Annotated in this window: 76 protein-coding genes and 1 riboswitch (1 of these 77 cut by a window edge); of the genes, 22 read left to right on the top strand and 54 right to left on the bottom strand. The window is 67.6% G+C overall.

The annotated features are described in order from the left end of the window. The 7 genes from BLT03_RS25020 to BLT03_RS15180 form a co-directional block, all read right to left on the bottom strand. Window positions 1-7,008 (bottom strand): filamentous hemagglutinin N-terminal domain-containing protein (locus BLT03_RS25020; protein WP_175537771.1); only part of this gene is annotated, 7,008 nt, incomplete at its 3' end. A gap of 26 nt (window positions 7,009-7,034) precedes the next feature. Beyond that, a complete protein-coding gene (locus tag BLT03_RS15200) occupies window positions 7,035-8,735 on the bottom strand; it encodes a ShlB/FhaC/HecB family hemolysin secretion/activation protein (protein WP_092744597.1) in 1,701 nt (566 codons plus the stop codon). A gap of 10 nt (window positions 8,736-8,745) precedes the next feature. After that, window positions 8,746-10,695, bottom strand: a complete 1,950-nt coding sequence (locus BLT03_RS15195) for a filamentous hemagglutinin N-terminal domain-containing protein (RefSeq protein ID WP_092744596.1) — start codon at window positions 10,693-10,695, stop codon at window positions 8,746-8,748. A gap of 68 nt (window positions 10,696-10,763) precedes the next feature. Next, on the bottom strand, window positions 10,764-10,907 hold the full coding sequence (locus BLT03_RS24505; RefSeq protein WP_175537770.1) for a hypothetical protein: 144 nt from the start codon (window positions 10,905-10,907) through the stop codon (window positions 10,764-10,766). Between the two features lie 283 nt (window positions 10,908-11,190). Then, window positions 11,191-12,138 carry a M48 family metallopeptidase gene (locus BLT03_RS15190; RefSeq protein ID WP_245711411.1) on the bottom strand — a complete coding sequence of 316 codons (948 nt, stop codon included), beginning with the start codon at window positions 12,136-12,138 and terminating at the stop codon, window positions 11,191-11,193. A gap of 59 nt (window positions 12,139-12,197) precedes the next feature. Beyond that, the gene (locus BLT03_RS15185) at window positions 12,198-13,109 is read right to left on the bottom strand and encodes a DMT family transporter (protein ID WP_092744595.1); all 912 of its coding nucleotides are present in this window, start codon (window positions 13,107-13,109) and stop codon (window positions 12,198-12,200) included. Between the two features lie 140 nt (window positions 13,110-13,249). Next, window positions 13,250-13,927 (bottom strand): helix-turn-helix domain-containing protein, encoded by a 678-nt coding sequence (locus BLT03_RS15180; RefSeq protein ID WP_092744594.1) that lies wholly within the window; start codon window positions 13,925-13,927, stop codon window positions 13,250-13,252. A 132-nt stretch (window positions 13,928-14,059) separates the two neighbouring features. Between BLT03_RS15180 and BLT03_RS15175 the strand changes: the two genes are divergently transcribed. The 4 genes from BLT03_RS15175 (at window position 14,060) to BLT03_RS15160 (ending at window position 18,618) form a co-directional block, all read left to right on the top strand. After that, window positions 14,060-15,394, top strand: a complete 1,335-nt coding sequence (locus tag BLT03_RS15175) for an AmpG family muropeptide MFS transporter (RefSeq protein WP_092744593.1) — start codon at window positions 14,060-14,062, stop codon at window positions 15,392-15,394. A gap of 180 nt (window positions 15,395-15,574) precedes the next feature. Beyond that, window positions 15,575-16,291, top strand: a complete 717-nt coding sequence (locus BLT03_RS15170; protein WP_092744592.1) for a response regulator — start codon at window positions 15,575-15,577, stop codon at window positions 16,289-16,291. Window positions 16,292-16,342: 51 nt separating this feature from the next. Beyond that, complete coding sequence (locus tag BLT03_RS15165; protein ID WP_092744622.1) at window positions 16,343-17,563, top strand: ATP-binding protein; 1,221 nt, start codon at window positions 16,343-16,345, stop codon at window positions 17,561-17,563. Between the two features lie 539 nt (window positions 17,564-18,102). Continuing rightward, the gene (locus BLT03_RS15160) at window positions 18,103-18,618 is read left to right on the top strand and encodes a hypothetical protein (RefSeq protein WP_092744591.1); all 516 of its coding nucleotides are present in this window, start codon (window positions 18,103-18,105) and stop codon (window positions 18,616-18,618) included. A 113-nt stretch (window positions 18,619-18,731) separates the two neighbouring features. Here BLT03_RS15160 and BLT03_RS15155 read toward each other — a convergent pair whose 3' ends face one another. From BLT03_RS15155 to radA, 9 genes are all read right to left on the bottom strand, one after another. Next, window positions 18,732-19,124 (bottom strand): hypothetical protein, encoded by a 393-nt coding sequence (locus tag BLT03_RS15155; RefSeq protein ID WP_245711410.1) that lies wholly within the window; start codon window positions 19,122-19,124, stop codon window positions 18,732-18,734. After that, window positions 19,121-20,011, bottom strand: coding sequence for a DUF6402 family protein (locus tag BLT03_RS15150; RefSeq protein ID WP_092744590.1), 891 nt, complete (start codon window positions 20,009-20,011; stop codon window positions 19,121-19,123). The genes BLT03_RS15155 and BLT03_RS15150 overlap by 4 nt, the downstream gene beginning before the upstream one ends. A gap of 129 nt (window positions 20,012-20,140) precedes the next feature. Further along, complete coding sequence (locus BLT03_RS15145; protein WP_092744589.1) at window positions 20,141-21,115, bottom strand: glycosyltransferase; 975 nt, start codon at window positions 21,113-21,115, stop codon at window positions 20,141-20,143. A 20-nt stretch (window positions 21,116-21,135) separates the two neighbouring features. Further along, window positions 21,136-22,455: an O-antigen ligase family protein gene (locus tag BLT03_RS15140; protein ID WP_245711409.1), complete on the bottom strand. Its 1,320-nt coding sequence runs from the start codon at window positions 22,453-22,455 to the stop codon at window positions 21,136-21,138. Beyond that, on the bottom strand, window positions 22,452-23,252 hold the full coding sequence (locus tag BLT03_RS15135) for a glycosyltransferase family 2 protein (RefSeq protein WP_092744619.1): 801 nt from the start codon (window positions 23,250-23,252) through the stop codon (window positions 22,452-22,454). Before BLT03_RS15135 ends, BLT03_RS15140 begins: the two co-directional genes overlap by 4 nt. A gap of 3 nt (window positions 23,253-23,255) precedes the next feature. Further along, window positions 23,256-23,462 (bottom strand): zinc-finger domain-containing protein, encoded by a 207-nt coding sequence (locus BLT03_RS15130; protein ID WP_092744588.1) that lies wholly within the window; start codon window positions 23,460-23,462, stop codon window positions 23,256-23,258. A gap of 5 nt (window positions 23,463-23,467) precedes the next feature. Next, a complete protein-coding gene (locus BLT03_RS15125; RefSeq protein ID WP_092744587.1) occupies window positions 23,468-24,406 on the bottom strand; it encodes a branched-chain amino acid transaminase in 939 nt (312 codons plus the stop codon). Window positions 24,407-24,448: 42 nt separating this feature from the next. Then, window positions 24,449-24,886, bottom strand: coding sequence for a glycerate kinase (locus tag BLT03_RS15120; protein ID WP_092744586.1), 438 nt, complete (start codon window positions 24,884-24,886; stop codon window positions 24,449-24,451). 81 nt (window positions 24,887-24,967) lie between these two features. Next, window positions 24,968-26,347 carry a DNA repair protein RadA gene (radA, locus tag BLT03_RS15115; protein WP_092744585.1) on the bottom strand — a complete coding sequence of 460 codons (1,380 nt, stop codon included), beginning with the start codon at window positions 26,345-26,347 and terminating at the stop codon, window positions 24,968-24,970. 264 nt (window positions 26,348-26,611) lie between these two features. Here radA and BLT03_RS15110 point away from each other — a divergent pair, with 264 nt between their 5' ends. The 3 genes from BLT03_RS15110 to BLT03_RS15100 all read left to right on the top strand — a co-directional run bounded on the left by BLT03_RS15110 (window position 26,612) and on the right by BLT03_RS15100 (window position 28,766). Next, a complete protein-coding gene (locus BLT03_RS15110) occupies window positions 26,612-26,926 on the top strand; it encodes a hypothetical protein (RefSeq protein ID WP_092744584.1) in 315 nt (104 codons plus the stop codon). Window positions 26,927-27,033: 107 nt separating this feature from the next. Beyond that, a complete protein-coding gene (locus BLT03_RS15105; RefSeq protein WP_092744583.1) occupies window positions 27,034-28,011 on the top strand; it encodes a 2-dehydropantoate 2-reductase in 978 nt (325 codons plus the stop codon). A gap of 146 nt (window positions 28,012-28,157) precedes the next feature. Next, on the top strand, window positions 28,158-28,766 hold the full coding sequence (locus tag BLT03_RS15100; protein ID WP_092744582.1) for a glutathione S-transferase family protein: 609 nt from the start codon (window positions 28,158-28,160) through the stop codon (window positions 28,764-28,766). Window positions 28,767-28,877: 111 nt separating this feature from the next. Here the strand turns inward: BLT03_RS15100 and BLT03_RS15095 are convergent, their stop codons facing one another. The 3 genes from BLT03_RS15095 to alr all read right to left on the bottom strand — a co-directional run bounded on the left by BLT03_RS15095 (window position 28,878) and on the right by alr (window position 32,540). Next, on the bottom strand, window positions 28,878-30,470 hold the full coding sequence (locus BLT03_RS15095) for an ABC transporter substrate-binding protein (protein WP_092744581.1): 1,593 nt from the start codon (window positions 30,468-30,470) through the stop codon (window positions 28,878-28,880). A 106-nt stretch (window positions 30,471-30,576) separates the two neighbouring features. Beyond that, entirely contained in the window at window positions 30,577-31,434 is an 858-nt protein-coding gene (locus tag BLT03_RS15090; RefSeq protein ID WP_092744580.1) for a hypothetical protein, read from the bottom strand. Next, complete coding sequence (gene alr, locus BLT03_RS15085; RefSeq protein ID WP_092744579.1) at window positions 31,434-32,540, bottom strand: alanine racemase; 1,107 nt, start codon at window positions 32,538-32,540, stop codon at window positions 31,434-31,436. Before alr ends, BLT03_RS15090 begins: the two co-directional genes overlap by 1 nt. Before the next feature lie 139 nt (window positions 32,541-32,679). Here alr and lplT point away from each other — a divergent pair, with 139 nt between their 5' ends. From lplT to BLT03_RS15065, 4 genes are all read left to right on the top strand, one after another. Continuing rightward, window positions 32,680-33,960, top strand: coding sequence for a lysophospholipid transporter LplT (gene lplT, locus BLT03_RS15080; RefSeq protein WP_092744578.1), 1,281 nt, complete (start codon window positions 32,680-32,682; stop codon window positions 33,958-33,960). Between the two features lie 226 nt (window positions 33,961-34,186). Beyond that, on the top strand, window positions 34,187-35,059 hold the full coding sequence (locus tag BLT03_RS15075) for a DMT family transporter (RefSeq protein ID WP_092744577.1): 873 nt from the start codon (window positions 34,187-34,189) through the stop codon (window positions 35,057-35,059). A gap of 262 nt (window positions 35,060-35,321) precedes the next feature. Continuing rightward, window positions 35,322-36,329: a TRAP transporter substrate-binding protein gene (locus BLT03_RS15070; protein WP_092744576.1), complete on the top strand. Its 1,008-nt coding sequence runs from the start codon at window positions 35,322-35,324 to the stop codon at window positions 36,327-36,329. A 61-nt stretch (window positions 36,330-36,390) separates the two neighbouring features. Further along, window positions 36,391-36,876, top strand: coding sequence for a glutathione peroxidase (locus BLT03_RS15065; protein WP_092744575.1), 486 nt, complete (start codon window positions 36,391-36,393; stop codon window positions 36,874-36,876). Between the two features lie 72 nt (window positions 36,877-36,948). On the opposite strand, the gene BLT03_RS15060 is transcribed toward BLT03_RS15065, so the two are convergent. The 3 genes from BLT03_RS15060 to BLT03_RS15050 form a co-directional block, all read right to left on the bottom strand. Further along, complete coding sequence (locus BLT03_RS15060; RefSeq protein ID WP_092744574.1) at window positions 36,949-37,536, bottom strand: hypothetical protein; 588 nt, start codon at window positions 37,534-37,536, stop codon at window positions 36,949-36,951. Between the two features lie 76 nt (window positions 37,537-37,612). Then, a complete protein-coding gene (locus BLT03_RS15055) occupies window positions 37,613-38,080 on the bottom strand; it encodes a hypothetical protein (RefSeq protein ID WP_092744573.1) in 468 nt (155 codons plus the stop codon). Window positions 38,081-38,094: 14 nt separating this feature from the next. Beyond that, a complete protein-coding gene (locus BLT03_RS15050; protein ID WP_092744572.1) occupies window positions 38,095-38,799 on the bottom strand; it encodes a hypothetical protein in 705 nt (234 codons plus the stop codon). Between the two features lie 355 nt (window positions 38,800-39,154). On the opposite strand from BLT03_RS15050, the gene BLT03_RS15045 reads away from it, so the two are divergent. Beyond that, on the top strand, window positions 39,155-40,768 hold the full coding sequence (locus tag BLT03_RS15045) for a hypothetical protein (RefSeq protein ID WP_092744571.1): 1,614 nt from the start codon (window positions 39,155-39,157) through the stop codon (window positions 40,766-40,768). Window positions 40,769-41,011: 243 nt separating this feature from the next. Next, complete coding sequence (locus BLT03_RS15040) at window positions 41,012-42,625, top strand: hypothetical protein (protein ID WP_245711408.1); 1,614 nt, start codon at window positions 41,012-41,014, stop codon at window positions 42,623-42,625. A 13-nt stretch (window positions 42,626-42,638) separates the two neighbouring features. On the opposite strand, the gene BLT03_RS15035 is transcribed toward BLT03_RS15040, so the two are convergent. The 13 genes from BLT03_RS15035 to BLT03_RS14975 form a co-directional block, all read right to left on the bottom strand. Then, a complete protein-coding gene (locus tag BLT03_RS15035; RefSeq protein ID WP_092744569.1) occupies window positions 42,639-43,349 on the bottom strand; it encodes a helix-turn-helix transcriptional regulator in 711 nt (236 codons plus the stop codon). A 41-nt stretch (window positions 43,350-43,390) separates the two neighbouring features. Further along, window positions 43,391-43,873, bottom strand: coding sequence for a GyrI-like domain-containing protein (locus tag BLT03_RS15030; protein WP_092744568.1), 483 nt, complete (start codon window positions 43,871-43,873; stop codon window positions 43,391-43,393). Between the two features lie 199 nt (window positions 43,874-44,072). Beyond that, window positions 44,073-44,501, bottom strand: coding sequence for a VOC family protein (locus tag BLT03_RS15025; protein ID WP_175537769.1), 429 nt, complete (start codon window positions 44,499-44,501; stop codon window positions 44,073-44,075). Window positions 44,502-44,657: 156 nt separating this feature from the next. Then, window positions 44,658-45,659 carry a ProQ/FINO family protein gene (locus BLT03_RS15020; RefSeq protein ID WP_092744617.1) on the bottom strand — a complete coding sequence of 334 codons (1,002 nt, stop codon included), beginning with the start codon at window positions 45,657-45,659 and terminating at the stop codon, window positions 44,658-44,660. Window positions 45,660-45,735: 76 nt separating this feature from the next. Then, window positions 45,736-46,995, bottom strand: a complete 1,260-nt coding sequence (gene glcF / locus BLT03_RS15015; RefSeq protein ID WP_092744567.1) for a glycolate oxidase subunit GlcF — start codon at window positions 46,993-46,995, stop codon at window positions 45,736-45,738. A 22-nt stretch (window positions 46,996-47,017) separates the two neighbouring features. Further along, entirely contained in the window at window positions 47,018-47,821 is an 804-nt protein-coding gene (locus BLT03_RS15010; protein ID WP_092744566.1) for a YoaK family protein, read from the bottom strand. 4 nt (window positions 47,822-47,825) lie between these two features. Next, complete coding sequence (glcE, locus tag BLT03_RS15005) at window positions 47,826-48,950, bottom strand: glycolate oxidase subunit GlcE (RefSeq protein ID WP_092744565.1); 1,125 nt, start codon at window positions 48,948-48,950, stop codon at window positions 47,826-47,828. Between the two features lie 118 nt (window positions 48,951-49,068). Beyond that, entirely contained in the window at window positions 49,069-50,046 is a 978-nt protein-coding gene (locus BLT03_RS15000; RefSeq protein WP_092744564.1) for an SMP-30/gluconolactonase/LRE family protein, read from the bottom strand. Between the two features lie 211 nt (window positions 50,047-50,257). Further along, window positions 50,258-51,694, bottom strand: a complete 1,437-nt coding sequence (gene amt, locus BLT03_RS14995) for an ammonium transporter (RefSeq protein ID WP_092744563.1) — start codon at window positions 51,692-51,694, stop codon at window positions 50,258-50,260. A 44-nt stretch (window positions 51,695-51,738) separates the two neighbouring features. Further along, entirely contained in the window at window positions 51,739-52,077 is a 339-nt protein-coding gene (gene glnK, locus BLT03_RS14990) for a P-II family nitrogen regulator (protein WP_092744562.1), read from the bottom strand. A 41-nt stretch (window positions 52,078-52,118) separates the two neighbouring features. Then, entirely contained in the window at window positions 52,119-52,847 is a 729-nt protein-coding gene (locus BLT03_RS14985) for a TorF family putative porin (protein WP_092744561.1), read from the bottom strand. Window positions 52,848-53,213: 366 nt separating this feature from the next. Beyond that, window positions 53,214-54,842, bottom strand: a complete 1,629-nt coding sequence (locus tag BLT03_RS14980) for a SulP family inorganic anion transporter (protein ID WP_092744560.1) — start codon at window positions 54,840-54,842, stop codon at window positions 53,214-53,216. 18 nt (window positions 54,843-54,860) lie between these two features. Further along, window positions 54,861-55,523: a carbonic anhydrase gene (locus tag BLT03_RS14975; protein ID WP_092744559.1), complete on the bottom strand. Its 663-nt coding sequence runs from the start codon at window positions 55,521-55,523 to the stop codon at window positions 54,861-54,863. Window positions 55,524-56,058: 535 nt separating this feature from the next. Here BLT03_RS14975 and BLT03_RS14970 point away from each other — a divergent pair. After that, the gene (locus BLT03_RS14970) at window positions 56,059-57,600 is read left to right on the top strand and encodes a YifB family Mg chelatase-like AAA ATPase (protein ID WP_092744558.1); all 1,542 of its coding nucleotides are present in this window, start codon (window positions 56,059-56,061) and stop codon (window positions 57,598-57,600) included. 55 nt (window positions 57,601-57,655) lie between these two features. Here the strand turns inward: BLT03_RS14970 and BLT03_RS14965 are convergent, their stop codons facing one another. Further along, window positions 57,656-58,447, bottom strand: a complete 792-nt coding sequence (locus BLT03_RS14965) for an SDR family NAD(P)-dependent oxidoreductase (RefSeq protein ID WP_092744557.1) — start codon at window positions 58,445-58,447, stop codon at window positions 57,656-57,658. 107 nt (window positions 58,448-58,554) lie between these two features. Here BLT03_RS14965 and BLT03_RS14960 point away from each other — a divergent pair, with 107 nt between their 5' ends. Continuing rightward, window positions 58,555-59,475: a LysR family transcriptional regulator gene (locus tag BLT03_RS14960; protein WP_092744556.1), complete on the top strand. Its 921-nt coding sequence runs from the start codon at window positions 58,555-58,557 to the stop codon at window positions 59,473-59,475. Window positions 59,476-59,484: 9 nt separating this feature from the next. On the opposite strand, the gene BLT03_RS14955 is transcribed toward BLT03_RS14960, so the two are convergent. From BLT03_RS14955 to BLT03_RS14940, 4 genes are read right to left on the bottom strand one after another with little or no spacing between them, the layout of a single operon-like run. Then, a complete protein-coding gene (locus BLT03_RS14955) occupies window positions 59,485-60,156 on the bottom strand; it encodes a TetR family transcriptional regulator (protein ID WP_217640168.1) in 672 nt (223 codons plus the stop codon). A gap of 40 nt (window positions 60,157-60,196) precedes the next feature. Further along, a complete protein-coding gene (gene adeC / locus BLT03_RS14950; RefSeq protein WP_092744554.1) occupies window positions 60,197-61,648 on the bottom strand; it encodes an AdeC/AdeK/OprM family multidrug efflux complex outer membrane factor in 1,452 nt (483 codons plus the stop codon). 1 nt (window position 61,649) lies between these two features. Further along, a complete protein-coding gene (locus BLT03_RS14945; RefSeq protein WP_092744553.1) occupies window positions 61,650-64,820 on the bottom strand; it encodes an efflux RND transporter permease subunit in 3,171 nt (1,056 codons plus the stop codon). Window positions 64,821-64,838: 18 nt separating this feature from the next. After that, window positions 64,839-66,059 carry an efflux RND transporter periplasmic adaptor subunit gene (locus tag BLT03_RS14940; RefSeq protein ID WP_092744552.1) on the bottom strand — a complete coding sequence of 407 codons (1,221 nt, stop codon included), beginning with the start codon at window positions 66,057-66,059 and terminating at the stop codon, window positions 64,839-64,841. A 125-nt stretch (window positions 66,060-66,184) separates the two neighbouring features. Here BLT03_RS14940 and BLT03_RS14935 point away from each other — a divergent pair, with 125 nt between their 5' ends. Then, window positions 66,185-66,805, top strand: a complete 621-nt coding sequence (locus BLT03_RS14935) for a TetR/AcrR family transcriptional regulator (protein ID WP_092744551.1) — start codon at window positions 66,185-66,187, stop codon at window positions 66,803-66,805. Window positions 66,806-67,027: 222 nt separating this feature from the next. Next, window positions 67,028-67,801, top strand: a complete 774-nt coding sequence (locus BLT03_RS14930) for a ferredoxin--NADP reductase (RefSeq protein ID WP_092744550.1) — start codon at window positions 67,028-67,030, stop codon at window positions 67,799-67,801. A gap of 257 nt (window positions 67,802-68,058) precedes the next feature. Here BLT03_RS14930 and BLT03_RS14925 read toward each other — a convergent pair whose 3' ends face one another. Continuing rightward, window positions 68,059-68,877, bottom strand: a complete 819-nt coding sequence (locus tag BLT03_RS14925) for an outer membrane lipoprotein (RefSeq protein ID WP_092744549.1) — start codon at window positions 68,875-68,877, stop codon at window positions 68,059-68,061. A 194-nt stretch (window positions 68,878-69,071) separates the two neighbouring features. On the opposite strand from BLT03_RS14925, the gene BLT03_RS14920 reads away from it, so the two are divergent. Beyond that, window positions 69,072-69,980 carry a DUF72 domain-containing protein gene (locus BLT03_RS14920; RefSeq protein ID WP_092744548.1) on the top strand — a complete coding sequence of 303 codons (909 nt, stop codon included), beginning with the start codon at window positions 69,072-69,074 and terminating at the stop codon, window positions 69,978-69,980. Between the two features lie 30 nt (window positions 69,981-70,010). Here the strand turns inward: BLT03_RS14920 and BLT03_RS14915 are convergent, their stop codons facing one another. The 4 genes from BLT03_RS14915 to BLT03_RS14900 all read right to left on the bottom strand — a co-directional run bounded on the left by BLT03_RS14915 (window position 70,011) and on the right by BLT03_RS14900 (window position 74,409). Then, window positions 70,011-70,943, bottom strand: coding sequence for a YihY/virulence factor BrkB family protein (locus BLT03_RS14915; protein WP_092744616.1), 933 nt, complete (start codon window positions 70,941-70,943; stop codon window positions 70,011-70,013). 69 nt (window positions 70,944-71,012) lie between these two features. After that, on the bottom strand, window positions 71,013-73,289 hold the full coding sequence (locus tag BLT03_RS14910; RefSeq protein ID WP_092744547.1) for a phosphocholine-specific phospholipase C: 2,277 nt from the start codon (window positions 73,287-73,289) through the stop codon (window positions 71,013-71,015). Between the two features lie 37 nt (window positions 73,290-73,326). After that, the gene (locus tag BLT03_RS14905) at window positions 73,327-73,512 is read right to left on the bottom strand and encodes a hypothetical protein (RefSeq protein WP_092744546.1); all 186 of its coding nucleotides are present in this window, start codon (window positions 73,510-73,512) and stop codon (window positions 73,327-73,329) included. Window positions 73,513-73,629: 117 nt separating this feature from the next. Then, window positions 73,630-74,409, bottom strand: coding sequence for an IclR family transcriptional regulator (locus tag BLT03_RS14900; RefSeq protein WP_092744545.1), 780 nt, complete (start codon window positions 74,407-74,409; stop codon window positions 73,630-73,632). A 93-nt stretch (window positions 74,410-74,502) separates the two neighbouring features. Here BLT03_RS14900 and BLT03_RS14895 point away from each other — a divergent pair, with 93 nt between their 5' ends. Continuing rightward, window positions 74,503-75,507, top strand: a complete 1,005-nt coding sequence (locus BLT03_RS14895; protein ID WP_092744544.1) for a Bug family tripartite tricarboxylate transporter substrate binding protein — start codon at window positions 74,503-74,505, stop codon at window positions 75,505-75,507. Window positions 75,508-75,536: 29 nt separating this feature from the next. Continuing rightward, on the top strand, window positions 75,537-76,808 hold the full coding sequence (gene fahA, locus BLT03_RS14890) for a fumarylacetoacetase (RefSeq protein WP_092744543.1): 1,272 nt from the start codon (window positions 75,537-75,539) through the stop codon (window positions 76,806-76,808). Between the two features lie 109 nt (window positions 76,809-76,917). Here fahA and metH read toward each other — a convergent pair whose 3' ends face one another. Together metH and BLT03_RS14880 are read right to left on the bottom strand one after the other, a co-directional pair. Beyond that, the gene (metH, locus tag BLT03_RS14885; protein WP_092744542.1) at window positions 76,918-79,659 is read right to left on the bottom strand and encodes a methionine synthase; all 2,742 of its coding nucleotides are present in this window, start codon (window positions 79,657-79,659) and stop codon (window positions 76,918-76,920) included. A 29-nt stretch (window positions 79,660-79,688) separates the two neighbouring features. Continuing rightward, window positions 79,689-79,782, bottom strand: a riboswitch (S-adenosyl-L-homocysteine riboswitch). Window positions 79,783-79,841: 59 nt separating this feature from the next. Further along, window positions 79,842-80,576, bottom strand: coding sequence for a hypothetical protein (locus BLT03_RS14880; RefSeq protein ID WP_092744541.1), 735 nt, complete (start codon window positions 80,574-80,576; stop codon window positions 79,842-79,844). 336 nt (window positions 80,577-80,912) lie between these two features. On the opposite strand from BLT03_RS14880, the gene BLT03_RS14875 reads away from it, so the two are divergent. Together BLT03_RS14875 and BLT03_RS14870 are read left to right on the top strand one after the other, a co-directional pair. Further along, on the top strand, window positions 80,913-81,857 hold the full coding sequence (locus BLT03_RS14875) for a DMT family transporter (RefSeq protein WP_092744540.1): 945 nt from the start codon (window positions 80,913-80,915) through the stop codon (window positions 81,855-81,857). Between the two features lie 158 nt (window positions 81,858-82,015). Then, a complete protein-coding gene (locus BLT03_RS14870; RefSeq protein WP_092744539.1) occupies window positions 82,016-84,253 on the top strand; it encodes an NADP-dependent isocitrate dehydrogenase in 2,238 nt (745 codons plus the stop codon). 114 nt (window positions 84,254-84,367) lie between these two features. Here BLT03_RS14870 and BLT03_RS14865 read toward each other — a convergent pair whose 3' ends face one another. From BLT03_RS14865 to urtC, 7 genes are all read right to left on the bottom strand, one after another. Then, window positions 84,368-84,742, bottom strand: a complete 375-nt coding sequence (locus BLT03_RS14865) for a hypothetical protein (protein ID WP_092744538.1) — start codon at window positions 84,740-84,742, stop codon at window positions 84,368-84,370. 103 nt (window positions 84,743-84,845) lie between these two features. Next, complete coding sequence (locus BLT03_RS14860) at window positions 84,846-85,331, bottom strand: hypothetical protein (protein WP_139160403.1); 486 nt, start codon at window positions 85,329-85,331, stop codon at window positions 84,846-84,848. 149 nt (window positions 85,332-85,480) lie between these two features. Then, on the bottom strand, window positions 85,481-85,837 hold the full coding sequence (locus BLT03_RS14855) for an FmdB family zinc ribbon protein (protein WP_092744536.1): 357 nt from the start codon (window positions 85,835-85,837) through the stop codon (window positions 85,481-85,483). Window positions 85,838-85,866: 29 nt separating this feature from the next. Further along, window positions 85,867-87,093, bottom strand: coding sequence for a formamidase (fmdA, locus tag BLT03_RS14850; RefSeq protein ID WP_092744535.1), 1,227 nt, complete (start codon window positions 87,091-87,093; stop codon window positions 85,867-85,869). An 84-nt stretch (window positions 87,094-87,177) separates the two neighbouring features. Further along, window positions 87,178-87,867: an urea ABC transporter ATP-binding subunit UrtE gene (gene urtE, locus BLT03_RS14845; RefSeq protein WP_092744534.1), complete on the bottom strand. Its 690-nt coding sequence runs from the start codon at window positions 87,865-87,867 to the stop codon at window positions 87,178-87,180. Window positions 87,868-87,894: 27 nt separating this feature from the next. Beyond that, window positions 87,895-88,638 carry an urea ABC transporter ATP-binding protein UrtD gene (urtD, locus tag BLT03_RS14840; RefSeq protein WP_092744533.1) on the bottom strand — a complete coding sequence of 248 codons (744 nt, stop codon included), beginning with the start codon at window positions 88,636-88,638 and terminating at the stop codon, window positions 87,895-87,897. 42 nt (window positions 88,639-88,680) lie between these two features. Next, window positions 88,681-89,642, bottom strand: partial view of an urea ABC transporter permease subunit UrtC gene (urtC, locus tag BLT03_RS14835; RefSeq protein ID WP_092744532.1) — the 3' portion only. It continues 241 nt past the right edge of the window; the window shows 962 of its 1,203 coding nt (coding positions 242-1,203); its start codon lies off the right edge, out of view; it ends in the stop codon at window positions 88,681-88,683.

Genomic DNA, 89,642 nt, shown 5'->3' with positions numbered 1-89,642 from the left:
GTTGGCGCCCTGGATCAGCACGTCCTGCTGCGCCTTGATCTGCGCGCCCAGGGCCACGACATCGCCAGCGGCACGCAAGGTGGTGCTGCCTTCTCCGCCGTCGATGACGGTGCCGGTGTGCACGGTGCTCGATTGGCGCGTGCGGCTCTCGCCGGTCTGCACGCGCGTTTCTTCGCGCGTTTCCATGTCGCCGTTGTAGGTGACGAAGGTTTCGTACTTTGCGCTGCGCTCGTCGCTGCTGGTGGTCTTGGCGGTGGTGCCCAGGCGGATGTCGCCGCCCGCGTACAGGCCCGCGCCGGTCTTGCCCTTTACCTGACTGGCATCCAGCACGATGCTCCCGCCTGCGTCCAGCACGATCTTGCCGGCGTCGCTGGTGAACTGGCCGTCGGTGGCCGCAATGTTTCCATCGGCCTTCAGGTAGCCGCCGTTGTGCGCCACGATGGCGCCCCGGCTGTTGGCGATGTCGCCCTGGATGCTGGTCAGCAGGCTGTCCGCTTCGATGCGGCCTTGCTCGTTGTTCAGCCCGCCGCCGGACAGCCGCATGAAGCCGCCCGCGCGAATGCCGGCGCCGAAGTTGTCGATGCCGCCAGCGGCCGCAATGATGAGGTTGTTGGTGACCTCGAACTGGCCCCGGTTGATGAACTGGCCGCTCAGGTTCAGCGCCAGGTCGTTGGCGCTGATGCCGCCCGGCACGATGTGCAGCTGGCTCCAGTCGGGCAGCGAGACGCTCAGGCCCCCGCCCAGCAGCGCGCCGATGCCGCCTTGCGGCGTGCTCACGTCCACCCGCGGCAGGGCCAGCGGCTTGGTGTCGATGAATTGCGGCGGCACCTCGCTCGGCACCCCCGGTCCACCCGTGCCTGCGGTGGCAGGGCCCGCCCCCGCGTTGCTGGCTCCGCTGCCGCCGCCCACCGGGGCGGGCAGCGTGTCCGGCCGCGCCACTCCGATGAAGGTGGGGCCTTTGATGTTGCCCTGCACGGTCTGGCCCTCGGGCGCCTGCGCGATGGCGGTGGTTTGTACCTGGCGGCTGCGGGCCTCTTGCACGAGATGCAGTCCGGTGGCCGGATCGATTCCCGGCTGGTGAACGATGGTGCCGCCGTTGATGGTGATGGCATCGCCCACGATGGTGCCGGTGTTCGGACCGGTCAGCGTGATGGTGGCTGCGCCGCTGCCGGTGTTCAGGCGCGCGATGGCGCGGGAATCACCCTCGACCTGCACGGTGTCGCCGTTGGCGTCCTTGCCTTCCCAGATGACTTTCTGGTCGATGGGCCGCTGCTCGATGGTGCCGCCGCCCACGGTGGCGTCCGAGGCTTCGTTGATGAGCGAGCCGTTGAAGCCGCCTCCGATATACAGCTGCGCCCGGTTCGCCACGTTGCTGTAGCCCACGACCTTTGCGTCCGTGAGGCCGGCAGGTGCGGTGGGGATTTCATAGGTGCCGTCGAAGACGTTCGGCATGCCGGTGGCTTGCACCTGGCCCGTGGCCCGGTTGTGGATGGCGCCGCTGGCGCTGCCGGCAATCGCCACGCTGCCTTCGTTGAGCAACGTGCCGCCCCAGCGGACTTCCGCTGCGCCGACGCTCCAGCTCTCGCCCACCCCGACCTGGATGCCGTTCACCTGCAGGTCGAGCTTGCCCAGCGCGATGAGCGCATTGCTCGCTGCGGCATAGCTGCCGGGCGTGGTGAGCTTGGCATCGGCCAGGCTGCCCACCACGCCGCTGTTGGCGTAGCTGCTCGCGCCGATGTCCAGCAGGCTGCCCGCGATGATGACGCCGCTGGCGGCGTTGCTGAAACCGCCGCCGGTCTGGATGTCGATCTTGGCCGCAGGACCGCCCTGGCCGTACAGGGTGCCGGCGTTGGAGAACGAAGCGCCGGTGACGGTGATGTTCTTGCCCAGCACCTGGCTGTCGGCACCGCCGGACACGGCGGCGGTGGCTTTGAGCGTGACGTCGCCCGCCGCTGCCAGGGTGCCGTTGTTGTCGATGCCGCCGGCGGTGGCCGTCACGGCCAGATCGCCGTTGCGGGAGATCAGTTGGCCCTGGTTGGTCACGCTGGCCGCATCGATGGTGAGTTGGCTGCCGCTGACTTGCCCTGAAACGCCCTGCGCGGGCGCCGTGTTGGTGAAAGCGCCGCTGCTGCGGATGGTGACGGCACCGTTGGCGCTCAACTGGCCACCGCTGTTCTGCACGGATGCGCCCGTAACGGTGAGGTTGCCCGCCGCCGAAATGATGCCGGTGCTGGCGCCGCCGCCGGAAACGCCGGAGGAGGTGAGCGGGTCGTTGACGCTGCGCACGTTGCTCAGGCTGCCGGTGATCTCCACGTCGCCGCCGGAGCTGACCACGCCCTTGTTGCTCAGGATCGCGACCTGCACGGTGAGCTTGGCACCTGCGTCCACGGTGCCGGGGCTTTGCACATAGCGCCAGTCGGAGGCAGGCCCGTTGGGCGCACAGCCGTTGGCGATGACGCAGGTGCGGCTCTCGGCCAGGCCATTGTCGAAGCTGCTGCCCGTGATGGACATCAGGCCATCCGCATGGATGCGCCCGCCGTTGCTCATGGCCCCGGCGTTGAGCAAGACCGTGCCCCCGTTGAGGGTGCCGGTGTTCGTGACGGAGCCGCCATTGGCGGAAAGCGTGCCCAGCGCGCTGACGCTGCCGCCGTTGTCCAGCCCGCCGGAAACGTCCACGACCGTGCCGGAAATGCCGCCGGTGTTGGAGGTGCTGCCCAGCGAGACGGCCGAGCCCGAGACCTGCCCGGCATTGGACAGCGCGCCCATGGCGATGATGTTGGCGGCGATCTGCCCGAAGTTGGTGGTGGCGCCCGATACGTCCAGCCGCTGCTGGGCCAGGATGTCGCCTCCGTTGTTCAGTGCGGCATTGACGCCGATACCGTCGGCCACGATGCGGCCTGCATTGGCCAGCGTACCGCCGCCATAGGTGATGTTGCCGCCCGCCTGCAGAATGCCGGCGGTGCCCAGGCCTGCGGCGGCCTGCACGTCCATGCCTTGCGCCGCGCTCCAGGAGCCCTGCGCGCCCAGGGCCATGCCTGCCGAAGATTGCAGCGTGAGCTGCCCACCGGTGACGATGCCGCCGGCTGCTGCACGGTTGCTGTCGATACTGCGCGCACGGATGGCGATGTTCCCTTGCGATTGCATGAGGCCGTCGTTGACGAGGTCGCCGGTGGTGTCGATGGAGACCGGCTGGGCGAACGTCATCTGCGCCTGGTTGTGGATGCGCCCTGAATCGGCACGCAAGTTCGCCTGTCCCAGCCACTGGCTGTTACCGCTGAACACGAGGTTCTGCGCGGCGTGCAGGTCGGCATTGCCGGCTACGTCCAGCTTGCCGCCGAAGCCGATGCTGCCGGCCCGGCTTTCGGCCGCCAGAGCCGCCTGGGCCACCAGTGGGCCGGTGATGGAAATGCCGCCTTGCGCCTGCAGAGTGAGCGGCGCGCCGGCCTGCACCGATCCGCCGAATTGGATGGCCCCTGCCGCGCTGGCGACGTCGCCCCGCGCGAACTCGGCATCGCCTGCAACGCGCACCCCTTGCTGGCCGGTCAGGCGAAGGTCGCCCAGCGTTGCCAGCGGGCCGCCGATGTCGATGGCTCCGGCGTTGGCCTGCAAGGCCACGCCCTGATTCACGCGCAGCTCCTGCGCCACGGCGATGCCCTGGCCTGCCAAGGCTTCCAGCCGGCCGGCCACGCGCACGGTGCCGCCATAGCCTTGGCCGGTGCCGCTTTGCACGCGAGCGTCCTGCAGCACGAGCGTGTCGCCCTGAATGGCGACCTGGCCGCCGGCCCGGGCATCGAGACTGCCACCGAAAGAAGCGCTGCCGCCGATGCGGAGGTCTCCGCCGGACACCACGCTGGCGGCGCCCTGCACGGTCAACGTCTGGTCGATGCGGTGATCGCCGCCCACGGTGGCGTCGTAGCGGCCGCCGGCCTGCAGGCTGCGCAAATGCAAGTCGCCGCCGGCCTGCACGGCCGTGGCGGCATTGCCGTTGGCGCCTGCGGCCGCGCCACCGATGACGTCGGTCGCGGTGATGCTCCGGCCTGCGGACAAGGTCAAAGCGCCGGGGGTGGCGATGTTGCCGCCCACCCCGATGTCTCCCCGGGCCGAGGTGGCAGCGATGCTGCCGCCCACGAAGTCGCCATCGATGCGCAGATCGTCCTGCGTCTGCACCACGGCGTTGCCGGTGGCCTGGACGGATCGCAGGCGGGCACTGGGCGCCACCACTCGGAGGTTGCCGCCCGCGCGCAGGTTCTGGGCCTGCAGTTCGGAGGCGGTCTGGATCGCAAGGCCGCCGCCGGCCGTCAGGTCTCCGGTGACCGCGATCTTCTGGGCGCTGTCGAGTTCAAGCGTTCCGCCTGAGGCAACGGCTCCGCGCACGTCGATGCCGCCACCGGAAGCGATGCGGACGTCGCCATTGGCAACCACATCGGCCAGACTGGACACGCCGCCGGCGGCGGCATCCAGCCGCACTGCGCCCTGGGCCTGCACGCCACGGGCCAGCGAGACGCCGAAGCCTGAAATCTGCACATTGCCGCCCGATTGCACGTCGCCCTTGAGCACGGCCCGGCCCTGCGCCGCCACCGAAAGGTTGCGGCCGGATGTCAACGGGCCGTCCAGCACGAGGTCGCCCTGCCGCGACGCGATGTCCAGATCGCCGCGCGCACTGGCCTGCTGCAGATCGATGCTGCCCTGGCTGCGGATGGCGATGTTTTCGTTGGCCTGCACGGCGTTCACCGAGATGCCGCCAGCGCCCGCGTTGAGCTCGACGCTGCCGGCCGACCGCACATTGCCGCCGAGCCGCATGCGGTCCCGCGCGGTGATGCCTACCGCACCGCCTGCAACGTCTCCCGCGATGGTCACGTTGCCCGCGTCGATGCCGATGCCTCCGCCCGTCAGGCCCGCGCCCGCAGTGAAGTCGCCGCCGGCAGACCACTGCTGCCCTGCTCCGGAAACCGAAGCGCCCGACAAGCGGATGTCGCCCCCGGCCGACGCGCCGATGCCTCCGCCCGCCGCGATGTCGGACGCGGCGGAAATACCGCCGCCCGCAGCGATGTGGGCGTTGCCCCCCACGCTGACCGTCGATCCGAAGGCCACGCCCGCGCCGGAGCGCAGGCTAAGGTTGCCGCCGATGCTGACGGTGTCGCCGAACCCGATGTCGCTGCCGCTCACAAGGGCTGCGCTACCGCCGACGCGGACGGCGCCCTGGGCGTTCATGGGGCCACGCACGTTCAAATTGAGGTTGCCTGCGATGTTCAGGCCGGCGCCCGGCTGGCCCAGCTGCACTTCGCCGCCGGTCACATTCATGGCGCCGGCGTTGACGTCGCCACGCAGACCGATGCGGGCCGCGTCCATGTTCAGCGCCTGGCCGACCTGGGTCGCGCCTGCCATCTCGATGGAGCGCCCGCCCGCGATCGTCAGGTTGCGGCTGATGGCGGTCTGCCCCGAGGCGCTCACGCTGTCCGCCGCGATGTCGGCGCTCTCGTTCACCTGCAGCCGCCCGGCGAGCGTCGCGGAATCGCGTGCCCGCAGGTCCAGGTGGTTGCCCACCAGCGTCGTGCCGTACAGGCCGGCTGACCGCTCGCCATCGATCGTCAGGTCGCGTGCCACCGAAAGGCGCCCATCCTGCCGAATGTCCTGTCCTTTGATGGTGGCGGTGCCGGCCACGTCGATCACGCTTTGCCCACCGCCCAGCTGCAATGCCCCCGCTGCGCGGGCGTCCAGATTGCCGCCCACCAGAAGCTTGTCGGTGATGGCCACGTCGCCCGCGCTGCTTTGCAGTTGCACATTGCCTTGCACGCGCACGGGGCCGTCGAACTGCGCCCCGGCAGCGCCGTTGGCTTGCAACTGGTGCGCAGTGACTTCGCCGGCCACGGTGATGCGCCCTGAACTGTCCAGCTGGATATTGCGCGCGGCGGAAACGCCCGCTGCCTGCAGGTTGCCCGCGCTTCGCACAGCCACGTCTTCCTGATAGGCGAGCACGGCACCGCGCAGATTCACACCCATCCCCGCATCGGTGGAGATGACGCGGATCTGCCCTGCGGTCATGGCGCCCAAAGCCGTCGCGTCGATGGCGATGCCGCGCTGCCCCAGCGCAGTGGCCGAGGCGGCCAAGGCCGTCGCTGCATTCTTGCCGGCATCCGCATCGCTTTGTCGCCCGGCCGTGAGCTGAATGCTGGAGATGCCCCGGTTGAGGTAATGCGCGCGCAGCGGCCCGTCGATGAACAGCGTCTCGCCGATCAGATCCAGCTGGCCCACGGTGCCTTCGATGCCGATTCCGAGCACGTCGATCTGCCCGCCGGCCACGGAAAAGCGCGGCTGCACCGCCTGCGCGAATGCGCTGGGCGCACCGTTGGCGTCCCGCCACTGCACGGCGCCCGTGCTGAGCGTGAAATGCGGCGTATTGACGACCCCGCAACCGTCGCAGGTGATGCCGTTGGGGTTGGCGATGATGACGCTGGCCGGGTTGCCGAACACTTCGACCGTACCGCCGATGCGCCCCGCAGGCCCTGCGACGGTCACCTCATTGACGATGGTGTTGGCCGTGCGGCCTGCGGCAAGATTCGGGTTGGCCGCCGCCTGTCCGCCCAGGAGCGGTGTGCCGCCGACCAGGCTGTTGTTGAGGACGACGCCCGATGAAGGCACATCGAAGCGCTGGAACTGGTTCAGCGAAACACCCGCCGCGTTAGGGGTCGTGATGTTCACCAGTGCCGCGCCGCCTTGCAGCATCTGCACGCCGGGCTGGAAGGCCAGCGGAGCCCGCGGATCGGCGATGGGCACGCCATTGAAGGCCGCCTGCGGCGGCACCTGGGCATGCGCTGGCGCAACGCCTATCGACCACTGCCCGCCGGGCCCCACGCCGGCCTGCAATTGCAGGACGGTGAAAAGAGCGAGCACGCCACGGGCGGTGTGGCGGGCCCATCGGGGCGAGCGGTAGCGTGCAGCATCCGCCACATCGCGCTGAGCGCCCTGTTGTGCTGGCGTGCCCTTGGCGCTGTTCGTGTTGTTGTTCATGGATCCCCCCGACCTGCCCATCGAATTCAAAATTGGTAAGACGCGCTCACGTTGATGCGCCATCCGCTGTCCGCCACACCCTGGGGCCTGCGAAGCGGCTTGCCCAGAATGGCCTCGAAAAACCCGGTGCGATACGCCATGCGCACCCCGCCCCCCGCGCTGGCCAGCCCGTGGGACCGGCCATCGGACACGGTTCGCACGTGGGCCATATCGAAGAAGGTGTAGGGCTCGTACCGCACCTCGCCGCCGAACAGCGGCGGCGCTTTCTGCCAGGCCCATTCGTTGCGCCAGTAAGCGCCCCGGTCACCGCCCTGCGCGGACTCGGCAAAACCGCGAACGCTGCCGACCCCGCCAGCGAACAGCTGTTCGGACGAATACAACGGATGCCGGCTCCATTGGCCAGCCCCGCGCGAGCGCCAGACCCATGCACCGGGCAGGGGCCGCTCCAGCGATGCCGACAGCTCGGCTTTGGTGAACGCGTATCGGGCAGCGGCCGATGGCAGGTCGGCCGGGTCACGGTTGGCACCCCACCAGGAGAGGCCGTGCGAGACACCCGCATCGGCGGTCCACTGGCCCATGCCGTACTCGGTCTCGAAGCGCTGCAGGCGATTGACACCGGCGCGCAGGACCGTCTGGTCCTGCGGCGACAGGCGCAGGTTGTTGATGGAGCGCTCGGAGTCGCGGCGCGTCAGGGACACGTCGAACGCGGTCTTGCTGGTCTGGTCGCGGTCCAGCAGGTGGTTGACCGACAGCGTGTAGCTCCGGGACCGGCCATACACCAGCGCCGTGTCGCCCACCAGATTCTGGTATTCCGAGATGGAGGCCATGCCCGCTACAGTGGTGTATCCCAGCGGTACCGAGAACGTGCCGTACAGCGCGTTCGTGTCAGCACTGGTGGTCAGGCCCGCATTCAGCGATTCCATCAGGCCCAGCACGTTGCCGTTGTCCACCCCCATCTGGATGCGCATACGGCCCGTCGCGGCCGAGCCCTGGTTGTCCACCGACACGTTGTACCTTGCCCCGTCGCGGGGCTGGTTGACGAACTCCACGATGGAGCCGCCGGGCTGGGTGCCAGGACGGATCTGCACCTGCACGTTGTTGCGCCGCAGGCGGTTCAGCTGATCGACGGCTTGCTCGATGTCGCGCAGGCGCAGCACGTCGCCTTCCTCCATGGGCATCGCCATGGCGATGCCGGGGCCGTCGGCACGCCCCGCTTCGACCGCTGCGCCGTTGTAGAGCAGCTTTTCGATGGTGCCGGGCACGATGGTGATTGCCAGCACGCCCTCATGCAGGCTTTGGTTGCCCACATAGGCGCGCGAGGTGGTGTAGCCCGCGGCGACCAGCGCCCGGTTCATGCGCTCCAGCAGCACGTTGATGTGTGCAACGCCAAGCGACTGGCCGGCGAACGGCGCCGCCACCTCCCGGAAAACGGTCTCCGGCAGCAGGGCGGCGCCCTCCTGACGGATGGTGTGGACCAAAAATGTCGGCCCCGTGGACGGAATGTCGGACAGCGCCCTGGCATCCGGCACCCGGCCGTCCTGGCCGGGCTGATCGAACTGGATGCTGGCGGGCGGAGCCTGCCGCAGCAGATCTTCGCGGAGCTTTTCCTGCTGTTCGCGAATGAGTTGATCGTTGGGATCACGGGGCGCAGGGGGCACTTGCGCATGCCCCATGACAGGGGCGAGCACCAGCACGCAGAGCGTGCCGCTCAGGCGGGAAAACTTCATGCGTCGCCCCCTACCAGAAAAGACCGAGATGGTTTTCCAGGCGAACCGGATCGCGGTGCGGCGGACGGACGACTTCGATCGCGCCCTCCACCCCTTCCGATGCCGTGAACACCCCGCCTTCTTGCCGCGCAGCGCCCTGAAGCACCATGCGGCCCTGCTGCACGGTGAAGCTTCCGCCCTGATCGGTGGCATACACCTGAGCCCAGGTATCACCCAGCACGGCCTTCAGCCCGCGGTCGCGCGAGATGACCGTATGCACCGGGCGTGCGCGTGCCGTGATGACAGGCGCTTGCAGAACCATTCCCCGTCCACCGAAGACCTGCCCTGCGTCGTTGAGAATCTGCCCGCCCGCGCGGACGTTGAGCGTGTCGGCCGCCATGATCTGGCCGCCCACGAGCGACTCGGAAGAAGAGGCCGTGCGCTTGCAGATGAAAAGAAAGCAACTTTGGCGATAGGCGAACTGCCCGATGCTGTGGGCCTGAATGGTGACGTCGCCCGTGGCCGCGATATCGACCTTGCCGCCGTTGGAGAACAGGTAGCCGCCCAGGTTGGCGAAGCTGCTGCCGGACACCGCCAGATCGCCCTGCGCCACCCAGTAAGCCTGGTTTGCGGTATCGGCCAGCGTGCCCATGTCTACCTGGTAGCCGCTGCGGCGCTTGAAGAGGCTGCGACTCGTCCAGTCGGTATTGCCGGAGCCCGCCACGTGGAGCGTCTCGTTGCGCACCGCACCTGGTGTTTGCACCGTGAGCGCGCCGTTGGAGACGATGCGTGCATCCACCGAGGACACATCGGCACCGGCGAACAGGCCGACCGCATCGTTGCGGCCGAAGATGAGCGCCGTCTTTGCCGCGCCCACCGGCGTACTGTGCTCGATGGCCCCGCCCGCCCGAAGCAGCACGGCATACCGGCCGTCGCCCTCGTCGGTGGAACGGTTCTGCCCGGAAATCTCACCCCCGATATTGCGCAGTGAGCCCTTGGCCTCCAGGATCGTGTTGGTGCCTGCGGCGACCAGGCTGCTTCGCTCAGGGGTGTTGCGCAACTCCATCTCGTCCGCCTGGACATGGATCTGGCCCTGCGCCTGGATTTGGCCGCCGATCTGTTCGAGCCGGCCGGTGCTCGTCAATTGAAAATCGCCGGCCGACGCCACCAATTGCCCGCCATTGCGCACTCCGGCGCCCTGGTCCGTGACCAGAATTTCGATGCGGCCCGACGTCACTTTGGAATCGGCACTGAGATTCAAAGCCAGCGCCGAAGAAGATGCCTTGCCCGGGGTGTAGTGCACCCACGGGGTCAGGTTATCGACCGGAGAGGCCGCAGTATCGAATTGCGCCAGGGATTCGCCGGCCACGATACGCACCGTTGCCGTAGAGGAAGAGAAACTGTTGGTCACCGCACCCTGGATTCCCACGGTTTTGGCCATCATTTCCAGACGGATCAGATTGCCTGAAACCCCTTGCGAATCGATCAGTAATTGTCCCTGTGTGGTTTTCACATCCACATAGCGTTGGGAATGGCCGGAAGGCTGTGTTTCATCGCGCAGGCTGACGGCACCAGTCGTCAGTGCCACGCTGCCGAAATTGAAGAAACTGCCGCCATTGACGCGAATGCCGTTCTGGTTGGCGAGAATCAAATTCGCGCGCGGGCCGGTGACATCCAAAGGACCTTCGATGTGCGAAGGCGCTGCCGACAGCACTTCCGCCACGATGGTGCGGGCGCGCACCGCATCGTTGGCGAAGGTCAACCCTGCAGCACCGACATCGAAGCGGGAAAAGCCGTTGTAGGACACCCCGTCCTGCGCGGTGCTGGGGGTGACGACCACGCGCCCTCCCGGTCCGGCCTGCACTTGAATGGGCGTGGAAGGATGGGCCACCACCAGCGCTTGCGCATGGGCTCCAACCGGAACTGCTCCTGCGAGCAGGCACGCCAGCGCCGCTCCCTTTGAGCCGAGGGCTCTTTTCATTCTCATATTCCCAACGATTTCAAACCCGCCAGAATTCCCTGCGGGACACCGGCCACCCTTTTTGAAACTCACGCGAAACCGATAACGGCAATCGCGCATTTCTTTTCAAATTGATACAAGCGCAGCATCATATTGACAATATTGACGCCTGTCTTACGGTGTTGTGTTGCTCGCACAGAAGATGAATGGACTTGCCGGGCATTGCGTTTCATGCCAGAAGAATCAGAGCGTTTGCCTGAACACGATGCAGTCGTTGGTGGAGTTAATCGCTTAAGAAGCACTGGCTTCGCTCCAAGAACAAAACGAATGAACTGCACTGACGAACGCGTTAAACATTGGCGTTAAATGTGAGCAGGTCCGCTATCCATTGCCGAAGCGCCACAGGCAATACAACACCGGTCTATCAACCCGGGCCTGGGTAATCGGCGGCGGATTTCCGTTGCGGAAATAAAAAAGGAGCCGTTGCGGCTCCTTTGCAAAAGTCGTCGGGCTCACTCACCCGCGCCGGGACGCCTGATACAGCCCCTGCACCCGCGGCACGTTCTGCTCCAGCTGGCGAATGCGCTCCGGCCCGCTGGGGTGGGTGGACAGGAAGGCGATGCCGCCCTGGCTGCCGGTGGCCTCGCCCATCTTGCGCCACAGGCTGACCGAGGCGTCGGGGTTGTAGCCGGCGCGTGCGGCGAGTTCCAGGCCGACGAGATCGGCCTCGGTTTCGTCGCCCCGGCTGAATTTCAAGGTGATCAGCTGCGTGCCCAGGTTGGCCGCCGCGTTGCCCAGGTCGCCCAGGCCCAGCAACTGGGCGCCGAGCGACAGGCCCACGCTGGTGGCCTGGGTCTTGGCGAGGCGGGCGCGGGCGTGTTCGCGCAGCGCGTGGGCCATTTCGTGGCCCATGATCATGGCGGCTTCGTCGTCGGTGAGTTTGAGCTGGTCAAGGATGCCGGTATAGAAGGCGATCTTGCCGCCCGGCATGCAGAAGGCGTTGATCTGCTTGCTGCCGATCAGGTTGACCTCCCATTGCCACTGGCGGGCGCGGTCGTTCCACTGGGCGGTGAAGGGAATCAGGCGCTGGGCGATGGTGCGCAGGCGCTGCAGTTGCGGGTTGTCGGCGCCGGCCAGCGCGCGCTGCGCCTTGGCCTTGCCCATCATGTCGCTGTACTGCTGGTTGGCGGCGTTTTCGAGCGTCTCGGCCGGCACCAGCTTGCGCATGGTCGATGACGAGCCAACGTCCACCTGCGCCAGCGCGGGGCCTGCGACGGCCGCACCGGCTGCCAGCAGAAAGCCGCGCCGGGCCTTCCACAGGCCGCTCTTGGCGGTGCAGAAGCGGCAGCAGCTGTCTGCGGCGTCCGCCCCGTCGGCATCGAAAGAAACAGAGGAAGAGGAGGAAGAAAAAGCGCTCATGGCGTTTTGCGCGCCACGGGCAGCATCGAAGGGTTCGTTCGGCATGGTGCTGCGCAGTCTAGCCGGGCAGAGACCGCTGCTGTGTAGGCTGCGGCGCCTGGGCATCAGCCTGCCGGGGCCGACACCGGCTGCGCGCGCAGCTCGGCCCAGACCACCAGCAGCAGCCCGCCCAGCACCCCCGCCAGCCCCGCGTACGCCATGGCCGAAGGGGCTTCGCCCACCACGGCGACGGCCAGGGCGAACGCGGTCACCGGCTCGGCCAGTGCGAGCGTGACGGCAGTGGCGCCGCTGACGTGCCGCAGCGCGTGCGTGAACAGCAGGTACGCCACCCCGGTAGCGACGAGCCCCAGGTAGGCCACCACGGCCCAGGTGCCGGGCGATGCGGCCACGGGCCCGGCCAGCCCCGCCGCCACCGGCAGCGACAGCACGGCCGCGCCGCCGAACACCGCCAGATTGACGACGGCCGGCACCGCATGCGCCACGAGCCTCTGGTTGATCAAGGCATAGGCGGCATACGCCAGCCCCGCGAGCAGGCACAGCGCGATGCCGGCCAGCGGCGCCTGCACCTCGGTGCGCCCATCCAGCGCCATGGCCGCGCCGCCCGCCACGCCCAGCAGCGTGCCGGCCCACCACACGGGGGCGGGCAGGCGCCGCTGCAGCACCGTCTGCAGCAGGCCGGCCCAGATGGGGCCGCTGCCGATCGCAATCGCGGTACCCAGCGCGACGCCGCTGGCTTTCACGCCCGCGAAGAAACTCAGGTTGTAGGCCGCAACGCAAAGGCCGGCCAGCAGCACGAGGCCCCAGGGCAACCGGGGCCGTCCGCCACGCCGCAGCGGACCCCACGCCAGCGCAGCGAAAAAGGCGCTGGCGATCAGCAGTCGCAGGGCGCCCACCCAGTAAGGCGAAAGGCCGGCGGGCGCCAGGCTCTGCGCGGTGCCGGTGGTGCCCCAGAGCACGGCGGCGAGCAGCACCATGGCGATGCCCCGGGTGGAATGCGAAACGAGGGTCGTGGTCATGCGGCCATGGTGCCGTGGCGCAAGCGCTGGAATGTCGAGCAACGCTCGAAGTGCATGGGCGCAGGTCTATGCAGCATCTAAGCCAAATCGGCCTCCAGCGCAATAAAATCAACGGTATGTAGCTATTATTTTTATAGCATTCAACATCCGCTGCGCAATGCACGGGCGCTGGTGCCACGGTCGCGGCGCAGGGCATAGGCCAGGGCGCTGCCGCTGGCATAGCCGGTGCGCAGGGCCACGGTGTCCAGCGGAACCCCGTTCGCCAGATCGCGGGCTGCGGCGTCCAGGCGTTCGCCGCGCAGCCAGGCCTGCGGCGTGCGGCCGGTGATCGCCAGCCAGCGGGCGTGAAAGCGCTGGGGGCTCAAGCAGCACAGCGCGGCCATGCGCGCGGTGGGCCAGTCTTCATGCAGGGCGGACCGCACGGCGCGCTCCAGCCGCTCGGGCGCGATAGCGCGGCGGGCCAGCACGCGCGGTGCCTGCAGGATTTGCGCGAGCCGCTGCACGGGGTCGTCGTCCGCCGTGAAGGCGCTGTGCTGGGATGCGATGGCGAAGCGCCGAACGCGGTCCACCCCGGGCTGGTCGGGCGCGTCGATCACGAACATGCGCGCGCCGGGCGGCGCCAGGAAGGCGTGTGCCGTGCCGGCCGGAATGACCATGCCGCAGGCCGTGTCCACGAAGGCGGCGCGGCCCGCCACTTCCAGTTCCATGCGGCCCTGCAGCGCGTAAAGGACCTGCGCATGGTCGTGCGCGTGCGCGGCGTGTTCGCCGCTGTAGCTGCGCACCGAGCAGGTGGGATGAAGAACGGTGGCATGGCCCATGGCGCACCATCGTAGCGGCCTGCATCGGAGTGGCCGAGGCCCGCACCGGCGAACGGCGGAACGCGCCCGGGGGTGGGGTGCGGATAATCCACGCGAGCCCCTTCACCCCCGCCCTCGCCCAGCCCACCTCCGATGCCCCCAGACCACGCCCCCGCCACCGCCCCCCGCCGCAGCTGGCGCGACGCCTGGCTCGTCTATCTCGAACCGGCCAGCCTGCGCATGCTGGCGCTGGGGTTCTCTGCCGGGCTGCCGCTGCTGCTGGTGCTGGGCACGCTGTCGTTCTGGCTGCGCGAAGCGGGCCTGGACCGCACGACCATCGGCTACCTGAGCTGGGTGGGCCTGGCCTATGCCTTCAAGTGGGTGTGGGCCCCGCTGGTGGACCGCATGCCGCTGCCGCTGCTCACGCGCTGGCTGGGGCGCCGGCGCGGCTGGCTGGTGCTGTCGCAGGCGATGGTGATGGCGGGGCTGGCGGGCATGGCGTTCAACGACCCGCGCGTGGCGCTGGAGCCATTGGTCTGGTGCGCGCTGGCCGTGGCGTTCGGCTCGGCCACGCAGGACATCGCGCTGGACGCCTTTCGCATCGAATCGGCCGATGCCGACCACCAGGCCGCGCTGGCCGCCACCTACCAGACGGGTTATCGCCTGGCGATGATCTGGGCGGGCGCGGGCGTGCTGTGGGTGGCCGCGCGCGCCGAAGTTCCCGGCCTGGGCGGCTACCAGCAGGGCGCCTGGCAGGCCGCCTACCTGACGATGGCGGCCTCGATGCTGATCGGCACCGTGACCGTGCTGCTGTCGCGCGAGCCCGTGCCGCGCCCCCTGACGCCCGCGCGCAACCCGGCCGAATGGCTGCGCAGCGCGCTGATCGACCCCTTCGCGGACTTCATCCGGCGCTATCGCTGGCAGGCCGCGCTGATCCTGGCGCTCATCGCCATCTACCGCATCAGCGACGTGGTGATGGGCATCATGGCCAACCCGTTCTACGTGGACATGGGCTACACCAAGGACGAAGTCGCGGCGGTGACCAAGGTGTTCGGCGTGGTGATGACGCTGGCCGGCGCCTTCGTGGGCGGCGTGTTGTCGATGCGCCTGGGCGTGATGCGCGTGCTGATGCTGGGCGCAGTGCTCAGCGCCTGCAGCAACCTGCTGTTCGCGTGGCTGGGCATGCGCGGGCACGACGTCACGGGGCTGGTGCTGGTGATATCGGCCGACAACCTGGCCGGCGGCATTGCGTCGGCGGCGTTCATCGCCTACCTGTCCAGCCTCACGAACGTGCAGTATTCGGCCACGCAGTACGCGCTGTTCAGCTCCATGATGCTGCTGGCGCCCAAGTGGATCGCGGGCTTTTCGGGGCGCTTCGTGGATGCCTTCGGCTACACCGAATTCTTCGTCGGCACGGCGCTGCTGGGGCTGCCCGTGCTGGTGCTGGTGGCGCTGGCGTCGCGGATCGAAACGCCCTCCCACCGCTGATTCCATTGCCCGGAAAGCTATTATTTCAATAGCAACAGAAAACGATGCCCTCTACCCTGCTCACCCTGCCTGCCGACCGCGAGGGCTTGCCGATCACCCCGTTGTTTACCTAACTTTACGGAGACTTCAACGCACCGACGCCCCCCGGCGCGACCATGGAGCCTCCCCAAGGACACCGCCATGAGCTCTCAACTGTTGATGATCGAAGACGACTTCCGCCTCGCCCAGATGGTGGGGGAATACCTCAGCCAGTCCGGCCTGGAAGTCACGCACATGGCCGATGGCAAAAGCGGCATGGCGCGCCTGCAGGGCGGCGACGCCGGCCCGCTGCCCGACCTGGTGATCCTGGACCTGATGCTGCCGGACATGGACGGGCTCGAAGTGTGCCGGCGCATCCGTTCGCTGCAGGGCCCCGCCGCCCAGGTGCCGGTGCTCATGCTCACCGCCAAGGGCGACCCGATGGACCGCATCATCGGGCTGGAACTGGGCGCCGACGACTACCTGCCCAAGCCGTTCGAGCCGCGTGAACTGCTGGCCCGCATCCGCGCCATCCTGCGCCGGCGCACCGACGGCGGCACGCCGGCCGCGCAGGTGCTGCGCTTCGGTTCGCTGGAGATTGACCGCGACGCGCGCACCGTCACCGTCAGCGGGCAACCGGCGGAACTCACCTCCTACCAGTTCGACCTGCTGGTGGCCCTGGCCGAGCGTGCTGGCCGCGTGCTCACGCGCGACCAGATCATGGAAGCCGTGCGCGGCCGCGAACTGGAGGCGTTCGACCGCTCCATCGACGTGCACATGGGCCGCATCCGCGCGGCCATCGAGCAGGACGCGAAGAACCCCCGCCGCATCCTCACCGTGCGCGGCGTGGGCTACGTGTTCGCCAAGCAGCAGGATTGACCCCGCGGGCTCCCACGCTTCGCCGTGGCGCCGCGCATTCAGGAGGCCTTGATGTCTAACCCGTTTTCCCGGCGCCTTTATCTGCGCATCTGGCTGGCCGTCGTGGGCGGCGTGGCGGTGCTCACGCTCGCGGTGGGCTGGGCGTGGCGCATCGCCGCGGACCAGAACTCCCAGACGCCGCCCACGCCGCCGGCCCGCGAGATGGTGCTGATCAATCCGCAGGGCGAGCCCGTGCTGCGCGGGCTGGCCACGCGCATTCCGAACGGGCCGGCCGAAGGGCTGGAGTTTCGCGTGGAGGCTGAAAACGGCGACGTCTTCTCGCTGCAGATGGCGCCGCGCCCCCGGCCGCCAGGGGGCGACCGCCGGGGCGAGGTCGCTTTCTGGACGCGTCCGCCTTTCGGCTTTCTGTGGATGCTGGGGCTCGTGGGCGTGGCGGTGGCGGTGGGCGTGTTTCCCATCATCCGGCGCCTTTTGCAGCGGCTGGTCACCCTGCAGCGCGGCGTGCAGCGCTTCGGCGAAGGCGACCTGTCGGTGCGCGTGGCCGAGCACGGGCACGACGAGGTGGCCGACCTGGCGCGGCAGTTCAACGCCGCGGCAGCGCGCATCGAAACGCTCGTCAAATCCCACAAATCGCTGCTGGCCAATGCCTCGCACGAGCTGCGGTCGCCGCTCACCCGCATCCGCATGGGGCTGGAGCTGATGCAGGGCTCCGCGCCCTCCCCGGCGTTTCGAGACGAAATCCTGCGCAACATCGCCGAGCTGGATCAACTGGTGGACGAAATCCTGCTGGCCAGCCGCCTGGATGCGCGCGAAGCGGACATGGGCACCGTGGAACTCGTGGACCTGCTGGGCCTGGCGGCCGAGGAATGCGTGCGGGTCGATGCCGAGCTGGAGGCCGGTGCCGCGAGCGCCGATGGCCTGGAGGTCCACGGCGTCGCCAAGCTGCTGCGCCGCGCACTGCGCAACCTGCTGGAGAACGCCCGCCGCTACAGCCAGGGCGACATCACGGTGGGCTTGCAGCGCACCGGCACGCATGCCGAAGTGCGCGTGTGCGACCAGGGCCCCGGCGTGCCGCTGGCGCAGCGGGAACGCATCTTCGAGCCCTTCTACCGGCTGCCCGGCGCCAGCGAACGCGCCGGCGGCGTGGGCCTGGGGCTGGCGCTGGTGCGCTCCATTGCCGAACGCTCGGGCGGCACCGTGCGGTGCGAGGACCGGCCGGATGGCGAAAGCGGCGCGTGCTTCGTGTTGACCTTGCCATTGGCGCAGGGCTGACGGTTGGGGCGGGAACCAAGGCAAAGCTGTTCACGGGTGGGGAGCCGACACAAGGCCTGAATGCGACTGTTTCGCATCGAAACATCTGTTTCGTGCGATCTGCCAATCCATTTGACCGCCTGGGTGGCCGCGCCAGGGCGTTTCCTTTAAGCTGCGTTCCGCTCGATGGAATTCTGTTGGGCATCCAAAAGTGCGGGGGCGTCAGGCCGAACCGCATCGGGAGGTCTTCCAATGAACGCAGCACAACACCCCAGTCTCCGGCGAAAGCCGCTCCGCTCACCAGGCAGCAGCCCGGACCCCGCCAGCCCCACGGGATGAGGTCGTCCCGACGGGCAACGCCTCACGCGGCTGGAACCGCCCTTTCATCGACAGCGTGACCGGGCGTGCGGGCGCAGCGCGCAATGCCCGGCCCTCAGCGGTGGGCAAAGAGCGCCCCTGGCGATCCACCGCTCACTACGCCAGTCCTGAAGGCCCACCGAAGCCCGCCCACGGCTTCGCGCCATCGCCACCTTCTTTTCCCCGATCCACTGAGTTTCACCATGGCAGTCAAAGACATCCGGGTCATCCACACCCTGGGCCCCGCCGGCACGAACTGCGAAGCGGCCGCCCACGAATGGTTCCGGCGCAATGGCCGCAAGGGCACGGTGCACCTGCACCCCACCTTCGAGATCGCCGCCGAGGCCTTGAACGACGACCCGGCCATCGCGGTGCTGGGGTGCGTGGCCTACCCCGATCTGCACAACCTCGTGTTTTCCAACCTGAACCGGTTCCAGATGGTGGACGTGTTCGTGATGCCCACCTTCAACATGATCCTGGCATCGCGCACGGGCGACGTGCCGAAAACCATTTCGACCCACCCGGCACCGCAACAGCTGGCCCCCCAGGGTGCGCGGCTGTCGTTCGTGAACAGCAACGCACAGGCGGCCGTGGATTGCCGGCATGGCCGCACCGAAGGCTGCATCACCACGGCCAAGGCTGCCCACTCGCTCGGGCTGAAGATGATTCAGGACTTCGGCCCGGTGCCGATGGGCTTCACGATCCACGCGGCGGTGTGAGGCTGGCCAGCGACATCGCATAGATGCGGCCTGACTTTTATGCTGGCCCCGATCACCGGTTGAAATAGCGAGAGATGAGTTGTCGACCGCCTAGCGTCCACGTGCCATAGCGCCTATCGCGGGCAAGGGGCGCCACATTCAGGAGGAATATTTTCAAAGACGATGTCCATTCCAACCGCTACGGTTGACGATGAATCCATGTACCACCGTGCGTCTCCATTCAGCCATAGATCAACCACTCCACTCTCACCCAAAAGAATTTCGGGCTCTACGCGATAGAGACGCACGAAAGAGGGAATTTTCAGGTCATGGTGAAGAATGCGCTGGAGAAGCGAGGCGTCGTAGTAATCCACTCGGTACACATGGCGAGGACTGAAATCGCTTCCCTTAAATGCAGGCCTGGAAAGCAACCAGCCTGCTCCGGCCAAGCAGGCACAAAGCAGCGTCCAGAAAAAAATCCGTTTTGGCTGGCCCCTGATTTGATGACCACTGATGAGCGATTTCATTGAAGGTCAAACCTCAAAGGGAATGCAAGGCGGACGCGGTGGACATCGGAAAGCACCATGAAATCCCCACCTCTACCTTGCAGAGCACTCCAACGCCGGAAATCGTTGTTCTGCACTTCGTATTTCGTCGCTGCGACATCGGCTGAGTCCGTATGCACCCATTGATCTGAAATCGGTATATCTCTGCGAAGTTGGAAATGGCGCTCCACTCCCGTGGTCCCCCAAAACCCTAAAGGTTGGGACATCAAGGGGATGCCGTCGTTGAAGTCATAGGAATCTCGTAGATAGAAAGCCAGTTCATCGATATCTACAGTGATAGAGCCGTTGCTTCCCGTTGAAACGAACCCAGACGCTGCCACTTTTAATTGAGCTTCGCCCATCGCCCCGTAGAAATCATCCATAGGGTCACTCAGTTTCCCGAACGTCAAATAGTTCACTTGGCAAGTGGCATCCAGCACCTTCGCAGACTGATTGAAATCGCCAAATCTCCACAGCTTCAGCGTTTTTCCAAAGGTCTGATCTTTGATTTTTTGCCTCAGTTCTTTAATGCCTTTAGCGGTCGCCCATTCGCTTTGCAGTGTGGCCATCGCAGTCTGGACCCGGGCGAACCGAAGGGCCCAGGACATCGTGACAATGCTTTCTTCCAGGTGTACAGAACTGAGTTGATTCAAACGATGCGGAGAGCGGCTTTCTTTCATTTCTGCTGGCATGCGAAAAGCGGCCCCGTTAAACCATCGCTCCATCAAAATCGCCGCGACAGGCCACCCCATGCGCGAGCGCATCACCCCTGGTATATCTTCGAGTTGAAACAGCCGCACCTTCGGCGGTAACTTCTTCTGCAATTGCGCCCGAAGACTGTCTTGATCCACTTTCACCACCCTGTCCATGGATTGCCCTCCCTGATTTTTGAACAGGGATTTTCTAGGGTGAATCCACTCAAGGTTAAGTAATGGCAGATTTATTTGTAACTCGCAGTTCAATCAGAGTGTTATTGGTTCACACGTCCAATGATGCAATCAGTTGCGCCAGGCGAGCGAGCGGGCCTCGCCCTGGATCACCGGGGCCTGGGCGTTGAGGGTTTCGCCCGCCAGCACGCGCTCGTACATGCGCAGGTAGTCGCGCGCCATGCGTTCGGCGCCGAAGTGGCGCACCGCGTGCTCGTGGCAGGCACGGGGGTCGAAGCGGTTGGCGCGCACGGCCTCGGCCAGGGCGCTGGCGTTGTCGGCCAGCACGCCGCATTCGGCCGGCACCAGCTCCGGCAGTGCGCCGTAGGGGGTCGAAAACACCGGGCAGCCGAAGTACAGGCTTTCGATGACGGCCAAGCCGAAGGGCTCATGCCAGCGCACGGGAAAGATGAGCCCGCGCGAGGCGTTGAGCCGCTCGGTCTTCTGCGTGCCGCCCACCATGCCGAAGAAATGGATGCGGCGCGACAGCGTCCAGCGAAAGCCGCGGCGAAAGTTGATGCGGTCGCCGCCCAGCACGTCGAGCTCTACCCCAGCCAGCTTGGCCACGCGGATCGCGCCGCTCACGTTCTTCACGCGCCATGCGGCCTTGCCGAGGAAGTGGTAGTGGTCGCGGGGCTGGGCGAAGTCCACGGCGCCGTAGCTTTCCCACTGCAGGCCGTTGTAGACGAATTCGGTGGAGCCGTAGCGCGCGGCATGGTCGCGCGAGAGGAACACGGTGTTGCGCGGCAGCGGCTTGGGCTTGCGGGCATTGCCGTGCTCGGTGACCAGGTAGGGCATCGCGATCTCGGTGCGGGGGTTGAACTGGAAGTGGGTGATGTCCACGTCGGCCGGGATCTGCGAATCCCACGGCGCATCGGGCCGGATGGGCAGTACGGCGCCGAAATCGCAGGTGGAGCCTTCGGGCACGAGGTAGCTCACGCGGTGGCCCAGGCGCACCAGCATCTGGCCCAGGTCCCAGATGACGCGCTCGGTGCCGCCATAGCCATAGACGGGAATAGGGGAGTTGTTGACGAGCAGCACGTGCATGGCGAAAACCTTCTATTCGGTCAGGCGGGTGGGGCGGAATGGCCCGATACCGCTGCGGGTGCCGCAGAGGCCCTGGCCTGCAGCCGGAGCATCGCCTCCCGCTCGCGGCCCTGCAGGATGGCCAGCACCAGCATGCCCATGAACAGGTAGAACATGGTGCCGCTGTTGTGGCCCAGGAACACCTGCGTGAGGCCGAAGCCGATGTAGCCGATGGGCAGCAGCACGCCCACCAGGCGCAGGCAAAGCACCTGCGGGTCCATGCTGCCGTCTTCCGTCGCCCGGCACACGCGCCGGCGCGTGGGCCAGAACAGGGCCAGCGGCACGGCGTAGAACAGCAGCAGCACCGCCACGCCCGGCAGGCCGCGCTTGGCGAAGATGTCCAGCACCTCGTTGTGCGCGTGGCTGAACTGCAGCACGAACGGATGCGCCAGGCCGGCGGCCACGCGCCGCTGCTTCTCGGCCTCGTAGCCGTAGCGGCCCCAGCCGGTCAGCGGCCGGTCGATGCCCATGGCCCAGGCCAGCTTCCAGTGGGCCAGCCGCTGGCCGACCGAGCTGGCGGCATCGCCCTTGGATTCGTACTGGGTGATTTCCTGGCGCGCCTCGTCCACGCGGTTGCGAACGTCGTGCGCCTTGAGCGCCATGAGGCCCGCCGCGCCCGCCAGAATGAGCGCCACCCCGGCCATGGCCAGCCTGCGCTGGCCGCAGCGGGCCTGCAGCCAAGCGCAGACGGGCAGCGCCAACGGCAGCACGAGCCAGCCCCCGCGCGACTCCGACAGCAGCGAGCCTTCGAAGCCCAGCAAGATGCACACGACCCAGCCGATGCGCTGCCAGGCGGCCCAGCGGCTCCACTGCACCAGCAGCGCGGCCGAGCACATCAGGCCCAGCAGCAGGCTCAGGCCGCCGAACTGGATCGCGTTGGTGTAGCCGTTGGCGCGCAGCAGGTGCAGCACGCCGGTCTGGTAGATGCCGATGAGCCCCGCGCCGCACGCCCCCAGGGCCAGGCCCCACCACAGCCAGACGGCGCGCGGCGGGTAGGCCAGCAGGTAGAACAGGCACGGCAGCGCCAGCAGGTATTTGGAGGGCCGGTCCAGGTTGGACCAGCCGCCCTGGGCCGGATCGAAGTCGAGCGCCCAGACGAAGCCCATGGCCACGATGGAGGCGAAAAGCCACCAGGCCTCGCGCCCCGGGGGCCGGCGCAGCCACACGCCGGCCGTCGCCAGGCTGCACACCAGCAAGACCGCCGCGCCCCATGAATAGCCCGAGCGCAGCCACAGCGCCAGGCCCGGCACCATGAAAGCCGCCACGCCGGACAGGCGCGCAAAAACATCCGAAGGTTTCACCGGCGCACGCTCTCGCTCAGGCGGTCCCGGTCGTACTCGAGCGCTGCATAGCGGAAGAACGCTTCGAGGGCGACGAACAGGCAATACAGAAAACCGGCGCCGCCGCACAGGAACCCCAGCCGCAGCACGTACAGGCGCACGAACATGCTCGTGCCCGAGGCCAGGCCACGCCCGACCCCGCCGCGCTTGCCGGCCGCCGCCCGCTTGGCGGCGCCCAGCATGGCGTACTGGGTGAGCTTTTCGAGGCTGCCGCGCACGGTCTCGCGCGAGTGGTGCAGCAACTGGGCCCGCATGACGTGGCGCGGAACGCCGGGCTCGGTGAGCACGGCTTCCTCATGGACCACGCCCACGTACTCGCGCACCATCTCGCGGCGGAACAGGCGTTCCACGGTCGAGGTGGTGCGCAGGTAGCGCAGCTCGTGGCCGAACGCCACCATGCGCCAGCGGATCTTCCACACCGCCCGCTCGCCCGAGCGCACGATGGCCTGCAGCTCTTCGCGAAAGGCAGGGGTCATCACCTCGTCGGCATCGAGAAAGAAGATGTAGTCGCCCGTGGCGTGCGCCAGCAGGCGGTTGCGCTGCACGGCAAAGCCCTGCCAGTCGGGATAGGCATGCACCTGCGCGCCCAGGCGCTGCGCCACGGCCACGGTGTCGTCCGTGCTGCCGCTGTCCACCACCACGATCTGGTCGGCGAACGATGCGCTCGCCAGGCAGGCTTCGATGCGGTGGCCTTCGTTCAGCGTCAGCACCGCCACCGTGAGCGTGGCCCGTGCCACGCCGCCGCGTTCAGCCGGCATCAATCAGTGGCCGGAACGAACGTGCTCTCCCGCCTTCAGGCGGTACACCGTGCCGCAATAGGGGCACTTGGCCTCGCCCGTGTGGGCGACGTCCAGGTACACCTTGGGGTGCGTGTTCCAGATCTTCATGTCCGCCTTGGGGCTGGGACAGAACACCCCGCCCTGCGGGTTGAGGTCTTTGGCGACCAGTTCGACGATGGCTTGCGACATGTTCTTCAGACCTTGGTGAGCCAGTGGGCGTATTGGGGGTTGCGGCCGTTCACGATGTCGAAGAAGGCGCTCTGGATCTTTTCGGTGATGGGCCCGCGCGAGCCGCTGCCGATGGCGAGGCGGTCGAGTTCGCGGATGGGCGTCACTTCGGCGGCGGTGCCGGTGAAGAAAGCCTCGTCGGCGATGTACACCTCGTCGCGCGTGATGCGCTTTTGCACCAGCTCCAGGCCCAGGTCCTTGCAGATGTGCACGATGGTGTTGCGCGTGATGCCGTTCAGCGCGCCGGCCGACAGGTCGGGCGTGTACACCACGCCGTTCTTGATGATGAACACGTTCTCGCCCGCGCCTTCGGACACGAAGCCGGAGGCATCCAGCAGCAGGGCCTCGTCGTAGCCGTCGTCCAGGGCCTCCATGTTGGCCAGGATCGAGTTGGTGTAGTTGCTCACCGCCTTGGCCTGCGTCATGGTGATGTTGACGTGGTGGCGCGTGTAGCTGCTGGTCTTCACGCGGATGCCGCGCTGCATGCCCTCTTCACCCAGGTAGGCGCCCCAGGCCCAGGCCGCGACCATCAAGTGGATCTGGTTGCCCTTGGGGGACACGCCCAGCTTTTGCGAGCCGATCCAGGTCAGGGGGCGCAGGTAGCACGATTCGAGCTGGTTCTCGCGCACCACGGCCTTCTGGGCCTCGTTCACCTCGTCGCGGGTGAACGGAATGGTCATGCGCAGGATCTTGGCGCTGTTGAACAGGCGCTCGGTGTGCTCCTCGAGGCGAAAGATCGCCGTGCCGTCGGCCGTCTTGTAGGCGCGCACGCCTTCGAAGGCGCCGCAGCCGTAGTGCAGCGTGTGGGTCAGTACATGGATCTTGGCGTCGCGCCAATCGACCATCTGGCCGTCCATCCATATCTTGCCGTCACGGTCGGCCATCGAGGGAGCTACGGGACTCATGGGGTTCCTTTGGAATTGCTGGAAGTCGCAAAACCCGCGATTTTACGAGTCTGCGGGCGTTCCGGCGCCAGCACCCGCCGCTTCGTCGTCCTGCACGGGCCGCACGAGCGCCCATTCCGTCAGCTTGCCGCCCCGGAACTCGCACGTTACGTGCGACCGGGTTCCGTCGGTCCAGCGGTAGCGTTCGGGCTCTTCGCCGTCGGCCGACAGGGGCTCGCCCAGCGAGCGCGTCATGGCCACCACGTGCATGAGGTTGACCCCCTTGCGCAGCTTGGCGTTCAGCATGACGGCGCTGCCCACGTGGCCGATGGGCCGGTCGGCGGCCTTGCGCATGACGTTCATCAGCCGGGTGAAATGCAGCAGCGCCCACATGAACAGGCCGCCGCCCACGGCCAGGACGCCCTGCCAGCCATAAGAGCGGTGTGCGGCGAAGACCAGCACCGCGATGCCCACGGGAATGAAGAGGTTGCGCAGATTCATGGGGCGAGATTGTCCTATGGCGGCCGCCGGGGCCGGGTGTGGATGGTGCGTAGGCGCGGCGGTGCGCCCGGCGGGCGGCCGTCAGCCCATGCCGCGCACCACTTCCATCGCCTCTTCCACCCGCTCCACCGCATGGATGGTGATGCCCTCGATGGGCTTCTTGGGCGCATTGGCCTTGGGCACCACGGCGACGCTGAAGCCCAGCTTGGCGGCTTCCTTCAAGCGCTCCTGCCCGCGCGGCGCGGGGCGCACCTCGCCGGCCAGGCCGACTTCGCCGAAGGCGATGAACCCCTTGGGCAACGGCTTGCCGCGCAGGCTGGAGGTGATGGACAGCATCACCGCCAGATCGGCCGCGGGCTCGCTGATGCGCACGCCGCCCACCGCGTTCACGAACACGTCCTGGTCCATGCAGGCCACGCCGGCGTGGCGGTGCAGCACGGCCAGCAGCATGGCCAGGCGGTCGCGGTCCAGGCCCACCGACAGCCGGCGAGGGCTGGGCCCGCCCTCGTCCACCAGCGCCTGGATCTCCACCAGCATGGGCCGCGTGCCCTCCAGCGTGACCAGCACGCAGCTGCCGGGCACCGGCTCGCTGTGCTGGCTCAGGAAGATGGCGCTCGGGTTGGTCACGCCCTTGAGGCCCTTCTCGGTCATGGCGAACACGCCGATCTCGTTGACCGCGCCGAAGCGGTTCTTGATGGCCCGCACCAGGCGGAACTGGCTGTGCGTGTCGCCTTCGAAGTACAGCACCGTATCGACCATGTGCTCCAGCACGCGCGGGCCGGCGAGCGCGCCTTCCTTCGTCACATGGCCCACGAGGATGATGGTCACGCCCGAGGCCTTGGCCGCCCGCGTGAGGTGCGCCGCGCACTCGCGCACCTGGGCCACCGAGCCCGGCGCACTGGTGAGCTGGTCCGAATACACGGTCTGGATCGAATCGATCACCGCCACGGCGGGCTGGGTGGCATCGATGGTGGCGAGGATCTTTTCCAGCTGGATTTCGGCCAGCACGTTCACCTGGCTATGGTCCAGCCCCAGGCGGCGCGAGCGCAGGGCCACCTGGGCACCGCTTTCCTCGCCCGTCACGTACAGGGTGGGCAGGCCCACGCGCTGCAGCGCATCCAGCGCCTGCAACAGCAGCGTGGACTTGCCGATGCCCGGGTCGCCCCCGATGAGCACCACGCCGCCCTCGACGATGCCGCCTCCCAGCACGCGGTCCAGCTCGTCGATGCCGCTCGGGGTGCGGGCGATGTCGATGGCCTCGATGGCGGCCAGCGGCATCACGGCCTGCGCCTGGGCCAGGCCCGCGTACTGCGGCGCGCTCAGCCGGTTCTTGCCCGGGCCGGCTTCGGCCACGGTTTCGACCAGCGTGTTCCAGGCACCGCAGGCCGGGCATTTGCCCAGCCAGCGCGGGCTGGTGCCGCCGCACTCGGTACAGGTGAAGAGGGTTTTTTCTTTGGCCATGGCAGGATTTCGGGAAAGCAGCGAAAGGCGATGAGACGGGGGATGGGGCGGCGGGCAGGGGCCGTAAAGATCGGCGCGGCAGGCGGGGAAATGCGCTGAACCGTACCGCTGGCAAGGGCCGTGCGGGCGGTGAGACCGGGGCTGCGCCGCCTGAAAGTAAGCAATTGCGATGTCAACACTATCCTACTCCGCAGCGGCAGCGGCCTGCCTAGCATCCTCACTCCAGCGGCAGTCCGCCGCACCCTATCCCAAGGAGATGAAACGATGACCCAAACCACCAAGACTTCCCGCCGCTGGCTGGCCGCCGCCCCCCTGATCGTCGTGTCCGCCCTGGCGCTCACCGCCTGCGACCGCAACAAGCCGGCCGACACCCCCACCAATTCCGCCCCCGCCACCGCGCCGGCGCCAACGACTCCGGCCACCCCCACGCCGAGCGCACCGCCCACCCCCACGCCCGACACCGGCACTTCGTCGTCTTCGTCGTCTTCCTCCTCCGCTCCTGCGGGCGGCGCCGTGTTCGGCGGCAGCACGCCGGCACCGGCCACGGGCGCTTCCGAGCCCGCCAGCGACGCCAAGTGATCGCGCGCTGACCGCGCCCTTGCCTCCCCCGGCGCGCGCCGCGGGGAGCGCTTAACATCCACCGCTTCACGGCCGCACGGCCGGTTCATGCACAGGTGGATGTCTCGATGAAAGCATGTATCTATGGCGCCGGCGCCATCGGCGGCTGGCTTGCCGTGGCGCTGGCGCGCGCTGGCTGCGAGGTCGCCATGGTGGCCCGCGGCGCCACGCTTCAGGCGCTGAACGCGCACGGTCTCCAACTCGTCAAGCCGGATGGCTCCACCCAAGCTGTTTCGGTGCAGGCCCAGGCCGACCCTGCCGCCCTGGGCGTGCAGGACCTGGTGGTGCTGGCCGTCAAGGCCCCCGCGCTGCCCGACGTGGCCACCCGCATTTCCCCGCTGATCGGCCCCGGCACCCTGGTGCTCACCGCCATGAACGGCGTGCCCTGGTGGTTTCTGGACGGTTGCGGCGGCCCCGTGCAGGGTCAGGCGCTGCAGTCGGTCGATTCGTCGGGTGCCATCGCCCGCGCGATTCCGGCCGGCCAGGTGATCGGCGGCGTGGTCCACACCAGTTGCTCGCTCGACGCGCCCGGCGTGGTGCGCCACCACTTCGGCAGCCGGCTCATCCTGGGCGAACCCGGCGGCGCCCCCACGCCGCGGCTGCAGGCGCTGGCCGACATGCTCCAGCGCGGCGGCATCGAGGCCGAGGCGTCGTCCCGCATCCAGCAGGACGTGTGGTTCAAGCTCTGGGGCAACATGACGGTGAACCCCATCAGCGCGCTGACCGGCGCCACCACCGACCGCATCCTGGACGACGACCTGGTGCGCGCCTTCACGTCCGACGTGATGCGCGAGGCCAAGGCCATCGGCGAGCGGCTGGGCCTGCCGATCGACCAGCAGCCCGAAGACCGCCACGCCGTCACCCGCAAACTGGGCGCGTTCAAGACGTCGATGCTGCAGGACGTGGAGGCCGGCAAGCCGCTGGAGATCGACGCCCTCGTGGGCGCGGTGCACGAGCTGGGCCGCCTCACCGCCGTGCCCACACCGCACACCGACGCCCTGCTGGGCCTCGTGCGGCTGATGGCGCGGGTGCGCGGGCTGTACTGATCCACGCACGCCGCCAGAACATCAAAAACCATAGCAGCCTGCCGCCGGATTCATTGCCCTGCAGTGCCGTTTGATGCTGCAACCCTTGGTAATCGTGCGCTGGCAGCTCATCTTTTAATAGCAAAACCTTTCCACTGGAGCGCCCCATGTCTTCGCTGACCCTCTACTACGCCCCCGGCACCTGTGCCCAGGCCGTGCGCATCGCCTTGAACGAGGCCGGTGCCGAGCACACGCTGGTGCGGCTGGACTTCAAGGCGCAGCAGCAGCGCTCGCCCGAGTACCTGGCCGTCAACCCCAAGGGCCGCGTGCCGGCCCTGGCGACCGAGCACGGCGTGCTGACCGAAACGCCCGCGCTGCTGGCCTACGTGGCCCAGCGCTTTCCCGCCGCCCGGCTGGCGCCCACCGATCCCCACGGGTTCGCGCGCATGCAGGAATTCAACAGTTACCTGGCCTCCACCGTGCACGTGGCCCACGCCCACCGCCCCCGCGCCAGCCGCTGGGCCGACGAGCCCGAGGCCATCGCCGCGATGCAGCGCAAGGTCGGCGCCAACATGGCCGAATGCTTCGAGCTGATTGAGCGCCACCTGGACGGCCCGTGGGCACTGGGCGAGCACTACTCGGTGAGCGACGGCTACCTGTTCACCGTGAGCGGATGGCTGCAAAGCGATGGCGTGGACATCGCACGGTTCCCCAAGGTGCACGCCCACGCCCAGCGCGTGGCGGCCCGGCCGGCGGTGCAGCAGGCGACCGATTGATCGGCGGGCGGCTGCGGCACGCCCCGTAGAAAAGCCCCGTGGGCCTGAGCGGTCCACGGGGCTTTTTTGCGAGGGCGCGGTGCGGGCCGCCGCCGTTCCGTCCAGTCCGGTTCAATTCACCTTCAGCAGCCGCCAGTCGATGCGGTTGTCCGCGCGGTGGACGATCTCCACCTTCTGCGAGGCTGCCCACGGAATCACCTGGTTGTACAGCGGGATGTGCGAGATGAGTTGGTGGTCCTGCACCAGCGCCTGCTCGATCAGGGTGTTGCGCGTGGCGGCGTCGGTTTCCTTTTTGATGCGTTCGATCAGCGCGTCCTGCTGCGGATCGCTGAAGCGGCCGAGGTTGAAATTGCCGTCGCCACCGGCGCCGGGCGAGCGGATCAGCGACTGCAGCGAATAGAACGCGTCGAACGTCGGCACGCCCCAGCCCAGCAGGTAGATGCTGGCTTCGTTGCGCTGGATCATCGGGAAGTACGCGGCGAAGGGCAGCGTGCGCAGCTTGGCCCGCACGCCCACCTTGGACCACTGCGCCGTGATGGCCTGGCACAGCTGTTCGTCGTTGATGTAGCGGCCCGCACTGCAGGCGAAGTCCACATCGAAGCCCTGCGGGTAGCCGGCCTCGGCCAACAGCTTCTGCGCCGCGGCGGGATCGTAGGGCCAGCGCACGTCGGCCTTCGGGGTCCAGCCGTTCACCTGCCGCGCGATGATCGCGCCGGTGGGCTGGGCCAGGCCGCGCAGCACCACGCGCTGGATGGCGTTGATGTCGATGGCCTGGTACAGCGCCTTGCGCACGCGCACGTCCTTGAGCGGGTTCTTGCCCTTCACGCTGGAGTTCTGCAGCTCGTCGCGGAACTGGTCCAGGCCCAGGAAGATGGTGCGGTTCTCGGCGCCGTCGAGCACTTTCAGCCCGGCGGTCTGGCGGATGCGGGGCACGTCCTGCAGGCTGGGGTCGAGCACGAAGTCCACCTCGCCCGACAGCAGCGCCGCCGTGCGCGTGGCGTCGGACTTGATGGGCGTGTAGACCACATCCGTTACGTTGCCCCCGAATTTGCCCTTGCCCCACCAGTGGGGGTTGGCGGCCAGCACCAGGCGCTGGTCGGGCGCCCAGGACTTGAGCACGAACGGACCCGTGCCCAGCGTGTTGCGGTGGGTGTAGGGCTCGTCGCTGGTCTTGATGTCCTTGGGCGCCGTGGCGTTGTTCTTTTCCGCCCAGGGCTTGCTCATGATGCGCAGCTCGGTCAACTGGTTGACCAGCACCGGGTTGGGCACCTCGGAGAAGATGTCCACGGTGTGGGCGTCCACCACTTCCACTCGGTCGATGCCCTGCGTGTACACGGCGTAGTTGGAGGTCTTGGCCTTGGCGCGCTCCAGCGAGAACTTCACGTCGTCGGCCGTGAGGGCGGAGCCATCGCTGAACTTCACGCCCTGGCGCAGCGTGATGCGCAGCTGCGTGGGGCCGACCAGCTTCCAGGCAGTGGCCAGTTGCGGCTCGGGCTTGAAGGTCTTGCTGTTGTATTCGACCAGCGTTTCGTACACCGCCGAATGCAGCGCGTTGTTCACGCCCACGTTCTGCGCGTGGATGTCCCACGAGGACACGTCGGCCGAGCGGGCGAAGCGGAAGGTGGCGGACTGCGCGGCCAGCGGGGTGCCCACGGTGAACACGGCAGCGGCCAGGGTGGCCGCGAGGGAAAGCGAAAAGCGCATGGTGCGAAGGCCTTGAAGCAACGAAGAGTGCGGCCACTATGCCTGCGGCGCCCCGCGCGGCGAACGACTTTGTCGTTCTAACGTTATGCGGGCCGGCGCACCTTTTTCAGCGCGCGCGCAGCATGCGCAACGCTTGCGGCAACGAATTCGCGTGCGGCAGGAAGTGGTCGATGGCCCAGCCCAGCGCCACGGCGCACAGCAGGGCCCCGAGCAGCGGCTTCCAGGTCAGCCGCACTGCGGCCGAGAGCCAGCCGGCCCGCTCCACACCCATGGCCGCGTGCGCCGTGGCATACGAAAACGCCAGTTCCACCGCCACGGCCAGCAGCACGTCGAAGCCGAAATACAGCAGCGCGAGCGCGCCCGCCCCCAGCACCAGGGCCGCGCCGATGAGGAAGATGGCCACCACGGGCACGATCACCACCGCGCCCTCGTCCGCGCCGCTGGCGGCATCCAGTGCCCCGCTGGCGACATCGCCCAGCCCGTCTCCGACTTTTTCACCCAGGCCATCACCCAGGCCGCTGCCGAAATCACCGCTCGCACCGCCCCCGCCGAAGTCGCCGCCGCCCCCGCTGCGCGGCCAGGGCGCCCGCACGCCGCCGGTGGGCAGGTCGATGTCGGGCACCAGGTCGATGCCGTCCGCCCAGCCGCTGTCGCCTTCGTCCCGCCGGCGGGGCGGGCGCACCAGCCACGCCGCCCACGCGCGCAGCACCAGCAGGTAGGCGACGTAGCCCACGCCCAGCGTGGCCAGATAGCGCAGGGCGAGCGAGTCCACGCCCATCACCATCTGCAGGTGCGACGTCGCCCACATCAGCACCATCATGAAAGCGCCGATGCACCAGCCGTGCACATGCAGGCGGTGGCGCTGGCGCAGGGTCTGCACCAGTTCGCGGTCGGGCGCCCGCACCCGGCGCCAGGTCGAGCCCTTGCCGGGCCGGGGTGCCGCGGCGCGCTGGCCCGGCCGCATCAGGCCACCACCACGGGCACGCGCGCCGCCAAAGCGCACATCAACTCCCAGCTCACCGTGCCGGCGGCATGGGCCACTTCATCGACGGGCAGGACCGTGCCGTTGGCCGCGCGGCCCCACATCGTGGCTTCGGCGCCGAACCCGGCCTCCACACCGGCGGCGATCACGGGGGACAGGTCCACCGTGATCATGTCCATGCTCACCCGGCCCACCACGCGCGTTCGCACGCCGTTCACCAGCACCGGCGTGCCCGTGCCTGCATGGCGCGGGTAGCCGTCGGCATAGCCGCAGGCCACCACGCCGATGGTGAGCGGCGCATCGGCCGTGAAGGCGGAGCCGTAGCCCACGGTGTCGCCAGCCTGCACATGCTGCACGGCGATCACCCGGGCCGCGAGCGTCATCGCGGGCTGCAGGTTCCAGTGGGCGACGTCGTGCTCGGGGTAGTCCGGCGCGCTGCCGTACAGCACGATGCCCGCGCGGATCCAGTCGCCGCGCACGCGGGTGTCGCCCGCGTGACGCAGGGTGGCCGCGCTGTTGCACACGCTTTTCTCGCCGGGCAGGTCCTGCGTGGCGGTGTGAAAGGCGTCCATCTGGTGCGCGATGCCGCGTGGGCCGTCGGCATCGCTGAAGTGCGTCATGAACGAGATCTCGTCAACCTGCGTGAGGGCGTTGAGCCGCGCCCAGGCCGAGCGGTAGCGCTCGGGCGTGAAGCCCAGGCGGTTCATGCCGGTGTTCATCTTGAGGAAGACGCGGTGTGGCGCCTGCGTCTTGTGCGCGGCCAGCCAGTCGATCTGCTCGTCGCAGTGCACCGCGTGCCACAGCCCCAGGCGCGAGCACAGCTCCAGGTCGCGCGGCTCGAACACGCCCTCCAGCAGCAGGATGGGGCCGCGCCAGCCGAGGGCCCGCAGGCGCTCGGCTTCGGCCAGGTCCAGCAGCGCGAAGCCGTCGGCGCCGCGCAGCCCTTCGAACACGCGCTCGATGCCGTGGCCGTAGGCATTGGCCTTGACCACGGCCCAGGCCAGCGCGTCGGGCGCACCGGCGCGCGCGCGCTCCAGATTGTGTTGCAGTGCAGCAGTGTGGATGGTGGCTTGGATGGGACGCGGCATGGGCTTGATCTGCGGAGCGAAAAGGAAAGAATTCTGGCATCGCCCTCTGGAAACCGCGTGATATAACCGCCAGTCACTTGCACCGGGTTCCGATATTTAACAGGGCATCAGGCCAACTGATGCACCCACCAGCCATTCGATGAAGCGCGGTTTCTACACCATCATGTCGGCGCAGTTTTTCAGCTCGCTGGCCGACAACGCACTTTTCGTGGCCGCCGTGGAATTGCTGCGCACCAACGGTTCGCCGGAATGGCAGCGCGCAGCGCTCGTGCCGATGTTCGCGCTGTTCTATGTCGTGCTCGCGCCGTTCGTGGGGGCCTTCGCCGACGCGCTGCCCAAGGGCAAGGTCATGTTCTTCAGCAACGCGATCAAGGTCGTGGGCTGCCTCATGATGCTGTTCGGCTCCCACCCGCTCATCGCGTATGCGGTCGTCGGCCTGGGCGCCGCGGCCTATTCGCCGGCCAAGTACGGCATCCTCACCGAACTGCTGCCGGCCTCGCAGCTGGTCAAGGCCAACGGCTGGATCGAGGGGCTGACCATCGCCTCCATCATCCTGGGCGTGCTGCTGGGCGGCCAGCTCGTGGGGCCCGCCATCTCGCACCTGCTGCTGTCGGTGGACCTGCCCATGGTGGACACCGGCGTGGACACCGCGGCGGAGGCGGCCATCGCCGCGCTGATCGTGCTGTACCTGGTCGCCGCGTGGTTCAACACCCGCATTCCCCACACCGGCGTGGAGATGCGCCCCCTGCCCTCCAACCCGCTGGCGATGCTCCCCGACTTCTGGGCCTGCAACAACCGCCTGTGGCGCGACAAGCTGGGCCAGATCTCGCTGTCCACCACCACCCTGTTCTGGGGCGCGGGCGGCAACCTCAAGTTCATCGTGCTGGCCTGGGCGGCGGCCGCGCTCTCCTACAACACCACGCAGGCCTCGGCCCTGACCGGGGTGGTGGCCATTGGCACGGCCGTGGGCGCAGTGGTCGCGTCCATGCGCATGCGGCTCGATATGGCGACCAAGGTGATTCCGCTGGGCATCGCCATGGGCCTGCTGCTGGTGCTGATGGTGTTCATCAAGAGCATCTGGATCGCCATTCCCTTCCTCATCCTGCTGGGCGGCCTGGGCGGCTACCTCGTGGTGCCGATGAACGCGCTGCTGCAGCACCGGGGCCACAACCTGATGGGCGCGGGCCGCTCCATCGCCGTACAGAATTTCAACGAGCAGGCCTGCATCCTGGCCCTGGGGGCGTTCTACAGCCTGTCGCTCAAGATGGGGCTGTCGGTGTTCGGCGCGATCACCGCGTTCGGCCTCGTGGTGGCCGGGGTGATGTGGCTCATTCGCCGCTGGCACCAGCACAACTGCGTGCGCTACCGCGAAGAGGTGGACCACCTGCTGCACCTGGCGCGGCACGACCACCACCACTGATCGCAGGGTCCCGGGGCGCCAGCCCTGCCTTGGCTGGTTCCGCCAGATTCCGATCCGCAGGCCCGGCTTGCCATCCTGCGGAAATGGAAAGTACAACTTAACCACAGCCTGACATCGGGCTGTCTTGATTCCACGGCAGAGAATCGGCCGATGCTGCGGCCCCTTCTCCAACGTGCCCTTCCGACTGCCCCGCGGATGCACGGCCGCCGCCGCACCACGATTTTTCATGTCCTCGCCGCTTCCCATCTTCGCCCTGCTGTTCAACGCTTTCGTCTGGGGGCTGGCGTGGTGGCCGTTCCGTGTGATGCACGGCGCGGGGCTGCACCCGCTGTGGGCGACCGCGGTGATGTACTGCGCCATCCTGCTCGGCCTGCTGGCGCTGCGCCCCGGCCTGTGGGCCCAGGTGCGCCAGCACCCGCAGCTGTGGCTGCTCGCCCTGAGCTCGGGGCTGAACAACGTGGCCTTCAACTGGGCGGTGACGGTGGGCGACGTGGTCCGCGTGATCCTGCTGTTCTATCTCATGCCCGTCTGGGGGCTGCTGCTGGCCTGGCGCGTGCTGGGCGAGCGGCCCACACCCATGGCGCTGCTGCGGCTGGCCCTGGCGCTGGCGGGCCTGGTGCTGGTGCTGCTGCCCGAAGGCGCCTCGCCCGCCCGGCTGTGGGAGAACCTGTCGATGGCCGATGGCCTGGCGCTGATGGGCGGCTTCACCTTCGCGCTGACCAACGTCACCCTGCGGCGCCTGCACGCGGTGCCGGGCCAGGCGCGCATGTTCGTGATGTTCGGCGGCTGCATGTTGATGGCGCTGGCCGTCGCCTGCATCGGGCTGAAGGTGGGCATCGTGGAGCCGTTTCCCGCGGTGAACGCCACCTGGGTCGTCACCGCCGCCCTGCTGGCGGTGGCGCTGTGGCTGGGCAACGGGGCGCTGCAGTTCGGGGCGTCCCGGCTGGCTGCGGGCACCACGGCGGTGGTGCTGCTGTCCGAAGTGGTGTTCGCCAGCGTCTCGTCGGTGCTGCTGGCCGCGGCGCAACTGCAGCCGCGCACCTTGCTGGGGGGCGGGCTGATCGTGTTCGCCGCCCTGCTGGCAGCGCTGCGGCGCTGACGCCGCACCCAGCGCCGTGCCAGCGCTTGACCGGCACGCACGCCACGCCCTGCGGAGCCGCATCGGCTTCAAGGTCGAAAACCGCCGCCACCGCCGTATTAAATGCGCTGACAGCTATTAATTCAATAGCAACCGGCATTTATTTACCTGCGCAGCTCTGCCGCCGGTATAGTTATTGCAAGTTACGCCCCAGTTACGCATCCAGCGGTGGCCGTTGCCTTGCATTCGCAGGCCGGTCTCCGTCGCTCTCGGAGATCTCTGTATGAAACGTCGTTCATGGTGCGCCCTTTTGCTGGCGCTCGGGCCCCTGGCACTGTCGGGCGCCGCCTCGGCGCAAACGCGCTGGACCCTCGCGACGGGCTACCTGCCCGAGGTGTTCCACACCGTCAACCTGCAGCAGTTCGCCAAGGAGGTGAACGAGCGCACGCAGGGCGCGCTGGTCATCGACGTGCGGCCCGACAACAGCGTGGCCAAGCTGTCGGAGATTGCGGGCCAGGTGCGCGCGGGCAAGATCGCCGCCGGCGAAGTGCTGCTGAGCACGCTCGCGGCCGACACCAAGCTGGCGGGCGCCGACGCCATTCCGTTCATCGTGGGCAGTTATGACGATGCGCTGCGGCTGTGGAAGGCCCAGCGCCCCGTGCTGCAGGAAGCGCTCGACCGCCAGGGGCTGGTGGCCCTGTACGCCGTGCCATGGCCGGCGCAAGGCCTGTTCACCACCAAACCCATCCGCCACGCGAGCGACCTGCGCGGCGCCAAGATGCGCAGCTACAGCCCCAGCACCGTGCGCATCGCCCAGCTGATGGGCGCCACGCCGGTGGACGTGCCCACCAAGGGCATCAACCAGGCCGTGCTGGACCGGCAGATCGACACCCTGTTCACTTCGCCGGTCACCGGCGTGGAAAACAAGGTGTGGGAGCTGCCCATCAAATACTTCTACAACGTGCATGGCTGGTACCCCAAGAACCTCGTGATGGTGAACAAGGCCCAGTGGCTGGCGCTGCCCGAGGCCACGCGCAAGACCGTGCAGGAGGCCGCCGACAAAGCCCAGGCGCGCGGCTGGAGCGCGAGCGACGCGGCGTCCAGTGCATCGGTCGCAGAGCTGGCCCGCAACGGCATCAAGGTGGAAACGCCCGACTTCGAGCTGCGGCGCGAACTGCGGCGCCTGGGCGAGCAGTTCTCGCTGGAATACATTCGCGAGACCGGCGCGGAAGGCAACCGCATGATGATTCCGTACTTCGCCGGAGAGGCCGCTGCCGCCAAGGCGCCGTGACGACCGCGGCGCTGGCTGCGGCGGTGCCCCGATCCACCGACCGTTTTGCAAGGATGCCGCCATGACCAGCGCCTACGATTTCGAAGCCCGGCAGATGAACGGCCAGACCGTGCCGCTGCGCCAGTACCAGGGGCAGATCCTGCTCATCGTCAACACCGCCAGCGCCTGCGGCTTCACGCCGCAGTTCGCCGGGCTGGAGGCGCTGCACCAGCAATACGCCGGCCAGGGCCTGGCCGTGCTGGGGTTTCCCTGCAACCAGTTCGGCCGCCAGGACCCGGGCAGCAACGACGAGATCGCCAGCTTCTGCCAGCTCAACTACGGCGTGAGCTTTTCGATGATGGCCAAGATCGACGTGAACGGCGCCCAGGCCGATCCGCTGTACCGCTGGCTCAAGGCCGAAGCGCCGGGGCTGCTGGGCACGAAGGCGATCAAGTGGAACTTCACCAAGTTCCTGATCGGGCGCGACGGGCAGGTGCTGCGCCGCTACGGCCCGCGGGACACGCCGCAGTCGATGGCGGGCGACATCGAGGCGGCCCTCAAGCGCTGAACCCGGTGTAGCTGAGCCCCGGTGTGGCTGAGTCCGGCGATGGCTGAGCCTGGCCGGGGCCAATCAGCCCGGTCATGCAGGCACGGGCTTTTCGAGATCGATGATCGCCATCGGCACCTTCTTGTAGGCGAGGTAGTCCCATTTCAGGTACAGGAACTGCCCGCCGTCCGGTTGCGGAACCATGCCGTAGAAGGCGGGGCGCGGCGTCTTGGCATTGGTGACGATGAACTGCGCGGCGCGCATCAGGTCTTCCGTCTTGACGACGGCCACCGAGCGCAGGCTGCCGCCCTGGCCGGTCAGGAAAGCCTGCACCGTGAGGTGCGGAAACACATAGCCGTCCTGCCGGGCATTGAGCGCCATCAGCCGCTTCTGGTATTCGGTCTCCGCGCCTGATGGGCGGGCATAGCGGATGGTGAAGCTGCGGTGGTTTTCCTCCGTCCACTGCACGCGGCTGGCGAGGCCCCGGATCGCGCCGGGCTGGTTCATCACCTGCCAGGCGTCGATGCCCGCCAAAAGATCCAGTTCGTCCTTGAAGTCGCGCGACGCATTGGCCTCGACCGGCCGGATCTTGCCGCCGCCCACCATCGGGTAGTGCTGGATCGCGGGCCACACGATATTGGCGAAGTCCGCGGCGCTGGCGGACAGGTTTTTAAGCAACATGGTTTTCCTCCCGCCGAAATCTTAGCCTGCGGGGGTTCGGCAGCCCCCGGCCGCGCCCCTTTCGACCGGGGGAAATTCAGCGCTGCGGCTGCGGATCGCCCCGCACCACGAAATGCCGCGAAAAGCCGAGCGGCCGCGTGACGCCTTTGGGCTCCGACATGAACGGCACGCGAAAGCCCGGGGTCTGCAGGATTTCCACGCTCCAGTCGGTGTCGCCGACGAAGCGAAAGCGCACGGTGTTTCCCCCTTCGACCCCGATCAGCGAGAAGCTGCCCGTCGTGTAGGCGCCGCCAAGGGTGGCCGCGTCCAGGGGCTGCCACTGCCCGTCGAACAGCGTGATGTGCAGCAGGTCTTCCTGCGGAATATCGTCGCTGGTGAAGAGCAGGTAGAAATCGCGCCACTGGAAGGCGGCCTCCAGCACCACGCCGTCCGCACGGGCCTCGGTGGGTTGGCCGTTCACGGCGATACGGCTTTTCAGCGGGGCATCGCCGCCAGCGCTCGGCAAGGGCGCCAGGGCGACTTCCGATCGGGTCAGGTTGCGCATCGCAGGCCCGCCGCTCACCACAGGAAGTCCACCCCGAACGCCGCCAGCGCGCCGCCCACGAAGGCGCCGATGGCCACGCACGCCGGCGCGCCCGGCCCGCACGCCAGGCCGGCCAGCGCCCCGCCCGCGATGCCGCCGCCGATGCCCGCCCCGGTCACCGCGATTTCCTTGCCGGCCGCGGCGGTCTTGTCGGTCGCCGTGGCCACGTTGTAGACCGAGAGCGCGATGGACAGCACGATCAGCCCCCGACCCGCGCGCGACAGGCTGCGCATGGTCTGGGTCACCCGGGGGTTGGATCTGCCGGCGGACTTGACGATCTCGCCATAGACCGCGTTCTGCTGCGCGGCCGTCAGGCGGTCGAACTGCACGTTGGGGCCGTGGAGCTGCTGGGCCTTGCGGGCGATGAGCTCGTTGAGCGTCTTGCCCTCGGCCTTGAGGCTCTGCGCCATCGCCCGCCCGACCGGGGTGCTGCGCCCGCGGATGATCTCCATGATGGTGTTGCGCGCCTCCTGCGCCTGCTCGGCCGCCTGCGCCCAGGTGATGCGTCCGCTCATGGCCTCGAACTGCAGGTCGTTGGCCATCGCCTGGATCTGCCGGGTGTAGGCCAGCCGGGCCGAGGCGTCCAGCGAAAGGTGCGCCCCGGCGTTGGCCACCTCGGCCTTCAGGGCCTGGATGGCCGAGTCAAAGGCGGCACGGTCTTTCGGATCGTCGTTTGCCATGGAATCTTGTCTCCTTCTCTGCTCTGGATGCGGTGCGCTTGAGGGGATGCCGGTGGACTGAGGGACAGTCGCCGGCTTTGTTGTGTTGCACCGGTGCGTGGGGACACGCACGTTGCCGAAATTAACCGCCCAAGTCCGATTCGGGCGAAACCATTGGTCAAAGAAGTTTCAAAGCGTGTAAATCCAGAGGCGCCGCAAATTTCGCCAAAAAACCCCGCCCATCACGTTTTTCCACCCCTTTCTCCTCTGGCGCGGGCCGCATCCCTCCCCAGGTCGGGATTGCAAAACCCGGTGAATTTGTATCTATTACGGCCTTGCCCGAAAATTTTTGAAGAACAGGGAAGGAACTTTTCAAATGGCTTTTCGTGGAGTGGTGAAGACTTTGGCGCTGTGCGCCGCAGGCCTGTGGATGGCCTCCCCTGCCCTGGCACAGACCGCCCCGGCCCCCGTGTCCACCGCTGAGCCGGACCCCGGCATGTGGGCTTTCGACGGCGAGCTGAACGGCCAGCCCGGCCGCAGCCTGCAGATCGATACGCAGCTGGGCCGCACCATGATCGTGTCGTACCTGGGCTACCGGGCCAACGGATCGGCCCTGTTCCTGCAGGCGAGCGGGGTGCGCGGCGCCAACGACACTGCGTTCACGGCGCCACTGCAGGAGTTTCGCAACGGCAGGACGATCGGCGGGGGCCCCGGCAATGGCGAACTGGCCGGAACGCTGGGCGACATCCGCCTGGCCTTCGACACGCCCACCACCGGAACCGTGACGCTGCCCGGCGACGTGACCCGCCGGATCTCGCGCTACAGCTACGGCGATTACTACTGGAGGGATGGCATGGAAGGCACGGTCATCTCGGCCCCCCCGCCATACGACGGGAGTGTGACGCCGACCGCCTACCGCATCCAGCTGAAGGGCGGCAATCTGCAAATGAATCAACTCACGACCTCGCAAGGCCGGCTTTGCAGCTATGCAGGGGCCTACGCTGTGAGAGGAGCCTTGCTGGAATCCGAAGGCACCGCCACCTGCACCGAGGCCAACGGCACGCAGCAGCGTAGCCCTTACCGGATGGAGCGGTTCGCGGTGGACAGCCTCGGCATGTTCAGCGGGACAGTGCTGCAAGGCGACAGGAAGATTCATTTCATGGGCCCTTGCCTTGCAGGCGCCGTCTTCACCGGCAGCCCCGATACCTGCGCGCCCTTTGGCAACCGCCTGGCAGTGACAGTGCAGCCCGGGATGTGGGCCATCGACGACGAAATGGACGGCCGGCCCGGCCGCAGCCTGCAGATCGACACCCACAACGGCAGGACACCGATCATCGTGTCCTACCTGGGCTACCGGCCGGACGGCTCTTCCGTCTTCATGCAGGGCAGCACGTCGGAGCGCACGTCAGGCACCACGGAGCGTTTTGCCATGCCGCTGCGCGAATTTCGCAACGGGCCGGTGATCGGCGGCGTCCCGGGCCAGGGTGGCGAACTGGCCTCGACCATGGGAGAAATACAGCTGGAGTTCGACAGCCCCACGACGGGCACGGTCAAGCTGCCGTTCGAGACGCCACGCCGCATTTCCAGGTTCCGCTACGAAGACCATGCAGTGCGGTTCGACAAGACCTATTCCGCCAGCATTTACCCCGCCTGGAGAACGAGCGGGACCACTGCATCCCTGGACATCGTGGCGCGCAACAACGTGTTCCGCATGGACACGCGGTCGTCAGACTGGAAATACTGCGAGTACCGGGGGACTTATCGGCTGGCGGGGGACGGCCTCACATCCGACGGCACGCGCACCTGCAACCCACACAATGAAAACGGCACCGGCACCACGGTCGAGCCCTACAGCATCGAGCAATTCTCGGTGGACCGCAACGGAGTGCTGCGGGGATCGATGCGCGTGGGCGGGGACCGGTTCCTGTACATGGGCAGTTGCGGGGCCGGCTATTACTGCTCCGGCCCGGGGCTGGACCTGCCGCGCTGAAAGCCAAAGCAGCGGGCGGCGCAAAGCACTGCCCTCGATCAGCGGCAGACGCTGGACCATTTGAATAAAAAAGGCTTCCAGCGCATATTCCCCTAGGGAACATTGCTATCAATAAAATAGCAACAGCAATCGAAGTGACGCCGGGAGCCGGCAATGGCAGCGGATGCCATTGCCGGCCACCCTCTTCAGACCTCCGCCATTCCTTCGAAAGGGACTGGCCAACCCTATCGAAGGAGCTTCTGCATGCCTTGCATCTCTCACTATTTCGCCATGCGCAAGACCCTGGCGCTGTGCGCCGGGAGCCTGGTGCTCGCCTCATCGTCCTGGGCGCAGACCCCCGCCGCCCCCAATGCCGAGCCGGAGCCGGGCCTCTGGGCTTTCGAGGGCGAATTGAACGGCCAGCCCGGCCGCAGCCTGCAGATCGACACCGAGCAGGGCCGCGCGCTCATCGTGTCCTACCTGGGCTACCGGGCCGATGGGACTTCCCTGTTCCTGCAGGCCAGCGGCCTGCGCAGCGGCGACAGCTCGGCGTTCCGGGGCCCGCTGCAGGAGTTCCGCAACGGCCCGCCCGTGATCGGCGGCGGCGCGGGCAACGGCGAAGTGGCGGGCAGCCCGGGGGAGACCCAGTTGACCTTCGACTCCCCCACCTCCGGCACCGTCACGCTGCCGGGCGACGCGGCGCGCCGCATTTCGCGCTTCACTTACGGACCTATGGTGATCGGCAGCAGCAGCGGGCTATACACCTTGCAGACTTATTCGAGCCGCCTGAACCCGACCCCCACCGCCTCCTACCGCATCGAAATGCGCAGCGGTAATTTCCTCATGAGCCAACTGACCACGTCCGACGGCCGGATGTGCTCCTATTCGGGCACGTACCAAAAGCGCGGACAGGGCATCGAGTCCGACGGAACTGCCAGTTGCGTGGACCCTTCCGGCACTCAGGTGCGCAGTCCGTACCGGATCGAGCAGTTCGCCGTCGACAGCTATGGGCTGGCTACCGGCACGCTGCGCAAGGACGGGATCGAATCCTTCTTCATGGGCGCCTGCCATGCGGGCGCAATCTTTCTCGGCAGCCCCGCCACCTGCGCGTCAAGCTCCTCGCGAACCGACGTCATGGTGCAGCCAGGCATCTGGGCTTTCGACGATGAGTTGAATGGCCGTCCAGGCCGCAGCCTGCAGATCGACACCCAGAACGGCAGCCGCGCGCTGGTGCTGTCGTACCTGGGCTACCGCACCGACGGCTCTTCGCTGTTCATGCAGGGCAGCACCGCCAACCGCGACACCAGCAACCAGTTCACGGTGCCGTTGACCGAATTCCGCAACGGTCCGGTGATCGGCGGCGCCATCCGGCCCGCGGATGTGGCCTCGACCGTGGGCGCGGCGACCATCGTGTTCGACAGCCCCACCACTGGCACTATCACGCTGCCCTTCGACACGCCGCGCCGAATCTCGCGCTTTCGCTACGAAGACCATTTGGTGCGCTTCAACAAGGCCTTTTCCGCTCAGGTCTATCCGTTCTGGTCACCCACTGGAACCGCCACGAGCATCGACATGGTCGTGCGCGACAACGTCTTTCGCATGGACACGAGAACCGAAAACCCGTCCGTGGCCTGTGAGTACCGCGGCACCTACCGCCTCTCGGGCGAGGGACTGGACTCGGAAGGCACGCGCACTTGCACCGCCTCCACCGGCACCACGAGCGAGGCCTATCGCGCGGAGCAGTTCACCGTGGACCGCAACGGCCTGCTGCGCGGCATGATGCAGAACGCCTCAGACGGCGGCGGCCGGTACATCTACCTTGGGGCTTGCTGGAACGGGCGCCTGTGCACGCAGCCCGAGCTGGAGCAGCCGCGCTGAAGACAGCAGAGCATCAGCCGCGGCGGCGACCCGCATCGGGACCGGCGCGGTCCCATATCTGCCGCATCATGTCGGCCAGCGTCCGGCCGGGCTCCAACGCGAAGCGCTCCGGCAGCACCTCGAGCGACACGATGCGGTCCACGCGGAAGCCGCGGAAGTCGCCGCGCAGTTCGCACCAGCAGGACAGCGTCCAGACCTTGCCCCAGTAAATGCACCCCAGCGGCCGCACGCGGCGCTCGCTGGGGCGGCCCAGTTCGTCGGCGTAGTCCAGTCGCACCACGTTGCGGGACTGCACAGCCTCGCGCAGGGGCCGCAGCAGGGCCTGGGTGCGCGGGTCCACCGCCATGGCCGGGGCATAGAGCGCCTGCGCCTCGGCGGCGGCGCGGGCCGCGGGCGGCAGCACCGAAAGGATCTTGCCCAGCGCGCTTTCCACCTCGGTGGCCAGGCCGGTGTCCAGCCAGGACTGTGCCAGCCGGGCCGCGGCGACGAGCGCGTTGGCCTCGCCCTGGCTGAACATGAGCGGCGGCAGGTCGAAGCCCGCGCCCAGCCGGTAGCCCATGCCGGCCTCGCCCTCGATGGGCACACCCTGGTGCTGCAGGTCGGCCACATCGCGATAGATGGTGCGGGCCGACACCTCCAGCCGCTTGGCGAGAAAGTCGGCCGTGGACAGGCGCCTCCCCCGGATGAGCTGGACGATCTGGAACAGTCGGTCGGCGCGGCGCATGGGCGATGGCGGTCGGGCGATGGCGGTCTGGGGAGAAGCGCTCAGCCGAGCACGCCGATGTAGACCGCGACCCGGTCCGGCCCTTCGTAGGCCTCGAAATCCACGGCGAAGCGGCGGCGCACCGGAGGTTGCTGCTGCGGTTGTTGTTGTTGAAAGTAATGCCAGATGTCGATCCACGTGTCGATCACGGCCTGCGGCAGCGTGCCCTGCCGGCGAAACACGAGGTATTCGCCGGCCGGCACCGCCACCTGGGTGAAACCCGGCGCCACGGGCGTGCCGTCCAGCGCGACGCCGGCCAGCACGTCGAAGTCGCCGTCCTGGTCCGAGGCGTAGCCGCTGTACACGCCCATCACGCGCGGCTGCGGCTCGCCGGGACGCACCTGCTGGGCGATGCCTTCGGCAAAGAACCGCTGCCACAGGGTGCCGAGGCGGGCCTGCGCAGGGTCGCGCTCATCGCGGTTATTGGTGCGCGTGGCAATGCCGGCCACGGTGAATGCGCCGACGGTTTCGCGGGTAGGGGTCATGGGGAAAAGCTCCAGAACAGAAAAAGAAAACGGCGGCGCTGCGCACCCTCGGTGCATGGTGCCAGCCGCTGCACTGCAGGGCGATGCAGGATGCAGGACGAGCAGCTGGCGCACCGGCCCGCATGCTACCGAACCGAGCCGCCCATCTGGTTGGGAAAAAAGCCGCTGCGCTCGGCGGCGGCCAGTGCGATCAGCGCGATCAGCGGGCCATGGCGTGCAGCCCGACGGTGTTGCCCTCGGTGTCGCACACGTTGGCGATGAAGCCGATGCCGTTGGGCAGTTCGATGCAGGCGTCGATCACGCGGCCGCCAGCGGCTGCGATGCGCGAGACCGCGGCGTCCAGGCCTGGCGTGCAGTCCAGGTAGATGCGCGTGCCGGCGTCCGGCGCCACTTGGCGGCCCTCGATGAGGCAACCGCCCGTGGCAGGCCGGTCGTAGGCGAAGACGGCCAGCGGCTCGCCACCGCCGAAGCTCTGCCGGTGCATGGGGCGGCCGAGCACTTGTTCATAGAACGCCTGTGCGCGGTCGAGATCGGCGCAGGGAATCTCGAACCAGGTGATGGCGCTGGTCGCCGCAGCGGGCGCGGCGGAGGGAGTGGAAGCGTGGGACGGTGCGGAAGCGGAAGCCATGGAGAAAGGTCCTTTCGGTCGTTGTTGCGAAGGACTCCATGGTGCGGGGGGGCTCCTGACAGCGTCATGTCAGTGGTGTGGCGGCCGAAGCACGCACACCACAGAAAAAAGCCCGCCCCCCGCGGGCGGACTGACCAGCTAACGCGCTGGCACGGTTCAGGCTTCGGCTGGGCCTTCCGATGCTGCGGCCGCCGGCGCGTCGGAGGCGTCTGGCGCATCGGACTCCTCTGGTGCCGCTGCCGGCGCTGGCGCTGCAGCGGGTGCGGCACGCAGTTGGCGGGCGCGGTGCAGCGAACGTTCGGCCGTGCGCGGGTCCATGCCGTACATGTCGGCGAACTGCGCCACCGTGCTGCCGCTGGCCTCGAAGGCACGCAACAGCGCTTCGGCCTTGGCGTCGCGTTCGGCCACTTCAGCGAAGGCTTCGTCGAGCAGCGCGTTGGCGGCTTCGTCGCGGCCGCGCACCAGCGTGTCGTAGGCCTCGCGGCTGAGGCCCGAGGCTTCGTAGGCCTGCGCGATGCGGCGGCGCAGCTTGGCGGTCATGTCTTCACCGTCGCGGGGCTTGCGGCGGCGGAACACTTCCAGCAGCGCATGGTGCACATGCTCGGGCGCCATGGCCTCGACGGCATTGCCCTGCAGATCGTGGCGCTGGCGGCCTTCGGCCACCACTTGCAGGTAGCGCGTGGAGCGGGTGTGGATGCCCAGGGCGAGCTTGAGCGCGTCGCGCTCGAACACATCGGGATGCGCCGCCAGCAGGTCCTGGAAGATGCCGCGCTTGAGCGGCAAGAACTGCGCGCCGAACAGATGCGGGTACAGCGCAGCGAGCTGCTCCAGCGCCGGGTGCGTGCGGCGCGGGCCTTGTGGGCCGGCGCCTTTGCTGGCGTTGTTCTGGGGGGCCGCCTGTGCGGAGGACGGTGCGCCCGCTGCGCCCGGTGCACCACCGGCGCCGGGCTTGCGGCGGTTGCGCCCGCCACGGCGGGACGCGGGCCGGTCGCCGCGCGGTGCGGAGTCTTGCGCCGCTTCGCCGCCTGGCTGTTCGGCGGAGACAGGGGATTCCACTGCGGCAACGGTAGCGGCAGTGGCATCGGTCCCGGCCGGTGCGGTGGGGGCCGGCGCGGGGACGTTGTTCTGTTGTTCTTGTGCGGTCACGGGGTCGGTCATGGCGAAGAAACGCGGTTGGTGCGCGGCAGCGCGGCGGTCAAAACCCGCCATCATGCCAGCCTTGGTGCGCGCAGGGTCAGCGGGCGGCGGCGGAGAGCGCTTCGTCCAGCACTTCCACCCAGTGCCGCACCGGGATCGCCGTGCCGCTTTGCAGGTGGGTGATGCAGCCGATATTGGCCGACAGGATGGCCCCTGGCGGCTGCTCGCCGAACGCCTCGTCCAGCGCACCGAGCTTGCGGTCGCGCAGCGGGTAGGCCAGCTCGGGCTGCAGCACCGAATAGGTTCCGGCCGAGCCGCAGCACAGGTGCGATTCGGTGCGCGCCACCCGCACTCTGAAGCCCAGCTCGCTCAGGTGGCGCTCGACGCCGCCGCGCAGTTTCTGGCCGTGCTGCAGCGTGCACGGCGGGTGGTAGGCGAACAGCGTGTCCGGTGGCACCACGCGGCCGCGCAGCGTGCCGGCCAGCTCGGACAGCAGTTCGGGCAGCCACTCGGACAGGTCCTGCGTCATCGCGCCGATGCGGGCCGCGCGCTCGGCGTAGGCCGGATCGTCCTTCAGCAGATGGCCGTAATCCTTCACGGTGACGCCGCAGCCCGAGGCGTTCATGACGATGGCCTCGACCCCGCCCTGCTCCACATAGGGCCACCAGGCATCGATGTTGGCGCGCATCTGCGCCTTGCCGCCCTCCTGGTCGTTCAGGTGAAAGCGCACGGCGCCGCAGCAGCCGGCCTGCGGAGCGATCACCGCCTGGATGCCCGCGGCATCGAGCACGCGCGCCGTGGCAGCGTTGATGTTGGGCGCCATCGAAGGCTGCACGCACCCGGCGAGCATGAGCACCTTGCGCGCGTGTTCGCGGCCGGGCCAGGCGCCGGCCGGCTGCGGCGCCGGCACCTTGGCGCGCAGGCTTTTCGGCAGCAGCCCGCGCACGGCCTGGCCGGCTTTCATGGCGGGGCCGAACAGCGGCGAGGGCAGTCCTTCCTTCAAGGCCCAGCGCACGGCGCGCTCGCCCACGGGGCGCTCGACCTTCTCGTCCACGAGCTTGCGGCCGATGTCCACGAGGTGGCCGTACTGCACGCCGCTCGGGCAGGTGGTTTCGCAGTTGCGGCAGGTCAGGCAGCGGTCCAGGTGCAACTGGGTCTTGCGCGTGGGCTGCTCGCCCTCCAGCACCTGCTTGATGAGGTAGATGCGCCCGCGCGGACCATCGAGTTCGTCGCCCAGCAACTGGTAGGTAGGGCAGGTGGCGGTGCAAAAGCCGCAGTGCACGCATTTGCGCAGAATGGCTTCGGCCTCGCGGCCTTCGGGCGTGCCCTGGTACTCGGGAGCGAGCGTGGTTTGCATGGCGTGTCTCGGCGGTAGGTGGTCAGGGGCCGGGGGGCTCGGCCTGCGCGGTATGGCGGGCCAGCGCGCGGCGCGCGCGCCAGAACTTGGCCAGGTGTTCGAAATCGGCCGCCAGCGGCGGCAGCGACAGGCCCAGCAGGATGGCGGCCAGGGGCACCACCCAGATGAAGCCGACGTGCTTGAACCCGGCCGCGCCCACGATGCCGCCCACGGTGAACATGGCCAGCAGGCTGGCGAACAGCTTCAGCCGCGCCTGGTTGGCGTGCACCTGCGCCTCGGGCGGCGTGCCGCTGCGGTTCCAGTACAGCATCTTGCCGATCTCGATCCCCAGGTCGGTCGCCACGCCGGTCATGTGCGTGGTGCGGATCTGGGCGGAAGACATCTTGGTGACCACCGCGTTCTGCAGCCCCATCAGAAAGGCCAGCAGCAGCACGGTGAGCGGCACGGAAAACGGCGTGCGCCATTCCAGCGTGATCGCGCCGAGCAGCCCGAAGACCAGCAGCAGCACGGCTTCGAGCAGCAGCGGCAGCGCGAAGCCGCTGCGCAGCCGATGGTGGCGCGCCCAGTTGACCAGGATGGCCGTGGTGCCGGCACCCGACATGAAGGCCCACAGCGTGCCCACCGCGCCCAGCACCAGCGCCATGTTGCCCAGCACAAGGTTGTCGGCCACCGTCGACAGGAACCCGGTCATGTGCGAGGTGTACCGGTGCACGACCAGAAAGCCGCCCGCGTTCACCGCGCCGGCATTGAAGGCCAGCAGCAGGCCGAGCAGGCGGTTGGTGGACGGGGTCCGGTGCCGGCCGGTGAGGTGCCGCAGCAGGCGCATGGCGCTACCGCCCGATGTCCATCCGGCCGGGGTTGAAGAGGCCCGCCGGATCGAAGGCCTGCTGGAGCCGGGCATGGATTTGTGCCAGGGCCCCGGCAGGATTTGGATCAAAACGTGCCTCTGCCGCCGTATCCACTGCGCTGGGCGCTATGAAAAGAGAAGCACTGCCGCCCACGGCTTGCGCGGCCTGGTGCAGCGCGGCGCCGTCCCCCTGGGCGGCCTGTACCCACCGCAGCGCGCCGTGCCATTCGATGAGCGGCGGCAGCACGCCGGCCGGCAGCGACAGCACGGGTGCGGCGGCCGGCACCGACAGGCGCCACAGCGCCAGGTCCGGGCGGGCGACACGGCCGGCGAACCAGGGCAGGGTCTGGTCGCGGCACGCCTGCCAGTCGCGCGCGGCGGTGGCGGGGTCCACGCGCTCGCCACCCATGCTGCGGCACGCGGCGTCCACGGCGGCCACCGCCCCGCGCAGGCGCACCCACAGCGATCCGGTGCCGCCCGCCCCGCCCTCCCAGCGGCTGGCATTGAGCGGCAGCGGCTGGCCGCTCCACGCCTGCAGGCGGCGCAGCGCATCGGCCTGGTTGTTCTCGAAGCGCAAGGTGGCATCGGCCGGCGGCACCGGCAGCACCTTGAGGCTGACCTCGGTGATCAGGCCCAGCGTGCCCCAGGCGCCCACCATGAGCCGCGAGACGTCGTAGCCGGCGACGTTTTTCATCACCTGGCCGCCGAAGCGCAGCAGCTCGGCCCGGCCGTTGATCAGCTCCAGCCCCAGCACGTAGTCGCGCACGGCGCCCACACTGGCGCGCGCGGGGCCCGACAGCCCGGCCGCCACCATGCCGCCCACTGTGGCGCCCGGCCCGAAGTGCGGCGGCTCGAAAGGCAGGCATTGTCCATGGGCGGCCAGCGCGGCTTCCAGGTCGGCCAAGGGCGTGCCCGCACGGGCCGTGACGACCAACTCGCTCGGCTCATAGTTCACGATGCCCGAGAGCGCGGCGGTGCTCAGCCGCTCGCCATGCAGCGCCGCCCCGCCATGGAAGTCTTTGGTGCCCCCGCCGCAGATGCGCAGCGGGGTGCGCTGGCGGACGCTTTCGCGCACGCGGTCGAGGGTGTGGCTGAGGGCGGAATCCATGGCGTGGATCGTACCGGCCCGCTTTTGCCAGCGGGGCGCGGTGGGCCGTGAATTTTTTGAACGCGCCGCGTGAATCCCGTCGCGTGGCGCCTTTTTCCACCGGGTCCTGTGGCCTTCCTCAGGCGAGGCCGGCGGGCAACTCCGCTTCTTCGTACCAGTTCACGGGCAGGCCGGCGACCGGCTGGCGCTCGCCGGCGGCCAGCAGGTGGCCGGAATGGGGAAGGCGCTCCAGCTCATCGGCAGGGCGGCCCTGGCGCGCCGTCGTGACGAACAGCGTGGCGCCATCCTGCCCGTCGGCAGCCAGGCAGGGCATGGTCGGGCACTGCGCGGGCACGGTGATATCGGACACGATGTCGCCCCCGGGTGAGAGCCGCAGCACGCGGCCGCCTTCGTACATGGCGCACCAGTAGTGGCCTTCGGCATCCACGGTGGCGCCGTCGGGCCGGCCGCCGTAGCCCGGCTGGCCGGGTTTCCAGCCGTCAGGTTTGCCGGCGAAGGTGTGCAGCAGGCGCGGGGACCCGACGGGGTTGCCCGATGCATCGCAGTCCCAGGCGCGGATCGCGTGCGAGGGCGTATCGACCCAATACAGCGTGCGGCCATCCGGCGACCAGGCCAGGCCGTTGGCCGTGGCCACGCCGTCGAGCACCTGGCGCACGCCGGGCGCGCCGGCCTGCCGCCCGTCGACGCAGTACAGCGAGGCGACCGGCTGGCGCGGCCCCGATGCGGGCTCGTGCACGGTGCCGACCCAGAAGCGGCCCAGGGCATCGCACTTGCCGTCGTTGGCCCGTTGCGTGGACGGATCGATGGGCAGCCGGGCCACCGGCACCAGGGGGCCGCCCCAGGCCGTGGCGCGGTACAGGGTGTCGCGCAGGGCGATCACCAGCCCGCTGGGTTCGCCCGCGGTGCGCGCCGGCGCGATGCAGCCGGGCTCGGACGGCATGGCCCAGCGCTCGGCCTGGCCCGAGGCAGGGTGCAGGCGGCAGAGCGCGCGGCCGGCGATGTCCACCCAGTACAGGCGCGATTCGATCGGGTGCCAGAAAGGCGATTCGCCCAGTTGGTCGGGCTCGGAAGCGGCGGGGCGCCAGTCCGTGGGCATGGGAGAGTCTCCTGGAAATGGAAGGGGGCCGAATGGAAGGGGCTGGCGGCAGGCCACTGCGCCGCCCCCGGCCCGCACCATTATTCGCGGCCGGCCCGCCCCGGCCAAAAAAAAGGCCCACCTTGCGGCGGGCCCAATGTCCAGGAGGAATATCTCGCTTGTTGTCGCACTGCCGCGATGCCACCAGTCACCGCGGCAGGGATCCCATGGGTCAGCGGTTGTAGGCGGTTTCGCCGTGCGACGTGATGTCCAGCCCTTCGCGCTCGGCTTCTTCCGGCACGCGCAGGCCCACCAGCAGGTCGGCGATCTTGTAGGCGATGAAGGCCACCACGCCAGACCACACGATGGTGATCACCACGCTCTTGAGCTGGATCCACACTTGTGCGCCCATGGCGAAGGTGTCGGGGGTCAGGCCGCCCGTGCCGCCCAGGCCTTGCGATGCGAACACGCCGGTCAGGATGGCACCGATGATGCCGCCCACGCCATGCACACCGAACACGTCGAACGCGTCGTCGGCGCCCAGCATCTTCTTGAGGCCACCCACGCCCCAGAGGCACACCACACCGGCGATCAGGCCGAGCACGATGGAGCCCATGGGACCCACGAAGCCGGCAGCCGGCGTGACCGCCACCAGACCGGCGACGGCACCGGAGGCAGCGCCCAGCATGGAGGCCTTGCCCTTGTGCAGGGACTCGCCGGCCAGCCAGCTCAGCGTGGCGGCCGCGGTGGCCAGCACGGTGTTGATGAAGGCCAGGCCCGCAGCGCCGTTGGCGGCACCGGCGGAGCCGGCGTTGAAGCCGAACCAGCCCACCCACAGCAGCGAGGCACCGACCATCGTCAGCGTGAGGCTGTGGGGCGTGAGCGCTTCCTTGCCGAAGCCGATGCGCTTGCCCACCATGTAGGCACCCACCAGACCGGCGATCCCTGCGTTGATGTGCACCACGGTGCCGCCAGCGAAGTCGAGCGCGCCGTCCTTCGCCAACAGGCCACCGCCCCACACCATGTGGGCCATGGGGATGTAGCTGAAGGTGAACCACAGCACGGCGAAGATCAGCACGGCAGCGAACTTGATGCGCTCGGCGAACGAGCCCACGATCAGCGCGACGGTGATGGCCGCGAAGGTGCCCTGGAAGGCCACGAACACGTATTCAGGGATGGTCGGCAGCATGCCCGAGAGCGTGTCCGGCGCGATGCCCTTCAGGAAAATCTTGTCGAAGCCGCCGAAGAACGTGCCTTCGCCGCCGAACGTGAGGGTGTAGCCGTACACGGCCCACAGCACGCTCATCAGCGAGAAGATCACGAACACCTGCACCAGCACCGACAGCATGTTCTTGGAGCGGGCCAGGCCGCCGTAGAACAGGGCCAGGCCCGGGATGGTCATGAGGATCACGAGCAGCGTGGAGGTCAGCATCCAGGCCGTGTCGCCCGAATCGAGCTTGGGCGTGGGGGCCGCGGCCGGTGCAGCCGCTGCGGCGGCTTCGGCCGGTGCGGGCGCTGCGGCCACGGGAGCGGGAGCCGCGGCCGGCGCAGCGGCAGCAGGAGCCGTCGCGGCAGTGGGTTCGGACGCGGCGGGTGTCTGGGCCAGCACGGCAGTGCCGGAGGCCATCAGGCTCAACCCCAGCAGGAAAGAAGCAAGCATTTTTTTCATGGCGGTTTCTCTTGGGTCTGGTGAGAGGCGCGGGGGGCCGGGCCTTACAGGGCTTCCTTGCCGGTTTCGCCGGTGCGGATGCGGACGACCTGCTCCAGGTGGCACACGAAGACTTTGCCGTCACCGATCTTGCCGGTGCGTGCGGCGCCCTCGATGGCTTCGATGACGCGGTCCACCAGTTCATCGGACACGGCGGCCTCGATCTTCACCTTGGGCAGGAAATCGACCACGTACTCGGCGCCGCGGTACAGCTCGGTGTGGCCCTTTTGCCGGCCGAAGCCCTTGACCTCGGTCACCGTAATGCCCTGGACCCCGATGTCCGACAGGGCTTCGCGCACCTCGTCGAGCTTGAAGGGCTTGATGATGGCTGTCACCATTTTCATGTTTCTATCTCCGTTGGGGCGCCCCTCGGCGCCTGTTGTCTTTACAGGGTTTTCGTGAGCGCGACGATCAGGCGCGACTTGTTGACCGGGCCGAAGAAGGCCTTCTTGTTGGCACCCACCACGGCCGCCGACAGTGACAGGCCCGAGCCGAAGTCATAGGCGCCGCCCACGCTGTAGTCCATGTAGTTGGGCACGCCCAGGTCCTTGATGTCGCTGGCGAAGCGCGTGAAGCCGACGGAGGCCTTCAGCGTTGTTTTGGGAGCCACTTCCTGCGCGTAGGCCAGGTTCAGGTAGCCGGTGTTGCGGCCCTTGTTGCTGGTCGTCTTGGCCGCAGCCCAGCCGAAGTAGTCCTTGGAGATGGTGTGCGAATACTTGGCCGTCAGCGGGCCGTAGGTGGCGGCGCCGTACAGCTCGGTGGTGTTGCCGACCGAGTTGCCCGGGTAGGCGTAGGTCAGTGCGCCCAGGTCCAGGTCCACGTCGCCGGCCTTGAATTTGTAGCCGCCGTAGAAGTCCATCTCGATGGAATTGCCCGGCAGCCAGTCCACGCTGGAGTTCCAGTTGCCCAAATACCAGCCGCTGTCGCCGAAGCTGTAGTCGAAGCCGCCCTGGATGGCGGGCTTCACGGCCTTGACCCGGCTGGCGTCCTGGTCCTGTCCACGGAACTTGTAGTTAGTGGTCAGGCTGACGTTGCCCGTCAGTTGCGCGCTGGCCAGCAGAGGCAGGGCGGCGACGAGGGCGGCGCTCAAGGACTTCATGGATACACGGGGCATGGTTCCTCCGGGGTGGCTGATTAGGGATGAACCCGTTCCAAGCATGGACCGTGCCATGCCCCATGACCGCAGCCCCGCAGCCTTCCCTGCGGCTGGGGCGGTATGCCGAAAGTCGTTACACGCCATGCAGGCAGGTAACGTTTTGCACCATTGCAGTGCCACCGGCGCGGCGATTCGGCAGGAAGCAGGCTCAACGCACCGTCCTGGGGACGGCGGGGCGAAACACACTGCCTTGGTGCATTTCGCCCAATTCGAAGTGATTCGATGCCAGCCGGTGCTTATGTGCTCCCCGCCAGGACCTCGACCGTGCCGAGCCAGCCCCCGAGGTACAGCAAGGCACGGTCGGAGATCACATCGTCGGAAAGGTCAGCGTGCCGCACGGGGCTTGAGCCAATGCAGGGGATGTGGCCGCTCGCCATCGGCCGGGAGCACGGCCGCAGCCGTCTGTGGCATCGAGCGCAATTCGACATGCACGCCGCGCTCCTCCGCATGTGCCACGAAGTCGTCCAGCGCTTCCCGGATGTCGCGGTCCATGAAGCCGCAGTTGCAGCCGTCGATCACAAGGGAATGCCCCGGCTTCACCCGGTCCAGGTAGCGGCGCAGCGTGGCCTTGCTGAAGAACGAGACGTCCTTGCTGAGCCGCATCAGGTGCACGTTGCCGTCGGAGATCATCGTCAGCGCGCCCCGCGTGTTGGCCTGGATCAGGAACAGCATGCTGCACGCCAGGCCGATCAGGATGCCGATGAGCAGGTCGGTGGCAAGGATCGCCCCCACTGTCACCGCGAAGGGCACGAAGGCCGACCATCCCTCGCGCCAGACCGCCGCGATCATGGCCGGCTTGGCCAGCTTGAAGCCGGTGTGCAGCAGCACGGCGGCCAGCGCGGCCAGCGGCACCCACTGCAGGAATTCCGACAGGAACAGCACGCTCGCCAGCAGCAGCACGCCGTGGAACACCGCCGACAGCCGGGTGCGCGCGCCGGACTGGATGTTGGCCGAGGTTCGCACGATCACCGCAGTGATCGGCAGCCCGCCCAGCAGGCCGGCCAGGACGTTGCCCACGCCCTGCGCCTGCAGTTCCCGGTTGGGCGGGGCTACGCGCTTGAGCGGATCGAGCCGGTCGCCGGCCTCCAGGCTCAGCAACGTTTCCAGACTGGCCACCACCGCCAGGGTGAACGCGATGGTGTAGACCTCGGGCCGCGCCAGCGCCGACCAGTCGGGCGAAGCGAGTTGCGACCACAGCGCGCCCAGGCTGTCGCCCTCAGGCAGGGCCACACGCTGCGAATCGGGCAATGCCACCGATGGCTCGGTCGCCAGAGCGATGGCCTGGTACGCAATGCCCCACAGCACGGCCAGCAGCGGCCCGGGCAGCCGGCCGATCAGCGGCAGGCGCTTGGCCCAGGGCGAATCCCACGCGAACAGAATCGCCAGTGCGCCGGCCGCGATGATCACCGCGCTGCCGGTGACGGCCCCGACCAGCCGGCCCAGGTCGTCGAAGCCGTCGATGGTGCTGGGCACCAGGCGCATGGCCTGCTCGCCGGACGCGAAACCGAACGCCACGGGAAGCTGCTTGATGATGAGGATCAGGCCGATCGCGGCCAGCATGCCCTTGATGACCGGCGAGGGAAAACAGGCGCCGATGTCGCCGGCCTGCAGGCGGCCGAACAGCCACTGCAGCGCGCCGGCGATCACCACCGCGACGAGGAAGGACTCGAAGCTCCCGAGCTTGACGATCGCGTCGACGACGATGACCACCAGCCCGGCCGCAGGGCCGCTCACGCTGAGTTGCGATCCCGAGAGCCAGGCCACGACGAGCCCGCCCACGATGCCGGAGACCAGCCCCGCCAGCAGGGGCACACCGCTGGCCAGCGCGATGCCCAGGCACAGCGGCAGGGCGACCAGGAAAACGACCAGGCCCGCAGGCACGTCGTTGCGCCAATGGCCGAGCAGGCCGGTGGGCGATGCGCTGCCGCCAGGGTTGCGAAGGGTGTCTTGCATGATGAGGACTCCTTCGCGTCAGGCCGCTGCGGCCAGTTGGGTGCTGCTGGCGTCGACTTCGAGCACCTGGCGCAGGCGCCCGTCGCGCAAAGCGTAGACCCAGCCCAACAGTTGCAACGGTTGCCCGCGTTCCCAGGCGCGCCGGACCTGCGGGGTGGCGGCCAACGTATGCACTTGCTCGGCCACGTTCACCTCGACGAACCGGCCCACGCGGGCGGCCAGTTCATCGGCCGCCTCCGGATCAGGCACCGCATCGCCGTCGATCTCGCCCGCACGGCGGCGGTAGAGGGCCCGCAACGGGCGCAGGTGCTCGGCCAGGTAGTCGCCCCGCGCGGGCACGGCGCTTTCGGCCGGCATCAGGGCGGCCCGAACGCCCCCGCAACCCTCGTGGCCGCACACGATGACGTATTCGACCTTGAGCACATCCAGGGCGTATTGCAGCGCGCTCATGATGTTGGGATCGTCCGGGCGGACCAGGTTGGCGACGCTGCGGTGCACGAACAATTCGCCGGGCAACGCATTGGTGACGCTCTCGGCCGGCACGCGGCTGTCGGCACACCCGATCCAGAAGACGCGCGGCTGCTGCCCCGCCACCAGATTTTCGAAAAATGCCGGATCGCGCGAGGTCATCTCGTCGGCCCAGGCACGGTTTTGAAGCATGAGACGCGTGGTCAGATCCATAGAAACCTCCATTTTGTTAATTCGATGCTGCACTGCAGCACGGCATTAGGCTAGGGTAAAAGCCGGCGCCATTTCGAATATAGGGTTTTTTTGTTTCATTTGCTTTCGTGTGATTCGATAAACGGGGCGACAAATACCTGCGTTTTCGCACGATATAAGCACCTCTTATTTATTGCAGTGGGTGAGACTGATATTCCCAACACCACTCTTGTCGCAGCCGCATTTATCGACCCACATGAAGCGGCGATCTGATCTCGAATCCAAAAATGGTTGATTCACCGTTGCCTGATAACGTCAACCCATTATTCAAAGTGAACCAATGTGTTCACCATAAAACATGCATGGGGCCAGGCCCTGCGCGGCAACGTCCCATTCACTTGCCATGCGCCACTCGCGCTCTGCGGAATGACTCTCAAGCCTTCGCCCGGCGAGGAAAACATTGCGCTCTCTGACTCGGTGCCCATTTGCTTATATCCTCGCCCCTCGCAACGCAGCGGCTGGCCCCAGCCGGCGTTCGACGAGGGAGAAAATCAACATGGGTCTTGCTTTGGTGCAAAGCCGGGCATTGCTGGGACTGCAAGCGCCGCACGTGACGGTCGAGGTGCATCTGGCCAACGGGCTGCCCAGCTTCACGCTGGTCGGTTTGGCAGATGTCGAAGTCAAGGAAGCCCGGGAACGCGTGCGCTCGGCGCTGCAAAACGCGGGGCTGGAGTTTCCGAATAACAAGAAAATCACCGTCAATCTGGCCCCGGCCGACCTGCCCAAGGATTCGGGCCGGTTCGATCTGCCGATCGCGCTGGGCATCCTCGCGGCAAGCGGGCAGATCGACAGTGCGCGGTTGGCGGGCCATGAATTTGCGGGGGAACTGTCGCTTTCTGGCGAGCTTCGCCCCGTTCGCGGCGCCCTCGCCACCAGCCTGGCCCTGCGGTCGGCCGGCGTGGCCGTGCGCATGGTGCTGCCCCCCGGCAGCGCCGAAGAGGCCGCGCTGGTGCCGGGCATCGAGGTGTACCGGGCGCGCCATCTGCTCGACGTGGTGCAGCACTTTCTGCCGGCTTCGGGCGGTGCCCCAGCCGAGCCGGCGGGCGACGGTTTCGTGCGACTGCAGGCCTCGCCCCTGCAGGTCGGCACACCGGAGGCAGACCTTGCAGACGTCAAAGGCCAGGCCGCTGCCAAGCGGGCCCTGGAAATCGCGGCGGCGGGGGGCCACGGCTTGCTGCTCGTGGGCCCGCCGGGGTCGGGCAAGTCGATGCTGGCGCACCGCTTTGCCGGGCTGCTGCCGCCGATGACCGTGGACGAAGCGCTGGAGAGCGCCGCCGTCGCCAGCCTGGCGGGGCGCTTCGGGCCGGACCGATGGGGCGTGAGACCTACGTCAGCACCGCACCACACCTGCAGCGCCATCGCCCTGGTGGGTGGCGGTTCACCGCCGCGGCCTGGCGAAATTTCACTCTCCCACCACGGGGTGCTTTTTTTGGACGAGTTTCCAGAATACGCCCGCAGCGCGCTGGAAGCGCTGCGCGAGCCGCTGGAGACAGGCCGCATCACCATCGCGCGGGCAGCGCAGCGCGCCGAATACCCCGCCCGCTTTCAACTCGTGGCGGCCATGAATCCCTGCCCCTGCGGTTTTTTCGGCTCGGGCCAGCGCACCTGCCGCTGCACGCCCGATCAGGTGGGGCGCTACCAGGGCAAGCTCAGCGGCCCGCTGCTGGACCGCATCGATCTGCACGTGGAAGTGCCGGCGCTCCCCACCGATGAGCTGCTGCAGGCCCCGCCCGGCGAAGCCACGGCGGCGGTGCGCGAGCGCGTGGTGCGGGCGCGGCAGCAGGCGATGGACCGCCAGGGCCAGCCCAACCAGGCGCTGCAGGGCCAGCAGATCGACACGCATCTGGTGCTGGACGAGGCGGCTGCGCGCTTTTTGCAGGCGGCCGCCACCCGCCTGGCGTGGTCGGCGCGCAGCACGCACCGGGCACTGAAAGTGGCAAGAACCATCGCCGACCTGGCCGGTTCCGTCGCGATCGCACCGGCCCATGTGGCCGAGGCGGTTCAGTACCGCCGGGTGCTGCACCGCGGCGCGGCGTAGCGCTTGCAGAAGCGGCCTCGCGGCAACGCCTTTGCGGGAAGCCTTCGGACGCCCGTCAAAGAAACATGCCGCCCGAGGCCTCGATGCGCTGCGCGTTGACCCAACGGCTGGCGGGCAGCAGCAGCGAGGCGATCACGCCGCCGATGTCATCCGGCAGGCCCACACGGCCAAGCGCGGTCTGCGAGGCGATGAAGGCGTTCATCTGCGCGTTGTCACGCACGGCCCCGCCACCGAAGTCGGTTTCGATGGCACCCGGGGCGACCACGTTCACGGCGATGCCGCGGGGGCCCAGTTCCTTGGCCAGGTAGCGCGTGAGCACTTCCACGGCGCCCTTCATGGCGGCGTAGGCTGCGAAACCCGGCAGCGCGAAACGCGCCAGACCGGTGGACACGTTGACGATCCGGCCCCCATCGTTCATGAGCGGCAGCAGCTTTTGCGTGAGAAAGAACACGCCCTTGAAATGGATGCCGACGAGTTGGTCGAACTGCTCTTCGGTGGTTTCCATGAAGCTGGCGTGGATGCCGATGCCGGCGTTGTTCACCAGAAAGTCGAAGCGTTCGCGCTGCCAGTGCTGCGCCAGCGCTTCGCGCACCTGCCCGGCGAACGCCACGAAAGTACCGCTCTGCGAGACGTCGAGCGGCAGCGCGATGGCGCGGCGGCCCAGGCTTTCGATCTCGGCGACGGTGTCGCGGGCTTCGTCTGCCTGCGTGCGGTAGGTCAGGATCACGTCGATGCCCTGCCGCGCGATGTGCAGCGCAGCATTGCGGCCCAGCCCGCGGCTACCGCCGGTGACGAGGGCGATGGGCGGTGTGGGAGATGTGGAAGACGTGGGAGAAGAATCGGTCATGGCGGGCCTTTCGGTACGGGGTGGATCGGAATGCCTTGCAGTCTATTGAGCCGTTATCCTCTGATAAACCGCTTTAAATTGATCAGTTTGTTCAACCCAGCAAAACAATGAACCCACTCGACCGCATGCTGGTGTTTGTCCGCGTGGCCGAGCTATCGAGCTTCACCCAGGCGGCCGAGGCGCTGGGGATTCCCAAAGCCGGGGCGTCGGTGGCGGTGCAGCATCTGGAAAGCCAGCTCGGTACGCGGCTGCTGCACCGCACGACGCGGCGCGTACAGCTCACGCAGGATGGCCAGGCCTACTACGAGCGGTGCAAGGACTTGCTGGCGGATGTGGACGAACTGCAGTCCATGTTTCAGCAGCAAGGCGGTGACGCACTGCGCGGACGGGTGCGCATCGACATGTCCACCGGCGTCGCGCGCCGCGTGGTCCTGCCGCAACTGCCCGGGTTGCTGGAGCGCCATCCCCGTCTGGAGATCGAGATCAGCAGCACGGACCGCCGCGTGGACCTGGTGCGCGAGGGTTTCGATTGCGTGGTGCGCGTCGGCACCGTGGCCGAGCCTGGCTTGGTGGCCCGCCCGCTGGGCCAGCTGCGCATGGTCAACTGCGCCAGCCCGGACTATCTGGCGCGCCTCGGCACGCCGCAGTCCCTGCAGGATCTGGAGCACCACCACCTGATCCATTACGTGACCACGCTGGGCGCGAAATCGAGCGGGTTCGAACACCTGCAGGATGGCAAGGTCCTGCGCCAGCCGATGGCAGGGCCCATTACCGTCAATGGGGCCGAGGCCTACCAGGCCGCCTGCCTGGCCGGCCTCGGAATCGTGCAGGCACCGCTGATCGGGTTGCACGGCCACCTGGAGCGGGGCACGCTGGTCTCGGTGCTGCCCGGGCACCCGGCCCCGCCGATGCCCATCACCCTGCTGCACGCGCACCGCCGCCACCTCCCCCGCCGGGTGCGTGTGGTCATGGACTGGATGGCGCAGGTGATCGAAGACCATGTGGCGCGCATCGACGCGTTCGCCTGAGGCGCCGCCTCAAGGCATATGGCCGGCCGATGAGAGGCGCTGCGGCGGCGTGCGCCAGCGGCCCGGCGTCATGCCGTCCAGGCAAAAGCCCAGGCACGCGCCCACCTGCTGCAGGTATTGCCCTGGGTCCGAATGTTCCGTTCGCTCGGACAGCACACCGCGCCCCACGGCATGCAGGCAGCGGGCGGCCATGGCCGGCTCCAGCCCTTCGCGCAATTGACCGCGCAGGGCCGCGACCGACAGCGCAGCTTCCAGATGGCGCACCGCCCTCGCCTGGGCCGCCGCAATGCGCAGCCCCCAGCCGTCCATATTGGCCGGTTCGCAGGGCTCTCGCACAACCCACTGCACCAGCGGCCACTGCACCGGGTCAGCACGGCACTCGCCGATCTGGCGAACGAGGCAGCCGTGCAAAAGGCCCAAGGGCAAGGTTGGCCCGTGGAAGGCATCGGCGCCGAAGTTCGCACCCACGTCCAGCGGCCAGCGCAGCCGGCCAAGCAGTTCCTCCAGCAAGGCGCCCTTGTCCGTGAAATGCCAGTAGATCGCGCCCCGCGACACGCCGGCCTGCCTTGCCACGTCTTCCAGCCCGGCCCCGTGCGCGCCGTGGCGGGCGAATGCCTCGAGCGCCGCGCCGACGATGCGCGCGCGCGTCAGCTCCGCTTCGGCCTTGGTGTTTTTCGGCACGGCCGAGTGCGCCCGGATTGGGGGGAGAGCCCGACGGCCATCAAGGCTTGGCGGTGCCGACCGCGGCCACCGGTGTGCCGGTCGATTCCACCCAGCCCCCGCCGAGCGTCTTGTAGAGCGTGACGAGATTGGCGTAGCGCGACAGCCGCGTACCGATCAGGTTCTGCTGCGCGGTGTAGAGCGAGCGCTGCGAGTCCAGCACGGTCAGGTAGTTGTCCACCCCCCGCTTGAAACGCGCGTCCGACAGGCGATAGCTGTCCGAGGTCGCGTTCACCAGCGATTGCTGGGCCTCCATCTGGCGTCCCAGCGTGCTGCGCTGCGCCAACGCATCGGACACCTCGCGAAACGCCGTCTGTATCGCCTTCTCGTACTGGGCCACGTCGATGTCGCGGTCGATGCGCGCGATGTCGAGATTGGCTTGGTTGGCACCGCCATCGAAGATCGGCAGCGTGATCTGCGGCGCAAAGCTCCAGTTGCCGGAGCCGCCTTTGAAAAGACCGGACAGGTCCGCACTCGACGTGCCGGCGGAGGCCGTGAGGCTGATGCGCGGGTAGAAAGCGGCGCGCGCTGCACCGATGCTGGCGTTCGCGGCTTTCAGCGTGCGCTCGGCCTGCAGGATGTCCGGACGGCGCTGCAGCAGATCGGACGGCAGGCCGGGCGGCAGGCTGGCCAGCGGGTTGGAAGCAGCGCTGGCGTCGTCGGGCAACGAAAGCGCCAACAGGTCTTGCGGCACGTCGGCACCCACAAGCAGCACCAGCGCGTTGCGGTCCTGCGCCACCTGGGCGGTGTAGCGCTCCACGTCCACCCGGGCAGAGTCCACGCTGGTCTGCGCCTGCCGCAACGTGAGCGCCGAGGCCACGCCCAGGTCGAAACTGCGCTGGTTGAGCGCAAAGGCGTTGCGCTGGTTGGCCAGCGTGTCCTGCGCCAGGCGCAATCGGTCCTGGTCCGCCGCAAGCGTGAGGTAGGCGGTGACGACTTCGGCCACCAGGCTGATGTGCGTGCTGCGCCGCGCTTCGGCGGTGGACAGGAACTGCTCCAGCGCCTGCGCGTTCAGGCTGCGAACGCGGCCGAAGAAATCCAGCTCGTAGGCACTGAAGCCCACCGTGGCGCTGTAGCTGTGCGCCACCACCGGCCGACCCGCGCCCGACAGGTCCGCCGGTGTGCGGCTGCCGCTGCCGCCCCCGGCGGCATTCACCGTGGGGAACAGCGCCGCGTCCTGTACGCGGTACTGCGCACGCGCCCGTTCGATGTTGAGCGCCGCCACGCGCAGGTCGCGGTTGTTGGCCAGCGCCATCTCGATCACGCGCTGCAGCGATGCATCGGTGAACACGTCGCGCCAGCCGATGTCGGCCACGGGCACCGCGGCGGGCGCGCCGGCATCGCCCGCGAAAGCGGCGGGCACCGGGGCCGCCGGCTGCTGATAGGCAGGCATCAGGCTGCAGCCCGCCAGCGAGGCGGCCAGTGCCAGGGGAGCAAGGAGAAAGCGGGACATGTCAGGCACCTTCCGAAGCGGGGTGTGGCAAAGCGGGATGCGAGGAGGCCACGGCCCCCGGGGCTGCAGGCTTGCGGCGGAACAGGCCCACGATGAGCACGAAGAAAAGCGGCACGAAGAAGATCGCGAGGATGGTTCCGGACAACATGCCGCCGATCACCGCCGTGCCCAGCGCGTGCTGCGCCCCGGCACCCGCGCCGCTGCCCAGCACCAGCGGCAGCACGCCCAGAATGAAGGCGAGCGACGTCATCAGGATGGGGCGAAGGCGCATGCGCACCGCCTCCATGGCCGACTCCACCAGGCTTTTTCCGCCCTCGTACAGTTCCTTGGCGAACTCCACGATCAGGATGGCGTTCTTGGACGCCAGGCCGATCGTGGTCAGCAGCCCCACTTGGAAGTAGACGTCGTTCATCTTCCACGTCAGGATGGCCCCGAGCAGCGCGCCGAACACGCCGAGCGGCACCACCAGGATCACCGACAACGGAATCGCCCAGCTCTCATAGAGCGCGGCCAGGCACAGGAACACGATCAGGATCGACAGCGCGTACAGCAGGCCGGTCTGGCCCGTGGACGCCTTTTCCTGCCGCGACAGCCCCGTCCATTCGTAGCCGATGCCGGGGGGCAGCTTCGCCACCGCGGCTTCGACGATCGCCAGCGCCTCGCCGCTGGAAGCCGCGCCCGGCATCGCCATGCCCAGGATTTCCACCGAGGGCACGCCGTTGTAGCGCTCCAGCCGCGGCGAACCCGAAGCCCAGCCCGCCTTGGCGAACGAGGTGAAGGGCACCATGGTGCCGGCGCTGTTGCGCACATACCAGCGGTCGATGTCCTCGGGCAGCATGCGAAACGGTGCATCGGCCTGCAGCATGACCTTCTTCACGCGGCCCTTGTCGATGAAGTCGTTGACATAGCTGCTGCCCCAGGCCGTCGAGAAGGTGTTGTTGATGTCAGCCATCGACAACCCCAGCGCCCCTGCCTTGTGCGGATCGATCTCCAAACGAAACTCGGGCGTGTCTTCCAGTCCGTTCGGGCGCACCGCGACCAGGCGGGCGTCCTTGGACAGCTCGCCCAGCAACTGGTTTCGCGCCTGCATCAGCGCGGCGTGGCCCAGGTTGGCGCGGTCCTGCAGCATCAGATCGAAGCCGGTGGCGTTGCCCAGCTCCGACACGGCGGGCGGTGCGAAAGCGAAAACCTGCGCGTCGCGAATCTTCGCGAAAAAGGCTCCCGCCTTCTGCGAGACGCCCGACACGCTGAGGGCTTCGCCCTTGCGCTCATCCCAGGGCTTGAGCTTGACGAAGGCGAAGCCGGTGTTCTGCCCGCTCCCGGCGAAGCTGAAGCCCGAGACCGAGAAGATGCCCGCCACCGCGTCTTTCTGGTCTTCCAGAAAATGCTTCTCGACCTGGTGGATCACCTCCACGGTGCGCGCACCCGCCGCGCCGGGCGGCAGCTGCACCAGCACGAACATCGAGCCCTGGTCCTCATCGGGCAGAAAGCCCACGGGCAGCTTCATGAAGCCGAACACCACGGCAGCCAGCAGCACGGCGTACAGCGCCATGTAACGCCATCCCTTGCCCAGCATGTGCCGCACGATGCCCTGGTAGCCGCGGTTGCCGCGGTCGAAGCTGCGGTTGAACCAGCCGAAGAAGCCGGTCGTCGCCATGGTGTGGCCCTTGGGAACGGGCTTGAGCAGCGTGGCGCACAGGGCCGGCGTGAGCACCATCGCCACCAGCACCGACAGCGTCATCGCCGAGACGATGGTGATGGAAAACTGCCGATAGATCACCCCGGTCGATCCGCTGAAAAAGGCCATGGGCACGAACACCGCTGCCAGCACCAGCGCCACGCCCACCAGCGCGCCCGTGATCTGGCCCATGGACTTGCGCGTCGCCTCCTTCGGCGACAACCCCTCCTCGGTCATCACCCGCTCGACGTTTTCCACCACCACGATGGCGTCGTCCACCAGCAGGCCGATGGCAAGCACCATCGCAAACATGGTCAGCGTATTGAGGGTGAAGCCGAAGGCCGCCAGCACGCCGAACGTGCCCAGCAGAACCACCGGCACGGCGATGGTGGGAATCAACGTGGCGCGAAAGTTCTGCAGGAACAGGTACATCACCAGGAACACCAGCAGCACGGCTTCGACGAGCGTGCGCACCACTTCCTCGATGGAAATGCGCACGAACGGCGTGGTGTCGTAAGGCTTTTGCACCGCCATGCCGGGAGGAAAGAACTTCTGCAGCTCGTCCACCCGGGCGTCGATGGCCCTGACCGTGTCGAGCGCGTTGGCGCCCGTGGCGAGCTTGATCGCGAGGCCCGCGGCCGGCTTGCCGTTGTAGCGGCCGACGGTGTTGTAGTTTTCGCTGCCCAGCTCGATGCGCGCCACGTCGCGCAGGCGCACCTGCGAACCGTTGGTCAGGGTGCGCAGCAAAATCTCTTCGAACTCCTGCGCCGTCTTCAAGCGCGTCTGCGCAGTTATGGTGGCGTTGATCTGCTGGTTGCTCGCGGCGGGCAGCGCGCCCAGCTGGCCGGCGGACACCTGTGCGTTCTGCGCCTGGATGGCCGTCTTCACATCGAGCGGGGTGAGGCCGAAGTTCGCCAGCTTGTCGGGATCGAGCCAGACCCGCATCGCGTACTGGGAGCCGAACAGGGTCGTGTCGCCCACGCCCTCCACCCGGCTGATCGCATCCTGCACGTTGGCCGCCACGTAGTCCGACAGGTCGGAGCCGTTCATGCTCCCGTCTTCGGAGGTGAAGGCCAGCACGTTCAGGAAATTGGTGGCCGACTTGGTCACGGTGACGCCTTGCTGCTGCACCTCCTGCGGCAGCAGCGGCGTGGCCAGCGACAGCTTGTTCTGCACCTGCACCTGGGCGGTGTCGGGATCGGTGCCGTTGTCGAAGGTCAGCGTGATGGTCACCTGGCCCGACGACTCGCTCGTCGAGGCCATGTAGCTGAGCCGGTCCAGCCCCTTCATCTTCTGCTCGATGACCTGGGTGACCGTGTCCTCCAGGGTCTTGGCAGAAGCGCCAGGGTAGTTCGCCGTGATCGCCACGGCGGGCGGTGCGATGCTCGGGTATTGCGCGATGGGCAGGGTGAAGATCGAGAGGGCGCCGGCCAGCATCACGATGATGGCCAGGACCCACGCGAAGATGGGGCGGTCGATGAAAAAGCGTGCCATGGGTTTCTTTCGCGCGGATCAGTTCGCGGGGTTCTTGGCACCCTCGGGTGCGGCAGCCTGCGCCACCGGGCCGGCCACGGCCGTGGCCGCTGGCTGGGGCTTCCAGGGCATCACCTTGACCTCGGCGCCCGGCGCGGCGCGCTGCTGGCCATCCACCACGAGCTGATCGCCCGCCTGCAGGCCGGTGCGCACCAGCCACTGGTCGCCGACGGTGCGCTCGGTCTCCAGATTGCGGCGCTGCAGCTTGCTGTCCGGGCCCACCACGTAGGCCATGGGCTTGCCGGTGCTGTCGCGCGTCACGGCCTGCTGCGGCACGAGCAGGCCCTGCTCCTTCACGCCCTCTTGCAGAACGGCGCGCACGTACATGCCGGGCAGCAGATCGGCCTTGGGGTTCGGAAACACGGCGCGCAGCGTGATGGCGCCCGTGCTCTGGTCCACCGTGACGTCCGAGAACTCGAGCTTGCCTTCTAGGGGGTAGGCGCTGCCGTCCTCCAGCACCAGGCGCACCTTGGCCGCATTGGCGCCAGCTTTTTGCAGATCGCCGCGCGACAGGGCCTGCTTCAGCCGCAGCAAGGAAGCGCTGGGCTGCGTGACATCCACATAGATCGGGTCCAGCTGCTGGATGGTGGCCAGGGCCGTGGCCTGGCTGGCGGTGACCAGCGCGCCCGGCGTCACGCTCGACTTGCCGATGCGCCCCGAAATCGGCGCATCGACCCGCGCGTAGGCCAGGTTGATGCGGCTCGTCTCGACATTCGCACGGGCCGAAGCCACGTCGGCCTCGCCCTGGCCGAGCGACGCGGCTGCGTCGTCGTAGTCCTGCTGGCTCACGGCCTGGATGGCCACCAGTTCCTTGTAGCGGTCGGCCTTGAGCCGCGTGGTCTTGAGGCTGGCCTGGGCCTTGGCCAGCGCCGCCACGTTGCTGTCGTGGGTGGCCTGGAAGGTGGCCGGATCGATCTGGTAGAGCGCCTCGCCGGCCTTCACATCGCTGCCTTCGCGGAATTTTCGCGCCTTCACGATGCCGCCGACTTGCGGCCGCACGTCGGCCACCAGGTAAGGCACGGTACGGCCGGGCAGCTCGGTGCTGAGCGCCACCGACTGCGACTGCACGGTGATCACGCCCACCATGGGCGTGCCCTGCGGCGGGGGCGGGCCGCCCGGGGGCTTGCCGCATGCGGCGAGCAAACAGGCGATGGCGGCTGCGGCCGACAGCGTGAGCAAGGGACGACGAACGAGGCGCATGGGGAATCTCCAAAGGACAGGCTGCGGATGATATACAAACCGTACTGTACGGTAAAGTAAATTTGACTTCGATTCTTCGCCCATGAATACTCGGTCGCATGAACACAGAAAACGGAAGTCGGTAGATGCGCGTCAAGACGGAAGCGAAGCGGGAGTCGATCATCGAAATCGCCTCCCAGGTTTTTTCGGAAGCGGGGTTCGAAGGGGCCTCGATGGCAGAGATCGCCGCCCGTGTCGGCGGCTCCAAATCCACGCTCTACGGGTACTTCAGTTCCAAGGAAGAGCTGTTTCTGGAGGTCGCCATCGGTGCGGCGAAGGAGCACATCGAACTGTTCTTTCTGGCGCTCGAACAGGACGAAAGCGAGCTGGAGGCGGCGCTGAAAACCTTCGCGGAAAAGATGCTGGCCGTGATCTGCAGCGAGCCGGCCCTCCAGGCCAAGCGCGCATTCGTCGCCGAGTCGGGCCGCAGCGATATCGGCAAGCGATTTTTCGAGCTGGGCCCCCAAAAGGGCATTCAGGCGCTGGGCTCGTTTCTGGAAGCGCAGATGCGCAAGGGCTTGATCCGGCAGGCCGACCCTCTGACGGCCGCACGCCACTTCATGGCGCTGATGGAGGCGGAAACCGCCACGCCCCGCCTCTTCGGCCTGGAAGAAAACCTGTCCAAACCCAAGTTGCGCCAGGCGATCGGCCGGGCCGTCGATGTCTTCCTGCGCGGCTACGCGGCGGACCCCGCCCCCCGGCGCTGACACGGCCCCACCGGGCGCGGAGCGAGCGCGGGGCCTTGGCCTCCGGCCGGTGTCGGCATAAGCACATGCGCAGAAGCCATAAGGCCGATGGCCCGGTTTGCCTGACAATGTGCGGGTTTGCCCGCATGGCAGGGGGCAGCCCAGGTCGCGCAACGCGTCCATACGCCACCGGCCCTGCCCCTGACGGTTTCTTTCGTTTCACACCCAATCTGCCACCATTCCATGAGCGCATTCAACGAAGAACGAGTCCTCTCCGTCCACCACTGGACCGACCGCCTGTTTTCCTTCACCACCACGCGCGACCCCGCGCTGCGTTTCTCCAACGGCCACTTCACCATGATCGGCCTCAAGGTGAACGACAAGCCGCTGCTGCGGGCCTACAGCATCGCCAGCGCCAACTACGAAGAGCACCTGGAGTTCCTGTCGATCAAGGTGCCGGAAGGCCCGCTGACTTCGCGCCTGCAGAACATCCAGGTGGGCGATTCCATCGTGGTGGGCAGAAAGCCCACCGGCACGCTGCTGATCGACTACCTGCTGCCGGCCAAGCGCCTGTACCTCATCTCCACGGGCACGGGGCTGGCGCCCTTCCTGTCGGTGATCCGCGACCCCGACACGTACGAGAAGTTCGAAGAAGTGGTGCTCGTGCACGGCGTGCGCGAGGTCAAGGAACTGGCGTACCACGACTTCATCACCGAAACCCTGCCCAAGCACGAGTTCCTGGGCGAGACGGTGGCCAAGCAGCTCAAGTACTACCCCACGGTGACCCGCGAGCCATTCCGCAACCAGGGCCGCATCAACGACCTGATCGAAAGCGGCAAGCTCTTCACCGACCTGGGCGTGCCGCCGCTGGACCCGCTGGTGGACCGCGTGATGCTGTGCGGCAGCCCCGAGATGCTGGCGTCGCTCAAGGCCATCCTGGAGCACCGCGACTTCGAAGAGGGCAACACCACGAAACCCGGCGACTTCGTGATCGAACGGGCGTTCGTCGAGAAGTGATGCAGTCTGCACGGGTGGCACCCGTGCTTGGGCGGATGCATGGCGCTGAGTCGATTGCTATGTAATTGATAGCAAGCCTCCCTAGAGCTTATTGCGCTGGAGGCCTAAAACACTTCAAGCCCTCTCTGCGGAGGCTTCGATGGGCTGCCCGGGATGCCGGGCGTTTTCCCTGGCGCCAGGCCATGGTTCGAAAGCCCATGAAAAAGGGCGGCCCTGGCCGCCCTTCCCTTTAGACCACAGGCCTTACGGCCCGGTGATCAATAGCCGCTGTTGGCCACGCGCATCGACTGCGCGCCCTGCGTGTAGTTGCCCTGGCCTTGCTGCGACGAGCGGTTGTCCACGCGGAAATTGCGGCCTTCGACGCGCATCGGCGTGCCTTCAGCCACCGGCTGCGAGCGCGTGAAGGTGCGCACCGAGCCGTCTTCCATGCGAACGCGCATCTGGTAGGCCGTGGTGGTACGGGTGCGCTGCTCCACGGTGTGGCCCAGGTAGCCGCCGCCGACCGCGCCCAGCACGGTTGCCGCCGTGCGGCCCGATCCCTTGCCCACCTGGTTGCCGACCACGGCACCCAACACGCCCCCCGCCACGGCGCCGACGCCAGTGGCCGGTGCGGCCTGCTGAACGGCCTGCACGGACTCGACGCGGCCGCAGGTGCTGCACACCGGGGCCTGCATCGCCACCGGGCGGCCTGCGCTGACGGGAGCGTCGTAGCCACCGCCATAACCCCCGCCGCCCGATCCGCTGCCGGTCTGCGCCTGGACCGGTGCGCGGTTCACGATGTTCTGGGCCAGGGGCTGCACCGGCCGCGCGGGTGCGGCGCCTGCGCGTTCGTTGATGACTTCGGATTCCGGCGTGCGCTGCGCATCGGGGGCCAGTTGGGCGACCTGCGCGGCAGCATCTGCCGGTGCATTGCCGCGCTGCTGCACGACCAGGGTCGCTCCCAGCGCCAGCACACTCACGCCCAGGGCGCCGACGGCGGCCCAGAGCCATTTGACGGAAGCGCCCCCGGCGGATGCCGAGGCGTGAGCGCCGTTGGCCGGCGTGAGCGAAGGATTGTTTCGGATGATGAGACTCATGGTGTTCTTCCTTCTACGGGTGTTTTGCAGGCAGGGTACACGCGCCCTCGCTTCACACACGGAGGCGTTCTGTAAACGAAGTAAGTAGCTGTACGCCTACCCGGTGGTGCGCCAACAGGCGGTGGCAGGCCTGTGCGCCAGCCGCCACACTGGCTTCACCCGCATCCCTCAACAGGTTCGAAGGAGGATCGAAGATGGCAGCGCAAATCCGCATCGGCGTGTCCGGCTGGCGCTATGCGCCGTGGCGCGGCGCTTTCTACCCCGAAGGCCTGGTGCAGGCCAAGGAACTGGCTTTCGCCTCGCACCAGTTTCCGGCGATCGAGCTGAACGGCTCGTTCTACGCGCTGCAGCGCCCCACCAGCTATGCGCACTGGGCCGCCGACACGCCCGACGGCTTCGTGTTCACCGTGAAGGCGCCGCGCTACATCACCCACATCCTGCGGTTGCGCGACGCGCGTGCGGCGGTGGCCAATTTCTTCGCGTCGGGCCTGTTCGCACTGGGGCCGAAACTCGGCCCCATCCTGTGGCAGCTGCCGCCCAGCCTGCCCTTCGATGCCCGGCTGCTGGAAGACTTTCTCGCCCTGTTGCCGCACGACACGCAGTCGGCAGCCACTCTGGCCCAGGAGCGCGAAGACCGCATGCAGGGCCGAGAACTGCTGAAGCCCGCCTGCCCGTGGCGCGTGCGCCATGCCCTCGAAGTGCGGCACGAAAGCTATCGCCACCCGGAGTGCATCGAACTGCTGCGCCGCCACCGCGTGGCGCTGGTGGTGGCCGACACCGGAGGCCGCTGGCCCGAACTGGGCGACGTGACCGCGGATTTCATGTACCTGCGGCTGCATGGCGCGCAACAGCTCTACGCCAGCGGCTACAGCGATGCGCAGATCGCCCACTGGGGTGAACGCATCCGCGCGTGGTCGCATGGCCGGTTACCGGACGGCATCGAGACGGCGGGGCCGCCAGCGAAAGAGGCGGGGGCCAAAGAGCGTGACGTGTTCTGCTTCTTCGACAACACCATGAAGATCCATGCGCCCGAAAACGCGCTGCGGCTGGCGCAATACCTGCAACTGGGCGCCCGGCTCGAAGCGGCGGCGCATGGGGGCTGATGGCGTTTAGCCGCGCCCGCAGTGGCGGGCCTATTCGGTGGCCGTGCGTCGGTTCGACGGCGGCCCTTCCAGGTTCTCTTCGCGCACTTCCTGGAAGGCGCGCGCGCAACTGGCCGAGAACAGCAGCACGGCCGACGAGAAGTAGATCCACATCAGCACGACCACCAGCGAGCCGGCCGCGCCATAGGCCGACACCACCGCTGCCGTGGCGAGATACAGCGCGAGCAATTGCTTGCCCACGGTGAACAGAATGGCGCCCACAACGGCGCCGAAGACCAGGCAGATGAGCGGCGGCTTTTCTCCGCCGCCGATGCGCATCAGACCCACGAACAGCAGCACCGCGATCCCGAACGCCACCATTTCGTTGGCGATCTGCAGCAGCGGACCCGTGGCGATGGGCGTCCGCGCGCTCGCCCAGGTGACCACCACGTGGATCACCGTGGACACGACCAGCGAGATCAGCAGCAAGAACCCGATGGCCAGCACATAGGCCAGGCCGCGCACCCGCAGCGATGCCATGCGCCACCAGGCTTTCTGCTCCTGCGCAGGCGGCTCGCCACGCGACCAAAGCCGCTCCAGCGCGGATTGCAGTTCCACGAACACGCCAGTGGCGCCGGACAGCAGCAGCACGAACCCGGCGATCGAGGCGAGCCGCCCCTCGGATGGCTCCCGTGCGCTGGACAGCGCCAGCTGCACCACTTCGGCCACGCGGTCGCCCATCACGCCGCGCACCTGGCCGACCATGGTGGTTTCAAGGTAGGACTTGTCGATCCACCAGCCCAGCACGCCCACCAGCAGCAACAGCACCGGCGCGAGGCTCAGGAGCCCGTAGAACGACATCGCCGCGCTCATGCGCAGCCCGTCCGCATCGAGCCAGAGATTGGCCGCGCGCACCAGCGGCATGATCGGGCTGGCGAGCGCTTTGGCGCGCTCGATCCACGGCTTGAGGAACGGAGAGGACATGGCGCCCATTGCACCCCATGCCGGCGCTGGCAGGTGTCGGCGCAGTTCGCCAGTCCGTCTTCCCCGTCTTTAAAGCCCGTCGACCTGGCCCATGGCGGGGTCGGACACCGAGTCCTTGCCCGTCTCGATGCGGCCCGCGAAGCGGCGCTGGAAGGTCGGCGCAGCGCTGCAGCGCACCACGAAGTCGTACCAGTTGCCGCTGTCGCCCAAAGGCCAAGCCAATTCCTCCACCGCGCCCGGGTCGACGCTGCGCGTCCACGGGCCATCCGCGCGGTAGGCCATGGCCTGGGCGGAGAAGGTCATGGCGCTGCTGCTGCGGTTGTAGAGCTTCACGCGCACCTGGGGCGGGCTGCACAGCTCGTAGCACACCTGCACTTCCGGCCCGCCGGTCGCGCCCTGCTGCTTCAGGTCGCCGATGAATTCGCGGTGATAGCCGTTGGGGCCGAGCACCCACAGGTGGTAGGCGCCGCCATCGGCCGCCGCGTTCCAGACGCCGTTCAGCGTCTTGCCCGATTCGACGACATAGCGCCGGGGAATGCGGTCGAGGTGGTTCTTGTCGTAGACGTGGAAGACCGCCGCGGTGCCTGCCTTGCCGGTGTTGGCGAACAGCAGGGTGACCGTGCCAGCGCCGGCGCTGACCTGCGCCGTGGTGTGCAGTTCGTAAGGCAGCGCCCGCGACGGCCGCACGCCCTCGGCCTGCGCCGGCAGGGCGGCATCGGCCGCAGCGGTGGGCTGGGGCAGCTTGGCGGCCAGGGCCTGCGCCGTGACCCGCGCATCGACCGCGCCCTTGGTGGTGCGGCCGGCAAGCGTCGGCAACGTCTCGGTGTTGGGATTGACGAAGTTGAAGCAGCTGGTGAGGTCGCCGCACACCGCGCGGCGGTAGGCGCTGACCTGCGGCTCGACCACCCCGAAACGCTTTTCCAGAAACAGCAGCGTGGACGTGTGGTCGAACACCTGCGAATTGACCCAGCCGCCGCGGCTCCACGGCGACACCACCCACATCGGAACGCGGGGCCCGGGGCCGTAGGGCTTGCCGTCCGCCGCAGGCTGGCTCGGGGTGGCGGGCTGGAAGTCGTGGTATTCCACGGCCACATCGGCGGCTGGCAGCGTGCAGGCACCGGCCAGGCTGCCGTCCGGGTTGCGCGATGGCGCTGCGGGCGATGGCAAGTGGTCGAAGAAGCCGTCGTTTTCATCGAAATTGATCAGCAGCACGGTCTTGCTCCAGACCTCGGGGTTGGCCGTCAGTGCGTCCAGCACTTCCTGCACGTACCAGCCGCCCTGCGCCGGGCTCGAAGGCCCGGGATGCTCGCTGTACACCGATGGCGGAATGATCCACGACACCGCGGGCAGCGTGCCTTGGCGGATGTCCTCGCGGAAGGTTTCGAGAAAGCCCTGCGGCATGGTGTTGCCGAAGCCCTTGGCCAGCGGGCTCAGCGCGTCGTCGATCCGGGCGTCGTAGAACGGGCCTGCCAGCTCGACCGGCTGCGTGATGTCGGTCTTGGCGACATAGATGGGCTTGCGGTCCGCGGGCATCTTCTCGATCTCGGCGCGCCAGTGGCGAAAGCCCATCATCTCGTTGCAGCCGAAGTTGTCGATCAGGCTCTGGTAGACCTTCCATTTCACGCCCGCTTTTTCCAGCCGGTCGGCGTAGGTGGTCCAGGTCCAGCCGTCGGTGGAGGCACCGATGTCGTTGCCGCCGTTGAACTGGTTGTTCAGGCCCGCCACGCGCACCTTGGAGCCGTCGATGGGGCTGATGCCGTTCGGGCCGTTGGTGCCGGTCCAGTAAAAGAGCCGGTTGGCGATGGTGCCGGTGTGCATGCCGCAGTGGTAGTGGTCGCACAGCGTGAAGGCGTCGGCCAGCGCGCGCTGGAACGGCACTTCCGCCGTTTCGTAGTAGCCCATCGACAGCGGCAGCTTGGCATCGGGCCACTTGTACATGCGGCCGTGGTCCCAGGCCGCCTGCGAATCCACCCAGGTGTGCGGCGTGCTGCCGGCGCGCTGGGCATTGCCCTTCGCTTCATCCAGGCGGTACGGCACGTAGGTGCTGGCGGGCGAGGTCTTGGTGTAGGTCTGGTAGAAGACGTTGCGGCCGTTGGGCGTCGGGATCGGGAAGCGGTCACCGAAGCCGCGCACGCCCTTGAAGGTGCCGAAGTAGCCATCGAACGAGCGGTTTTCCATCATCAGCAGGACGACGTGCTTCACGTCCTGGAGGGTGCCGGTCGCGTTGTGGGCTTCGATGGCGAGGGCGCGCCGGATGGCGGGCGGAAAGGCGGTGAGCGTGGCCGAGGCGGCGCCCACGCCAAGCGCGGTCGTGAGGAAGTTGCGTTTGGAGGAATCGACGGTCATCTGGAGAAATCTTTCTTGTCCGTGGGGCGGTGCCCGTTCAGGGCTTGGGTGCGCAATGCGTGTCGGGATTGGCGCAGGTGGCAGAGGTCGCCGGAACGTTGGCGCCGCTGCCGCCGTTACCGCCGCCGCAGCCGGCCAGCAGCAGGGCGAAAACGAGCGTGCCGGCGCCCAGCAACGGGCGGCCGATCAGGGGCAGCGGCAAGCGCTGCATGTGCGTGGTCATGGCAATGAAAAAATGAAGCAACGAAGCCCTTCATTCTTCCTGCCGACTGTGGCGACAGAGTGACGGCGATGTGACTCGGCCGTAGCAGCGCCCGCGGTGCGCGGGCCGGGGCGGCGTTCAGCGCAGCGGGGAAGCGTCGCTCCAGTGGAAGTGAACGCGCGGCTGGATGTCCGCGATCTCGGCCCGCAGCAGCGCCGCCAGGCGTGCGGCCTCCCGCTGCGTGAGACGCGCCACCGTGGTCGACAGGCTGATGGCGGCGAACGCCCGCCCGCCGGCATCGCCCACCGCATGGCCCACGGCCGCGGTATTGGTGTTCAGGCAACCGCCGCTGCGCGCGTAGCCCAGGGCCTGCGTCTGCGCGAGCAACTGGCGCAGCGCCGCTTCGTTCAACCCGCCGTAGCGGCCGAGCATGGGCGCATTGGCGGCGAGTGCCGCTTCGATGAGGTCGGCCTCCTGCGCGGCCATCAGCGCCAGGCCTGCCGCGCCCACGCCCAGCGGGCGACGCCCGCCCACGGTCACGCTCAGCGGCGGCTCCAGCCGCTGCACGTTGGTGTGGGCATAGCAGACGGCCTCGTGCCCGCTGAGCACGAACAGATAGGCCGAGTAACCCGTAGCATCGGCCAGCCGCTGCAGGTTGGCCGTGAACAGGGGCGCCACATCGTGCCGCCCGCGCGCCGCCAGGCCGTGCTCGAACGGACGGCGCCCCAGCACGTAGCCCTTGCCTTGCGGCAGCACGCACACCAGGCGCGCGGCCATCATGTCCTGCAGCAGCCGGTGCACGGTGGGGTGCGGGATGCCGGACTGCCGTGCGATGTCGGACAGCGAGAGTCCGCGCGCGTCGTAGCGCGAAAGCTGGTCGAGGATGCGCAGCACGCGGTCGAGCACCAAGGTGGCCATGGTTGTCCATGCAGTGGAAAAAACGATTGTAGGAAGGGGCTGTCCCTCCAAGAATGGCGGGATTCCTCCAACCACTTTCAGAGACAACGGAACATGCCCGCTTTCGCATCGCCTTCCCGCACCCGCCGCACCCTGTTGTGCACCGCCGCAGCCGCCGCCGTGCTCGGCCTGGCCACCGGCCCGCTGGCCGCCCAGGAAGCCGCCTTTCCCGCCAAGCCCATCCGCTTCGTCGTACCCTACGCTCCAGGCGGCACCACCGACCTGGTGGCCCGCACCGTGGGCGCGCACATGGCGCAGACCCTGGGCCAGCCGGTCATCATCGACAACCGCGCGGGTGCTGGCGGCAACATCGGCATGGACGCCGTGGCCAAGGCCGCGCCCGACGGCTACACGGTGGGAATGGGCGCCATCTCCACGAATGCGCTGAACCCGCACATCTACAAGAAGATGCCGTTCGATCCACGCAAGGACTTCAGCGCGGTGGGCCTTCTGGGCAACTCCACCATCGTGCTCGAAGCCGGCCCGGCCCTGCCCGTGAAGAACGTGGCCGAATTGCTGGCCTACCTGCGCAAGACCCCGGGCACGCCCTATGCCACGGCGGGTGCGGGGACTTCGATGCACCTGGCGGGCGTGCTCTTCGCGCAGCTGTCCAAGACCGATCTGGTGCACGTGCCCTACAAAGGCAGCGCACCGCTGATCACCGACCTGATCGGCGGCCAGGTGCCGATGGCTTTCGACAACCTGCCTGCGTCGCTGCCGCACATCCAGGCCGGCAAGCTGCGCGCTCTGGCCGTCGCGGGAGCCCAGCGCTCGGCCGCCCTGCCCGACGTGCCCACGCTGGCCGAAGCCGGCCTGCCCGGCTATGCGGTGGAACCCTGGTTCGGCGTGTACGGCCCGGCCGGCTTGCCCGCCCCCGTGGTCCAGCGCCTGAACAAAGCCCTGGCCGATGCGCTGACCGACCCGGCCGTCAAGGACAGGCTGCTCGCCGCCGGCTTCACGCCACGCAGCACCAGCGCGGCCGACTTCGACGCCCTCACCAAGCGCGACTATGAGCGCCTCGGCCAAGTGGCCCGCGGCGCCCAGATGAGTGCCGACTGAGCCCATTCCCGCCTTTTTTCTCCACCGCCATGGCCATCACCCTCGACGACACCCACGACACCCGGCTGCGCAGCTGGGTTGCCTCTGCAAATGCGGCGGGCTGCGATTTTCCGATCCAGAACCTGCCATTTGGGCGCTACCGCAAGGCCGCCAGCGGCGCTGCGCTGCGCATCGGGGTGGCCATCGGCGACCAGATCCTGGACCTGCAAGCCGTGGGCCTGGCGGACTCGAACGACATGAACGCGCTGATGGCTGCCACGCCCGCCGCGCGGCAAGCCCTGCGCCAGCAGCTGTCGGAAGGCCTGCGCGAAGGCAGCAGCCGGCAGGCCGACTGGGCCCGGGCGCTGTCGCCCCAGAACGAGGCCGAGATGGCCGTGCCCTGCCACATCGGCGACTACACGGACTTCTATACCAGCGTGCACCACGCCACCACGGTGGGCAAGCAGTTCCGCCCGGACAACCCGCTGCTGCCCAACTACAAGTGGGTGCCCATCGGTTACCACGGGCGCGCATCGTCCATCGGCATCAGCGGCCAGCGCGTGAAGCGCCCCCAGGGCCAGACCAAGGCGCCCGATGCCGCCGCGCCGGTGCTCGGCCCCTGCAAGCGCCTGGACTACGAACTGGAACTGGGCTGGTTCATCGGCCAGGGCAATGCCCAGGGCGAACCCATTGCCATCGGCCAGGCGGAGCAGCATCTGTTCGGCGTGGCCTTGTTCAACGACTGGAGCGCACGCGACATCCAGGGCTGGGAATACCAGCCGCTCGGCCCTTTCCTGTCGAAGAACTTCGCCAGCACGCTCTCGCCCTGGATCGTGACCATGGAGGGGCTGGCGCCGTTTCGCGCCCCGTTCGAGCGCGATGCCGCCGACCCGCAGCCCCTGCCCTACCTCGAGTCGCCCGGCAACCGCGCCCAGGGCGCCTTCACCATCGCGCTGGAAGTCTTGCTGCACACTGCCCGCATGCGCGAAGCCGGCGAGCCCGCCGTGCGCCTGGCCCTGACCGACACCCAGCGCGCCGCGTACTGGACGCCCGCCCAACTGGTGGCCCACCACACGGTCAACGGCTGCAATCTGCAGCCCGGCGACCTGCTGGGGTCTGGAACGCTCTCGGGCCCCGAGGCCAGCGAAGCCGGTTCGTTGCTGGAACTGACCGGCGGTGGCAAGCAGCCGGTTACGCTGCCCAACGGGGAGCAGCGCAGCTTTCTCGAAGACGGCGACACGCTGATCCTCAAGGGCTGGTGCGAGCGCGAGGGCGCGGTGCGCATCGGGCTGGGCCAGGTGAGCGGAACCATCATCGGATGAGCCCCTGAGTCGCTCCGCGGCGTCCTGCTGAGGGGACGCCGCCCGTGCGGCGGTGCGGCCCTTCCACGGTGGCCCTGGCTGGGGTCGCGCCCGTTGCAGGCGCTGGCTCCTACAGATTCGGTGCCAGCAGCCGCGCCAGCACGGCCTCTTCCATGCCGCGGCGCTGGGCCATGTCGTGCAACTGGTCCTCGCCGATCTTGCCGACGTTGAAGTACGTGCTCTCGGGGTGGCCCAGGTAAAAGCCGCTCACGCTGGCGGCCGGCATCATGGCCAGGCTTTCCGTGAGGGTCATGCCCACCTCTTCGCACTGCAGCACGCGGAACAGTTCGCTCTTGGCGCTGTGGTCGGGGCAGGCCGGGTAGCCGGGCGCGGGGCGGATGCCCGTGTACTTCTCGGCAATCATGTCGTCGTTTGACAGCTGCTCGCCCGCCGCATAGCCCCAAAGGTCGGTGCGCACGCGGTGGTGCAAGGCTTCGGCAAAGGCTTCGGCCAGGCGGTCGGCCAGGCTCTTGAACATGATGGCGGAGTAGTCGTCCAGCGCGTCGATGAAGGCCTTCTCCCTCTTCTCGATCCCCAGGCCCGCCGTCACGGCGAACAGCCCCGCGTAGTCGGCAATGCCGCTGCTCTTGGGCGCGACGAAGTCGGCCAGGCAGCGACTGGGGCGCGTCACGCCGTCGATGGTGTGCTTTTCGGCCTGCTGGCGCAGGCCGTGCCAGGTCATGGCGACCTCGGTGCGCGACTCGTCGGTGTAGAACTCGATGTCGTCGTCGTTCACGCTGTTGGCCGGGTACAGGCCCATCACGCCGCTGGCGGTGAGCCAGCGGCCCTCGATGATCTTTTTCAGCATGGCCTGCGCATCGGCGAACACGCGCGTGGCCTCCACGCCCACGACCTCGTCGGTCAGGATGGCGGGGTACGGGCCGGCCAGGTCCCAGGTCTGGAAGAACGGGCCCCAGTCGATGTAGCGCGCCAGCTCGGCCAGGTCGAAGTTCTTGAACACGCGGCGGCCCAGCGCACGCGGCACGGTGGGCTTGAACGCAGCCCAATCCACCGGCGTCTTGTTGGCGCGGATCTTGGCCAGCGACCACAGCGGGGTCTGCTTTTTGTTGGCATGCTGGGTGCGCACCTTGTCGTAGTCGGCGTTCAGCTCATCGACGTAGTTCTGCACGCCGTCGCCCAGCAGGCTCTGCGCCACGCTCACGCTGCGCGATGCGTCAGGCACGTAGACCACAGGGCCTTCGTAGTGAGGCGCGATCTTCACGGCGGTGTGCACGCGGCTGGTGGTGGCGCCGCCGATGAGCAGCGGAATCTTCTTGATGCGGAAGTGGTCGTCCTTCTGCATCTCGCCGGCCACGTACTGCATTTCCTCCAGGCTGGGCGTGATCAGGCCCGACAGGCCCACGATGTCCGCCCCTTCGACCTTGGCGCGCGCCAGAATTTCGTGGCACGGCACCATCACGCCCATGTTCACCACTTCGAAGTTGTTGCACTGCAAGACGACGGTGACGATGTTCTTGCCGATGTCATGCACATCGCCTTTGACGGTGGCGATGATGATCTTGCCCTTGCTGCGCACGTCGCGCCCGGCCAGCTCGTCCTGGCGCTTTTCTTCTTCGATGTAGGGAATCAGGTGCGCTACGGCGGACTTCATCACGCGCGCGCTTTTCACCACCTGGGGCAAAAACATCTTGCCCGCACCGAACAGGTCGCCCACGACGTTCATGCCGTCCATGAGCGGGCCTTCGATCACGTGCAGCGGGCGCCCGCCCTTGGCGAGGATCGCCTGGTAGGCCTCTTCGGTGTCTTCCACGATGAAGTCGGTGATGCCGTGCACCAGCGCGTGCGACAGCCGCTCGCCCACCGTCCTCGGTTGCTCCGGCGTGCCGCGCCACTCCAGGCGCTTGCTCTCGTCCTTGGCACCGCTCTTGGCGGTCTCGGCCACTTCCACCAGGCGCTCGCCGGCGTCGGGGCGGCGGTTGAGCACCACGTCTTCCACGCGTTCGCGCAGGGTGGGCTCCAGGTCGTCGTACACACCCACCATGCCGGCGTTGACGATGCCCATGTCCATGCCGGCCTTGATGGCGTGGTACAGGAACACGGTGTGGATAGCTTCGCGCACCGGATCGTTGCCGCGGAAGCTGAACGACACGTTGCTGACGCCGCCCGACACCTTGGCGCCCGGCAGGTTCTGCTTGATCCAGCGCACGGCCTCGATGAAATCGACCGCGTAGTTGTTGTGCTCTTCGATGCCGGTGGCCACCGCGAAGATGTTGGGGTCGAAGATGATGTCTTCGGGCGGAAAGCCCACTTCGTCCACCAGCACGCGATAGGCGCGCTCGCAGATCTCGATCTTGCGTTCGTACGTGTCGGCCTGGCCCACCTCGTCGAACGCCATCACCACGGCGGCGGCGCCGTAGCGCTTGACCAGGCGTGCCTCGTGCTTGAACTTGTCCACGCCCTCCTTCATGGAGATGGAGTTGACGATGCCCTTGCCCTGGATGCAGCGCAGCCCGGCCTCGATCACGTCCCATTTGGAGCTGTCCACCATGATCGGCACGCGGGCGATGTCGGGCTCCGAAGCGATCAGCTGCAGGAACCGCACCATGGCCGCCTTGCTGTCCAGCATGGCCTCGTCCATGTTGATGTCGATGACCTGCGCGCCGTTCTCCACCTGCTGGCGGGCCACGGCCAGGGCCTCTTCGTACTGGCCGTTCAGGATCATGCGGGCGAACGCCTTGGAGCCGGTGACGTTGGTGCGCTCGCCGATGTTGACGAACAGCGTGCCCTCGCCGATGGAAACCGGTTCGAGGCCCGAGAGCTTCATGGGAGGCGGAATAAGGGGGGCGGACATCAGGCTCACCTGCGCAATCGGTAGTTGGGAACAGGTGAGCGTCGTTGGACAGTGGGCCAGCGCCGCCCGAGCCTGACACCTTGAGCCGATTGATCGGCAGGCGCTGCAACGCTCCTCGGGGGCGGCCGGATTTTACGCGGCCCGGGCCACCGGGGGCCGTGCCAGGGTGCAATGGACGGTTCTCAGCGCACCGGCAGGAACTGCAGGAACGAGCCCCCCACCAGCCCCTGCACATAGGTGATGGCGGCGCGGCGGTACTTTTCGAGGGCGACTGCCGCCAGCAGGTCGAGCCGGCCGATGATCTTGCCGAACTCGCGCTCGAAGCTCAGGTTGCGCCCCTGCGGGCCGATCTCGTCGGCCAGCAGCAGCGGCTGGCCAGTCGCGGTGCGCCGCTGCGACAGCATCCACACGGCAATCTCCACGTTGCGGGCCGCGTTGTACAAGTGCTGCGCATCCAGGCTGTCCAGCAGGAAGAACTCGATTTTCCCGTCGTGCGCGGTGATCAGCATGTCGGCCGTGGCGAAGATGAAGGCGGCCACCCGGTCGCCGGCAAATTCAGGCGCCAGGGCCAGCGCCATCGCCGCGATGTCGCGGCGCCCCTGCAGCGGCGCCCACGTTCCCCCCTGCTCGATGGTGGTGCGGACCTGCTCCATGGCCTGCTCGCGGCCAGCGGCGCTGGTCTTGCGCCACTCGGCCGGGTTGCGGCGATACAGCTTGTCCATCAGGCGGTAGAGGCTGTCAAGGTTCTCGCGCATGCCGAGCGTTGCCATGCGGTTCACATCGGATTGGCCCAATTCGCTGCCGCTGGCAGAGGCACCTTTCGCCTCGCCGTGCGGCGCAGAGGGGCTGGCGGTGCAGCCGGACAGCGCCGCCAAGGTGCAGCAGGACAGGAGGAGCGGGACGAATGACAGTCGCATGTGCGCCGCATTATGGGCAAGGCCGCCGCTGCGGAAAAGCCTGTGCAAAACGTACCGGAGCGCGTTGCGCGAACCGATTTAGAGGCGGGGGTGGCGCCAGAGTCAACTCATTGTTACGTTAAAGTCTCTTTTCAGCGGACGAGCCGGTTACGCAAAACGTTGTTGCCCAGGTTGGCTGATACGTTTGCGCACAGTACAGTCATCAGACAATTGAAAGAAGAAGCCGCCTAAAACAGTGGAATGTGACTGTTTTCATGCATTTTCGCGCTGCGTTGTCATACAACCTGATGCAAAATTCCCCTTTTTGGGGCAAGCACCCCTACTGGAAAGAAGCCCATGTCGCCCCCTCAATCTCCGCTGGCGCAGCGCAGGAACGTGTTCCTGCTGGCGCTGTTGTGCTGCCTGTTATGGGGCAGTTCGTACCCGGCCATCAAGAATGGCTACGAACTGTTCGGCATCGAGGGCGGAGACATTCCTTCCAAGCTGGTGTTCGCAGGCTGGCGCTTCGCGCTCGCGGGCCTGGCGCTGCTGGCCTGGGTGGCCGCCAGCGGCAGGGAGCTTTGCGGCTGGCCTGCCAGGGCCTGGGGCCAATTGGCGGTGCTGGGCCTGCTGCAGACCACGCTGCAATACATCTTTTTCTACATCGGCGTTGCCAACACCACCGGGGTGAAGGCTTCGATCATGAATGCCACCGGAACCTTCTTCAGCGTGCTGCTGGCCCACTGGCTGTACCACAACGACCGCATCAGCCATGCCAAGGCCTGGGGCTGCATTCTGGGATTTGCCGGGGTGATGGCGGTCAACTTCGGGGCCGGTCTCACCGGGGCATTGACCGCCTTCGAGTTCGCCCTGCTGGGCGAGGGCTTCGTGGTGATCGCGGCGCTGGTGCTGGCCCTGGGCGGCATCTACGGCAAAAGCATTTCGCAAGGCATGGACCCGGTCGTGATGACTGCCTACCAGTTGACCATCGGCGGCGTGGTGCTGCTGGTGCTGGGCTATGCGATGGGCGGCGGCCTGGGCGAAGTGACGTGGGCTTCGTCGTCGCTGCTGGCCTACCTGGTGATGCTGTCCGCCGTGGCCATATCGATCTGGAGCCTGCTGCTCAAGCACAACCGGGTGAGCCTGGTCACGGCGTTCAACTTCATGGTGCCCGTGTTCGGCACGCTGCTGTCGGCCTGGTTCCTTGAAGAGAACCTGCTGGAGTGGCGCAACGCAGCGGCCTTGGTGCTGGTGTGCGGCGGCATCTGGCTGGTAACGAAGGTGGCCGCACCGCGCGCATGAGCCTGCGGCGGGCCGTCGATCAAGCCCTCTTTCGGGGCCGCTATCGGCCGCGCCGGCACCCGCCCCTGAACGGCGCTGAGGGGCATCTCTACCCGCTGCCTTCAGAAAGCGCGAAAATCACAGGTTGATCCGTCCCCCTTCCCAAGGAACCCAAGCGCATGAGCACGACGCAACCGACCATCATCTACACGCTGACCGACGAAGCACCCGCACTGGCGACCGCCGCCTTCCTGCCGATCGTGCGGACCTTCGCGGCCCCAGCGGGCATCAACGTGGAGACCAGCGACATCTCGGTCGCCGGCCGCATCCTGGGCCAGTTTCCCGAGCGCCTGACCGAGGCACAGCGCGTGCCCGATAACCTGGCCGCCCTGGGCAAGCTGACGCTCTCGCCCGACGCCAACATCATCAAGCTGCCCAACATCAGCGCATCGGTGTCGCAACTGGTGGCCGCCATCAAGGAACTGCAGGGCAAGGGCTACGCGATTCCCGACTACCCCGAGAACCCGACGACCGACGAAGAAAAGGACATCCGCGCCCGCTACAACAAGTGCATCGGCAGCGCGGTGAACCCGGTTCTGCGTGAAGGCAACTCCGACCGCCGCGCGCCCAAGGCCGTCAAGGAATACGCCCGCAAGAACCCGCACAGCATGGCCGAGTGGAGCCAGGCATCGCGCTCGCACGTCTCGCACATGCACCACGGCGACTTCTATCACGGCGAAAAGTCGATGACGCTGGACAAGGCGCGCGACGTGAAGATGGAACTGGTCGGCAAGAGTGGCAAGACCACGGTGCTCAAGCCCAAGGTATCGCTGAAGGACGGCGAGATCATCGACAGCATGTTCATGAGCAAGAAGGCATTGCTCGAGTTCTATGAAAAAGAGATCGAGGACGCGCACAAGACCGGCGTGATGTTCTCGCTGCACGTCAAGGCGACGATGATGAAGGTGTCGCACCCGATCGTCTTCGGCCATGCCGTGCGCATCTTCTACAAGGAAGCCTTCGCCAAGCATGCACAGCTCTTCGAAGAGCTGGGCGTGAACGTCAACAACGGCATGGTCGATCTGTACAACAAGATCGCCACGCTGCCGCAGAGCAAGCAGGACGAGATCAAGCGCGACCTGCACGCCTGCCACGAAAACCGGCCCGAACTGGCGATGGTCGATTCGGCCAAGGGCATCACGAACTTCCACTCGCCCAACGACGTGATCGTCGATGCCTCGATGCCCGCCATGATCCGCAACGGCGGCAAGATGTGGGGCGCCGACGGCCGCCTGAAGGACACCAAGGCGGTGATCCCCGAGAGCACCTTCGCCCGCATCTACCAGGAGATCATCAACTTCTGCAAATGGCATGGCAACTTCGACCCCAAGACCATGGGCACCGTGCCCAACGTGGGCCTGATGGCCCAGCAGGCCGAAGAGTACGGCTCGCACGACAAGACGTTCGAAGTGCCTGAAGCCGGCGTGGCCAACATCGTCGATCTGGCCACGGGCGAAGTGCTGCTGAGCCAGAACGTGGAAGAAGGCGACATCTGGCGCATGTGCCAGGTGAAGGACGCACCGATCCGCGACTGGGTCAAGCTGGCCGTGACCCGTGCCCGCAACTCCGGCATGCCCGCCGTGTTCTGGCTGGACCCGTACCGCCCGCACGAAAACGAAGTCATCAATAAGGTGAAGACCTACCTGAAGGACCACGACACGACCGGCCTGGACATCCAGATCATGAGCCAGGTGCGCGCGATGCGCTACACGCTGGAGCGCGTGATCCGCGGCCTGGACACCATCAGCGTCACCGGCAACATCCTGCGCGACTACCTGACCGACCTGTTCCCCATCATGGAACTGGGCACCAGCGCCAAGATGTTGTCCGTCGTGCCCCTGATGGCCGGCGGCGGCATGTACGAAACGGGTGCCGGCGGCTCGGCGCCCAAGCACGTGCAGCAACTGGTGGAAGAAAACCACCTGCGCTGGGATTCGCTGGGCGAGTTCCTGGCCCTGGCCGTCAGCCTGGAAGACCTGGGCCTGAAGACCGGCAACCCACAGGCCGCCCTGCTGGCCAAGACGCTGGACACCGCCACCGGCAAGCTGCTGGACACCAACAAGAACCCCAGCCCCAAGACCGGCCAGTTGGACAACCGCGGCAGCCAGTTCTACCTGGCGCTGTACTGGGCCCAGGAACTGGCCGCACAGACCGAGGACAAGGCCCTGGCGGCCAAGTTCGCAGGCCTTGCGAAGACGCTGGCCGACAACGAGCAGAAGATCGTGGGCGAACTGGCCGACGTGCAGGGCAAGCCAGCGGACATCGGCGGGTACTACCTGCCCGACCCGAAGAAGACCGAGGCCGTGATGCGCCCCAGCGCCACGCTGAATGCAGCGCTGGCGGCCGTGACCGCCTGATCCACCGCTGAAACTGCCGGTCCTTGTGCAAGGGCCGGCCAGCCCAGAAAGCGCCTGCCCTCTCCGCAATGGAGAGCAGGCGCTTTTTTAATGCCGGCGCAACCGACCGCCATCTCAGCGGGGAACGAACAGGAGCTGCCCTTCTGGCGTTGGCCGATAGCTGAAGCGCCCGTCGAGCACCACCTTGCTCCCGATGCGCGCCACCCACGTGTAATCGCCCACGCGGGTGCCCGCATTGCCGAAATCGCCGGGATAGTGCACGGTGCCGGCCCGCTCGCCGCCTCCTTGGGGCTCGGCGGTTGCAGTGGTCGTCTTGCCGTCCGGCATGGTGACGGTGAACTCCACACGCGGCTGCCGGGTGGCCATCTTGTCGCTCACGCTCAGCGCGATGGAGGGGCGCGCAGTGAGCAGCACGTTCTGGGCGAAAGCCGGGGCGGCTGCGGCCAACAGCGCCGCGCACGCCACGCTGCGAAAAGAAGAAGAGGTCATCGGGGCTCCTTTTTTGTGGGGACGTGTGGATCGGAAACGCGGTGGACTGCGCGTTCAACGGGTAGCGCCCAGTCCACACGGGACGGTAGACCGGCAACGGAGGTCAATCGCCACACTGCACCGCACGAAGGTTGGGAACGGAGGCCGGCTCCCAGGGCGCGCGGCCGATCTGCGTGCCGCCACCCCAGCCGTATTCGAAGGATTCGCCCTGCGGTGCAGTGCCAAACGCGCTGATGCGCCCTTTGCCCACATCGAAACCCCAGGCCTGTTCCAACCGCTTTATCTCCAGCGGGGTGCCGGGCGGCAGCGTGCGAACCCGCCGCATGCCGTGGAAGCTGTCGTTCGACGTATCGCGCGGATGCGCTGAGAGCACCAGCGTGGATGCGTCGCGCATCTGGTACAGGCCGGCCTCCTGCAGCAGCACCACGCGGGCCGGCGCGCGCAGCGGCAGGCATCCGCTGACCGCGAGGTCATCGCGGCCTTCACAGCCGGCCAATGCCAGCAGCGGAAACAATGCGATCCCGGCGCGGCGCCAGCCTGCCGCCGCCCAGGGACACCGTTTCGAAACCCTCGCAGCACGATTTGCCATGGACGAAATGTGTCGCAACGGACACCGCCCACGGGTAAGACAACTGCGCAGCCTGTCCCCCGGGCCCGCCATCGCCCTGTGCCTTCTCGACCCTGCGCGGGTGGGGGACCGCAGGACCGGCCCCCAGGCCTACCAACGTCTCACAACAGTCAGTGGCTGATCATCCAGGGCCGTTTCGACGGAAACGCCTTCGCTCCGTTCGGCGCCGTCACCGTCGCCCCGCGCTTGCCCGTGCTGCAGCAGCCGCACCCCGCCGGATGCCGCATGCGCCCGTAGCTCCCTTCCTCGCTGTTGCGGGAGGACCGCGGCGCATGCTGCGCCCGCTCGTTGGTGTCGAAAGCGCGGCGTTGCTCCGGGCTCACGCAGGCCAGCCGCGGGGCGCTGGCGAAAACGCGGGGGGATGCGGCGCTGCACTGGGGACAGGCAGCGGGCTCGTTGCGCAGCGCCAGGCTGCGCAGGGCATCGAAGCCGCCGCAGGTGGCGCACTGGTAGTCGTAGGTGGGCATGGCGCGGTGTCCTGTCGGGTGGCGGCTGGTCAGACGAGGTCGGGCGACAGCGGCATGTCGATGCTGCCGTCCAGCATCTTCACCGGGCCATTGGCGTTGGGGTTGATATCGAACTCGAAGATCTGCGTCGGCAGCCACAGCGTGGCGCACGCGTTGGGCACATCGACCACGCCGCTGATGTGGCCCTGCACCGGGGCCGTTCCCAGGATCGAATACGCCTGAGCGCCGCTGTAGCCGAACTTCTTCAGGTACTCGATCGCGTTCAGGCAGGCCTGGCGGTAGGCGACGTTCACGTCGAGGTAATACTGCTTGCCGGCTTCATCGACCGAGATGCCTTCGAAGATCAGGTAGTCGTTGTAGGTCGGCACGATCGGGCTGGGCTTGAAGATCGGGTTCTTGATGCCGTACTTGGCCATGCCGCCCTTGATCAGCGTCACCTTCATGTGTACCCAGCCGGCCATTTCGATGGCGCCGCAGAACGTGATTTCGCCATCGCCCTGGCTGAAATGCAGGTCGCCCACCGACAGGCCCGCGCCCTCCACGTACACCGGAAAGAACACCTTCGATCCCCGCGACAAATCCTTGATGTCGCAGTTGCCGCCGTGCTCGCGCGGCGGCACGGTGCGGGCGCCCTCGGCCGCGGCCTTGTCGCGCGCCTCTCCGGTCATGCGGCCCATGTGGGCGGTGCCGGGCGAGGGCGGATTGGCCAGGCCCGCGGTGGGGTCGGTGTCGATCAATTGCTGCTCGCGGGCGTTCCACAGGTCCAGCATGGGCTTGTCGGGCAGGCAGCCGATCAGGCCGGGGTGGATCAGGCCCGCGAAGTTCACCCCGGGAATGTGGCGCGAGCTGGTGAACATGCCCTTGAAGTCCCAGATCGACTTTTGCGCTTCGGGAAAGTGCTCGGTCAGAAAGCCGCCGCCGTTCTTCTTCGAGAAGAACCCGTTGAAGCCCCACAGGCTGTCCGGCTTGGCGCCGATGTCCAGCAGGTCCACCACCAGCAGATCGCCGGGCTCGGCGCCTTTCACGCCCACCGGTCCCGACAGGTAGTGCACGGTGGTCAGGTCGATGTCGCGCACGTCGTCGGCGCTGTCGTTGTTCTTGATGAAGCCGCCCGTCCAGTCGAAGGTCTCCAGGATGAAATCGTCGCCCGGGTTGACCCAGCAGGCCATGGGAATGTCGGGGTGCCAGCGGTTGTGGATGTTCTCGTTCTGGGTCGGCGATTGGCTCAGATCGACGTGGATGAGGGTTTCAGCCATGGCGTGCTCTCCTGGAAAGTGAAGGGAAGGCGAGAGGGGAAAAAAGGGAACGGGGAATCGGAAATGCGCCCCGGCAGCGGCCGGTCAGACGGACAGGTAGGCCTTGATGCGCTGCTGGTCGGTGTCGGCGCGGGCCGTTTCGTGCACCAGCCGGCCGCCTTCGATGACGAACAGGCGGTCGGCCACGTCCATCGCGAACGACAACACCTGCTCGCTCACCACGATGGTGATCTGGCGCAGCTTGCGGATCTCGTTCAGCGCCTTGGCGATGTCTTTGATGATCGAAGGCTGGATGCCTTCGGTGGGCTCGTCCAGCAGCAGCACCTTGGGGTCGGTGACCAGGGCGCGGGCGATGGCCAGTTGCTGCTGCTGCCCGCCCGAGAGGTTGCCGCCCTTGCGGCGGCGCATGTCCCACAGCACGGGGAACAGGGCATAGATGTCGTCGGGAATCTGCCGCGTTTTGGAGTTTTCCAGGCCGGTCTGGATGTTCTCTTCCACCGTGAGCGTGGGGAAGATCATGCGTCCCTGCGGAACATAGGCAATGCCCTTGGCCACGCGGCGAAAGCTCTCGTCCTTCGTCACCTCCTGGCCGTCCACGGCGATGTGCCCGCTCTTGACGGGCATCACGCCCATGAGGCTCTTGAACAGCGTGGTCTTGCCCATGCCGTTGCGGCCCATGATGGCCACGGTCTCGTTGGCGCGGCCTTCGAACGAGATGCCGTGCAGCGCTTCGCTCTGGCCGTAGGCCACGAACAGGTCTTTGACTTGCAGCATGCGGATGCTCCTGTGTGCGGATGCGTTTCAGTGGCCGAGGTACACGTCGATCACCTTGGGGTCGTTCTGGACCTTGTCCATCGACCCCTCGGCCAGGATCTTTCCCTGGTGCATGACGGTGACCTTGTGCGCGATGCGCTTGACGAACTCCATGTCGTGCTCGATCACGATCACCGCGCGGTTCTTGCAGATGCGCTGCAGCAGCTCGGCGGTCAGCTCGCGCTCGCGGGCGCTCATGCCGGCGATGGGCTCGTCCAGCATCAGCAGTTCGGGCTCCTGCATCAGCAGCATCCCGATCTCCAGCCATTGCTTCTGGCCGTGCGAGAGCAGGCCGGCCTCGGTGGCCAGCAGCTCGCCCAGGCCGATGTCGTCGGCCACGTCCTGAACGCGCTCCTTCACCGCGCTGGTGCAGCGAAACGCCAGCGCGCCGAACACGGTGCGCCCGGTGGGATACGACACCTCCAGGTTCTGGAAGACCGACAGGTTCTCGTAGATGGACGGCGTCTGGAACTTGCGGCCGATGCCCAGCCGCACGCGCTTGTGCTCGGCCATGCGCGTCAGCTCCTCGTTCTTGAACTTGATGCTGCCGCTGGTGGCCCGCGTCTTGCCGCAGATCAGGTCCAGCAGCGTGGTCTTGCCCGCGCCGTTGGGGCCGATGATCACGCGCAACTCGTTGCGGTCCACGTACAGCGTGAGGGTATCGATGGCCTTGAAGCCGTCGAACGAGACGGTCAGGTCTTCCACGGCCAGGGCGAAGTCGGTGTTGCTCATGGGAAGGGCTCCGGTGCGTGGTGCGGGGTGTGGCGTGCGCGGTCAGGCGCTCTGGCTGCGGGGGCCTTCGGGCAGGCCCGGGGCGCGCTGACCCTTGGCCGCATCGAGCTCGGAAGGGGCTCGCGGGGCTGCAGCGGGCGGCGGCACGGCGGCCTGGCGCAGGGCCTCGCGGCGGCCTTTCCACCAGGGCACGACATGGCTCTCCCACAGGCCCGCCAACCCCATGGGGAAGGCCATGGTCACGCCGATGAACAGCGCCGCCATCAAAAAGAGCCACAGATCGGGAAAGCTCTCCGAGAAATACGTCTTGCCCGCATTGACCAGCAGCGTGCCGTACACGGCGCCCACCAGGCTCATGCGCCCGCCCACCGCCGCGTAGATCACCATCTCGATGGACGGCACGATGCCCACGAAGCTCGGCGACATGAACCCCACCTGCAGCGTGAACAATGCGCCGCCGATGCCCGAAAGCGCCGCCGCCAGGCAGAAGGTGAACACCTTGAAATTGGCCACGTCGTAGCCCGAGAACCGCACGCGGTCTTCCTTGTCGCGCATGGCCAGCAGCAGCGTGCCCAGCTTGCTGGTCTGGATGAAGCGGCACAGCACGATGGACAGCACCAGCAGTGCCACGCACACGTAGTACAGGATGTACTTGGCGCTGTCGGTGCGCGTGTCCCAGCCCCACAGGGTCTTCAAGTCGGTCATTCCATTCACGCCGCCCGTGTAGCCCTGTTGGCCGATGATGAGCACCGTGCAGATCAGCGCCACGGCCTGCGTGATGATCGCGAAATACACGCCGCCCACGCGGCGCTTGAACATGGCGAAGCTCACGATCCAGGCCAGCAGCGTGGGCACAACGATCACGGCCGCCAGCGAGAACGGCAGGCTCTTGAACGGCACCCAGAAAGCAGGCAGCTCGGTGATCTGGTTCCAGTCCATGAAGTCCGGGATGCCCGGCGTGGACTGGATCTTGGTGCTCACGGGGTCGGACGCTTCGAGCTTCA

Origin of the sequence: Paracidovorax valerianellae (assembly GCF_900102625.1) — a bacterium.
Lineage (GTDB): Bacteria > Pseudomonadota > Gammaproteobacteria > Burkholderiales > Burkholderiaceae_C > Paracidovorax > Paracidovorax valerianellae.
This window is presented reverse-complemented; position numbering and strand designations above follow the sequence as displayed.

Coding starts and splice junctions, on each gene's coding strand:
- BLT03_RS15200 (WP_092744597.1), bottom strand. CDS start 8,735: ATGAAGTTTTCCCGCCTGAGCGGCACGCTCTGCGTGCTGGTGCTCGCC.
- BLT03_RS15195 (WP_092744596.1), bottom strand. CDS start 10,695: ATGAAAAGAGCCCTCGGCTCAAAGGGAGCGGCGCTGGCGTGCCTGCTC.
- BLT03_RS24505 (WP_175537770.1), bottom strand. CDS start 10,907: ATGAAACGCAATGCCCGGCAAGTCCATTCATCTTCTGTGCGAGCAACA.
- BLT03_RS15190 (WP_245711411.1), bottom strand. CDS start 12,138: ATGCCGAACGAACCCTTCGATGCTGCCCGTGGCGCGCAAAACGCCATG.
- BLT03_RS15185 (WP_092744595.1), bottom strand. CDS start 13,109: ATGACCACGACCCTCGTTTCGCATTCCACCCGGGGCATCGCCATGGTG.
- BLT03_RS15180 (WP_092744594.1), bottom strand. CDS start 13,927: ATGGGCCATGCCACCGTTCTTCATCCCACCTGCTCGGTGCGCAGCTAC.
- BLT03_RS15175 (WP_092744593.1), top strand. CDS start 14,060: ATGCCCCCAGACCACGCCCCCGCCACCGCCCCCCGCCGCAGCTGGCGC.
- BLT03_RS15170 (WP_092744592.1), top strand. CDS start 15,575: ATGAGCTCTCAACTGTTGATGATCGAAGACGACTTCCGCCTCGCCCAG.
- BLT03_RS15165 (WP_092744622.1), top strand. CDS start 16,343: ATGTCTAACCCGTTTTCCCGGCGCCTTTATCTGCGCATCTGGCTGGCC.
- BLT03_RS15160 (WP_092744591.1), top strand. CDS start 18,103: ATGGCAGTCAAAGACATCCGGGTCATCCACACCCTGGGCCCCGCCGGC.
- BLT03_RS15155 (WP_245711410.1), bottom strand. CDS start 19,124: ATGAAATCGCTCATCAGTGGTCATCAAATCAGGGGCCAGCCAAAACGG.
- BLT03_RS15150 (WP_092744590.1), bottom strand. CDS start 20,011: ATGGACAGGGTGGTGAAAGTGGATCAAGACAGTCTTCGGGCGCAATTG.
- BLT03_RS15145 (WP_092744589.1), bottom strand. CDS start 21,115: ATGCACGTGCTGCTCGTCAACAACTCCCCTATTCCCGTCTATGGCTAT.
- BLT03_RS15135 (WP_092744619.1), bottom strand. CDS start 23,252: ATGCCGGCTGAACGCGGCGGCGTGGCACGGGCCACGCTCACGGTGGCG.
- BLT03_RS15130 (WP_092744588.1), bottom strand. CDS start 23,462: ATGTCGCAAGCCATCGTCGAACTGGTCGCCAAAGACCTCAACCCGCAG.
- BLT03_RS15125 (WP_092744587.1), bottom strand. CDS start 24,406: ATGAGTCCCGTAGCTCCCTCGATGGCCGACCGTGACGGCAAGATATGG.
- BLT03_RS15120 (WP_092744586.1), bottom strand. CDS start 24,886: ATGAATCTGCGCAACCTCTTCATTCCCGTGGGCATCGCGGTGCTGGTC.
- radA (WP_092744585.1), bottom strand. CDS start 26,347: ATGGCCAAAGAAAAAACCCTCTTCACCTGTACCGAGTGCGGCGGCACC.
- BLT03_RS15110 (WP_092744584.1), top strand. CDS start 26,612: ATGACCCAAACCACCAAGACTTCCCGCCGCTGGCTGGCCGCCGCCCCC.
- BLT03_RS15105 (WP_092744583.1), top strand. CDS start 27,034: ATGAAAGCATGTATCTATGGCGCCGGCGCCATCGGCGGCTGGCTTGCC.
- BLT03_RS15100 (WP_092744582.1), top strand. CDS start 28,158: ATGTCTTCGCTGACCCTCTACTACGCCCCCGGCACCTGTGCCCAGGCC.
- BLT03_RS15095 (WP_092744581.1), bottom strand. CDS start 30,470: ATGCGCTTTTCGCTTTCCCTCGCGGCCACCCTGGCCGCTGCCGTGTTC.
- BLT03_RS15090 (WP_092744580.1), bottom strand. CDS start 31,434: ATGCGGCCGGGCCAGCGCGCCGCGGCACCCCGGCCCGGCAAGGGCTCG.
- alr (WP_092744579.1), bottom strand. CDS start 32,540: ATGCCGCGTCCCATCCAAGCCACCATCCACACTGCTGCACTGCAACAC.
- lplT (WP_092744578.1), top strand. CDS start 32,680: ATGAAGCGCGGTTTCTACACCATCATGTCGGCGCAGTTTTTCAGCTCG.
- BLT03_RS15075 (WP_092744577.1), top strand. CDS start 34,187: ATGTCCTCGCCGCTTCCCATCTTCGCCCTGCTGTTCAACGCTTTCGTC.
- BLT03_RS15070 (WP_092744576.1), top strand. CDS start 35,322: ATGAAACGTCGTTCATGGTGCGCCCTTTTGCTGGCGCTCGGGCCCCTG.
- BLT03_RS15065 (WP_092744575.1), top strand. CDS start 36,391: ATGACCAGCGCCTACGATTTCGAAGCCCGGCAGATGAACGGCCAGACC.
- BLT03_RS15060 (WP_092744574.1), bottom strand. CDS start 37,536: ATGTTGCTTAAAAACCTGTCCGCCAGCGCCGCGGACTTCGCCAATATC.
- BLT03_RS15055 (WP_092744573.1), bottom strand. CDS start 38,080: ATGCGCAACCTGACCCGATCGGAAGTCGCCCTGGCGCCCTTGCCGAGC.
- BLT03_RS15050 (WP_092744572.1), bottom strand. CDS start 38,799: ATGGCAAACGACGATCCGAAAGACCGTGCCGCCTTTGACTCGGCCATC.
- BLT03_RS15045 (WP_092744571.1), top strand. CDS start 39,155: ATGGCTTTTCGTGGAGTGGTGAAGACTTTGGCGCTGTGCGCCGCAGGC.
- BLT03_RS15040 (WP_245711408.1), top strand. CDS start 41,012: ATGCCTTGCATCTCTCACTATTTCGCCATGCGCAAGACCCTGGCGCTG.
- BLT03_RS15035 (WP_092744569.1), bottom strand. CDS start 43,349: ATGCGCCGCGCCGACCGACTGTTCCAGATCGTCCAGCTCATCCGGGGG.
- BLT03_RS15030 (WP_092744568.1), bottom strand. CDS start 43,873: ATGACCCCTACCCGCGAAACCGTCGGCGCATTCACCGTGGCCGGCATT.
- BLT03_RS15025 (WP_175537769.1), bottom strand. CDS start 44,501: ATGGCTTCCGCTTCCGCACCGTCCCACGCTTCCACTCCCTCCGCCGCG.
- BLT03_RS15020 (WP_092744617.1), bottom strand. CDS start 45,659: ATGACCGACCCCGTGACCGCACAAGAACAACAGAACAACGTCCCCGCG.
- glcF (WP_092744567.1), bottom strand. CDS start 46,995: ATGCAAACCACGCTCGCTCCCGAGTACCAGGGCACGCCCGAAGGCCGC.
- BLT03_RS15010 (WP_092744566.1), bottom strand. CDS start 47,821: ATGCGCCTGCTGCGGCACCTCACCGGCCGGCACCGGACCCCGTCCACC.
- glcE (WP_092744565.1), bottom strand. CDS start 48,950: ATGGATTCCGCCCTCAGCCACACCCTCGACCGCGTGCGCGAAAGCGTC.
- BLT03_RS15000 (WP_092744564.1), bottom strand. CDS start 50,046: ATGCCCACGGACTGGCGCCCCGCCGCTTCCGAGCCCGACCAACTGGGC.
- amt (WP_092744563.1), bottom strand. CDS start 51,694: ATGAAAAAAATGCTTGCTTCTTTCCTGCTGGGGTTGAGCCTGATGGCC.
- glnK (WP_092744562.1), bottom strand. CDS start 52,077: ATGAAAATGGTGACAGCCATCATCAAGCCCTTCAAGCTCGACGAGGTG.
- BLT03_RS14985 (WP_092744561.1), bottom strand. CDS start 52,847: ATGCCCCGTGTATCCATGAAGTCCTTGAGCGCCGCCCTCGTCGCCGCC.
- BLT03_RS14980 (WP_092744560.1), bottom strand. CDS start 54,842: ATGCAAGACACCCTTCGCAACCCTGGCGGCAGCGCATCGCCCACCGGC.
- BLT03_RS14975 (WP_092744559.1), bottom strand. CDS start 55,523: ATGGATCTGACCACGCGTCTCATGCTTCAAAACCGTGCCTGGGCCGAC.
- BLT03_RS14970 (WP_092744558.1), top strand. CDS start 56,059: ATGGGTCTTGCTTTGGTGCAAAGCCGGGCATTGCTGGGACTGCAAGCG.
- BLT03_RS14965 (WP_092744557.1), bottom strand. CDS start 58,447: ATGACCGATTCTTCTCCCACGTCTTCCACATCTCCCACACCGCCCATC.
- BLT03_RS14960 (WP_092744556.1), top strand. CDS start 58,555: ATGAACCCACTCGACCGCATGCTGGTGTTTGTCCGCGTGGCCGAGCTA.
- adeC (WP_092744554.1), bottom strand. CDS start 61,648: ATGTCCCGCTTTCTCCTTGCTCCCCTGGCACTGGCCGCCTCGCTGGCG.
- BLT03_RS14945 (WP_092744553.1), bottom strand. CDS start 64,820: ATGGCACGCTTTTTCATCGACCGCCCCATCTTCGCGTGGGTCCTGGCC.
- BLT03_RS14940 (WP_092744552.1), bottom strand. CDS start 66,059: ATGCGCCTCGTTCGTCGTCCCTTGCTCACGCTGTCGGCCGCAGCCGCC.
- BLT03_RS14935 (WP_092744551.1), top strand. CDS start 66,185: ATGCGCGTCAAGACGGAAGCGAAGCGGGAGTCGATCATCGAAATCGCC.
- BLT03_RS14930 (WP_092744550.1), top strand. CDS start 67,028: ATGAGCGCATTCAACGAAGAACGAGTCCTCTCCGTCCACCACTGGACC.
- BLT03_RS14925 (WP_092744549.1), bottom strand. CDS start 68,877: ATGAGTCTCATCATCCGAAACAATCCTTCGCTCACGCCGGCCAACGGC.
- BLT03_RS14920 (WP_092744548.1), top strand. CDS start 69,072: ATGGCAGCGCAAATCCGCATCGGCGTGTCCGGCTGGCGCTATGCGCCG.
- BLT03_RS14915 (WP_092744616.1), bottom strand. CDS start 70,943: ATGTCCTCTCCGTTCCTCAAGCCGTGGATCGAGCGCGCCAAAGCGCTC.
- BLT03_RS14910 (WP_092744547.1), bottom strand. CDS start 73,289: ATGACCGTCGATTCCTCCAAACGCAACTTCCTCACGACCGCGCTTGGC.
- BLT03_RS14905 (WP_092744546.1), bottom strand. CDS start 73,512: ATGACCACGCACATGCAGCGCTTGCCGCTGCCCCTGATCGGCCGCCCG.
- BLT03_RS14900 (WP_092744545.1), bottom strand. CDS start 74,409: ATGGCCACCTTGGTGCTCGACCGCGTGCTGCGCATCCTCGACCAGCTT.
- BLT03_RS14895 (WP_092744544.1), top strand. CDS start 74,503: ATGCCCGCTTTCGCATCGCCTTCCCGCACCCGCCGCACCCTGTTGTGC.
- fahA (WP_092744543.1), top strand. CDS start 75,537: ATGGCCATCACCCTCGACGACACCCACGACACCCGGCTGCGCAGCTGG.
- metH (WP_092744542.1), bottom strand. CDS start 79,659: ATGTCCGCCCCCCTTATTCCGCCTCCCATGAAGCTCTCGGGCCTCGAA.
- BLT03_RS14880 (WP_092744541.1), bottom strand. CDS start 80,576: ATGCGACTGTCATTCGTCCCGCTCCTCCTGTCCTGCTGCACCTTGGCG.
- BLT03_RS14875 (WP_092744540.1), top strand. CDS start 80,913: ATGTCGCCCCCTCAATCTCCGCTGGCGCAGCGCAGGAACGTGTTCCTG.
- BLT03_RS14870 (WP_092744539.1), top strand. CDS start 82,016: ATGAGCACGACGCAACCGACCATCATCTACACGCTGACCGACGAAGCA.
- BLT03_RS14865 (WP_092744538.1), bottom strand. CDS start 84,742: ATGACCTCTTCTTCTTTTCGCAGCGTGGCGTGCGCGGCGCTGTTGGCC.
- BLT03_RS14860 (WP_139160403.1), bottom strand. CDS start 85,331: ATGGCAAATCGTGCTGCGAGGGTTTCGAAACGGTGTCCCTGGGCGGCG.
- BLT03_RS14855 (WP_092744536.1), bottom strand. CDS start 85,837: ATGCCCACCTACGACTACCAGTGCGCCACCTGCGGCGGCTTCGATGCC.
- fmdA (WP_092744535.1), bottom strand. CDS start 87,093: ATGGCTGAAACCCTCATCCACGTCGATCTGAGCCAATCGCCGACCCAG.
- urtE (WP_092744534.1), bottom strand. CDS start 87,867: ATGCTGCAAGTCAAAGACCTGTTCGTGGCCTACGGCCAGAGCGAAGCG.
- urtD (WP_092744533.1), bottom strand. CDS start 88,638: ATGAGCAACACCGACTTCGCCCTGGCCGTGGAAGACCTGACCGTCTCG.